The following is a 115,343-nucleotide window of genomic DNA, read 5'->3' as shown; positions in this document are numbered from 1 at the left end:
TTGAAATGTGAGTGAAAATTAAATCCCAGTGGAGTGTAGTTTATTATCACTTAAATCCTTTTTCTAAACTATATAGCAATAATAGATAAATTTTAAAAAAATTGTACTAAAAACTAATAAAAATAAAATAGCTATAAATGAATAAACAATAAAACTAAACACATTCAATTTTCTGTAAATAACTGATTGATTAGGGTTTTTAGGATTGTAATAAATTTCAACTTTTTTTGTTTCGACCCAATTCCCAAAATCAAAATTAGGCTTATGATATCTAGAACTACTGTTAGGATCTAATTTATATTCAAACTTTTCATTTTCAAAGGATAATCTATTCCCTTTATAGATAGTTCCATTAACTTTAAAACTATAATTAATTTTTGGATGCCAAACATTATAACCGTTCATTATTGAATAAACAAACCTCACCTCTGAAATGTAAATATCATTAATATTTGCAATAATTTTAATCCATGATTTACTTATAAAATAAAAGTATATTGGAATAAAACTTTTAATCAATAAATACACACCTGACAATATAAATAAAGATAAAAGTATATAGAAAGGAGCTTTTCTTGTCTCGTATTCTAAACAAAATTCAGAAATGTTATTTAATACTATAGAAAATAAAAATACTGAGCCAAGTATTGCAAAAAAACTTTTAATTGAAAAAGGAAAACCTCTTACACCTCTATTTTTAATCATTGTTTTATAAAATTCATTATTTAAAAAATTAAGCATATCTTTTTGCATAAAGTCCCTCTAATATATATCAAATTTTGTAAAATTTAGTTTTCTAAAATTAAGATAACATTTAAAATGAGCAATCAAAAAGCCGCCCGCGAGTTTTTGATTGATCTCCTTTGATTTGTTAGGTTTCATATATTCTGCTTCTTTCTTGACTTATATCAATTAATGTTAAATTGGTACATGCAGCTGAGACCAAATTATTGAATATAAATTGTCCAATTTCGGCAATACCTGTAATTATTATTACAAGCGTCAAAACTCATTATTCCATTAAGCAATAGAAGAGTAAGTAAGTATGCTTAATGTCAAACTTCATATCAATAGAAAAAATGCAAATATTACGACGAGTATTTTAATTAAGCCTTCTACCAACCCTGCCGGGCCACTTGCGTAAATAATAGATCTCCCTCGAGATATAATCAATAACAAAATTATACTGATCATATTGTAAATTAATAAAATTCTTATTTTGTGTTTCTCAAATAACTGCACGATTATTATCATAACTATTTATTGAATGTATATTATATAAATAAAGTACTTAAATCCAATTATTTATTATTTATTATAGTAAGAGTATATTTAGCTATATTTATTCAAAAACATCAAAAAATAGAATATCTTTAAATAAAGTTGTATCTTTTTGCATTTTAATTAATTCTTTATACTCAAAAACCTTTTTAAATCAACAAATAAAAAATAAAAAATCTATTTTTTCTTCACCTCTACACCATTATAAGCCAACACCTTTTGAACATACCTCTTATCCCTCATACCCACAAGTATTCTTGTAACAAACTCTTGCTCTTCTAAGTATTTTAAAGCATATAAATCTATAGGCTCTTTTATCTCTAACTCTTCACTAACTTTTTTAGAGATTTTTGATTTTACATTGTTTTTATAACCATCTAAAAAGTTATCAACTAGTTGGAAATATATAGGGTCTAGTTGGATTGTATTTACAATATACGGGATAACTTGATACTCAACTATATCATCCACATCTCCTGCCCATCTGTATTCATTTTCTATACCTAGAAGTTGTTCTAAAGCTTCTTGGAAAGCATCATTTGGTATCTCTCTTACTTGACTTAAAAGAGTGTCATAATTGATACACTCACTATAACTTGCAAGTCTTATCATATCATCTTTATAAATAGCATTTAGGGGTCTGTTTACATGAACTTCTAGACCATTTTCGTGTGCCCATTTGGCTGCATTGATTCCATCGTGTTCAAACATATTCATAGGAAGTTGTATTACTTTAAAGTTATGGTTTTCTCCTGCTAACTCTTTTGCGTAACCAATTAGATGTTTATATTCTAAAAAGTGAATATCACTTCTTTTTTTTGAAAATGAGTTTGAACTGATACCATAAGCTTTTATTTTCCCATCTTTTACTCTTTGTTCAAGTAGGGCAAAAGCATTTTTGATTCTTACTTGCATGATTTTGTGATGGTGTAAAATCTGCTCTTCACTCATACCTGCTTTAATCTCTTTCATCAGGTAATACTCTGGATTGTGAAGTAAATAAACATCAATATAGTCTGTTTTTAGTCTTTTTAAACTATTGTGAATCTCTTGGTCTATAAACGATTGAGAGATTGAGTGATAACAATCTTGGTCGTATTTAACCAACTCATCAATCTCATATCCATTTTGAGCTTGTTTTAAAAGTTCACCTTGTATGTAACCACCTTTAGTAACAATTGTAAAATCTTCTCTATTTCTATTTTCTAACATTTGTCCTATTAAAATCTCTGCTTCACCATGCATATAGTTTGAAGAGGTATCAATATGTGTGATACCATTGTCAAGTGCAAATGCTAGAGCTTCTTTATGTAGGGGATTTTGATATGTTGTTCTGTAAGTTCCAAATGAATATTTTGATAGCATAATTAACCTTTTTATAATTCGAAAGGGTATTATATACAATTTCTATACCACTATCAATAAAAGGTATGATTATTGCATATACAATTTTATGGAAGAAAATTATGATTTAAACGTATACGATAGGTTTCTTGGTGATTTTAAAGAGGATGGAAACCATTGGGATAAAATAGAGAAAAGAACAGCTACACTTTTTCAAGTATTGATTGATGGAGACTTAAAAGAGTTGGTTTTTGTTTTGAAACATTATCCAAAATATGTAAATTTAGTTTGTGACCATTTTAGGTATCTATATAATTATTCAGCACAAGATGCAGACCTTTATGCAGCGTCGAAGTTATTAGATATGAGTGAAGGTTACCAGCCAAAACAATTTGTTAGAAATTTGGTTAGAAAACTAAAAAAAATAGATGAATATGATATCTCTAAATTAAAACTTTTTTTAGATGAATTATTAAAAAATCAAGAAAAAATTCATCCTATTATTTTAGGATATTATAAAATGGAGATAGAGAACAATATCTCAAACAACAATTATCATAAGTTACAAGTAAAAGTTATAGAAAAATCTCTTGTTAAACTTATCGTTGAGACAAGTTTTGATTTTACAGCTAGTGATAGAGATGCAAATTTAGATATACCCTATATGGATTAAGGAGCAAAAATGTTTTATGTAAAAAAGAGTATTACATTTTATGAAAAACCCGGATGTGCAGGTAATAAAAAACAAAAAGAGCTATTAATGGCAAATGGCATTGAGTTTGAAGTAAAATCGATGCTTTCAACAAACTGGGATACTACTACACTGAATAGTTTTTTTGAGGGCTTAGAAAAAAATCAGATAATAAATCAATTTGCCCCGCAAGTTAAAAGTGGCGAGATAAATATAGAAAAGTATTCAAAAGATGAGTTAGTAGAACTTATGATAAAAGAACCAATTCTTATAAAAAGACCACTTATCCAAGTTGATGATACAAAAATATGTGGTTTTGACATTCCTAAATTAAACAGTGCCTTAAATCAAGAGTTAGATACTAAAAAAGAGATTGGTACTTGTCAAAGCAGTGATTCATGCACAAGTGTTTAGTAGAGATTTGTGAAGAGTTTGAGACTTTAAAAGGGTTTTTAAAATCTCCAACTAAAGAGCAAGAGGAAACAGTAAATAAACTATTTGCTCAATTTATGGAGTGTTTTCCTACAATAAAAGAGGAAAAACTAGAATATCCCCATGAGTTTGTTGAGGATGTTAGACTTTATAATGAAGGAATTGAAATAGTTCATAAAAAATTTGAAGATATACAAATACGTTACTTGATGTTAAGTGATTTTTACGATTTTGTTAGACTAACACACAAATACAAAAAGGTTTAACTTCCAAAAAAGGTATAAATTATATAATAAAATAAAAAGTGAGATAATTTATGCCTAAATTTTTTAAAGACTTCATCATAATAGGAGCAGTTATTGTTTCTATTTTATCAATACTAAATTTATACTTTTTATGGTTAGCTTTAATCTTTTTATTCTTGGTTGTATTAGGATTCTATGATTTAAAACAAACAAAGCACTCTTTGTGGAGAAACTTTCCAGTTTTAGGTCGTATGAGATGGGTTTTAGAAGAATTAAGACCACCTATTAGGCAATATTTTATCGAATCAGACATTGATGGTGTTCCTATAAACAGACAACAAAGAGGTGTAGTTTACAGAAGATCAAAACGTGTCCAAAGTACAATCCCTTTTGGTACAAAATTAGATGTTTATGAACCAGGATACGAATGGATAGGCCACTCATTAAAAGCTATAAAAGCTTCGACTTTAGAGCAAAATCCAAGGGTAATGATTGGTTCAAAAGATTGTAAAAAACCTTATGCCTCTTCACTTCTAAATATATCTGCTATGAGTTTTGGTGCTTTGAGTGCAAATGCAGTATTAGCTTTAGGGCATGGAGCAAAAATAGGTGATTTTGCTTTAAATACAGGTGAGGGTGGATTAAGTCGTTATCATCTTACTACAAACTGTGATTTAATCTGGCAAATAGGTACTGGATATTTTGGATGTAGAGATGAAAATGGAAACTTCCATGAAGAAAAATTTACCCAAAAAGCAAATAATGAAAATGTAAAAATGATAGAGCTAAAACTTTCACAAGGTGCAAAACCTGGACATGGAGGTATACTTCCAGCTAATAAAAATACACCAGAAATTGCAGAAGATAGAGGTGTTCAGGCACATACAAGAGTTGATTCTCCTCCTACACATACAAGTTTTTCTACACCTGAGGGGTTAATAAAATTTATCAAAAAACTAAGGGATTTAAGTGGTGGAAAACCAGTTGGCTTTAAATTAAGTGTTGGAAGAAAAGAGGAGTTTATAGATATTTGTAAAGCAATGGTGAGTTTGGATATTAAACCTGATTTTATCACTGTTGATGGAGGTGAGGGTGGTACTGGTGCTGCTCCTTTAGAATATACAAATTCTGTAGGTATGCCATTAAGAGAAGCTTTGGTTTTTGTTATTGATTGTTTAGTTGGTTTTGGATTAAAAGATGATATAAAAGTAGTTGCTTCTGGAAAAGTTCTAAATGGTATGGATATAACAAAAGCTTTAGCTCTTGGGGCAGATTTATGTGCAAGTGCTAGGGGTATGATGTTGTCTTTAGGGTGTATTCAATCCCTACAATGCAACAAAAATACTTGCCCAACAGGTGTAGCAACACAAGATAAAAGATTAACTAGAGGTTTAGTTGTAGAAGATAAAAAACAAAGGGTAGCAAATTTTCATGAGTTGACAGTTGAAAGTTTTATTGAGATACTTGCATCTGCTGGGTTAGATAAGCCATCTAAACTAAATAGAACACATATTTTTAGAAGATTAGATGAAACTAAATATAAAAGATATGATGAAATATTTACACCTATGAAAGCTGGAGATTTATTAACAGAGCCTTATCCAAAAGAGTACGAAAGATTTATGAATTAGGGAACAGTTCTTGCATTCTCAAAAGTAATATTATTTACAAGGAAATAAAATGGCAACTCCTATTGAGTTTATTAAAGAGAATGAATTAGCGTGGCAACCTTCTTTTCAAGGTGATTTAAGTGATGGTACTTATGGATATAGAGGGGCTTTAATTATTGAACCTGGTAAACAAATCTCTCCAGATAGAAAATTACCTCCAAAAATTCAAGCGAAGCAAGTTATTATGATAACTGAGGGTGAAACAATCAAATTTTTTGCTGCTGAATTAGAAAGCTTTCATGCATTAGCTCCAATGATGGAAAAATACAAAGGTTTCTTCGTAGCTGGTGGTTTATATTTATTATATGTTACTGACTTAGAAAAAGCGGGTACTTTTGAGTATGAAGGTGTAAAATTCACTGCAATTCCACTTGATGAGAGTTCTGTATGGAATGAGCTATTAGATTTAGCTGATTTAGATAAAAGTGATATGAAAGCACTTAAAAAACAAGAAGAAAAAATCGAAGCTGTATATGATGAATTATCTTCTAGTGATATAGAAGAGGAATCAAAAACTTATGAAGAGATGTTAACTTTTGTAGGAGAAAGTTCTAAACAACTTATGGGAGCAGTTTAATAGTTTAATATTAAACTAGCAGTAATTAAACTATAATTCCACTATGGAAAATAGTTTAATTACAGAATATGGATATAAAAACTTTGTTAAAGAGTTTAAAAATCTTGCCCAAATTGAAAAACCTTATTGGGTAAAAGAGAAAGAGATAGCTGCACAACATGGTGACAGAAGTGAAAATGCAGAATATATCTCAGCTAAAGAACAGATTCGAAATATTGATAAAAGACTTAGATTTTTAGAAAAAATTATCAATAATACAAAAGTAATAGAAACTACAAAAATCCCCCATGATAAAGTTAATTTTGGTTCAAAAGTTATTCTAGAAAATTTAGATACAGAACAAACAAAAGAGTATATTATTGTTGGTACTTTTGAAACAAATCCTTCAAACAATTTTATATCAAATATTTCACCCCTTGGTAGAGTATTGCTTGGGAAAAAAGTTGGTGATGAGTTTGAGTTTGAAATCAACAATGAAACAGTAGAATATGAAGTTTTAAAAGTAGAGATGTACAATTTTGAATAAAATAGAAAAATTAAATCAAATAATAGAAAAAAATTTAGAATATAAAACAAAAGAGTTTAAAAGAGTTTTTCATGGAAGAGGGAACTTTTATAACTTTTATGAATCACTTACTGTAGATAGTATCGACACTATTCTTCTTATATGTTTTTATAAAGAGTATGAAGATGAAAAAGAGCTAATTGAACTTTTTAATAATATATTTAAAGCATACAATTTCAAAACTTTAGTAATCCAAAAACGCTATTTAGATAAACAACCCCATGAAATATTACAAGGGAAATTAGAAGAAAAAAACTATATTTATGAAAATGGTTTAAAGTTTAGCATCAATTTTGATAATAGAAATTTAGGGCTTTTCCCTGATATGAAAATAGGTAGAGAGTATATAAAAGAGATATCAAAAGATAAAAATGTATTAAATCTTTTTTCTTATACTTGTGCTTTTTCTGTATATGCTCTTGCTGGTGGTGCAAAACAAGTTGTAAATGTTGATATGGCAAAAGGTGCTTTATCAACAGGAAGAGAAAACCATCATCTAAATAATTTGGATACAAAAAAAGTAAAGTTTTTACCTTTTAATATTTTAAAATCATGGAGCAAAATAAAAAAATTTGCACCATATGATGTGATAATAATTGACCCACCTTCTTTTCAAAAAGGAAGTTTTGCTGCAACTAAAGATTATGAGAAGATAATTAGAAGGTTAAATGAGTTAGCAAGTGATGATTGTGTTGTATTATCTTGTTTAAATGCTCCTGAACTTGATACAACTTTTATAAAAAATATATTTGAAGAAAATGCTTTGGATTTTAAATTTGTAAAAAGATTAGATAATCTGGAAAATTTCCCTTCAAATGATGATGAAAAGAGTTTAAAAAATTTGATATTTAAAAAGGAAAATAATGGTTGATTCAAGAGTTTGTCCTTTTTGTAAAGAAGAAAATAAATGTGAAGCTCATATCCCAAATAATGACTGCTGGTGTAATCATATTAAGGTTCCCCTTGAGTTAAGAGAGTTAATACCCACTGAGTTTAGGATGAAAGCATGTATTTGTAAAAATTGTGTAATGCTTTTTAAAGAAGATAAAGAATTGTTTTTAAAAAAATACTCTAAATAATCTTGAGTATAATTTTTAAATTTTCTTTTTTAGCTGATTATTATTAAAATTTAATAAAATCGCGAATTAATTTATATTGTAGGATTGTAGATGATTGAGAAAAATCGTTGGTTGATGGCTTTAGCTGCTGTTGGTGTACATATTTGTATTGGTTCTGTTTATGCATGGAGTGTATATGTTAAACCTATTCAAGAACAATTATCTTGGAGTTTAACTGATGTAACTATCTCTTTTAGTATTGCAATATTCTTTTTAGGATTATCTGCTGCACTTATGGGGAAATTTGTTGAAAAAAATGGACCAAGAGTTGCTGCTTTAATAGCTGCTTCACTTTTTGGTTTAGGAACAATTGGTTCAGGTCTTGCAATAATGATGGAATCAAAACTTCTTTTATACTTTTTTTATGGAGTATTAGGTGGTTGTGGATTAGGAATAGGATATATTTCTCCTGTATCAACACTTGTTAGATGGTTTCCTGATAAAAGAGGTATGGCTACTGGTTTGGCTATTATGGGATTTGGTTTTGCATCTGCAATTTGGGGACCTACAATCAAAATCCTAATCGAAAAAGTTGGGATTGCAAGTACCTTTTTTATCTTAGGTATTATCTATTTTGTAGTAATGTTTTTATCTGCTTTATATCTTCAAAAACCAGAAGAGGGTTATATGCCTAAAAAGTTTAAGAAAAAAGTAGAAGAGGGTAAAAAGAAAATAAAAGAAGATTTAGCTAATTTAAGTCTAAAAGAAGCTATAAAAACACCAAGATTTTATGGACTTTGGATTATGTTATTTATTAATATCACTTGTGGTATCGCAATTATTGGTGTAGCATCTCCACTTTTACAAGAGGTTGTTGGTATTTCAGCTATTGCTGCAGCTGCAGCTGTTGGACTTATGGGAATATTTAATGGTGCAGGAAGAATTCTTTGGGCATCTATTTCTGATATTATAACTAGACCTGCTGTTTATGTAATCTTTTTTGCAACACAAATTGTAGCTTTTTATATGTTACCTTCAATTACTGAGATTGTATTATTTCAGTTTGTTTTATATTTTATTATGACTTGTTATGGGGGAGGATTTGCTTCAATCCCTGCATATATTGGTGATATTTTTGGAACAAAAGAGTTAGGTGCTATTCATGGATATATTTTAACAGCTTGGGCTGCAGCTGGACTTGTTGGACCTTTAATTATCTCTATTGTAAAAGATATGACAGGAAGTTATGCTCAAACATTATATGTATTTGCAGGATTTTTTATAATAGCATTAATTGTATCAATTCTAATGATTTTTAATATCAAAAAAATCAAAAAAGAGAATATATAAAAGCCTAGCTTTTATATATTTCTAACATCAATAAAAGAGCCACTTTCAAACTCATTGGCTCTTTTTACTACATTATCTAATCTCATAGCCGCATCAAGAGGTTGTTGAATCTCTCCACTTTTTAATATTTTTGCTGATGTAAAAATAGAATCATCCACATCAAATCTTATTACATCAGTCATAGGTGTTTCAATAACACCTGGAGCAACTGCTAAAATTTTTGTTTCTAACATCTCTTTAGAATATAGGTTTATTAGCATATTTAGTGTTGCTTTTGATAAAGAATATGCTCCCCAACCTTTAGAACCATTTTTAGCTGCCCCAGATGAGATAGCAATTATATTACTCACTTTTTGTTGTGATAAGATATCAAGAAGTTCTTTATTTGCAAATACATTAATATCCAAAGCCTTTTTTATATCATCTACTGCTTGATGTTTCATCTCTTTTATATCACCTAATATTCCAGCATTTAGATATACAATTTCAATTTCACCAATTTCATCTATAAATGGTGTAAGTTTAGTACCAATAGAATCTAATTTTGATAAATCAAATTCTTTGAAAATAAAGTTTTTATTATCTATATTTGGTTTATTTCTACTAATACCATAAACCGCAAAATCATTATCAAGATAGTATTGAGTTAAGGCTAAACCTAAACCTGAACTACAACCTGTAATTAGTATATTTTTTTTCATTATCGAAGCTCCCAATCATATTTTTTATCATCTTTAATTTTTGAAAAGTAAAGTTCTCCCGAATCTCTCCAAGCATCTAAAACAATACTTTCATCAAATTTGTTTCTATGTGTTGTTACTGCAAGACTTGTATGTTCAAAGTATTCCCCTGGACTAGAAACGATTTTGATTAGTTTAAAACTTTTATATTTTTTTGTATTTAAATATTTTAATAAATCATTTGCATAGTGGTAACATAAACCTCTGTCTTTTATTTTTAAATTAATAAGTAAATTATGAAAAAGTGCAGGCTTAACAACTTCATATTTTTGAGCTAAATATTTTGAATAAGTTACCGTATCAAAAGCAAGACTACGGGCTTCTTCTTTATCTATATACTCATTTAAGGAGTTAATTTCTGAAGTAAGCATATCAATTTTTGTTTTTGTTATATTTATATTAGATATATTTGTTTGTGTATTTTTTACACTACAACCTAAAAAAAACGTTAGAGATATGATTAATATAATATAATGTTTCATTTTTGACTATAGATTCCTTTAATATACATTATATTTTTATTTGTTTAAATTATACTTTACAAATAGCAATACTTTAGATATAATCAGTAAACTAGGGATGTAAAGAAGAAAGTTTTAACAAATTGCAACATTTAAAAATAACAGACGAAATAAAAAATTTAGACATATCAAATATTGAAGAGAATCTTTTTTTCTATAAGTATTCATCAAAAAATATAAAACCACTTTTAAAATCTGGAACACACGATATATCAGTAGAAAATATGGCTGCATATAACAGTTTCAAGGGTGAAGTTTATGAAAATATTATTTATGAATTTTTATTAGATTATGCCTCAAAAAATGACTCAATTACTCAATTTGTACTAAAAGGACCACACCAAAATAAAATTGATAAATTTTATAAAACAGGTTTGATGATAGATAGAAGTTTACAAATTGTTTACAAATCAAATTATAAAGATATTAGTGAGTTTGATGCTCTATTTTTTACCGAAGATGCTTTATATTTTGTTGAGATGAGTACATCCAAAAAAACAGTAAGTTTAAATAAAAGATTAGATAAGAAGTATGCACTTTTAAAAGTGCTTTTTCCAAACATCCATATTAGAGCCCTTATAGTTCTGACAGAAGGTACTGTAGGTTTAAAAAGATTTCCATCTTTTTGTACTATTTGGATTACAAAAGATTTAGAAGATGATGAATTATTAAAAAAGTTAGTTTTTAATAGAAAGAAAAATGGTTTTGTAACTAAGTATAAAGATAAAAAATATATTGAAGCTTATACAATAGAACATTCAAAGTTTATCTATTTTCAAACTTTAGAATGGATTTTGAAAAGATGCAGAGTAAAAAATCAAAACTTTATTAATATAAATTTTTTCAAAAATAAAAAGCTATCTTTATATTTTGATATTTATACTAAACTTTATATAGGTTTTATGGATGTTGATGAATTTTTATCTCTTGTACCTTCATATAGTGATTATATAGAAAGTATTTTTATTACAATTGAGAAAATAAATTCAAAAGAGTTTGATATTGTTTATTATGTTAAAAATCAAAATGGAAAACTAAGACGTGTTAGACTTACTAAAAAAGAGATATCTATAAAAGAAAAAGAGCTTGATGGCTTTACAAATGCAGAAGTTAGGTTTATGAAATATTTAAAAGAGGAAAAATACTATTTAAATAAAAATCAAGTCTCTGCTATTAAAGAAAAAATAGAAGTATTAAAACCTTAATAAATTTCTTGATTATATAGAATTCTTTCTTGTATTTTATCTAAATTATATATATCATTTCTAAATTGAATTATCCCATTATCATCAATCCATGAGGTTAAATATACAATATGCACGGGTATTTTTTTATCTAATTCAATATCAACTCTATCTTTTTCTTTTAATATCTCTTCTGATTTATTTAAATCTATTTTTGTTTCTTCTTCGGCAATTGCTTTTAATAGCTCTTTTGGTTTTGATAATCTAATGCAACCATGGGAAAAGGCTCTATTTGTTTCATTAAAAAGGTTTTTATATGGTGTGTCATGTAGATATACAGAGTATCTATTTGGAAATAAAAATTTAATTCTTCCGAGGGGATTTTTATCTCCAGGGATTTGTATAAATCTCATTGGTGCATATTCGTCATCTGCCATAATTTCATTATTTAAGAAAATGCTCCAATCTATTCCAGAATTTTCATAAATAGTTGAATCATGATCCCAGTTTTCATGTATATTTATATCTTCTTCTTGGAGATAATTAGGGTTTTGTACTAGATTTGGGATAATCTCTTTTTGCACTATACTTTGAGGTATTCTCCAATATGGATTTAAGATTATTTCTGACAATCTATGGCTAAAAACAGGAGTAGGATGTTTTTTATCTCCTACAATTACTTCCATTTCCAAAATTTTATTATTATCTGAGTACATTTTCATACTAAAGTCTGCGATATTTACAATTATATATTTTTCTCCAAGATCTCTTGGCATCCATCTCATTCTTTCAAGATTCATTCTCATAGTATTAATTTGTTCTTGTATAGGTTTGTTTAGTGCATTGATAGTTTTTTTACCAATAATTCCATCTGACTCTAAACCATTATGTTTTTGGAATTTTTTTATATTTAGATAAAGTGTTTCATCAAAAAGCTTTTCACAATCATCATTTAAATCAGAAGTTAAATTAATAGATGAAGTGTTTTTATCAATTTTTACTACCTCAAGATTTTCTTCATTTTTACAGTCAAAATTTATGTTTATATAATCATCTTCTTGTAATCTTTTTTTTAAAAGAGCAATCTCTGGATAATAGTTTCCTTTTTTTAATGTTCTTTTTAAATTTGGAATTTTTGTATAACCACCATCTTTTAACAGTTTTTCAAGTTGTAATATTTTATTTGATAAAATTTTTGCTTTTGGAAATGTATAGTCAACTTTAGAAAATGCCACATTTATATCATCATTTTTAACAGCTTCATATAATAGCTTTCTAATATTTTTTCTTGGAAAATATTTTTCCCAATAATATATAATCTCTTCTTCATCTTTAATCTTTTCAAGTTCAGCTTGGAATTTTTCCCAATCAATTGCACCTCTTGATAAAAGTAACATATATTTATGATAAACAGATATTAGTTTGTTATCTAATTTTATTAGATTTTCACTTGTAGGATTTAGTTCTGTTTCATCTATTAAACTGCTTATATTAGTTATATCAAAGTATGAATTTAATTGAGGTTTTAACACTTGATCGTTTTTAATTGAATCAATCAATGTATAAGCTATAGGTTTTATACTAAATAAATCTACAAAAAAAGGATTATAGTCATGATTTTTATAATATTTTTTAAGAAGATACTCACTGATAAACAATTTATTTTTGTGTTTAAGTGATTTTTTTATTGTATTTATTTGCTCAAATTTTGTATCTATTCTTTCACTTAAGTCAATTTTAACTAAATTTAAATCAATAGTATCATTGGCATTGATATAAATAAATACAAAAAATAAAATAAAAAATCTTTGCATATAATAAAAATCCTAATTTTTTATGATTATATAAAAAAATAATAACAATTTGCTAAAAATATTTAAAAAATGTAAAAAAAATGTATTTAACTTAAATAAAGATTAAAATTAAGATAAAATTAAGAAATGTATTAATATAATTAGTAAATAAATTTAGAAAGGAATTGCTATGAGTACGGTAAATACAGAAAACTATTACAATGCCTACAAAGCTAGTGATTTGATTAATAATGAATTTTCTAATGATAAATCTAAAAATAATAATGTTTTAGATGAAAATAAAACAATGGCTGAAAACAAAATACATAGTTCTGCTGTTCAAGTTTCAATATCTATGGAGAGTTTAAAAGTATATTTAAATATAAAAAGTGCAGAGTTTAGTCAAACAAATACAAATGCGCAAAGTGCATTGTTAAATATGATTAACAATAGTGACATATATGATTTTTTATCAGGAAAAGATTTAGAAAATGGTTTTAGTCTTTCATCTATTGGATATGAAGGAAAACCAATTACTGAATTAAATCCAGAAGAAGCAAAAGAATTAGTGGAAGATGAAGGATTTTTTAGTATTAATGAAACTTCTGACAGAGTTAGCTCTTTTGTTATTGGATTAGCTGGAAATGATCTTGAAGCTTTAAAAGAAGCAAGAGCTGGTGTAGTAACTGGTTTTGAAGAAGCTGAAAAAATGTGGGGTGGAGAATTACCTGAAATTTCATATAAAACACAAGAAAGAACTCTTAGTTTAATTGATAAAAAAATTGACGAACTATCACAAACTGACCTAGAAAAAAAAGTAGAAGAAGATAAGTAAAACTTCTCTACTCTCTTACAATAAAATAAATCATAACTTAAATAATTAATAACTATCTGTATAAAACAATACAAAAATATACATTTAATATACAGTTTATCAACATTTGTACAGTTTTCTTTTATATTCTATTAAGTTAAATTTGTACATAATAGTTGATACAAAATTACATATTAAGTGTAAAAAAATTTAAATGGAGTTGCAAATTAATTCTGAAAAAAATAAAAAATTAATTGTTAAGAATGTTTTTAAAGTTTTTGGTGATGAACCCAAGAAAGCTTTAAAAATGCTAGACAGTGGAAAAAGTAAAGATGAAATCTTTAAAAAAACTGGTATGACTATTGGTGTTCAAGATGCTAGTTTTGAAATATATGAAGGTGAAATCTTTGTTATAATGGGACTTTCAGGTTCAGGAAAGTCAACATTAGTTAGGTTACTGAATCGTCTTATAGAGCCAACTTCTGGCAAAATTTACATTGATGAAACGGATGTTACAAATTTAAGTGATAAAGAGCTTATAGATATTAGACGAAAAAAGATATCTATGGTTTTTCAATCTTTTGCATTGATGCCCCATATGAATATTCTAGATAATGTATCTTTTGGTTTAGAGTTAAGTGGGGTTGATAAAGAGAGTAGATATGAAGCTGCACAAGCTGCATTGGAGCAAGTGGGATTAAAAAATCACGGCTTATCTTATCCTGATGAGTTAAGTGGAGGTATGCAACAAAGAGTAGGTCTTGCAAGAGCTTTAGCAAATAATCCAGATATTATGCTAATGGATGAAGCTTTTTCAGCACTTGATCCTCTTATTAGAACTGAAATGCAAGATGAACTTTTAGAGTTGCAAAGTAATTCAAAAAGAACTATTGTTTTTATCTCCCATGATTTAGACGAAGCTATTAGAATAGGTGATAGAATAGCTATTATGCAAAATGGAGAGATTTCTCAAATAGGAACACCTGAGGATATTATCAATAATCCTGCTAATGATTATATTAAGTCATTTTTTAAAGGTGTTGATGTGACATCTGTTCTAAATGCTTCACATATAGCTAAAAAAGTTCGTTCTACAATTGTAAATAAAGAAGGAACAGGTGTAAAAACTGCTTTACAATATATTTCTGATTTTGATGATGATTATGCATATTTTGTTGAAAAAAGTGGTAAATATATTGGATTGTTAACTTTAGATTCTTTAAAAGAGCAAAAAAAATTAGGTGGTACTATTCATGATGCTATAATCGATGAAAAGCCAATTGATGAGAACTTACAAATTTCCGAGTTTATTACAGATATTGCTGAACATGTATATCCTACAGCAGTTATTGATGAAAAAGGTAAATATAAAGGAACAATCTCTAAAAGTAGATTATTAAAAGTATTTGATGAAGGAGTAGAACATGAGTAGTGATCCATGGGGAAATGCTTCTACAGCACAAGAAAATAAAGAATCATCTGTAGATTGGTCAAATACAACACCTGCAGATGTGGATGATTCAAAGAGTTTTGATATTTTTCATCCCTTTGATGATTCAATTATTCCATTTGACCAATGGACAAATGATGGTATTGATTGGTTAGTGACAAATTTTAGAGATCTGTTTTTAGCTGCAAAAGCACCTATTGATATAGTATTAACATCTATTCAAGATTTCTTGTTATATTTGTCTCCTTATGTAGTAATTATATTTTTTGTTTTGATGGCATTACAATTTTCAACAAAAAAATTAGCAGTAGGAACTTTTGTTTCATTCCTAATTATAGGATTTATTGGTGCTTGGGAAGAGTCTATGATTACATTAGCCTTAGTAATTACAGCAGTTCTCTTTTCTATTATAATAGGATTACCTCTTGGAATCTGGACTGCAAAAAGTGATAGAGCTGATAAAATAATTAGACCAATATTAGATGCAATGCAGACAACACCAGCCTTTGTATATCTTATTCCAATTGTAATGTTATTTGGAATTGGAAATGTTCCTGGGGTTATTGTAACTATTATTTTTGCTTTACCCCCATTGATTAGACTTACAAACCTTGGAATTCGACAAGTTCCTGAAGATTTGATTGAAGCTTCTAGATCTTTTGGAGCTAGTTCTAGACAGATGTTATGGAAGGTTCAGATTCCTGTTGCTATGCCTACAATTATGGCGGGTATAAATCAAACTCTTATGTTAGCTTTGTCTATGGTTGTTATTGCCTCAATGATTGCTGTTGGAGGTTTAGGTCAAATGGTACTAAGAGGTATTGGACGACTTGATATTGGTCTTGCAGCCGTTGGTGGTTTAGGTATTGTTCTTTTAGCTGTAATTTTAGATAGATTAACTCAGGCTATGGGACAAAAAGAAAAAAGTATTAAAAACAAATGGTATGAAAAAGGACCAGTTGGATTAATTTATAAAACATTAAAAAAGGAGAAATAATAATGTTAAATAAAAAATTTATTATTGGTGCTTTAGCATCGATACTTGTATCAACTTCACTATTTGCTACAAAAATTACTGCAGTTAAAACTTCAATTGCAGAAGAATCGTTTCAAATGAAGATTGTTGTACAACTATTAGAAAAGATGGGGTATGAAGTAGAGACTACAAATGATGTATCTTATGATATTGCATATCAAACTATTGCAAACAATGCAAAAAGTGATGATGTATATTTTATGGCAGCAGGTTGGGATCCACTACATAATGGAAAAATTGAAGCTTTAGGAAAAGATAAATTTGCTAAATTTTCTGAATATATTTCAGGTTGTGCCCAAGGTTATCTAATAGATAAAAAAACTGCAGATAAATATAATATTAAATATATTAATGATTTAAAAGATCCAAAAATTGCAAAACTTTTTGATCTTAACAATGATGGAAAAGCAGACTTAACAGGTTGTAATGCAGGTTGGGGATGTGAAAAAGTTATAGAGCATCAATTAGACGCGTTTGATTTAAGAGGTACAATTCAACATAATCAAGGTGAGTATTCAGCTCTTATTGCTGATACAATTGCAAACTATAAAACGGGTAAACCAATTTTATATTATACTTGGACTCCATATTGGGTAAGTGGGAAATTAATTCCTGGTAAAGATGTAGTATTTTTACAAGTTACACACTCAGCTAACCCAAATCAGTCATCTACAAAATTGTCAAATGGTGCAGATTATGGTTTTGCTGTAAATTCACAAAAAATTGTTGCAAATGCAAGTGTAAAAAAATATAAAGACATTTCAAAACTTTTTGATATAGTTAAACTTGACGTAAATGATGTAAGTGGTCAAAATATGCTTATGACAAATGGTCAGAAAAAAGAAAAAGATATTGATAGACACGTTAAAATGTGGATTGAAAAAAATCAAGATAAAGTAAATTCTTGGATAAAAGAAGCAAAAGCTGCTAAATAGATTTAAGAAGAGATAATCTCTTCTTAAATTAAATTTATTTCCCTTTTATAAGCTTTTTATGAAGTGTTTTTAATGCTGCATCAGCAATATTTTGTGACACACCAATATGAAAAGATATTTTTGAAGGACTCATATCAAACATCTCAAATGTAATATTGTTATCTTTAAGTGCAGTAATTGCATCTACAAGAGCAAAGGCATTCTCTTTTAATCCAATACCCACAAGAGTAATTATAGATAAGTTATATGTTACAGTTATTCTATTTGTTTTTAATCTTTTTTCAATTTGTCTTCTTAGATTGTTTATATTACCTTTTAAGTCTTCTTGGTCAACTAAAATAGCAATATCATCTTTATCTGTAGGATAATGATAAGTATTTACATGATACTCTTCAAATATTCTTAATAACTCTGCTGTAAATCCAATCTCATCGCCTAACATATTTTTTTGTATATGAATAGAAGCCATATTATCTAGCTTAGCGATACCTACAAGGTCTTCCATAGGTACTCTTTCATTTAAAATCATAGTACCTTTATCTAAAGGATTGTTTGTATTTCTAATATTGATTGGTATTTTACTTTTTTTACAGTTTAACATTGCATTAAAGTGAAATACATTAAAACCTTTTGAACTTAATAATCTAATCTCTTTGAAAGTAAGTCTAGGAATCACATTTGCATCATTTATTATACGTGGGTCAACTTCATATACACCATTTGTATCTGTCCAGTTTTCGTATAAGTCTGCATCTAATGCATAAGCTATCTCTCCACCTGTTAAGTCAGAACCACCTCTACTCATAACAGCTATTTCATTGTTTTTTGTAACTCCATAAAAACCAGGGACAATATATATTTCATCTTCTTTAAATGAGAAACTACTTTCAATATTTTTATATGATTCTCTCTCTATTCTTCCATCGCAGAAGTTTTCATTTAAAATAAATTTAAAATCTTCTGGAAGTTTTAGTTTAGAGTTTAATCCACTAATTTTAAAATATTCATTAATTATTTTTGCATTATAGTGTTCCCCACGTGATAAGAAAAATGCTTCTTTTTTAACTCCAGATAAATTTTTATTATCTAAATCAGCTTTTAAATCTTTCAATATACTAGTTTTTTCTATTTTTAAATCATCACAAAGTTTTTTAAATTTATTAATAATTACATCATAACTTTGTTTAGGATTGATATGAACTTTTTGTTCAAAAAAATGGTTACCATTTGTTGCTAGATTTAAAAGGTGATCTGTAATCTTTTCATCATAAGTTTCATCTCTTCCTGGAGCTGATACTACAACAACTCTTCTTTTTTTATCATCTTTTACAATATTAAAAACTTTTTTAATCTGGGATGGGTCTTTTACTGAACTACCTCCAAATTTACAAACTTTAATATCCATTATTTTTCCTTTTTATTTTTTGAATGTTTTTATTTTTGATTGATTTATAACTTTTATAAGTTTTATATGTAGATTTTTTTAAAAAGTTTGTCATTTTTATATATATACATCTCTTTAGTATTTATTGCAATTTTATCTATTATATGAACATCTATTTTTTTCCTATTTTTAAAAAAAAGTTCAGATGTTTTTTTTGCAATTTTAATTGAAGAGTCATCACTTAATTCCAATATAAGTGAATTGTCATTTAAAACAACTTTTTGATTGATAATTTTGAATCTTCTAAAAGAGTGGATATATTTGATAAATTCAAATTTATCCTCTCTTGTAGTTAATAAATAATTAGCTATATAAATATACTTCATATTCTAATCTTCTAAAGGGTATACTCCATTTTCATCATGGTTCTCAGTTCCTTTAATTGGAGGATTGAATACACAAATTAATCTCATATCTTCACTTCCACCATATAAATTATGGTCATCATGTTCATTTAGTGCATACATAACACCATCATAAATATCATGAACTTTTCCAGTTTTTAAATCTTCTATCTTCCCATTACCAGCTACACAATAAACAGCTTCTAAATGGTTTTGGTAGTGAATATGTGTTTTAGTATTTGCTTTTATTATAGTTTCATGGAAAGAAAATCCCATATTATCATCTTTTAAAAGCATTCTTCTACTACTCCATTGACCTTCATGTGCATGTACTTCTTTTTGCGAACCTATAATATCTTTTATATCTCTTACTATCATCTTTTAAAACTCCTCTGTTAATTTTTCTTTTTTATCTTTTAGTAATTTTTCAATTGCTGTTTCAAATCTATTTAAACCTTCAACCAATGTATCTTCATCAATAATTAGCGGAGGTAAAAATTTTACAATTTGATCTTCACTTCCGCATGTTTCAACAATTAGTTTTTCTTCAAATGAGTATTGAGATATATCTGAAGCTACTGAATTATCCCCTTTGATATCAAAACCATAGGCTAATCCTCTACCTCTTACTTCAACTTCTAAATCATCTTTGAATTTTTGTGCAATCTCTTCAAGTCTACTTTTTAGGATTTTCTCTTTATATTTTACTGCATTTGATAGATCATCATTGTTCCAATACTTCTCAATTGCAACTTTTGCAGCAACGAAAGCTAAATTGTTACCTCTAAATGTACCTGTATGTTCACCTGGCTTCCATTGGTCTAAATCAGATTTTAGTAATACAATAGCCATTGGAAGTCCCCCTCCAATAGATTTTGAAATTGTTACAATATCTGGATTGATACCTGCAAATTCAAATGAGAAAAACTCACCACTTCTACCATTTCCAACTTGAATATCATCAATAATTAATAAAATATCATATTCTCTACAAATTGATTCAAGCTCTTGAAGCCACTCTTTTGAAGCTACATTGATACCACCTTCACCTTGTATAGTTTCAACTATAACAGCAGCAGGAATATCAAGACCACTACTACTATCTTCTAAGAACTTTCTAAAGAAGGCCATAGTATTCATATCTCCAAAATATCCATCAAAAGGCATAAAACTAGCATTTGTTCTACTTATATAACTTTCGTCTCTGTAGTCATTATTTCCTGTTACAGAAGATGACCCTTGAGTTAGACCATGAAAACCATTTGTAAAAGATACAACATTACTTCGTCCTTTTACAAGTCTTGCAAGTTTAAGAGCAGTCTCTACTGCATTTGTACCTGTTGGTCCTGTAAATTGTATTTTATAATCTAAGTTTCTTGGTACTAAAATGGTGTCATTAAAAGTTTGAAGAAAATCTTTTTTAGCAGATGTAGCCATATCTAAACCATGTACAACTCCATCTTTTTTAATATAATCTATTAATGCTTCTTGAATATGTTCATTATTATGTCCATAGTTTAAAGTACCAGCTCCTGCAAAAAAGTCTATATACTCTTCACCTTGTTCATTTGTTAATGTAGCACCTTTAGAAGTCTCAAATATAGTAGGGAAACTTCTAATATATCCTCTTACTTCAGACTCTAAATTTTCAAATATTCTCATTATTTTTCCTTTTGTTTTTTAATTGGCCCAATCTCATATAAAGTTTCTTCTTCATGAGCATCAATGAAATCTTCTTTTTTGAAAAACTTTTTACTTTTCATTTGTGTATTTAACTTTTTAGCAAGTTTTTCAAACATTCTAATAGAAGATTTGTTATCAGGTGAAACTGTAGTATGTATATAGTTAACATCACTATTTACTTTTCTTTTTAAAGTATTAGTAATTAGTTTGTTAGCTAAACCTAAACCTCTAAAGTTTTCATCTATTGCAACTTGCCAAATAAATAGTGCATTTTCATTATTTGGAATTTTGTATCCAGATACAAAACCTACTACTTTATCATCACAAAGTGCGATTGAACAACACTCTTTGAAGTGAGTAGATTGTAATAAATATAGGTATTCGGAGTTTAAATCCAAATTACTACAACTCTTAACTAGCTGAAAGATTTTTTTTGAAAACTCTTTTTTCGGTTTTCTAATATATATCTTTTTGTCAGACAAAATTAATCCTTTTTCATTTTTTATGTTAAATAATTACACTGAATATGTAATTGTTTAACATATGTTGTGTGAAAATATAACGTAATAAACTTTACTAAAGCTTAAAGTAGTTGTAATTAAAATGTAATATTTTTGTTAAAAATGTGTGTAATGTACGTGCTTGTAGTAGCTATAGTTAGTTTATGAAAATATGGAAATTTATAAGTTTTGAATTTGTAGTATTATTTATAGGTAAGATTTTAAATCTTACCTAAAGTTTTGCTTTATACTATTTGATAGCCTCTGTGTCTAACAGTATTAATAAAATTTTCTTCAAAAGTATTTTGAATACCTTTTCTAATAATATTTATATTTACTTCAACAACGTTTCTAACAACCCATTCTGGATCATCCCATAAAACATCTAGAAGTTCTTCTTTTGAAATTGCAGATCTATGTCTATTTTTTATTAAGTATTCTAATATACTAAACGGTTTTCCATTGATAACAAGTTTATTATTCTTATTATCAGAGATAGATCTTTCCTCTTTGTTTATTAGATACTTGTCTTTGAAAATATATTGGTTTTCAAAATTTTCTCTATGAATTGATTTCATCTTTGCAAGAAGTAAATCATTTGGTATAGAGCCCTTAAGTACATCAATCGCACCTTTTTTTAGTAGTTCTAATTCTTCTTCCTTACTTATTTCATCTACTAAGAAAATTACTGCTGTTTGTCGAGGATTAACATATTTAAGTATTTGTTTAAGATACTTAGTGTTGTTGTGTTTTACTAATATTATATTGTAATATCTAACTTCACTATGATATATTGCATCATCAATTTCTGATACATCATCACAAATGTATAGTTCATTTTCAATAATATAATCTAAAACTTCTTTGTTAATATTTAATGATAAAAGACGCATTTATTATTAAAACCCTTTATACTGAGAATTTAAATCAAGTTAGAGGAATAAATTCAACACCTAAAAGTGAAAAATTTACGTAAATGATGTATACTTATATCATAAAATTCTTATAAAAATCTTAGTTTAAGCTATTTTATACATTTAATTAATAAAAAATTTATTATAATTACGAAAAAAAAGGAATGACTTGGCTTTATTAGATAACAATAAAGATGTTTTACCATTAAGTAGTATAGCAGAACTACTTACTGCTAAAGCTAGAACACTAAAAATGTATGAAGATAAAGGATTACTACCTTATAAAAAAGAAGTAAAAAAATTGTATTCAATTAATGATGTAAAAATTATATCTTTTGTACATTATTTGGCAAGTGTAAAAAAGATAAATGCAAATGGTATTAAATATATTACAGAAATGTTAGAGAGTAATATGGATGAAAAAAATAGAAAAGAGTTTTTAGATATTGTTGAAAAAAGGATGGAAAAACTATCTGGAGTAGAAGTAAAAGATGTAGAAGTTATTTAGTAACTTCTACTTTTTATTTATTATGCCCTTTTTGATTCTCTCTTTGAATTAATTCATCAAAGTTTTCACCACCAATATTATATGCTTCTCCAAAGCCAAATATAGCTTCTCCATAATAAGGAGAAAATTCAAAAAAAGAAAAATCTTTCATAGTTTTTAACATTTTCATAGTTGAACCATGTTTATCTTCAAACTGTTTTGCTAGAGATTCAAATCTTTCTTTATCTCTTTTTAATTTTTTGACCTTACATTGTAATACAACACGCTTTCTTCCAAAAATATTATCACATAAAGATTCATCTTCAATGAAAAATAAAGAGGCTAGGGGGTTTAATTCTAAATTATGATAATGTTTTGCCATTGAACTTATATATACATAGTATTTACTTTTATTTTTTATAAATGGTGCATAACTTGTAAATGGAGCAGTGTTTTCATCAAGTGTAGAGATTGTAGTACTTTTAAATTTATCAATATAATCTTTTAGCATTTATGTGTCCTTTAGTTTAATACACAATTGTACATAAAAAAATATTTTTTTGATTAATTTTTTTTTGTTAAGTGATAAGTTTAAGTTGAGTAAAAAGTAGAGAAAAGAGAGATTAATCTCTTTGTTTTAATCCTCTTTCTCTTCTTTTTGCTTTCATTTTATTTAGTGCTAATCTTCTCATATCAGCTGTTGTATCAGATTCATCCATGATTTCTAATCCAAGAAGAGTTTCAATACAATCTTCTAAAGTTATGATACCTTCTGTTTGGTCATAATTATCAAGAACAATAAACATATGTTCTTTCTTTTGGATAAATTTATTTAATGCTTTTCCTACAGGAATATTTTCATTTAAAGTAAACACTGGTTTCATAATTGATTCAAGTGTTGCACTACTATCTCTAACTGCTTGTTTGAAAAGTTTTTTTGTTAAAACAATACCAATTATATTATCAATTGTATCTTCATAAACAGGTACTCTTGAAAACTTAAAAGTTCTTTTATCATCAAGAATATCTTTAATTGTAGTATTTTTTTCAACTGCATACATTACAGATCTTGGAGTTAAAATATCTTTTATTTTAATCTCATGTAATGTTAGAGTATTTTCTATAATATCAGATTCTAAATCTCCAATAACACCTTCCTCTTCACTAAGTAGAGTTGTATGGATTAATTCCTCTCTTGATAAAGTTTCACTACTATCTTTACCTTTGATTTTTTTTGTAACAAATTGAGTAACTAAAATAATTGGGTAAGTAATGAAAACACAAACTCTAATTATTCTTGCAGAGATTGGTGCTAATTCTTTCCAAAATACAGCTCCAATTGTTTTTGGGATAATTTCTGCAAAAAATAAAATTGCAAATGTTAATATAATTGAAATAACCATTACTAGTGTTTTATCGCCTTCAAATACATTTTGAGCTTGAACCCCAATTGCTGTTGCACCTAAAGTGTTGGCAATAGTATTTAAAATAAGTATTGAAGCTATCGATTTATCAATATCTGTTTTTAAATCTTTAAGAAGTTTACCAGTAGCTGGTGTTTTTTCTTCAATTACAGATATATAAGTATAGTTTGTTGATAGAATAACAGATTCTAAAACGGAACATAAGAACGATGTGCCTATTACAATGATAAAAAGAAATATTAAAAATTCCATTTTTTATCCTCTTTATATAAACTGCACCTCTGGGAACTATCTTCCAATAAGACTCCTTTTTTAAAAATTAATAGCTAATAATAGCAAAAAATATATAAAAATTAATTTTTTTTTGACAAAATATTAAAAAATTTTGTATAATATTTTTAAGAATCCTATAAGGAGGTTATTATGGAATATGGATTAATACCAACAATTAATCAATATGCTGATAATAATGAGTTGTTAATTCAACAAGTACAACCTTCGAATGAGATTGCAAAACTAAGTAATGGTAACGAAGCAAAACAATTAGCTAGAGATGCATTTTTAAAAGGTATTGATGAAGTTTCAGATTCTTCAGAAGTATCTAAAACAAATGAGGTTTCTTCTGCTAAAGTTTCGCAATATCAAGAAGTTGTATTAACAAATCTGAATTTTGGTTTTAACGATGCTTCAAGAGATTTTTATGTAAAAGCAGTTCGTGGAGAAGCTGAAAACCAATATCCAACAGATGACATGATGAGATTAAAAGCTTATTATTTGGCACAGGAACAAGCTCAAGCAGCTACTTCTGAATAAAGTTTTTACTTTTTTATTGTAGAGTTAATCTTCAGAAGTAGTTCTTTTGCTTCTATATATTTTTCTATGTTTTCTAAATTGGCAATATTAAGATAATGCTCATATTTTTCAAATACTTTCCAAACTTTTTCATAACTTGTTGGTCTTTTTTTTATAAAAAATAGTGCTAAAGCTGTAGCACCATTTATTAATCCTTGTATGGCTTTTTCTTCAGGTTTTAAACCTTTTTTTCTATAAAATCGCCAATCATCCTCTAAAATCTCATGGGCTTGGACATATTTACCTTGTTTTACAACCTCAATAAACTCTTCAATTTTTGTCAATTTTTGTTTATCTCTTTATCTAAATAGTAACCTGTATATGAAGCACTTTTTTTATAGTTTTTAGCTAATTGTTCAGGTGTACCTTCATCAACTATTTTACCACCTTTACTTCCACCTTCAGGTCCTATATCTATAACCCAATCTGAGTTTTTAATAATATCAAGATTGTGTTCAATTACAAGTACTGAGTTTCCAACTTCAACTAAGTGGTGCAATACTTTTGTTAATCTATCAACATCTGCAAAGTGAAGACCAGTTGTTGGCTCATCAAGAACATATAAAGTGTTTCCTGTGTCTTTTTTACTTAACTCTTTACTTAGTTTTATTCTTTGGGCTTCACCACCTGAAAGTGTTACTGCATTTTGTCCTAAAGTAATATATCCAAGTCCTACATCTGATAGTGTTTGAAGTTTTGCTTTTATTTTAGGCACTTTTGTAAAGAATTCTAAAGCTTCATCTACACTCATATTAAGTACATCAGAGATGTTTTTACCTTTATATAGGATTTCAAGAGTTTGGGCATTATATCTTGTACCTTGACAATCATCACATTTAACCATAATATCTGGTAAAAAGTGCATCTCAATTTTTATTTCACCTTCACCTTGACACTTCTCACATCTTCCACCTTTTACATTAAAAGAGAATCTACCAATTTTATAACCTCTTAGTTGTGCCTCTTTTGTTTTTGTAAAAAGTGTTCTAATCTCATCCATTAATCCTGTATATGTTGCAGGGTTACTTCTAGGAGTTCTTCCAATAGGACTTTGATCTAAATATATAACTTTGTCAAGTTTTTCTAAACCTTCAATACTTACACCATCAACTTTTTTAACTCTTTTTGCATGGTTTAAAAGCTCTTTTGCCACAGGTAAAAGTGTTTGTAAAATAAGTGATGATTTACCACTACCTGAAACACCAGTAATAGAAACAAGGTTTTTAAGTGGAATTTTTACATCAAGGTTTTTGATATTGTTTATATTTACATTTTGAATCTCAATAAACTCTTCTTGAGGTCTGTTGTGAACATAATCTATTTTTTTATCACCATTTACATATTTAGCTGTCAGTGTTTTTGCTTTATGCATCTCATCTAAAGTTCCAGCAAATACAATCTCTCCACCATATTTTCCAGCTTTTGGTCCAATATCAACTACAAAATCTGCTGCTTCAATAGTCTCTTTGTCGTGTTCAACAACAATAACACTGTTACCTTTTTCTTGTAAAGCTTTTAGTGTTTTAATAAGTTTGTTTGTATCCCTTTCATGTAATCCAATTGATGGTTCATCTAATACATACATAACCCCTGTAAGTCCTGAACCAATTTGTGAAGCTACACGGATTCTTTGTGCTTCTCCACCAGAAATTGTTCTTGCATCTCTTCCTAAAGTAATATATCCAAGACCAACATCATTTAAAAAGAAGATTCTTTCTTTAATCTCTTTTAAAATAGGAGCTGAAATCATCTTTTCTTGCTCATTAAAGTATTCAAAGTTTTTTTCATCTTGGAAAAAGGCATGGGCTTCTTCGATGGGTTTATTGATAATATCTGAGATGGTTTTTTGTGCTACAAAAACACTTTGAGAAGAGGGCTTTAATCTGTTTCCATTACAATCAGAACAGATTTTTTCAGTCATAAACTCAGCCATATCTTTTTCATCTTTTATCATATCATAGGCAATTTTTACAACACCTTCCCATTTTCTTGTAAGTCTATGTTTTTTCCAAGTAAATTTTGCTTCTTCTATACCACCATGTAAAACCGATTTTTGTTGGTGAGCTGGTAACTCTTTAAAAGGAATAGTAATATCTATTGAAGCTGCCTCACAGTAGGCAATTAACATTTTAAAATAATATCCTTTATTGAAACCATAAATGATTTTAATGGCACCATCTTCAAGTGGTAACTCTTCATTTACTACTTTTTTCATATCTAAAGCATATCTTATTCCTAATCCATCACATGAAGGACAAGCACCTTTAGGTGAGTTAAAAGAGAAAGATAAAGGCTCTAATGGTTCAAAAGAGATTTTACAATCAAAACATGCCATATGTTCAGAGTAGTGGATATGTTTCTCACAACCAACCTCTTGATTGTTCATAACTTCAACTTCTAATTCTCCAAAGCTTTCTTTTAAACCTTTTTCAACATCTTGTGCAATTCTATCTCTATTTTCATCTTTTACAACAACTCTATCTATTACAACTTTTATTGTATGCATTTGAGTTTTTGAAAGTTCAATATCTTCATCAAGCCTTACCATAACTCCATCAATCATGGCTCTTACGTAACCTTTTCCTCTAAGACTTTCAAGTAAGTCAGCAAAGGTTCCTTTTTTTCTATTTACTAATGGAGCTAAGATTACAATTTTAGAATTTTCAGGCAAAGATAATACTTGTTCAATTACATCAGAGGCACTCATTTGAGAGATTGGTTGTCCACATTTGTGACAGTGTTGATTACCAACTCTTGCATATAAAAGTCTAAAGTAGTCATATACTTCAGTAATAGTTCCAACTGTAGACCTTGGATTTTTAGAAGTAGTTTTTTGATCAATTGCAATGGCAGGTGTTAAACCTTCAATTCTTTCTACATCAGGTTTTCCTACTTTGTCTAAGAATTGTCTAGCATAAGCTGAAAGTGATTCTATATATCTTCTTTGCCCCTCTGCATATAAAGTATCAAAAGCGAGTGTTGATTTACCAGACCCTGAAAGTCCAGTAAATACAACAAGTTTATTTTTTGGTATCTCTAAATTAATATTTTTTAAGTTATTTTCTTTTGCGTTATATATTTTGATTGTATCTTGCATAATATTCCATCTTCACTAAAATTAAGGGTGCATTATACCAAATAAAAATGAAACTAAATATATATAAAATATTAGTTTATAAAATTGTAGTGTTCTTTAATATTATCTATTTATTATATTAATCACATTATTTTTTATTTTATCTATATTTTTTAGTTTTGTATCAATCCCTTCAAAAATATTAAAACTTAATAATTCCATACCACAAAAGTTTATAATTTGCTCTTTCCACATATTTTTAAGTCTTCTATTTGCACCTGTTATTGCGTAATAAAATTTTGGAGCACCTGTAGTTGTGAATACTGTAACTTTTTTATTTTTTAGAAGTCCAACAGGTCTAGAGTTTTCATATTTATATGCGAAATTCGTAGAAAAATTCCAATCTATCCAGTTTTTTAATATAGCTGGAATTGAACCCCACCAATATGGAAATACAAATATTATTTCATCAGCTTTAGAAATCTTTTCTTGATAATATGTTTTCTCTTTTGTCTGTTTGTCTTCTAAGCTATAAAATCCTTGTTGATATTCTGATTTATATAAATCTATAAATTCTACATCATTTTTTTTTGACATCTCATCTTTTATAAGAGATGCAATGTAGTGGTTTAATGATTTATCATTTGGATGAGCTAATACTATTAATATATTCTTCATAAGTGTCCTTTTAGAATTAAGTTAACAATGTTAACATATTATGTTAACATTGTCAACATTTTAAAAAAAACTTATGGTATAATATCTTCATGAAAAGAAGTACTAGTTTGAATAAATCATCAAAATATCACCATGGAAATCTAAAAGAAGAGATGTTGCAACTATCTTTAGAGACTATTTCAAAAGAAGGAATAGAGGTTTTAACCTTAAAGTTTTTAGGTGATAAACTTGGTACTTCAAGAAGTGCAATATATAGACACTTTTCTTCAAAACACGATTTAATACAAAATGTAATCGCTTATGGATTTAATCTTTTTGAAGAAGCCTTGATTCCTACTTTAAATAAAACAAATGGAACAGTATTGGAAAGATTATATTCTATGGGTGATTCTTATTTAAACTTTGCAATAAAAAATCAAAATTTGTATAGGGTTTTATTTGGAGAGAAATATCAAGATATAAGAGAAACTACTTGTACTCTTGCCAATGAAAATATTGAAGATAGTTTTACACTTTTAATAATGTTATTAGAAGAGGGGAAAGAGAAAGAGATTTTAAAAATAGAAAACTCTTTTTTACAAGCTCAAACTATTCATGCTTTAATTCATGGCATAGCAATCTTATATATAGATGGACATATTAACATTAAAAAAAATATAAAAGAGTTGTATAAAATCTCTTTTGATTCATTAATTAATGGAATAAAAAAGTAAAGGGTTTATATATTTGGATATTGTAAATAGTTTTGAAATAGAAGGTGAAGTTTTTTATTTTTATGATTTAAAAAAAGTGTTTAGTAGTAATAAAAGATTAAAAAATCTTCCTATTGTTTTAAAAATCTTATTAGAATCAAATTTAAGAAAAGCTACTAGTGAAGAGCAGTTTAATAATATCATTAATATTTTTGAAAATAGAAGAGGTGATAAAATTAACTTTTATCCTTCAAGATTAGTCTTAGAAGAGTTCAGTGAACTTCCAATATTTATCGATTTAGCAGTTTTAAGAGATAAAGTTAATCTTTTGGGTGCGGATGTAAAGAAAGTAAATCCTCAAATATTAATAGATTTAATTATTGATAATAGTTTTTTAGAAGTAGAGGATAAATCTTTAAAAGATAAAGAGATAAATCTAGTTGAAGAAAAATATCACTTTATAAAATGGGCCTCAAAGAATTTTACAAACTTAAGAATAATTCCTCCTGGTTCTGGGATATGTAATCAAGTAAATTTAGAGTTTCTTTCAACTATTTTACATGTTGAAAGAAAAGAAAACAAGTTTTTTTTATATCCCGAAACTATATTAGGTACAGATAGCCATGCAACAATGATAAATTCATTGGGTGTACTTGGTTTTAGAATTGATAGTATAGAATCACAGCTTGCTATTTTAGGTTTACCTATTAAAATAGATTTTCCCAAAGTTATTGGTATTAATATATTCGGCAAACTTAATAATGCTGTAACTTCATCTGATTTGATAACATATCTAATTGAAAAACTAAAAGCTTCAAATATAAACGGTGAATTAGTAGAGTTTTTTGGTGAAGGTTTAGAATATTTGACTTTAGAAGATAGATCTTTCATATCAGTAGCAGCACCTAAATATAATGCTTCATGTTCATATTTTGCAATAGATAACAAAACAATTAGATATTTTAATAAAACAAGAGGCAATGAGGATTATGGAAAATTAATCAAAAGTTATTTAGAGAATCAAGAACTTTTTTTCAGTAATGAAAATCTGGATTATGATAAAACTATTGAGTTTGATTTATCATCTGTTTATCCAAATATAAAAGATAAAAAAAATTTAAATGAGTGTTTGACAAGTTTAAAAAGTTTTCCATTAATGAAAAAGGGAGATTTTTTAAAAGATGGTGATATTGTTTTATCTATACTTATTACGTCTAAACTTAGTCTTCATCACTTAATTCACTCTTTACTACTTGCAAAAAAAGCTGTCGAATTAGGAATAAAAGTTAAAAAAAATATAAATGCTAAATTTGTAATTGATACAAATATAAAAAAAGAGCATTTGGAGAGTTTAGATTTAATTAAATATATTGATGAACTAGGTTTTGAAATCTTATATGATAATTATATTTTTAATACAAATGAAATAGATGAGGATATAAAAAAAGATATATTAAAAAACAACCTAAATTTATGCTCTATAAGTTCACAGAATATAGATTTTTTGAAAAACAGTAGTAACTTAATAAAATCAAATTATATTACTTCTTCTTCATTGGTAGTATTTTTTTCTTTGGTTGGAAATGTAAAATTTGATTTTGAAAATGATATTATAGAGATTATTGATAATAAAGCAGTTTATCTTAAAGATATATGGCCAACAAATAGGGAAGTTGTGTCTTATCTTGGAAAAGTTGATTATACTTTATATAAAGAGATTTATAAAGATATCTATAAAGGTAATGAATTTTGGCAAAACTTAGATGTTGAGTTAAGTGGTGTATATAATTGGAATCCTTCTTCTACATATATACAAGCTTTACAAATAATAAGTGAAAGAGATGCTAAACATAATTTTGAAATAGAAGATGCTGAAATTTTATCCTTATTTGGTGATTATATCTCTACAGAGCAAATTTTGCCTTCTAAAAATATATCTTTATATTCACCTACAGCTAGATATCTAGAAGAAAAAGGTGTAAAATCATTTGAGTATAATGATTTTGAAAGTCGATGTGGAAATTTTGAAGTTATGATAAGAAACCTTTTTGATACAAGTTCAATTAAGAATTTAATGATATCAAAAGAGGGTGCTTATACAATAGATTATGAAAATAGTGAGATTGTTCCAATTTTTGAAAAAGCCTTAAAATCAAAAAGCAAAAATATTTCACAAATTATAATTGCTGGAAAAGAGTTTGGAAAAGGGAAAACAAAATATTGGGCAATAAGAGCTTTAAAAATTATTGGAGTAGAAGTTATACTTGCAAAATCTTTTGATGAAAAATATAGAAAGCACTTGATTAATTTTGGTATTTTACCTTTAGAGTTTATAGATGATGATATTGAATCTTTAAAATTAAAAGGTGATGAAAAATTTACAATTACAAGTGAGAATATAAAAGAAAAATCTATTCTTGATGCAACTATAAAAAAAGGAAATATTGATATCTCAATAGAGTTAAAATGTAGATTGGATAATTTTGAAGAGATAAAGCACTACAAAGAGGGTGGAGTTTTAAATCTTTTATTTAAAAATATTTTAAATGATTCTTTATAATATTGTTTTATAAACCATAGTACATAAAATTATTAGATTCATTACTAGTATAGATTTTTTATAATTTTTAGCTCCTGTAGTATTTTTAGTTTTTATCCCAAAAAATACACCTACAAGTGATGCTAAACCTATAATTAAACCTTCATGAAAAGGCATCTGTCCAGTTATAGTTAAAGATGTAAATCCTGCAAGAGAAGAGAAAATTACAAAAAATAAACTTAAACTTGTAGCTGATTTTAAAGGATATTTCATAAAGCTAACTAATATAGGTATAAGCATAATTGCTCCTCCTACACCAATACTCATAGCAATCACTCCTACAACAAAACCAACTAAGATTAAAACTAGTTTACTATGGTGTTTTACCTCTTGATTATGTTCAGCAGGTGATACAAATATTTTAATTATAGAGAAGATAATTATTACAATAAAAACATATTGTAAAAAAATATCAGAAACTAAGGAGTGGATAAAACTATTTAAAAGTCCACCTAAAGAACCACCAATACCTAGTATTATCCCATCTTTAAATATATGTTTTGCTTTTTTAGAGTTTAGAAAAGATCCATAAATAGAACTAAATACCATTTGCATAATAGATATAGCAATTGCTTCTTTCATAGCAAACCCTGCGATAACTAAAATGGGAGTTAAAACTGTTCCTCCTCCTAATCCAAAGAAACCAGAAACAAAACCAGCTGTTAACCCAAATAGTATTAGTTCAAAAGTCATTATTTTTCTATTGAGTTCATCGCACTAATAAATTTTTTGTAAATACATTCCAAATCATGGTCTTCATTTGCTAAATCAATTCCATCATGATCTCTTACTGCATGTTCAAGTAAGGCAACTCTTTTTAATAAATACTCGAACATCTCTTTATTGATATCTGGAAGATCACTGTGGTCAAGTCTTCCATTTTTGTCATCTCTTTTAATCACTTTTGCTGGAACACCAACAGCCGTAGAGTTTTTAGGTACATCACAAATAACTACAGAGTTTGCTCCAATTTTACCATTTTTTCCAATGATTATATTTCCTAAAACCTTTGCTCCACTTCCTATTACTGAGTTAGCTCTAATTGTAGGGTGTCTTTTCCCTTTATCTAAGCTAACACCTCCAAGTGTTACACCTTGATAGATTAAAACATCATCTTCAATAATTGCTGTTGCTCCAATAACAACACCAATAGCATGGTCAATAAAAACTCTTCTTCCAATAGTTGCAGCTGGATGAATATCTGTTTTTGTAAATAAAGAACTAATACCAACTAAAGCCCTTGATAGTTTTATCCAACCTTTATTGTAAAGTTTATTTGCAATTCTATGATTAATTATTGCCCAAACACCTGGGTAATTAAAAAAAAGTTCAAAGCTTGAATCTAAAGCTGGGTCGTTTAGTTTTGGTACAGTAAAATCTTCTTTTATTTGTTTCCAAAGACCTAACTCTTTTTGTTCCTCTAAAATTTTTTCTTTTATCTTTTGATGTATATCTTTTTCATCATTCATATCTAACTCCATGTTGTCTTTAGATAACTGTTATCGTGTAAATATTTTTTTAGTATTTTATATGTTTTGTCATCTAAATTTGTTTTTAATACCTCTTTTAAATTTTTAGTATCATGATCTATATCTTCTAAAATATCAATAATTTTTTGTGATTCTAATATTTTTTCAAGTTTTAATTTTCCATCTTCAAAAACTACATTAATCTCAGTAGGGTGAGAAAAAAGGTTATGTCTCATACCCAAAATATCTTGATATGCTCCAACATGGAAGAAACCTAAATAGTATTCTTCTAATTTTAGATTTACATCATGTAGATAAAGTGGTTTTTCTGGATTAAACCCAATCTCACCGTCACTATCACAAGTAATATCCCAAAGTGAAGCACTTCTTGTTGGTTTTTTATCTAGATGTGTAATAGGCATCATAGGAAACTCTTGTTTAATACCCCAAAAATCAGGCAATGATTGAAATATAGAAAAATTAACTAAATATTTTTCTTGAATTTTATTGTCTATTCTTTTTAACTCTTTATAATCATCAACTTCTAAAAACCAGATTGCTTTTTTGATAATAAGGTTATTTAATATCTCAGCATTACTTCTATCTTCTAAATCAATATAACCTAAATCAAATAGTTTTAATAAAGATTCTAAGTGATCAATACTATCATGCATATATTCCAGTGCTGTTTTAGAATTCATATCATTATATAAATCTCTTAACTCTTCAATTAAAGGTGGGTTTTTTTCTTTTAATCTTAAATGTTCAGCATCATATTCAGCTGTAAACAGTTCTAATACAGGAGTAATTAGTACAGTAGAACTAGCACTTATAAATCTTCCTGATTCAGTGAAAATATTAGGCTCTTCAACACCTTTTTGTTTGGCAATATTTTTAAGGGTAAATATAACATCATTTGCAAACTCTTGAAGATGGTATTGTGCAGTTCTATGAAATTGAGAGTATTCAACTGCTAAACCTCCACCAATATTTATTGCAGATAAATTTACAGCCCCTAAGTTTTTTAGTTCAGCATAAATATGTCCTGATTCTTTTAAGGCATTTTTTAAAGGTTTAATTGTTTCCATTGATGAACCAATATGGAAATGTATCATTGTAAGAATATCTACTAAGTTATTCTCTTCTAACATCTCAAAAGCCTCAAGAATCTCTGTAGAACTTAATCCAAATTTAGCATCAATTCCACCAGATTTTGCCCAAGCTCCTCCACCTGAATTAAATAGTCTTACTCTAAGTCCTACATTTGGAGTAGGAAGAGATGTTTCTTTTTCAACTTCAATTATTGTTTCAAGCTCATTTAGACCTTCAATTATAATTGTAATATCATGTCCCATTTTTTTAGCAATAAAACCTAAATGGATCATCTCTTTATCTTTAAATCCATTTACTGTAATTGGCGCACCAATTTTATTATATGTCATTGCTAAGAAAAGTTCAGCCTTACTTCCTGCTTCTAAACCATAATTGTATTTTTCTCCAGCTTTCACAAGGGGTAATACAAAATTTGGAAGTTGATTAACTTTTAGAGGGAAAACAGCATTAAATTTTCCTTTATAATCATACTCTTTTATTGCATTTGAATATAAGCTATACAATTTATCTATCTGTTTTTCTATTAGATGTGGGAATCTAAAAAGTAAAGGTCCTTTGTAATCTTTTTCTCTAATATCTTTTACCATATCTATTAGTGAAGGTTTAGATGCATAGTTTAACTTTACTACTCCATCTTCAATTATAAAATTACCATCTGCCCAGATATTAATACCATAATTTTCCAAAATTAAAAATCCTCAAGTTTTATAGTTTTATCTTCTTTTGTTTTTAAATCTTTGATAAAGATTGTTCCATCTTTAATCTCATTTTCACCAATTAGTGCAACTATATTTGCACCTTGTTTTTCTGCAAGATTAAAGTGTTTTCCAAATCCTCTAACAGAATATTCAATAAATGTTTTAGAATCTTTTCTTTTTTTGCTTGCAATTTTTGTTAAAATATTTAATGCATCTTCACATAATGCTCCAAGATAAATTACATCTTTTTCATCTTCTTGCATTTTAACTAATTCAAGTAACCGTTCGATTCCAATTGCAAATCCTATTCCAGGTGTTACTCTTCCACCTAAGAATTCAACAAGTCTATCATATCTTCCACCACCTGCGATTGCACTTTGAGCACCAATCTCATTTGATGTAAACTCAAATGCAGTTTGAGAATAGTAATCTAAACCTCTAACAAGGTTTGTATTAATCTCATATTCTACATCATTGAAATCTAAAATCTCTTTTAATTTTTCAAAGTCAGTATCACATTTTTCACAAAGATTATTTGTGATTTTTGGAGCATTGTATAATAGTTTTTGACAGTTTTCATTTTTACAATCTAAAACTCTGATTGGATTTGTCTCAATCCTTCTATTACAGTCTTCACAAAGATCTTCTTTTATATCTGTTAAATAGTTAACCAGCTTTTCTCTATACGCAGGCATACAGTTTTGATCACCTAATGAATTTAGTTCAAGTTTGAATCCTATTTTGAAAAAATCTAGAATATCTTTTATCATCATAATGATATTTGCATCTTCATAAACAGAGCTTACACCAAATACTTCACAACCAAATTGGTGGAACTCTCTTAGTCTTCCTTTTTGAGGTCTCTCATATCTAAACATTGGTCCATAATAGTACCATCTGTAAGTTCCTCCAGCTCTATCAAATTTATTTTCAACAAAGCTTCTTACCACACCTGCTGTACCTTCAGGTCTTAAACATACGTCATTTTCACCTTTATCAATAAATTGATACATCTCTTTATTTACAATATCAGAACTCTCACCAACTGATCTTTTAAAAAGTGCAGTTTCTTCTAAAATAGGAGTTTCTATATATGTAAATCCATAATTTTTTGCAATTCTTGATGCATTTTCTACAAAATATGTAAATAACTCACTATCACTACCTAATATATCGTTCATTCCTCTTAAGCTTTGAATATTAGCCATTAATAAAATCCTCAATCTTTTTTGAAATCTCTTCTATGCTTAAACTAGCATCTATAAAAATATAATTTAAATTTAATTGTTTAATTGTTCTTTTCATTCTATCTTGTATATCTAGTAGATAATCAATACCCCTAGACTCTATAGAATCGTTTGTTTTACCTTCTAATCGTTTTGTTAATTCCTCTTTAGATAATTCTAATAAGATAACATGTGATGGTAAAGTGTTTGATGTTGCTATAAGATTTAGTGTAGTTACTATCTCTATAGGCATATTGGATGCATAAGCTATACCACTTATAACACTTCTATCACTAATTACTATTTTATATTCATTAGGTTTTATAACCTCTTCAATATGTTCTGCTCTATCTGCAAGAAAAAGAAACATCTCTGCAACTTTACTCTTTGCTTCACCATTTAAAGCCATAGCTCTTAGTTTAAGCCCAATCTCTGTACCACCTGGTTCTTTTGTAAAAATTGCCTCTTTGTGGTTTTCTTTTAGTATATCAAGCTGTGTTGATTTCCCTGCTGTATCTATACCTTCAATTACTACATACATTCTAATACCTTCTGTGGAACTAAGTGTTCAAATTTCCCATTAAATCGAATAATTTCTCTTACAATTGTAGATGAAACAAAAGCATTTTCTAATGTAGGCATTAGATAAAGTGTTTCAAGTTTTTTATTTATTGATGAGTTTGCATATCCCATTTGTAGTTCATATTCAAAATCTGATACAGCTCTTAGACCTCTTATAATCGTATTTATTTTAAGTTCACTTGCTAAATCAACTAATAAAGTATCAAATCCAATAACTTTTACTTTTGGCATATCTTTTGTAGCTGCTTGGGCAAATGCTACCCTTTGTTCGTGTGTAAACATAGGACTTTTCATTTCACTTTTTGCAACTGCTATAATCACTTCATCAAAAATATATGTAGCTCTTTTGACAATGTCCATATGACCGTTAGTTATGGGATCAAAAGTACCACTATATATTGCTTTTCTATAAGTTGTTGTATTATCGTTAACCTGCATATCTATTTCCATCTTTCATATAAATTATGCTCAATTCTAAGTAAATCATACCATTTACCAATCATAAAGTCTTCCATTAACTCTAATGAGTTTTGTTTTGAATAGTACGCCAAAACAGGAGGCGCAATTATTACTCCTAGTTGAGAAAGCTTATGCATGTTTTCAAGTGCAATGGTTGAAAAAGGCATCTCTCTTGGGGCAAGTACTATTTCTCTTTTCTCTTTTAACATTACAGTAAAAGCTCTTGTGATTAGATTATCTGAAATACCAACAGAGCATTTTGCTAAAGTATTCATAGAACAAGGTAGTATTATCATCTTATCAGTTTTAAATGAACCCGAAGAAATAGGAGCTTCAATCTGATTTTCTTTAAATATATGAATCTTTTCATTTTCTTTGAAAAGTTTTGTAATATCAATACCTTCTTCAAGCTTTAGTGCTTTTTTAGCACTTTTTGATAAAACAGCAAACACTTCAATACTTTCTGGTAAGTTTTGGATAAATTTAAGTCCAAGTTTTGCACCACTAGCACCGGTTATAGCTACAACTAATTTCACTTTCAAAACCTTCATTAGTTTTTATTAAGAGTTAGATATTAGCCAAAAATCCCTTTATTTTCAAAAGTCAAAAAAAACTAATAAAAAAATTATAAAATTTCTTATAAATTTAATCAAAATTTAAGAAAAGTGTAAGTTGGAAAGGTATATCATTTTGTATAATAAAAAACTATATATAAGTAAACATATTGTATGATATTTATATATAAATTTATAATTTTGTTAAAGGAATAAAGATGTCTAAAATTTTCAGTTTTGTAAGAGTTAATAATAATAATGAGTCGTATACTAAAACCCAAAAGAAAGGTTTGTCTGACTATAAAAGTAGAAACAATATTTCAGTTTACAAGGAGATTGAGATAGTAATTGATACTCCAGATGATGAAAAAAATATGTTGGATTTTTTAAAAAGTTGTGAATCTTCATCTACACTTTTAGTTTATAATTTAAATGTTTTTGGAAGAACAATAGAAACTATTTTAGAGATTGTTAGATTTTTACTTTCTAATAAAATTAGAATAATTGTAGTAAAACAAAATCTTGACTTAGTAGATGATAAAGATATGTTAACTCAAATGATTTTAGGTGTAATATCTATGACTGTTAATTTAGAAAAAGATTTAATGAGCTTAAGAACAAAAGAAGCACTTACTGCTAAAAAATTAAAAGGTGAAAGTTTAGGTAAGCCAAAAGGTACTATTCAAAAATCTAAATTTGATAAACAAAGAGATAAAATAGAAGAGTTATTAGCAGTAGGTTTATCTGTTAGAAAAATTGCTAAACTTTTAGGTTATAATAATCATATTGGATTAAATAACTATGTTAAAAAAAGAAATATTAGACATAACTTGCCAAACACTTTAGATATAGCAAGTTAAAACAATAAAAAAAGAGAGTAGCTATGTTTGCAATATACAGTAACAATGGACTTAGTTTTAGAAGTACAGTAGACAATCTTTATAGTATGTCAAATGTTGATTCTGTTGCAAAGGTTAGAAACAATATAAATGAGGGTCTGCCTAAAGATCATTCAACAAAACCTAAAAAAAGACTTTATGAAAATGATAAAGTTGAAGAAGCTACTCAAATCTATAGAAATATTGCAAATATTGATACCTCTGAGCAAATATTTCATGTAAAAGATTTAATGACAAGAGAAGTTATTGTATTAAATCAAGATAATACTCTTCAAGAAGCTTATAATCTTATGGAAGAAAAAGAGATAAGACAAATTCCTATTATAGATACAAATGAAGATGGAAAAATAATTGCTATGGTAAATCAAAAGCATATTTTAAATTCAATACTAAATGATTTAGAATATGTAAATGCAACTTTAAGAAGACCACTTTCTAGTTTTGATTTAGGAGAAGTTATTGCAGCAGATCCAATAACTGATATTAGAAGAGTTGCAAAAGTAATGGTTGATTTTAGTTTAACTGCAATTCCAATTGTTGATCAAGATGATAATCTTTTAGGAATAGTTTCAAGGGCAAATATTTTAAAAGCAGTTGCAAATACTCCCCCTTTACAAATCTGGAGTTAGAAGATTTATTTATATTTATAAAAGCTTTAATTATAAATTTTTTTTATATAATTCGCCATGAATAAAATTTATGGATTATTATTATGTATTGCTGTTGCTATAATTGCAACAGTGTTGTCAGGTTATATACCTGTGGGTTCTGTTGCTATTGCTATTATTTTAGGTGCTATTTTAGGAAATAGTATCACTATACCTTCAAAATTTTCTCATGGTATCACATTTGCAGAAAAATCACTTCTTTCTTTTTCTATCGCTTTAATGGGAATAAATTTAGATTTTAATGTACTAAAAGCATTAGGGGCAAATACAATTCTTATAATTGTAATCTCTTTAATTGCTACAATATTTTTTGCTTTATATGTATCAAAAAAACAAAACTTTGATAAAAAATTAGGATTGATTTTAGGTATTGGAAATGCTGTTTGTGGTAGTGCCGCTATTGCAGCAACTAAAGATATTGTTAAATTGAACAAAGAAAAGTCTGCTTTAGCAATTGCGATTGTAAATTTATTGGGTACAGCTGGACTTTTTATTTTGCCTTTTATTGGAATGTTATTAGGTTTTAATGATGTTGAATTAGGTATTTTATTAGGTAATACACTACAATCAGTAGGGCATGCTGTTGCAGCAGGGTTTGGTGTAAATGAAACTGTAGGACAGAGTGCAACAATTGTTAAGATGGGAAGAATCCTACTTTTGACCCCTGTAATTATTTGGTTAATATTTTTTGTTTCAAAGAATAATACAAAAAATACTCTTAGTTCAAAAAGGTTTAAAATGCCTATATTCATATTGGGATTTATCTTTTTTTCAATTATAGCAACAACTCAGATTTTGCCACAAAATATAATAGATTATATATCTTTACTTTCTAAAATATCTTTACTTTTGGCAATGAGTGCCATAGGATTAAAAATTAGTTTTAAAGCTATTAAAGAGAGTGGTTGGGATGCTTTAGTTTTAGCTGGATATATATTTAAATTTCAAATATTGCTTTCAATTGTTTTAATAGCTATATTTTAATATACTGTTTTTCTACAAAAAAATAAATGGAAAAATATGACAAAAAAAGTAAAAATTGAATCTTTATATGAAAAATTGGTAAATGAAGAAGATGCCAGAGTTTGTAAAGCAATAGATGAAAGTGCTTGTAAAGTAGTTCCAGGTAATTTTTTTATTACCATTATAAGTTACTTTTTTAATAAACTAGCAGATTCTGTTGCTAATGCAAAAGTTGTTTTACCTTGGATAATGGAAAGTTTAAATGTTCCAATTTTTTTAATATCTTTTTTAGTTCCAATAAGAGAATCGGGTTCTTTATTACCCCAACTAGCTATAGCTGCATATATAAGAAAAATGCCCATACGAAAAAATATTTGGGTATTGGGAAGTTTTGGACAAGCTTTATGTATGATAGGTATTGCTATAGTTGCACTTACTTTAGAGGGACTTACAGCAGGTTATGCGATTATAGGTTTATTGATACTTTTTAGTTTAGCAAGAGGTTTAAGTTCAGTTGCTGCAAAAGATGTTGTGGGAAAAACAATTCCTAAAACTAGAAGAGGTGCTTTAAATGGTTTGTCAGCAAGTGCTGCTGGTATTTTAGTAATAGCTCTTGGTATATACTTTTTAATAAATGGTGAGAAACCATTTTCCCCTTCTAATTTTGCAGTTTTATTAAGTTTAGCTGGTCTTTTTTGGATAATAGCAGGTATTGTATACAGTCGTATTAAAGAGTTTGAAGGGGAAACTGATGGAGGAGGAAATGCAGCTGTTGTTGCTTTTCAAAAATTATCTATTTTAAAAACGGATAAAAACTTTAGACTTTTTGTAATAACTAGGGCATTGTTTTTATGTTCAGTATTAAGTGCTCCTTTTTATGTTGTTTTAGCACAAAAAAATTCAGATTCAAATACTTATTTACTTGGATTATTTATTTTATCAAGTGGAATGGCTAGTTTATTTTCAGCTCCAATTTGGGGTAAGTTTTCTGATGTTTCAAGTAGAAAAGTTATGATATATGGAGCTTTGATTTGTAGTATTTTAGGTATATTTATTTTTTTTATGGATATATTTTTCCCATCTTTATTTTCAATAATTTGGGTAATGCCTATTTTATATTTTGTTCTTAGTATTGGATATCAAGGTATTCGTATAGGAAGAAAAACATATTTGGTTGATTTAGCAGAAGGAAATAAAAGAACTGATTATGTAGCTGTTAGTAATACTCTAATTGGAATTGTTTTACTTTTTAGTGGATTAATTGGAACATTAAGTAGTATTATTAGTTTAGCAGGAGTTATTTTATTTTTATCTATTCTAGGAGTAATTGGTATTGTACTTGCTTACAATTTACCAGAAATTGAATAATTTTTTATATCAGCTAACAAATAATTAATAGATATATTTTATAATACTTTCAAGATATATAAATGTACGGAGAGTATATTGAGAGCTTTAAGAGTATTAGTTTTAAAAGATTATGGTACCTCTATTATAAGAATTATTAATATTTTAGAAAAAAATAGTTTTGATTTAAATATTTGTGAGACAACAAATGAGTTTTTAGAATATACTTATTATAATCATTATGATTTATATATTATAGATATTGATGATAAAAACATCTCTAGATTTAAGTTTATTAAACTTCTAAATGAATATAAAGATAAAACAATGAAGCTTGTTATTGCTAAAAGACCTAATATAATGAAAGCTTCATTTCTTTATGGTTGTGATGAATGTATTGTTAAAAGTATAGATGAGAGTGAATTACTTTTAAGAATAAAGGCATTAATTAGAAGAGAATATAAAGTTCATTCAGATTTAATCAATATTTCAAATAATATAGTTTATGACATCTTTAGAAAAAAAATTTTAAAAAATAAATCAGAAATATTTATAGGTCAAAAATCTCTTCAAATAATAGCTTATCTTCTAAAATACAGAGGTTTTTTTGTAAGTTCTAAAAATTTAGAAAATGGTGTATATCCTGCTAATTCAAATAATAAAAATGGTTCAATTAGATTTCATATTCATAAAATAAGACAAATTATTGGAGAAGATATAATCATATCAAATAGAACAAGTGGTTATAAGATAAATATACAATAGTTCTTTGGGTCATTTTAAAGTAGTTTAGGAGTATAACTCATTCAGTAAATTAGTAGGAGGAGACTGATTGAGCTAGGATATGGATTTATCTTTAAAATGACCGTTAATCAAATTGTAAGATTAGATTGTTAATTTTCTGTTTGATTAAAAAACCAATTATGTTTTTTTAAGCTAACTCTAATCTTAGACCTTAATACTCACTTCAAATACTTTATTGTAAAATACTCAACTTTTAAAAATTGGAGATCTAATGAAAGTATTATTAATTAAAGATGTAAAAGGTACTGGTAAAGCAGGAGACGTAAAAGATGTTAAAGATGGATATGGTAAAAATTTTTTAATAGCAAAAGGTTTTGCTCTTCATGCAACTGAAGAAGTTTTAGCAAATTATGCAGAAGAACAAAAGATAAAAGCAGCTCAAGAAGCAAAAGAGATAGCAGAAGCTAATGAATTAGCAGAAAAATTAAATGCAACTAAACTTACAATCAAACATAAAGTTGGAGCAAATGGACATTTAATTGGTTCAGTAACTAATAAAGAGATTAGTGAATCTTTACAAGAAGAGTTTAATATAGATATTGATAAAAAAGCTATTACATTAAAAGATAAAATAAAAGCTACAGGAATTTTTGAAGTAGATTGTAAATTAGGGCATGGAGTTCATGCTACACTAAAAGTAGATATAATTGGAGAATAATTAATGTTTGAAGCAACAACGATACTTGCATATAAAGGTCAAGGCGAAGCTGTAATAGGTGGAGATGGTCAAGTTACTTTTGGAAATGCAGTTTTAAAAGGAAATGCAACTAAGATTAGAAAACTATATAAAGATCAAATTTTAGCTGGTTTTGCAGGTAGTACAGCTGATGCTTTTAACCTTTTTGATATGTTTGAAGGACACTTAGAATCATCTAAAGGTGATTTATTAAAAGCTGTGGTTGCTTTTTCAAAAGAGTGGAGAAAAGATAAGGTTCTAAGAAGATTAGAGGCGATGATGATTGTATTAAATAAAGAAAATATTTTTATTCTTTCTGGAACTGGTGATGTTGTTGAACCTGAAGATGGAAGTATAGCCTCAATTGGTAGTGGTGGTAATTTTGCTATTTCTGCTGCTAGAGCTTTAGCTAAACATTCTGATTTAAAACCTGTTGATTTAGTAAAAGAGTCACTTATGATTGCAGGTGAACTTTGTATTTATACAAATCAAAATATTAAAATATTAGAGATAGAGGATTAATATATAATGGAATTAACACCAAAACAGATTGTATCTTATTTAGATGATTATATTATTGGTCAAAATGATGCTAAAAAAACAATCGCTCTTGCTTTAAGAAATAGATTTAGAAGAATGAATGTGTCTCCTGAGTTAAGAGAAGAGATTATGCCTAAAAATATCCTTATGATAGGAAGCACTGGTGTAGGTAAAACTGAAATAGCAAGAAGACTTGCAAAAATGATGGGATTACCATTTATTAAAGTTGAAGCATCAAAATATACTGAGGTTGGTTTTGTTGGTCGAGATGTTGAATCTATGATTAGAGATTTAGTTTTTGAATCAATTAACTTAGTTACAAGAGAGTTTGAAGAAAAAATAAAAGATAAAATTGATGATGAGATTAATAAACAGATAATTGAAAAACTAGTTCCACCTCTACCAGATGGTGCTACTGAAAGTGCAAGAGAATCTTTTATAAAAACATATAATAAAATGGAAGAAAAACTACTTTCAGGGGAACTAGATGAAAGAGTTATTGAAATTGAAGTTCCTAAAAAAACCCATGTAGAGATTATCGATTCATCAATGCCTATGGATATGACTTCTATGCAAGAAAGCCTAAATAAAATGTTAGGTGGATTAAATAAAGAAAAGATTAAAAAAGAAGTTAAAATCAAAGATGCAAAAGTTCTTTTAAAAGAAGTAGCTGGAGATAAACTTTTAGACCAAGAGGCTATTAAAATCGAAGCTATAAAAAGAGCAGAGAATGGTGGAATAATCTTTTTAGATGAAATTGATAAAATTGCTACGGGAACGAAGTCTCAAAATCAAGACCCAAGTAAAGAGGGTGTTCAAAGAGATTTATTACCAATTGTTGAAGGAAGTTCTGTTCATACAAAATTTGGACAAATCAAAACTGATCATATTTTATTTATAGCTGCAGGTGCATTTCATGTTTCTAAACCATCTGATTTATTACCTGAACTTCAAGGAAGATTCCCTTTAAGAGTAGAATTAGATAATTTAGATGAAGAATCATTATATAAAATATTAACAAATACAAAAAACTCTTTATTGAGACAATATCAAGCATTATTAAAAGTTGAAGATGTAGAGTTAGAATTTACTGATGATGCGATTAGAGCTTTTGCTAAATATTCTGTAAGTGCAAATGAAAAGACTGAAGATATTGGTGCTAGAAGACTTCATACTGTAATTGAAAAAGTGATAGAAGATATCTCTTATGAAGCTGATGAAAGAGCTGGTGAAAAAGTTATTATTACAAAAGAATTAGTTGAAGAAAAACTTGATGACATTGTAGATAATGAAGATACAGCAAGATATATTCTATAAAAAAATACAGTTTAAAACTGTTATTATTTTTTTTTAGATAAAATTTATGAAATAACAACAGGGAGATAGAGATGACATTAGTAACTTTTTGTGATATAGATGATTCTGTAATCGATTCAAAGCATACAATAGAACATTTTCAAAGTGGGTGTTCAGGTGAAGCACAAATTGCAATTTTAGATATTAATTCAATATTTGATTTTGAAGAGAATAAACATGAAGCTTGTACTGACAAGTTTGCAACTATAGCTATAGTTGAAGATGATAGCGATTATGATGCTTTTAAAAATTTTGGTATAGATGCTTGGATTAAAGCTGAAGACTTTTCAGATGTTAATGAGCTTCTAAATCTAATTGAAAAAAGGTTTTTCTCATAATTATTGATACACACTGTCATTTAGACAATAAACAATATTACGAAGATATAGATGAAGTTATAAAAAGAGCATTAGAACATGGTGTTAAAGGCTTTTTAATACCAGGTGCTGATTATGATGATTTACCTCAAGCTATAAAATTAGCAGAAAAATATGATGAGGTATATTTTGCAGTTGGAACTCATCCTTATGATATGGAACAATATGATGAGAGAGTATTAGAAAAATATGTTAATCATCCTAAATGTATTGCTATTGGTGAATGTGGGTTAGATTACTTTAGACTCCCTGAAGATGAAGCTGAAAAAGAATATACTAAAAATAAACAAAAAGAGGTTTTTAGAGCTCAAATTGAGTTTGCAAAAAAAGTAAATAAACCTCTAATTGTACATATTAGAGAAGCATCTAATGATTCAAGAGAAATACTTATTGAACATAATGCCAAAGAAGTAGGTGGAGTATTACACTGTTTTAATGCTAGTGAACATTTACTCCCCCTAGCAGAGCATAATTTTTATTTTGGAATAGGTGGGGTTTTAACTTTTAAAAATGCAAAAAAACTTGTAGAGATATTACCTAAAATTCCAAAAGAAAAAATTATTATTGAAACTGATGGACCATATTTAACTCCTCATCCTCATAGAGGGAAAAGAAATGAACCTTTTTATACTACATTTGTTGCAGATAAAATTTCAGAGTTATTGCATATGGAAAGACAAGAGGTTGAAGATCTTACTACAAACAATGCAAAAACCTTATTTAAGCAGTTTTCTAAAATTATTTAGATAAAATATTACCTATTTTAAGAAATAGGATAGAATTTGAGGAAAATATTATTTGTTCTTTTAATTTTCTCTGCTTATTTAAATGCGACACTTACGGGTTCAAATTTTACACAAAGAGATTTACAAATATTAGAGGATTTGGATATAAATCCATCTTTTATTACAGATTATAAACTGCAAGAAGTGTATGAGAGATTACAAAACAAAACAAGTTTAGACCATTATATACGAAAAATGGAAGATGCTTCTATTTTTATACCAAGAATAAAAGAGATTTTAAGAGAAGAATCAATTCCTGATTCATTTTTATATATGGCTATGGCTGAATCAAACTTTACAATTGATGCAAGATCAAATGCAAGAGCAACAGGGCTTTGGCAATTTATGTATGCAACAGGTAAAAGATATGGACTTAATAGCAATATGTACGTTGATGAGAGAATGGATTTAGTAAAATCAACTGTAGCAGCAACAAAATATTTAAAAGCATTACATAAAAGATTTGGAAAATGGTACTTAGCTGCAATTGCATATAATTGTGGAGAGGGAAGAGTTGTTGAAGCATTAACAAGAGCAATACTTGACCTTTATGTTCAAAAACATCCAGAATTAAAAAATAGTAAAAAAATAAGAGAGTATAGAAAAGTAGTTAGAGATTATCAACAAAGAAGAGTTAGATTTTATAGTTTAAGAGATGTTTATAGAGAGGTTCAAAAATATGATATTGAACCTGAGTTAGAATATCTTCTAAGAGAACAAAAAAATCTTGGTAGACAATATTTGCCAAGAGAGAGTAGAAGATATATTAGAAAAATTATCTCATTGGGAATGATCAATTCCAAAAATTTTATTAAAGAGTATGAAAATTCACATCTATTAAATATGGGAATTTCAAAAACAATTGCAACTGTTCCTGTAAAAGGTGGTTTACATCTTAGAAATATTGCAAAAGTTATTGATATGTCTTATAGTGAGCTATTAGATTTAAATAAACATATTAAACAATCAATAATCCCACCTTCTAAAAACTATTATTCAATCAATATCCCATATGATAAATTGACACTATTTAACAAAAACAGTAGTTTAATTGAAGATACAAAATATGCAATTCATGTGGTAAGACGTGGAGATACATTGTATGGGATATCAAGAAAATATAAAGTGCCTTTAAAACTTATTAAAACACATAACCATTTAAAAACTTCAAGATTATCTATAAAACAAAAGATTGTTCTACCTATACCAAGTGATATGTTGGGAAAAGTTGATTTTACAACTTTTAGTGATAGAAAAACAGTTAAAAAATATATAGTTAAAAATGGAGATTCTTTATATTCTATAGCAAAGAAATATAAAATTAATGTAAAAAAACTTATGAGAGATAATAAGCTAAAAACTACACTTTTAAGAATAGGAGATAGTATTGTTATTAGATAAATATAAATTACCACTTACGATTGTTTCTTTATCTTCAATTATTTTTTTTAGTGGATGTTCAGAAAAAAGCAGAACTATAAGTTACTATACAGGAAATAATTCTTCAAAAACTTATAAAGATATTCCAAAAGAAAAGATTAGAAACTCTAAAGCGATGCATAGAGCAACTATGAGGCCATACCAAATAGCAGGGAAATGGTATTATCCAACTTTAGCAAAAGTAGGTGATGTTCAAAGGGGAATTGCTTCATGGTATGGTCCAAACTTTCATGCTAAAAAAACTTCAAATGGTGAAGTTTATAATATGTATGCAATGACAGCTGCACATAAAACACTACCAATGAATACAATGGTTAAAGTAGATAATTTAGATAATGGAAAATCAACAATTGTTAGAATCAATGACAGAGGACCTTTTGTTAGTGGAAGAATAATTGACTTATCAAATAAAGCTGCCCATGAAGTAGATATGGTGGGAAAAGGTACTGCTAATGTAAAAGTTACAGTTTTAGGTTTCCATGCCAAAATTGCAAAAACAAAACAGGAAAAAGCTGAAACTGCTACTGTTGGTAAGTATTATGTTCAAGTTGGTGCATTTAGAAGATTAGAGGGTGCTGAGATTACAAAAAGAAAATTTGAAATGATACTTGAAGATAGGTATAATGTAGTTATAAAAGAGGGTGTTTATTTAGAACAACCAATTAACCGTGTATGGGTTTCAGGTTTCAGATCAGAAGAAGAAGCGAGAGACTTTAAAAAGAATAATGATCTTAATAGTGCAATGATAATTGCTGAATAGGAAAAAGAATGACAGAATTTAGTAGAAAGACAAAAGAAACAGATATTTTCTGCAAAGTTGATATTGATGGGTGTGGTAACTCAAAAATAGACACTGGAGTTGGTTTTTTTGATCATATGCTTGAAGCTTTATCTAAACATAGTGGTATAGATATTGAGTTAACTTGTAAAGGTGATTTACATATAGATGCTCATCACAGTGTTGAGGATTGTGGTATTGTTTTAGGAAAAGCTTTAAAAGATGAAATTTTTCCTATTAAAAATGTTGAGAGATATGGTAATGCAACAGTCGTTATGGATGAAGCTGCAACAACTTGTGCTTTAGATTTATCAAACAGACCTTTTTTGGTTTATGAAGTAAATATTACTGGAAAAGTTGGAGAGTTTGATGTTGAGTTAGCAGAAGAATTTTTCCATGCATTAGTTATGAATTCAGGAATTACTTGTCATATTATAAATGATAGAGGTAGAAATAAACACCATATTTTAGAAGCTAGTTTCAAAGCTTTTGCAGTTGCTTTAAGAAGAGCAATGGTAATAAATGAAAAACTTGGAGTACCTAGTACTAAAGGTGTTTTATGATTGAATTAATTGTTCTGGATGTTGATGGTACATTAACTGATGGAGGAATAACTTATACAAATAGTGGAGAAGAGTTAAAAACATTTGATGTGTCAGATGGTTTAGCTATTGCAACATGGACAAAAAAGCTTAATAAAAATGCTGCAATTATTACAGGGCGTAAATCTTTAATAGTTGAAAAAAGAGCAAAAGAGTTAGGTATAAAGCATCTTTATCAAGGTGTTCACAACAAAGATGAAATTTTAGAAAATATTTTAAAAGAAGAAAATATTTCTTGGGCTCAAGTTGCAGCTATTGGTGATGATTTAAATGATTATAAAATGTTGAAAAAAGCAGGGTTATCATTCACTCCTTTAAATGGTTCAAATTATGTTAAAGAGATAGTTAATGTAGTTTGTAATGCATCTGGTGGGAAAGGTGCAGTAAGAGAAATGATTGAATTTATAATTAAAGAAGATGGTATTGAAGAGGATTTTATTAAAGCATGGTTATAAGAATATTTGTATTTGTTCTTCTTAGTTTATCAATAACAGGTTATTTTATGCCTGTAGAACAAAGATCTAAAAGGAATACTAATGAAGATAGACCTTTATTAACCTTTGTTGATTCAACCATGTATACTTTAAATACTAATAGTATGAATAGAATAATTTTTACTAAAGAAGCTATAAGATATAAAGATAGAGATTTAATGTATGATGGTTCTTTAATGCTTAAAAGTATTGATAATGATAAACAAGAGATTACAGATACATTATTAGCTGATTTAATTATAAAAAGAGAGAATAATTTTAAATTTATAAATAATGTTCAATTTACAAGAAATAACTATATGACATTAAATACTGATGAATTATTATATAATGCAGAAACAAAAATAGCAACAAACACTTTACCCTTTGAGGGAACTTATTTTAATAATTACTTAGAGGGTGAAAATATGTATTTAGATTTAAATAAGTATTATATGAATGCTTTAAAAACACATTTTGAAATTGATATAGAGAAAAAAGGAAATTAATAATATGAAATTTTTATTCGTAGTTTTTATGTTAACTACTATGCTTTTTGCAGAAACTGAAAAACTAATAATAGATGCTAACCATTTTGAAACAAACGATGCTACTGGATTAACAATATTTACAGGTAATGTAAAACTTTTAAAAGTAAAAGATAAATTAAATTCTCAAAAATTAGAAATATATATGACACCTAATAGTAAAGGAAAAGCAAAACAACCTATAAAATATGTGGCAACTGGAAATGTAAGTTTTGAGATACATTCTAATGGTAAGATTTATAATGGAAAAGGGAAAAAAGTAATTTATAATCCAAATACACAAGAGTATACTGTTATTGGAAATGGCTATATTAAAGAACAAATTGAGCAAAGAGAACTTATTGGTGAAAAAATTTATATTAATCAATTAACAGGAAATGCAAGAGTAGTTGGAAAAGAAGATCAACCTGTTAGATTTATTTTAAATATTGATAGTGGAGCAGATAAGTAATGAAAATTGTAGATGCAAAATTTTTAACTTCAGCTCAAAGTATAGTTGATTCACCAAGTCCAGATAGAGCAGAAGTGGCTTTTTTAGGTAGAAGTAATGTTGGGAAATCATCATTATTAAACACTTTAACAAATAGAAAAGGTTTAGCAAAATCTTCTTCAACTCCTGGTAAAACTCAATTGATAAATTATTTTGAAATTAAATTTAAAACCCAAAATGAAGAGTTACCTTATATTTATGCAAGATTTGTTGATTTACCTGGATTTGGATATGCCAGAGTATCAAAAAGTCTTAAAAAAGAGTGGAATAAAAATCTAACTGGATATTTAGAACAAAGACCGTGTTTACAAATTTTTGTTCATCTAATAGATGCAAGGCATCCCGAACTTGACATTGATAAAAACGTGGATGAATTTTTAGGATCAATTAAAAGAGGGGATCAAATTATAATTCATGCTTTTACAAAAATTGATAAATTAAAACAAAATGATTTACAAAAACTTAAAAGAGCGTACCCACAAGGTATATTTGTGTCTAACCTTAAAAAAAGAGGTTTAGATCAACTACAAAATGCAATAACAGGATATCTTTTTGGAAATTAATTTTTTTAAACCAGATGTAACGCATATTAAAGAGATGCAAGAGTTAGTACAAGAAGAGGTTGATAAAGGTATTATTCTTCTTAGAACAGAAGATGAAATGGCTAATACAATCAGATCTTATACAGTAGTTGAAGTTGATGGGAAAATAGCTGGATTTACAGCTTTACATATACATTCTATTAGATTATCTGAAGTTAGAAGTTTAGTTGTTTCTGAAAAATATAGAGGTTTGAAACTTGGTAAAAAACTTGTTGAAGCCTGTATTCGTGAGGGAAGAAAACTAGGTTTACAACAAATCTTATCACTTACTTATAAAAAAGGTTTTTTTGAAAGTTTAGGTTTTTATGAAATTGAAAAAGATAAGATACCAGAACATAAAATTTGGGCTGATTGTATAAGGTGTAAACATTTTCCTATCTGTGAAGAGATAGCAATGGTTTATGACTTATAAGGTTACCTTTTAAAAGGTAACCTTTTTTATTTTAAAATAGATTTTATCTGATTTTTTATAATCACTGGAACAAAAAACATTGATACTACATAAGAGATTAGTGTTCCTCCAATTAAAGCAACTCCCAATCCACCAAATACAGCATCTGTAGCTAAAAGAGAAGAAGCAAAAACCATTGTAAGTACTGTAAGTATAATAGGTTTTGATCTTGTAGCTGTTGCTTTTGCTATTGCTTCATTTATTGATAAACCTTTCTCTTCAACTAATTGTTTTGTGAAATCAATAATAAGAGTTGAATTTCTTGAATTTATACCTATTAAACCAATAAATCCTATTAAAGAAGTTGCTGTTAGATAAAAAGTGTCTGTTGTTATTAAATCCATTATAATATGAGCAAAAATTACTCCAATGATAGAGATAAAGCTTGCTAATACAATTCCTCCTGAAACAGCAAAGTTTTTATAATAAACAACCATCAAAAAGAATATTAATACTAAAGCAATTATAAATGCTCCACCTAAATCTATAAAAGTATCAATTGTAACTTTCAATTCACCATCCCAAACAAGTTTAAAAGTTTCATTTGTATTTTTGTCTTTAAATTCAAGGTTTAAAAGGTTTGAACGTGTTACCTCATAGTTTGTATTAAAATTGTTTAAAAACTCATCTCTTGCGTCTAATAATGGATATATTTGACTATCTTTATCTGTTTCAGCAATTACATTTATCATAGGGTTTAAATTTTTTGCTGTAAGGGTTGGTTCTTTTATAGTTTTTCTAACTTCAATTAACTCTGTTAATGGAATAGTAAAGCCATTTTTATTTACAAGTTTTAAGGTTGATAATTTATTTAAAATAGCCTCTTTTTTATTTGAATCAAATAATCTTTGATTATCAAGTCTTAAAAATATTGGCACTTGACTTTGCGAATCTTTTTCATTTACAACTGATAATACAACTCCTTCATAAGCTATGTAGATTATATTTTTTACTTGTTCAAGTGATAATCCACTTTTTATTATCTTATTATTATCTAATATAATCTCATATTTATCATATATATCATCAGCCATAATATCTATATCTACAAGAGTTTTTTGATTATTAAGTACTTTAGCTACCTCTGTTGCAAGTTTTTTTCTACTCTCAAAAGAGTTTCCACCATATATTTCAGCTACTATAGAAGCTAATACAGGAGGGCCTGCTGGTAATTCAATCAGTTTTATATTTGCATCATATTTTGAACAATCTTGAAGTTCATCTCTTATAGAACTTACAAAGTTGTAGCTTGTAATATCCCTATCTTTTTTGATATTTACCATTATTTCAGCTTGAGATTGTTTATCTTTTAAAGCACTTTGTTTAACCAATGCAGCAAAATCAAGAGGTTGTCCTTCCCCTACAAATACAGAAACATCAGTTACTAAATCTTTTGAGATAAGTTTTTTTGAAATACATCCTGTAACCTCTTTTGTTTCACTTACTGATGAACCATCTTTTAAGTCAACATATACTGAAAAAGTATCAGAGTCTTTACTAGGTAACATCTTTGCTTTTACAATCTCTGTTGGAAATGTTGCAACGCTTAACGTAAATAATACTAAGGTTATTAAATACACCATTAAAGTTTTTTTAGGGCTTTGAAGTATCTCATATATAAATTTTTCTAGTTTCATCTTTAAGCCTTACAAAAATTTTTTAACTAAATATGGTGTAAATATATATGCAACTACTAAAGAAACAACCAATGCTATAGGTACAAAAATAGGAAGAGGGTGCATAAATTGTCCCATCATTCCTCCCACAAAAAACATAGGAAAAAAAGTCATAATAATTGCAATTGTTGCTATATTTGTAGCATTTCCAATCTCATTTGTAGCATCTATAGATAAAGTTTTAATATCAGTTTTACCTTTATCTTCTTTTTTGTGTCTTACTATATTTTCAATTACAATAATAGCTGCATCAACTAACATTCCTAAACTTACTATTAAAGCAAAAAGTGTAATTCTATTTATAGTCTCTTCCATTAAAAAACCTATAAATAGTGTTAAAGATAATATCATTGGAACTAATAAAGATACTATCATTGCTTCTTTAAAACCTAAAGAAAAGATAAGTAAGATTGCAATAATAAGTATAGAGATCAAAAGGTTTTGTACAAGGGAATTTACAGCATTATTTGCTGTATATCCATCATCTCTTGTAATAACATATTTAATACCTTTTTCATTTAGTTCATCTTTTATGGATGAAATATATTCAAAAATATTTTCGTTTATTGTTACAGAGTTGGCACCTTTTAGTTTTGATATTGTTAAGGTAACTTGCTCTATAGCCTTATCTTTTGTATCTTTCTTATATAGTAGGGCTTCTTTTTTATTTTGTTTGTCATAACTTCTTGAGATAGTAGCTATATCTTTTAAAAGAATAGGGGTGTTATAGTTATATGAGATTATTATGTTTTCTAAATCCTCTTTTGATTCTATTGCATTTTTAATACTAAGAACTGTTAAGTTTTTATTATTGTTATCTGAATTGATATTTGGAGTTGTAAGAGATAAAGCTTTTATTTGACTTGCTATTTGCCCTAAAGATAGATTATATGCTGCAATTTTATTGGCATTTACTTCAATATTATATTGCTCCTTTTTTTCACCTTTTAAATCTACTAAGGCTACTTTTTCTATTTTATTTATCTCATAGGCTACTTTACTTATTTCATTATAAAGTTTAGTTTGAGAAACACTATCATCTTTTGTAAAAAAAGCAATAGTTGCTATAGGTATATCTGTATCTATGTCCATAGTTTTTATAATAGGACTCATAGCACCCTTTGGCATATTATCCATATTTCTCATCACTTGGTCATAGAGTTTTAAATTTGATTCCTCTTTATCTTCTCCAATATAATATTGTACTTGTACAATCCCCATTGAATCTTTTGCATATGAATATATATGTTCTACACCTTTTATTTCACGAATCTTTTTCTCTAAAGGTTCAATGATTACTTTTTTGATTTCACTAGGTCTTGCTCCTGGAAGTGCAACAATTACCGCACCACCACTTACTTTTATTTGTGGATTTTCTTCTCTAGGCATAAACTCCAGTGATATAAAGCCTAACATAAGTATAAAAATACTTAAGATAAAAGTTAATGGATGGTCTATAAATATTTTTGCAAGTTTTCCTGCTATATTTAATTGATTATTCATTATTATCCAATATCAAGTTGATTTTACTATACATCCCTGGATAGATATGTTTATCTTTTTTATCAAAAGAGATTTTAATAGTAAAAGAGTGGGTCATATTTTGAACGTTTGGAATTATTGATGCTATTTTACCCTTTGATTGTAAGTTTATTGATTCTATAAATATATCAACCTCTTGACCAATTTTTATTTTCCCTAAATTGCTTTCATTTATATCTGTTTTGATTTTTAAACTATCTAAATCTGATAAAATCATCGCAGGTGCGCTTGGCATTGCCATTTCACCACTTTTAATGCTTTTTTTGATTATAAGACCAGCATTTGGAGCTCTTATTTTTAAGTATCTATATTGATAGTTTACCTCTTTTAATTTAGCTTGTGCAATAGAGATCATATTTTTTATATTTTTTAGTTTTAACTCTAATTGTTCTAAATCATATTTAGGAATTAAGTCTTTTTCATATAATCTTTTATATCTTTGATAGTTAGTTTCTACATTATCTAAATTGTTTTGTTGTATTTGAAGATTTAATAGGGCCTCTTGTTTGTTACTATCAATATTTGAAGAGTCTATTTCATAAAGTAAATCACCTTTTTTTACAAAGTCACCTTCATTTACATATACTTTTTTGATAAATCCCATGTATCTACTAGTAATGATTTTTTCATTATCAGAAATAACTGTACCACTAAGTTCTAGTGCCCATAGATTTGTTATACTTAAAAAAAGTAATACTAAAAATAAAATTGATTTTTTCATATTTTTTCCTCTATTTTCTCAGACTTTGACCAGAAACAATATTTACTCTTGCAAGAGCTAGAGATAATTCATAATTAGCCATGATTAGTGATGCTTCATTTTCTCTATAAATTGCCTCTTGTTTTAAAAGTTCAGTCATTGGTATTAATTGGTTTTTATACATTAGTTTTGATTGTTCTAGAACTTCAGAAGCCAATTCTTTAGCTTCTTGTTTCTCTTTAAATGCTTTTCTTTTTGCTTTTAAGTTTAGTAATGTTTTTTCAACTTCTAGTTTAATTGCATCTTTTAATTGATTTAAATTTATAGCAGTTTTATTTAACATTATCTGGCTTTTTTGTTTTTGTACACTTCTATTATTATCAAAAAGTGTAAATTTTATTCCTAACATTCCCATATAGTAATCTTTTTCACTATCAAAACTTATTTTATCATCATTAAATCCATATTCTAAGTATGAATATACATTTGGATAATAAGAAGAGTTAGAAACTTCAACATTTTTTTGCATACTTATTTCTTGTTGTTTTAACATTTTTAAATCATCTCTTTTATCTACAGCTTCTTTGTAAAGAGATTTAAAATTATAATCTTTTGCTTTTATTATTTCTAAATTTTCTACATCAGTTATATTATCTTGGGAAGTTAGAAATTTTAGATAAGCAAGTGCAATATTAAATTTATTTTGAGCTTCTGTAAGTTTACTTTGTACATTTAGTTCATGAACTCTTGCTTGTTTTGTATCAATTTTAGTTACTAAACCCTCTTTGTAAAACTCATTTGCAGAAGTTACAAAAAGCTTTACAGATTCTTTGGCTTTTTTTGTAGCTTTAATAAACTCTTTTGCTACAACTGCTGCATTGTAGGCTTTTAAAACTTCAAATTCTAAGGATTTTTTATCAAGGTTTAGTTTTAATTGTTGAGCTTTTTTTGCAATTTTCATCATATCTTCTTGATTTTTCAATTTAAATCCCGTAAAAATTGGTAATTCAAAAGTTACTTTTGTATTAAAATTGTTTCTTACTTCAGGATAGTTTAGATTTTTTGGTTCAACATTTAAAGCAGATACGCCTGTAAATTCTGAAGCTCCAAAATCATTAAATGTAGCTTCTCTTGATGAAAGTTTATTATTAAATACATAGCCTGAATGGTTTGTCCTAGACATTTCATGCTTTAATTCTAATTTTCCATATGAGTAAGATTTTACACTTTCTATATCTAGATTAGATTTTTTAATATTTAATTCTTGGTTTTTAAGTTCAAGGTTATTTTCAAGGGTTAAATCAATAACTTTTTTGTAGTTTACACTTTGTGAAAACAGGTAAGTGTTTACTAATAATAAATATAAGATAACTTTATACATCGCCCATCCTATGGTCTTTTTATATGGGATTATACAAAAAAATATTTAATTTTTCTAATAAAAGAATTATTAATTTATATTATCTTCCTTTTTTTTAGTTAAGTAGGCTAAAAGTAACACTACAAAAACTATTACTGTAAAAGATATTGCCTCATTTATGATATTTTCCATTTATTACTCACTTTTCTATTTTTCTATTTTATAAAAAAAGATATAATAATGCAATTTATTTAAAGGATTTATATGTATTGTAATTGTTCAGATAATTTTGCATCAACTGAAATACCAAAAACAAAAGGTGCAAATATCTCAGTTCTTACTCCCAAAGAGGATAAGGATTTTATAGTTAGAAGAATAGTTTTATCAGATGGTGGATTTATGCCAAATCATAAAAATAAGATTCAACATCAACAATTTGTATTAAGTGGCGAAGCAAAGGTTTTAATAGGAGATAAAGAGTATCATGCAAAAAAAGGTGATTTTTTATATATTCCTGCTGGTGTAGAGCATTTTTATGAAGCCTGTTATAATCAAGATTATGAGTTTTTATGCATGATTACAACAAAAGATGATGAGATAGAATTTATAGACTGATTCAAAAGAATCAGTCTATTAAAAATTTTCCCATTCATCATCATTTGATTTAGTAGCTTTTATTGTTTTAGAATCTTGATTCTTTTCTATTTTTTTTGCTACATTATTTGTAGTGTTTTTTGTAAGTGTTCTAGCTTTTACTTCCTCTTTACCAACGAACTCTTTTTTATCTGCATCAATTAATATCTCTTTTGCTATATTTTCTGTTTGTACAGCTATATCTTTTGTTTGCATTGCAATACTTGCATTTTCTTGGGTTTGTTTGTCTAAGCTATTAATTGCACTATTAATTTGTTCAATACCTGATTGTTGCTCTTTTGATGCACTTTCTATGTCTTTAATTAAATCAAGTGTTTTTGAAATATTATTTTTTAAGTCACTATAGCCATGAATCATCCTAGTAGCTATCTCTTTTCCATCATTGGCTTTAGTTGTTGCATTTTCAACTAAATCTTTTATCTCTCTTGCAGCTTCAGCAGATCTTGCAGCTAAGTTTCTTACTTCTTGAGCAACAACAGCAAAACCTTTTCCAGCTTCTCCTGCAGTTGCAGCTTCTACAGCTGCATTAAGAGAAAGGATGTTTGTTTGAAATGCAATTTGATCAATTACACTAATAGCATCACTAATAGCATTTACTTGTTCATTTATCTTATCCATTGATTCAGTTGTTTCATTTGCTAATGTATTTCCTTCATTTGCAGATGTTGTTAACTCATTGGCATAACTAGCCATTGTAATTATATTATTTGTATTACTAGTAATATTTGAAGAAATTTCTTCTAAAGCTGCAGCTGTTTCTTCTAATCTTGAAGCTGCATCATTTGATGATAAACTTAATATATCAACATTATCTAATAAAAGTTTTGCACTCTGTTCTAAAGTTAATCCTGTAGCTTTACTTTCAACTAGCATATGAGTTATAAGTTCCGCTACTTCTCTAAGAGCTACAGCAATTTTCCCATTATCATCTTTTACTTGGTCTTTAAAATTTAGTTCTCCAAAACTTAATAAAACATTTAAGATTTTATTTGTACTTCCTGCAATATTACCTTGAAGATTTTCTAACATTTCATTAAAACTTTTTCTTAATGCTTCTAAGCTTTCATTTTCAACTTTATTTTCAAATCTATTAAATAAATAACCTTTTTTTATCTCTTCAACCATATTTGATACTTCTTGTAAGAATTTTTTATCTTCTTCTATATTTTTTTGAGTTCTTATAATATTATGATTAATAACTTTTGCCATTGTTGAGATTTCATCATCATTTTTATCTTCTAAAAGAGTAACTTCATTTGTTTCTTTATTTAAATACTTAAAGAAATCATTAAGTCCTTCTTGTAATTTATTTAATGAAACAGAAATTTTTGAAATAAGAAGATAAAACATTACTATAATAAAAACAGCAATGATAATTCCTGTAATAATAGTCCCTGACTCTGTCTCAAATAATGAATCATACATCTCTTGTGTTTTTAATTCATTTTCTTTTAAATGTTCATTTATCCACATATCAAGTTTAGAAGATAGTTTTTCAGCAAATGGATCTAACTTTTCCATCATTTTATTACCTTCTTCTGGTCCAAATTTGATATAAGCATTAGCCATATCTACTCCAATTTTATAAAATGAAGTGAAATCATTTTTAAATTGTTTTAAACTTTCTATCATCTCTGGTTCACCAAACTCTTTATGCTCTTTTAAAAGTTTGTCCAAAGTTGCCAAACCATGCTTATAATATTTTTCAGCTTCAACAAATCCATCATCATAGCCCTCATATGCACGTGTTGCAGATATATCTGTAAGCCATTGTTGTACTTGTATTACATTTCTTTGTAATACAAAAAAGTTAGTGATTTGTGTCACGATTTCATCTTGTTGTTCGTGGATTGTTTCGTCCATTTCATATATTTTTTTGATTACAACAGATAAATTGATTATATAAATAAGTACTAGTACACTAGCAGTAAATATTAATAATTTTTTTATGGATAATTTTGACATGTAGTTTTTTGCCTTTAAAGTTGGATTTTACGTTATTATTATATCTTTAAAAGTATGAATAAAAGTTTAATTTTTTTAATAAATAATTTTAATTCTTTTTATTTTTTTAGTTTTTATAAGGTATATTTATGTTATTGATTTGATATTATCTTTGTTTGTATTTTATACTGAAATATCAATTAAGATTGTTTAGATACAATCCTTTTTTTTAAAGGAATTATATGTGTAAATATATATTAGGAATGATAATTGCTCTAATATTAAATGGATGTGTAGTAGGAGATGCTGTAGCTTTACCTTTTAGAGTAACTGGGGCAGTTGTAAATGTTGTTACCCCTGATGTTGTAGGTGATTCAATATCTACTACAGGAGACGCCATAGATACTTCAATCCCTTTTTAAATCAAGTTATTTAAAGGATTGGGCCAGATTTCCTATTATTAAAGCCCAACCATCAATTACAATAAAAAAGATGATTTTAATAGGCAAGGATATCATTACAGGTGGTAGCATCATCATACCTAAAGACATTAGAATTGAAGCAACAATAATATCAATTACTAAAAATGGTAAAAAGATTAAAAATCCAATCTCAAATGCAGTTTTTAATTCACTTACAATAAATGCAGGCATTAATAAAGTTAATGGCACAGCATCAATATTTTTAGGGTTTTCTTCGTTTTTAATTCTATAAAAAAGTGCTAAATCTTTTTCTCTTGTGTTTTTTATCATAAACTCTTTAAAGGGTTTAATTCCTCTTTCAAAAGCAACTTCATATCCAATTGTTTCATCCATATATGGTTTTACAGCATCATCCCATGATTTTTTTGCATAAGGTTCCATAATAAAAATTGTAAGTATAAGAGATAAAGAGATAATAATTTGATTTGGAGGTGTAGTTTGTAAACCCATAGCTTGTCTTAATAATGAAAATACAATTATAAGTCTTGTGAAACTTGTAATCATCAAAAGAAGAGTAGGGGCTAGTACTAAAAGTATAAGTATTATAGCTATATTTATTGTTCTTACAAACTGTGCAGGTTCTTCTAAGGCAGCCACTGAAAGGTTGATTACGGGCACTTGCTCTTCTGCTGCAAATAATGAAATTGTAAAAATTAATAATGTAATGATTATTCTCAACTATAGTCCTTAGCTAAACTTGGGTGAATAATATCAAAAATATTATTAATATGCTATAATGCCGCTTTTTTTTAAGGAACGCAATGGATTATAAACAGAGTTTAAACTCTTCTCTTAGAAGTGCTTGGATTATTATAAAATTAGTTATCCCAATTTATATATTTGCAGAAGTTTTATATTATTACAATATTTTGTCATATATTTCATTTTTAGTAGAACCATTAACAACTTTTTTAGATTTACCTAAAGAAGCAGCACTAAGTATCTTAAGTGGAGTTTTTTTAAATCTATATGCAGCAATTGCTTTTGCAGCTCCTTTGGATTTAACTGCAAAAGAGTGGACAATTTTAGGTGTATTTTTAGGAATCTGTCATTCCTTGATTGTTGAAACTGCTGTTATGAAAAAAATAGGTTTACCAAATGGCTATTCTATTTTATTAAGAGTTATTGGTGGAGTTATTGTGGCATTTTTAGTTACATTTTTACCAAATGAACTATTTAATAGTGATGTTTCAAATGCAATAGTTGAGAAAAAAGAGTATGTAAATCTATTAGATGTATTAGTAAAATCTTTGATAGGTTCAATTAAATTAACTATAGAAATTATAATTTTAATCTCTTTAATTATCCTTTTTATGGATTATGTTAAAAGTAGGGCATTTATTAAAAAATTTGAAAAAAACTTATCTAGAAATTTTTCAATTTTTGTTGGTGTTATTTTAGGTATAACTTATGGGGCAGGAATTTTAATTAAAGAAGCTAAAAGTAGTAGTTTAACTAAAAGAGATATCTTTTTTATAGGAACTTTTTTAATGATTTGTCATGCTATTATTGAAGATACTTTGCTTTTTGTGATTTTCAATGCAAATCTATATATAATAGTTGTATTTAGAGTTATTGCAGCGATTATTTTTAGTATATTTTTATTAAAACTATATGATAGAAGAGTTATTTAATTTTTAATATAACCTAACTCTTCTAATTTATTATATATTTTACTTACTACATGACCTGCTGCACTACCACCATGACCACCATGTTCAACTAGAACTGTTACTACATATTGGGGATTTTTATATGGTCCGTAAGTTGTTAGCCATGCATGAGACCTATGGTAATATTTAAGTTCACTCTCTTTCATTCTAACTTTTTCAGATTGTGGGATTGTAACAACTTGTGCTGTACCTGTTTTACCAGCTAAAGGGATATTTGATTCTCTTACATGGTAGTAGGCTGTACCTTTTGGCCGATTCATTACTTCATACATACCTTGTCTTATTAGTTTCATTGAATCTTTATTATATTCAATCTCTTTAGGCTCTTCATAATTTAGTTTTGAAAAGTGTGGTTTAGGTAGCTTTCCTGTTGCTAGAAAAGCTGTGTATCTAGCAATTTGCATTGGTGTAACAGTCATATAACCTTGACCTATTGAAGCATTTATTGTGTCACCTATATACCAAGGTTGATTATATTTTTTTTCTTTCCAATCTTTATTTGGATTTGTGGCATAGAATTCATTTTCTAAATCAACTCCTGTTTCTTCTCCTATTCCATAACTTCTTAATGATTTAGAGATTTTATTAATCCCCACAAGAAGACTTCCTTTGTAAAAAAAAGTATCACAACTCTCTTTTATAGCTTTTACAAACCCAACTTTTCCATGACCTGTAGGTTTCCAGTCCCTAAATTTTCTATTTCCTATTTGGATAAAACCATTATCATAAATCTCATAATCAGGTTTTATCCCATTATCAAGAAAAGATAAGGCTATTCCCATTTTCATAACCGAACCAGGAGGATAAAGCCCATTTATAAGTTTATTGGTAAAAGGATGGTTAAAATCGTTTTTCATCTCATTCCAAGCATCAATTGATATACCGTCAACAAAAATGTTATTATCAAACTCAGGATATGATCCAGCAGATAACAATTCACCATTTCTTGCATCCATTACAATTATTGCTCCACTATCATCTCCAAATATCTCTTGAATATATTTTTGTAGTTCAATATCAACAGAGATTGTTAAATCATTATCAGATGAAGGATCTTTTTCAGCTAATACTTCAATCTCTTTATTTAAAGCATTAACTTTTACTGTTTTTTCTCCAAGTTTCCCTTGCAACTCTTTGTTGTAGTATTTTTCTAAACCATTTTTACCAATAATTCCACTATGTTTTGAAAATTCATTATTTTGTATATCTATTTTTGAAGCTCTTCCTACATACCCAATAATATGCGAAGCGTTTCTTCCTTCTGGATAAACTCTTTTTACTTCTGATTTTATTTCAATATCATCATTTGAATTAAACAGGGTATATTTATCAAAAAACTCTTCATAAGGAATAAACTCAACAATTTTTACAAAATCATGTTTATAATTAGAATCTAATTTTTTATACTCTTTATATAAACTCTCTTTTGAATATTTGGGAAAGTTTTCGTTTATTAAAGTAACAAGTTCATCTAAAATATGTTTTTTCTTATATGATCTTAAATGGGGTCTGATATTTATTGAAAAACCCAATTTATTCATAGCTAAAGGTACACCATTTCTATCTTTGATTATTCCTCTATTAGGAACTTTATATATCTTTTTTATGTAGTTTCTTTTTGATAACTCTTCATAATAAGTATTTGATTTGATACTTAAAAAATAAACTCTTGATAGAAGTGTAATTAGTATGATAAAGATAATTATAAATATTAAGTTTAATCTTTTCAAATAAACACTCCAAATATTATGAAATCAATAACTAAGTTTACCAATAAAGTGTAGTTTATTTGTGGAGTTAAATCATTATTTAATGACCACATAATATAAATACCTAAATAAAATACTGCCATATAAATATATGAATTAAATGAATTAAAACTTAATGTCCTTTTTATATATGGAGCTATAAATACATATACAAAGGTAGCTAATAAAGATAATGAAAATATTTTGAATCCATTATTTAATTCAATAAAACAAAAAGTTATAATTACAAACATAAGAGAATAGTTATATCTTCTTTTTAAACAAACAAAAAATGCCATAAATAGTACACCTAGAAATAATATAGGAAAAAAATAAATTGATGAGATTATATTACTTAGTATCACAAATATACAGAATGTTATTATGAAAAGTGGATTATCAAGATTGTTGATTCTCATTTATGGCCAGTTCTTATTTTTTTATGGATTATATTATAATTGTACTTATAAAAGTATCAATATTATTTGAAGGTTTCTTCTCTTTTTTTTCTTTCAATTTTAGTTAAATCATAAATAAAAGCAAATATCTCAGATACAGCTTTGTACATAGAATCAGGAATCTCTTTATCAATATCTATTGCAGATAAAAGTTCTATTAAGTCTTCATCTTTTTTAATAGGAACTTCATTATCTTCTGCAATTTTTATTATGTTTGTTGCTACACTTCCTGTCCCTTTAGCTACAACCTTAGGAGCATTATCTGTTTCAATATCATAACCAAGTGCAACAGCTTTTTTTAAATTGTTTTTTTCCATATTAAACCTTAATATTCAATCCTGTATCAAAACCTTGATTTTGTCCATATGGATTATTATTACTAACTTTTTTGATCTCTTCTTGCTCTTTATTTTTTTTCATATCTATTATATTTATATTTGTTGGTACTAAATTTACTGAATTTAATGCTTGTTTTAATTTTGTTAGGTTTTCTCTAAAAGTTTTTTTAAAATACTCTTTTGAAACATAAACAGTTATATCTATTTTATTTTTATCATATAAAGCTAAAAGTAATTGGGTTTGCCCTAACTCTTTTAAAGATAAATTTATCTCACAAAAAAACTTATCTTCATTTATTTTTTTCATTGAGATTGTACCATCATCCAACATATCCCAAATAAATGGAAGATACACATTATTGCTATTTGATGTAATTGATAAAAGTTGATGATATTCAACTTGTGTAACTAATCTATCAACATTTTTGAGTAAGTCTTGTGAAGTTGGATCACTTTTTGTTTGTAATTCGGCTTGCATTTGTAAAAGTACAGTTTTTATATCATTTTGTAGATTATTTTGAGAAAGATTTTTATCTGGCAACTGCATTTGTTGTAAGATATTATGACTTATACTTTCTAGTTTTTCTATATTTTTAAAAATAGTATTGTGTAGATTTAGATTCTCAGGATTTGACGATAGATTAACAATACTCTCTTTTAGATTTACTATTAAGTTGTTAATATTTGAGGCAAAATTGCTTTGAAAATTGTTTGGCAAATTATTTTGTAAACTATTTTTTATATCTACTGGAATTTCAATTTTAGAAAATAGATTTTGAATATTTAATAATCTGTCAATTATTTGATTTATAGCTTTATTATCACTATTTGGAATATTTGAAAGTTCATTTTTGAGGTTTAAAAGGGTTTGTTGAATATTGTTTGTTAGATTTGATTTATCAACTTGAATATTTTGATTTTGTAAAACTTTATTTTCTAAAGTTGTTATCTCATCACTTTGGTTTTTTAACATCCCTACAAGTTTTTCAATATTTCCACTTAAATTTGTAAGATTTTTATTCTCTATCTGATTTGTAAGTTGAGTTAATAAATTTTTTACTTCAATTTGTGCAGTATCTTTTGTAAATAAGTCTTTAGTTTGAATAAGTGAATCAATCTGTTTTAGTAGAGTATCTTTATTTGGTATATTATTATTTGATTGAATTTCAGCTCTTAATTGAAAAAGTGTATCAAGGGTTTTTGATAATACATTTTCTTTAGTTTGTAAAAGTGCTTGATTTGTATTTTGAACATTCGATAAGTTTTGATTAGTATTTGTGTTTTGTGTATTTGTTAAATTCTGAGTATTTGCCAAATTTTGACTTGTTTGTGTTGGTGTATTTTGAGTACTAACTTTAAAATTTTCCAGTTTTGATTCTATTAACTGTGCATCTGAAGTTATGTTTTTTAAATTATTTGTTAAAGTTAATAGATTATTTAATTGTGTATTATTTAATCCTTTTGATAGTTGTTGTAGGCCATTTATTAAAGTTTTTAAATCATTTCCCAATTGTTGGGCGGTATTATTGGCTGAACCATTTTGCAACATTTTATCTATTAGGTTTGATAAGTTTTTACTCTCTAATGTTGGGATATCTTTTAATACACTTTTTATTTGATTTAGTAGAGTTTCTAAATTTTTGGGTAAATTTGAATTACCTTTAGTTTGCTCTAAAGCTTTTGCTTCTAAAAATACACCAGATCTATTTATTAGTTCTTTTAAACTATTAGAATCTAGGTTTGTTATATCTTTTAAGAAATTTTCCAATAAAGGTTTATATTTTTGTAAAGATGGATCATCTAATTGTTTTAGTAAATTATTTATATTTTTTGAAAAGTTTGCCAAGTCTTTAAAAAGATTTGAGTTTTTTAACAAGTTTTCAATTGTTGATAGATTCTTGTCTCCAGTTTTTAAATCTGTAAAAAGGTTTTTTAATATATCTCCAACGGTAGTTGTGCCTTTATTTAGGCTTTCTAAGGTTTTTGCATCTGCATCTTTTAATACATCTTTTAAAACTTTATTCTCATTTGGTAATAATATATTTAATAAGTTATTGTTATTTGATACTATCATACTTTAGAGTATAACATAAAATAATGGATTATTAATTGACAACAAATTCTATTTTTTGTAAAATCATTCAATTTTATAAAGGGGTCTTATGGTTTTTGAAGTAGTAGTACCCATTGATGGATGTGAAGAAGAAACAGAATTTGAATTAATGAAGCTAGATGATTTCTTTTCTGTAATCACTGGAGTGGAGACAGGAGTGACTCTAAGATTGATGAGTTTTGGGGCATTAAAATCATTAGCCTTTGAATTTCCAGATGATTTTAAAGAAAAACTTGATATTCAAAATTTAGAAGAGTTATCTATTTTTTATATATTTGTATTACAATCTCAAGTTTCAGAATCTTCAATGAATATTTTTTCTCCAATAATTATAAATAATAGATCTCTAAAAATGGGACAAATCCATCTTAATTTAGAAGAATTAGGGCTAGAAAGTCTAAATAATATATTACCAAAATTTTAATTTTTAAAGGTTTTTAATGAGCAAAATAACTATTTTACATAATCCTAGATGTTCAAAATCTAGAAATGCTTTGGCATATTTAGAAGAGAAAGGATTAGAGTTAAATGTTGTTAAATATTTAGTTGATACTCCAACAAAAGAGGAACTAAAAAGAATAATAGAGATGTTAAATATTACTCCAAGAGAGTTAATGAGAACAAAAGAGGATGTTTATAAAGAGCTAAATTTAAAAGATGCAACATCTAATGAAGTTTTAATCGATGCAATGCTTGCAAATCCAAAGTTAATAGAAAGACCAGTTGTTATTAAAGATGATAAAGCTGTTATTGCAAGACCTTTAGAAAATATTGATAAGATACTTTAATATGCACGATAAGCAATTAAGAATAAGGTATATTAGGGTTTTAGAAAAGTTTTTTACAAGAACAGTTTCTTTATTAAAACTTGAAGATTTTGATAAAGACCTATTTAAAGAAAGAACCTTGAAAAACTATGAGGATATAAAAAGGGTAAAATCAATTGAGTTAAATTCAAAATATTTAACTGAATTGATAGCTTTTATTAATAAAACACTTCAATATATAGAAAATCATACAGAAACTTTTGAAGATGAAAGATCAACACTTTTAAAAGATGCAAATCTTCTTCAAAAAGAGAAAAATAAAAGCTCTTATAAAAAAGACAAACATAAAAAATCTAAATTTGATGATGGTTATTAATGGAAAATGACCAAGAGCAAGAGAAACTTTTTAATCTAAGTGGAGTATTAAAAAAGGTTCTTTATACAAATGATGAAACAAAATATGTAATTGCAATTTTAGAAAACAATCAAAAAATATGTGGTACTTACTTTGATACTGATATTGAAAAATTAGTAGGTGAAGAGATCCTTTTAAAAGGGGATTGGACTACCCACAAAAAATATGGAGTGCAATTTCAATTTCAAACTTTAGAATTAAAAGAAGCAGAGATATTTTTCTTCTTAACTAAAATAGTAAAAGGTGTAGGTAAAAAATTTGCCCATGAATTACTTGAAGAATATAGTGAAGATGAATTAGTTGAGATATTAAATGAAAGACCAGGTGAGCTTTTAAAGTTTAAAGGGATAAAAGAAAAGAAACTTGATAAGATAGTTTCATCTTGGAATAAATTTAAACACTTAAGAGAATTAGGCTCATTTCTTTCAAAATTTGGTGTTACTTCAAATCTTATAAATAAAATCTATTCCCATTTTAGTGAAGTTGATGATTTAATAGGAAAAATTAAAAAAAATCCATATATGCTTATACATATAAAAGGTATTGGTTTTAAAAGAGCTGATGAGATAGCAAAAGCTTTAGGAATAGACCCTAAATCTGAGTTTAGAATAAATGCTTGTATAAACTACACTTTGAGGGAGTTTTGTGATAACAACGGAAACTCTTCAATAGATAAGTCTCATCTATATAAGCTTTTAGATGAAGCTTTAAATTTTAGAGATGAAGATATTTTATATGAAAACTCTATTACTAAAATGTTAGTTGAAGAGGATATTTTTCAAACCCAAGAAAATAGATTGGCTCCTTCTATGCTTTATTATGCAGAGCGAAGAATTTTAGAGTTCTTCCAAAGAAGAAAAGATGAAAAAAATAAAAAAATAGTTGCCAATTTTGATGAATATATAAAAAAGAAAGAATCAAGTCTAGGGTTTGAATTAAGTGAAGAGCAGAAAAAAGCCGTAGAGATTATAAATGAAGGAAGTAATACTCTTTTTCTAATAGGTTATGCAGGAACAGGTAAATCAACTTCGAGTAGGGCAGTTTTACAATTACTTGAAGAGGTAGTTTCTTATGATGATATTATAACTATTGCATTAAGTGGTATCGCTAGTCAAAGAATCTCTGATACAACAGGATATAATAGTTCAACTATTCAATCTTTATTTGTAAAATTTGAAGATAAAGAGTTTTTCCCACATAGAGTAATACTTTTAGATGAAGCTTCAATGGTAAACTCTGTGATGTTTTATAATCTTATAAAAAAGATTTCAGATGATGCTGTTTTTATAATTGTTGGGGATGATGGACAGTTGCCAGCAATTGGAGCAGGGAATATTTTAGCTGATGCTATAAAATATGAATTAGCACCGATTTGTAAATTAACAAAAATATATAGACAAAGTGAAAATCAAGCAATTGCAGTAATTGCAAACGATATTAGACAAGGAAATATTCCTGAGTATTCTAAAAATTATGATGATTTTAAATTTATTAATGTATCTATAAACAATTATTATGCAGTAAAAAACAGTTTAAAACAAACAGAGTTTTCAAATGTTAGGGCACAAATTAGTGAAAATATATTAAATACTGTATTAAATATCTCAACACATTATATACAAAAATATTATGATTATATAAAACAAAAAGATATTTCTAAAGCTTTAACACTTTTTCAAGTTATTACACCTATGAAAGCAGGTCCTTTAGGAGTTGAAAATTTGAATATGCAACTTCAAACACTTTTTAATCATTCTAAGGGAAAAGCTTACAAATCAAAACTATATGAGTTTAAAATGAGTGATAAAGTTATTCATATAAAAAATGAAAATATGAAAGCTCAAACTATGCAAATGTATAAGGCTAATTCGACAGAATACTTAGAAAAAAGGGTATTTAACGGGCAATTAGGACTTATAATCAAATTAGATTTTGAAGAAAACAAATGCATAGTTTTATATCCAAATGATGATATGGTAGTATTTTATGATTTTGATGACTTAAGTTCTTTATTATCTTTGGCATATTGTTTAACTATCCATAAAACGCAAGGGATGGAGTATGAAAATGCACTTATTCCTATGAGTTTTTCTCACTATATAATGCATAATACAAAGCTTTTATATACAGCAATTACAAGGGCAAAGGATATGTGTTTTATTGTTGGAGAAGAGGATGCTTTTAAAAGTGCATGTAAAAGAATAGAAACAACTAGGCGTGAGTCTGTAATAAATGATCTATTATCGAAAAAAAATTAGTTTCCCTTTACCTCTTTAAAAGCAACTTTTGAGTAATATAGGCGAAATTTAAAAAAGGGTTATAATTTATGATAAGTTGGATGCAAAGACATAAAAAATGGCTTGTAATAACTATTTGGATAAGTACAATAGCGTTTGTAGGAGCAGGTTTTGTTGGCTGGGGCTCTTATGATTATGGTTCAAAAGGTGGAGCTGTAGCTGTTGTAGGAGATAGAGAAGTAAGTGTTGATGAATATCAAAGAGAATATTCATCTTTATATGATCAATATGCAAAAATTTTTGGTGAACAGTTTAATCAAGAGATGGCTGATAAATTAAACTTAAGACAAGTTGCATACAATATGGCTATACAAAAAAATCTTATTTTATCTTTTGCTGATGAATTAGGACTTGCAGTAACAGATGAAGAGGTTGCAAAAGAGCTTGTTAAGATACCAGGATTTATAAAAGATGGTAAGTTTGACAAAGATACATACATAAAAGTTTTAAATCAAAATAGAACAAATCCAACAAAATTTGAAGCTTCATTAAAAAGAGATTTATTATTACAAAAAGTGGAAAAAATATTTAGTATTGAAGCTCAAAAAAATGAGATTGAAAACTTAAATAAACTTTTATTTTCTGAAGATGATATAAATATTGAAATTTTAAGTTTAGATGATGTAAATATTGAGATTACTGATGAAAAAATTAAAAACTACTGGGAAGCAAACAAAGATAACTATAAATCACAACCAGCAGTTAAATTAGAGATTGATGAAATCGCTTTGACAACTAATACTTTTTCTGATGATGAAATCTCTAGTCATTATAATAAGTTTAAAACAGATTTTATTAAAGAAGATGGAAAACTTAAAACTTTAGATGAAGCAAAAGAAGATGTTGTAACAGCTTTAAATGAAAAAGCTACAAAAAGAGTTGCTTTAAAAAAATATTTAAAACTTAAAAAAGATGAAGAGAAGTTTGAACAAACTTTAGAGATGGTTGAAGCAAACTTACCTTACGGTGAAGAAAACAATGCAGAGATTTTAAATGCAGTTCCTGGTGATGTTTTAAAACCATTTATTTATAATGGTAAATATCTAATTGTAAAAGTTGTAAATAAAGTTCCTCCAAAAACTTTATCTTTTGAAGATGCTAAAGATATGGCTAAAGTTGATTATGAAAAAGTTACTAGAGGAATAGAACTTGAAAAACTTGCAACAAGTAAATTAAAAGATTTTGAAGGAACTCATGTAGGTTTTGTTTCAAGAAATTCATTTAATAAAATTGAAGGTCTTAATGCAAATGATGCTTTAACATTTTTAAATAAACTTTTTTCAACTACTGAAAAAGTAGGTAAAATAACTCTTGCTGATAAAATTGTACTTTACAGAATAAATGATTCAAAATTAGCTTCATATGATGAAACTAAAGATGAAGCAGTTAAAAGCACAATGGATAAACTATTAAATCAAGAGTTAATGAATAATTTAGTAAAAAATTTAGAGAATAGATATGAAGTGCAATCTTCAATAAATTTTGAGGAGTAATTTTGAACAAGACTCTTTTAGCAATTGATATTGGTTCATCGAATATTACTGCTGTAATTGCTAGAAATAATCTAGATTATAAGATTAATATTTTAGGGACAGGTTCATATAAAAGTGATGGTATAAACAAAGGAGTTATCTCAAATATTGAGTTAGCTTCTAAGTCTATAAAAGAAGCAGTTTCACTTGCAAGGAAAAATACAACTGAGCAGATTGAATCTACTGTGGTATCAATTTCAGGTTCATATACAAAGGGACTTAGAAGCTCAGGAAGTGTAAATATTCCAAATGGATTAATTACCGAGAATGAGATTAATCAAGTTATGCAAATGGCATTATACAATGCTACAATAATCCCTGAATATGAAGTGGTACATGTAATACCAATATTTTTTAAAATAGATGATTCAGCTGATGTAGAAAATCCATTAAATATGAATGGTTCTAGACTTGAAGTATCTGTTTATGTAGTGACTGCAAAAAAGACAGCTCTTACAAATATAAAATCTGCATTTAAAATGGCAAATTTAACAGTAAATAATTTTGTTTTAAACTCATATGCAACTGCAATCTCAATTTTAGATGAACAGCAAAGAAAGTTTGGTGCAACTGTAATAAATATGGGTTCTACAACTACAGAATTTGCATGTTATAAAGGTTCTTCTTTAATCTATAATGGATTTATTCCTGTTGGATCAAATCATATTACAAATGACCTATCAGTTATGCTTCACACTCCACCAATCGCAGCAGAAAAGATAAAAACGGAGTATGGAGATTTATTAAAATCAGATGAAGAATTAGCAAATAAAAAAGTAAGAACACCAAGAATTGGTGATGAAAAAAACTCTTCAGAGGTTTCTTTAGAATATGTACAAACAATTATTCATGCAAGAGTTGAAGAGGTTTTAACTTTAATAAAAAATAATTTAGGAAAAAGTGGGATTCATGAAAGCCTAGGAACAGGTATCGTGATTACTGGTGGAATGAGTAAATTAGTAGGGGTTAAAGAGTTAGCAACATTGATTTTTGATAACTTACCTGTTAAAATTTCTAATCCAATTAATATAAAAAATGGATATATGAGTTTTGATGACCCTAAAATGGCTACTATTGTAGGTTTATTACTTTACTCTTTAGAAACAAATAGAAATTTTGAACTTGATTCAAATAAAAATTTAATTAGAAAAATAAAAAATGTTGAGCAAGCAGCAACAAAAGCACAACCAGAAGAATTTGCTGAGTCTATACGTGCTGCTGATATCCAAAAAACTGTTTTAAATAATAAAAATAAAGATGTCAGTGAAGAAGATGATTCTAAATTATTACCAACTCTAACAAAAAAGGATAAGAACACTGGCGTTAAAAAATTGTGGAATGCAATTACGGAGTGGTTCTAATGAACGAAAATTTATTTAATGTGGATGATATAAAAGTGGAAATGCCTAGTAAAACTCTTTCGGATAATATAGCTAAAATTTCAGTAATTGGAGTTGGTGGTGGTGGTTGTAATATGATCAACCACATGATAAATGAGGGAACTCATAAGATAGACTTAATTGCTGCAAATACAGATTTACAGGTATTAAGAATATCAAAAGCACCAAAGAAAATTCAACTTGGATTAAAGCTAACAAAAGGACTTGGTGCAGGAATGAAACCAGAAATTGGTAGAGATTCTGCTGTTGAAAGTTATGAAGATATTAAAGATTCATTAAAAGGTGCTGATATTGTATTTATTGCTGCTGGACTTGGTGGTGGTACTGGTACAGGAGCTGCTGCAATTATAGCTAAAGCTGCAAAAGAGATTGGTGCTTTAACTGTTTCTGTTGTAACAAAACCATTTACATGGGAAGGTAAAAAAAGAGCAGGGTTGGCAAATCTTGGTCTTGAAGAGATTAAAAAAATATCTGATTCTATAATTGTTGTGCCAAACGACAGGTTATTAGAGATTATTGATGAAAATGTTGGTATGAAAGATGCTTTCAAAATCATTGATAATATTCTTTACCAAGCAGTAAATGGTATGACTGAAGTTATTTTAAATCCTGGAAATTCAGATATTAATACTGACTTTGCTGATGTTAAAACTATTATGCAACATAAAGGTATGGCATTAATGGGTATTGGTAAAGCAAAAGGGGAAAATGCAGCACAAAAAGCTTTAGAGGATGCTATTGATTCACCACTACTTGACAAAGTTTCATTAAGTGGTGCAAAAGGTATTCTTATTCATTTTAATACTCACCCTCAAGTTTCATTATTTGCTATTAATGATGTTATGTCTAAAATTCACGAAACTATTGATTCAAATGCTGAGATTATATTTGGTACAACTTCAGATAGTACACTTGAAACAGATGAAGTTAAAATTACAATAGTAGCTACTGGTTTTGAATCTAAAAATGATACACCTTTTGAAACCAAACCTGTAGAGGAAGACAAATCTAAAAAAGTTTCACCTGATGATGAAAACTATTTAGATATTCCACCTTTAATGAGAGATTATAAAGTCCAATATCAATTGGCATAAAAGAGTAGTTTTAAACTACTCTTCAAAAATTACTACATCATAAGAGCTTTTTTTAATCACCAAGGCTTTAGAGTTTGGTACTAGTCCAAATTTATTTATGTCTTTTAGTTTCTTTTTATGTACTTCAACTTCCTCTTCCAAAAGAGTAATTTTTTCATTTAATTGTAAAATTAAATCAACTCCAGCTAAATTTATACCTAATTCTCTAGTCAAAGTTAAAACATATTTTATATGATCTATATCTTTTTGAGAGTAAAGTCTTATTTTTCCATTAGTTCGAGAGGGTTTAATTAAGCCCTCTCTTTCATATTGTCTTAGTGTTTGAGGATGGATATTTAAAATCTCAGCAACTGCAGAGATTAAATATACTGGTTCATTATATGCATTTGTATCCATAGTCAATCCTTTTAAATTGTTTCAGGAAGTTTCTCTTTTAATACTTCAATTAAATCTTCATCTAAACTATCTACTTTAGGTAAAACTATATTTGCTTTTAAATATAAGTCCCCTTTTACTCCAGCTTTTCTATCTAATACACCTAGCTCTTTAACTCTAAATCTTTGATTTTGTTTAGTGTTTTCAGGCACCTTTAAAGTTATAGTTTTGTGTATTGTTTTAATTTCAACTTTACCTCCAAATAGAGCAGTTTTTAAAGGTACATCAAAAGATTTAGTTAATGTTGAACCTTCTCTTTCATATTCAGGACTAGTTGCAACATTAACTTTAATAATCAAATCACCCCTTTGTCCTTGATAAGATTTACCTTTGCCTTTTGCTCTTATTTTTTGCCCATTTGAAATACCTTCAGGTATCTTTATATCAAATGAATCATTATTTAAAGAGATATGTTGTTTACCTCCAAGTACTGATACGTCAAAAGGTATTGTTATTTGAGCTTGTGTATCAAGGTCTGGTTCACCAAAACCTTGATTTCCAAAACCATTAAATCCACTAAAACCACCTTGAGAGAATCCAGATGAACCAAATCCTCCTCCAGCACCAAACATTTGTCTTAATATCTCATCTAAATCAACACCAGATCCTTGACCTCTTGCAAAGTCATGGAAGTTTTGACCACCAAACATTGAATCACCAAACTGATCATATTGTTGCTTTTTCTCAGCATCACTAAGAACTTCATAGGCAGCATTTATCTCTTTAAATTTTTCTTCTGCCTGAGGGTCTTTATTTACATCAGGGTGATATTTTCTTGCTAATTTTCTATAAGCTTTTTTTATTTCATCTGCAGAAGCACCTTCAGATACTTCTAGCGTTTCATATAAACTTTTTGACATTTTTAAATCCTAATAATTTATTCTATTTTAAATCTTATTTTAGCATAAACTTGAGTCAAAGTCAATCAAGTTGAAAATTTACCTTAGCACTTATGACTCAATTCTATGATAAAACAATTATAATTACTATTTTAAGAGACTTTAAACAGTTTTTTGCAATTATATTAGTATGTTTGAAAAAGATGAATGGACACAGCAAGAGCTTTATAAATATACTAAAGAGTTGGAACAAGAGGGTATTAATGTAGTTTTAGTTGATACAATATTAAAACCACTTGATAATATTGAAACAATGACATATAATCCCTATGAGATGTCACAAATGCCTGAAAATACAGTTTTTGTATTTTATTGTGATACAGGTAAAACTACAAAAGAAAGATTAAACTTCTATAGGAAAAAATTACCAAATCATAAGTGCGTTAGCTTAAGGGGTGGAAGAGGGTATTGGAGACCCAATTATCAACTTTTAAATGATATTTAGAAAAGAAAAAGTTCTATAGTAATAATATTTGAAAAGCCTTTTTTAGATAAAATATCCAATTAATTAAATAGATTGGATAAAAATGTTAAAAGAGTATGAATATATTATAGTAGGAGCTGGTATTGCAGGATGTAGTACAGCTTATTTTTTGTCTAAACACAGTGATTCAATTTTACTTTTAGATAGAAACTGTGATTTAGCTCAAGGAGCTAGTGGTGCTGCTGGCGCTTTTCTTTCTCCACTTTTAGGTAAGCCAAATAAGTTTAAAGATTTAGTAACTAAAGCTATAAAATTCTCTACACAGTTTTATTTAGAAAATACTCCAAAAGAAATTACAAATTGTGGAGTTGTTAGAATACCTAAAAACCAAGAAGATGAAAAGAAGTTTCAATCTTACAAACCTTATATGGATTTTGAGTATGAGCAAATGGAGGGCGGGTATTATTTTGATATAGGTTCACAAGTAAACTCTTATAATATCTGTAAAGTTTTGGCAAAAGATGTTGAAAAGCTTTTTAAATATGAAGCTAAAGATATTGAAAAAAAAGATGGTTTTTGGATTATAAACAATGAATTAAAAGCAAAAAATCTAATCTTAACAACTGGTGCAGATATTTCCTTGATTGGGGAAGATTATTTTAATATAAGAGCTGTATGGGGACAAAAAATAGATATTTATACTTCTACTCAAACAACAAAAAACTATCATAAAGAGTGTTCTTTATCCCACTCAACATTTATAGAAGAAAAAAATAATTATCTTACATCTATTGGAGCTACACACCATAGAATAGATGAAGATTTAAATATCTGTAATCATTGTTTAAACTCTTTTAAAAATGAAAGTTCATATAGTAAACAAAGAGCCAATGAAGATTGTGAAAAGTTAATATCACTTGCAAATGATATCAAAAAATTAGATGATGTAGAGGTTTGTGATATTAAAATAGGACCTAGAGCATCTAGTTTAGATTATTTTCCTATGGTTGGGCAACTTATAGATTCTAAAACTACAATTGACAAATATCCACATTTGGTAAATGGATCACACGTAAAAGATGAAATGTTATCAAAATATGATAATTTGTATGTGCTAAATGGAGTAGGGGGAAGAGGTTATGTTCTATCACCTTTTCTAGCAAAGCAATTGGTTGATAATATCTTAGATAAAAATGAATTAGAAGATGAGATTAAAGTTCATAGAATGTTTAAGAGATGGGTAAAAAAATCTAAAATAACTAAATAATATATAGTTTTTATTATTTATTTATATTAAAGTTTTTATTAATAAAAAGTTAACTTTCATAAGATAAAATATTCCACAAATTTAAATAGAGGAAAATTATGGCAAACTTATTAAAAATAGTATTTTTAGGTATAGTTGGATTTGGTTTACTAGTTTATTTTACAGCTGAAAAACCCAAACAAATTGTGGCAGATGACAATGTATTAAATATTGTTAAATATGATTCTTTACCTGCAAAATATGAGTTGGTAGGAAAAGATAACGAAATAAAAAAAGAATCATTATTTGAGAAAAATAAAAAATATTTAATTATAGTAGGAAATCATGATTCATTAGCAGTCGTGAAAGATTTGTCTAAACTATATAAATTGAATATTCCTTATGTAATGGTTGCAAATATTTCAGCAGCACCATGGTTTGTTAAAAAGATGTTTATCCCTGGTAAACTTGAAGAATTGAATGAAGGAACAAATATTCCAATGATATTTGATATGGATGGAAATATGGCAAAAGCTTTAAATGTTACCGATAATTCAAAAACAAAATTTTTCGCATATCTTTTAACAGAAGTTGGAACAGTAACAAAAATATACGAGGGTAGTGTAAAAGAGGGTGCTTTAGATGGTACAATGTCTAAAGAAGAGATAGAAAATACTTTAAAACCTTTATACGAACTTTTACAAAAACAGTAGAATTTTAATTCTACTGTTACTTTTGATTAAAAAATATACACTAAAATATTATATCGATAGCAATTATCAAATACCTTTAAGAGAACTTTGTTATAATTAAATTTTAAGGATTTAAAATGAGTAAAAACGATATTGCACTAAAAGAAGATTTATCAAAACTATTAATTTACAGTGTCGATGATGATGCAAAATTTGAGTATTTATTACTAAATGGAGCAAATATAAATTATCAAACAACTAATGGCTGGTCCGCAATGTTTCAAGCTATTATATCTAAGAAAAATACTAGATTAAAAAATATTATAGATTTGGGAGCTGATGTTAACCAAAGGGATAAAAGTACAAAAAACGCACTTTTTTGGGCGATTTATTCAGGTAATATTACTGCATTTAATCTATTATTATCAAAAGGGATAAGTTTAAATGTATTTTTAAAAGATAAACTTCATGCCCTACATTATAGTGTTTATAAAGGAAGACTTGATTTCGTTAAGTCTTTAATTAAAAATAGAGCTGTTGATATAAATTTATGTGATCATCTTGAAGCAAATCCTTTTTTATACGCTGTATTATATAAACATAAAAATTTAATAGATTTTTTTTCAAAAAACAAAGCAGATAGATACAAACAGGATATATTTGGAAACAGTGCATATTCATTATCTAAAGAATATGGAATAAAAATCTAAATAGGACAAAAATTGTCTTAAATAAAAAATTAACATATATCTCTTATTTTTCATTAAAGAAAAAGGAGTAAGATTACTATGTAATTTAAATTTACGAAAGGATTAAATATGAAACACGAATTAATGAAATTACCTTACGAGATGGATGCTTTAGAACCATATATGTCAAAAGAGACTTTAGAGTTTCACTATGGAAAACACCATCAAACATATGTAACAAAATTGAATGGATTAATTGAAGGTACAAAATTCGAAGATTCTTCATTAGAAGATATTATTAAAAATTCAGAAGGTGGTGTATTTAATAATTCAGCACAAGTTTTTAACCACGATTTCTTCTGGAATGGATTAGTTCCTGGTGGTTCAATAATTCCACAAGAAGTTGAAACTGCATTAACTGAAGCTTTTGGTTCTGTAGAGAAATTTAAAGAAGATTTTACAAATACAGCAGTAAACCATTTTGGTTCAGGTTGGGCTTGGTTAGTTAAAGATATTACAGGAAAATTAGAAATTGTAGCAACACCAAACGCTGCAACACCTATAACTGAAGGTTTAACTCCACTATTAACATGTGATGTATGGGAACATGCATATTACATTGATACTAGAAATGCTAGACCAAAATATTTAGAAAATTTTTGGAATCTTGTTAACTGGGATTTTGTAGCTAAAAATTTAGCTAAATAATAAAAAAGAGGTTTTCCTCTTTTTTATTTAATAAAGATTAGAAGAATCTCTCTTCTAATACATCAACTAGTGATTTTACAGAGGCTATTGAGTTAGCAAATTGTTTCTTTTGATTTTCATCAAGTTTTAATTCCATAATTTTTTCAACACCTTTATTTCCAAGCATTACAGGAACTCCAGCTACAATATTTTCATAACCATATTCACCATCTAACATAACTGCACAAGGGTAGATTTTCTTTTTATTATCTAATATTGCTTCAACCATAAGTGAAGTAGCATGAGCTGGTGCATAGTATGCTGAACCTGTTTCAAGAAGTTTTACAATTTGAAGGCCACCATTTTTAGTTTTTTCAACAATCTCTTCTATCTCTTTTTCTTCTAAAATTTCAGTAATTGCAACTCCTGCAACTGTTGAATGTTTAGGTAATGGAACCATATCATCCCCATGACCACCCATAACAGAAGATTCAATTTGTCCCGCACCAAAACCAACTTTTTCTAATATAAAGTGGCTCATTCTTGCACTATCTAAAATACCTGCCATACCTACAACTTGCTCTTTTTTAAATCCTGAAGTTTTAATAGCAGTATAAACCATAGCATCTAGTGGGTTTGATACAATAACTATAATTGCATTGGGTGCATAGTTTTTTATGTCTTCAATTACACTTTTCATGATTTTTGCATTTGTTAGTAATAAGTCATCTCTACTCATACCTGGTTTTCTTGGAATTCCAGCAGTAATAACAACAACATCACAATCTTTTAAATCTTCACCTGATTTTGCTGGATGAACCACTGTATGTGATTTTGCAGCATTTGCTGATTGTGAAATATCTAAAGCCATAGCTTCTACAATATTTTCTCTAATATCTTTAAGTACTATAGAGGAACATATACCTTTGTGAGCTAATGTATAAGCAAGGGTAGAACCCACATTTCCTACACCTATTATTCCTACTTTTTTATTAATCAAAATATAACCTTTATTTTTAATATATTTTAATTATATCAAAAAAATTTTAGTATAATTAAAATAATTGTATATTTTTTATAAAAAAAAAGGTAAGGTGTTACCCTTACCTTTTTTTATTTTTTCTAATCAATTATGCAATAATTGAATTTAATGTTGCAGATGGTCTCATAGCAGTTGATGTTTTTTCATCATCTGGTAAATAGTATCCACCCATATCTACTGCTGTTCCATGTGGAGCTACTAATTCAGACATAATTTTTTCTTCATTTTCAGTCATTGCTTTTGCAATTGGTTCAAACTCTGCTTTTAAATCAGCATCATCATTTTGTGCAGCTAATTCTTGTGCCCAATATAAGCTTAAATAGAAGTGAGAACCTCTATTATCGATACCACCTAATTTTCTTGATGGAGATTTATCATTTAAAAGGAAAGTTCCAGTTGCTTTATCTAAAGTTGTAGCAAGAACTTGAGCTTTTTTATTGTCTTGTGTATTTGCTAAATGCTCTAATGAAGCAGCTAAAGCCATAAATTCACCTAATGAATCCCATCTTAAGTAGTTTTCTTCTTGGAATTGTTGAACGTGTTTAGGAGCAGAACCACCAGCACCAGTTTCAAATAATCCTCCACCTTTCATTAATGGAACGATTGAAAGCATTTTTGCAGATGTTCCTAGTTCTAAGATTGGGAAAAGGTCAGTGTTATAATCTCTAAATACGTTACCTGTTACAGAAATAGTATCTAAACCTTTTCTCATTCTGTCAAGAGAATATTGAATAGCATCATCAGGAGCCATGATAGAGATCTCTAAACCAGTTAAGTCATACTCTTTTAAGTACTCTTCAACTTTAGCAATCATTTGTGCATCATGACCTCTATTTTTATCTAACCAGAATACTGCTGGAGTATTTGATAATTTTGCTCTGTTTACTGCAAGTTTAACCCAATCTTTGATTGGTGCATCTTTAGTTTGACACATTCTAAAAATATCTCCACCATCAACATCTAAACTAAATACAGCTTCACCAGCTTCATTTGTTACAACAATTTTACCATCTGCTGGAGCTTGGAAAGTTTTATCGTGTGAACCATACTCTTCAGCTTTTTTAGCCATAAGACCTACATTTGGAACAGAACCCATAGTTTTTGGATCTAATGCACCATTTTTCTTACAATCCTCAATAACTACTTGGTAAGTTGTAGCATAACATCTATCTGGAATCATTGCTAAAGTATCTTCTTCTTTATCTTCAGCATTCCACATTTTACCACCACCTTTAATCATAGCTGGCATAGATGCATCAATAATAACATCTGATGGTACATGTAAGTTTGTAATCCCTTTAGCAGAATTTACCATTGCAAGTCTTGGTTGTTTTGCATAAATTGCAGCAATATCAGCTTCAATTTCAGCTTTTTTATCTGCATCTAAAGTCTCAAGTTTAGAGTATAAGTCACCTAAACCATTATTGAAGTTTACACCTAATTCATCAAATAATGCATTATGTTTTTCAATTAATTCTTTGAAGAATACTTTTACTGCAAATCCAAACATAATTGGATCAGATACTTTCATCATAGTAGCTTTAAGGTGTAATGATAATAATACATCTCTTTCTTTAGCTTCATCAATAGATTTTTGATAAAACTCTTGTAATGCTTTTGAAGACATTTTTGTTGCATCTACAACTTCACCTGCTTCTAAAGGTAAAGAAGCTTTTAATACAGTTTCAGCTCCATTTGCATCAACAAAAGAGATTTTGAAATTATCTTCTTTATCTAAAGTTGTAGAAACTTCAGAACCAAAGAAATCATCTGCGTCCATATGTACAACATCTGTTTTAGAAGTGCTTTTCCATTCTCCCATTCTATGTGGGTTGTTTTTTGCATAGTTTTTAACAGCTCCTGGAGCTCTTCTGTCTGAGTTTCCTTCTCTAAGCACTGGGTTTACAGCAGATCCTAAAATTTTTGCATATCTTGCACTTATTTCGTCTGACTCATCATAATTAGGTACATTAAAACCTTTTGATTGTAATTCAGCAATTGCAGCTTTTAATTGTGGAATTGAAGCTGAAATATTTGGTAACTTAATAATGTTACAAGATGGGTCTTGTGTCATTTCACCTAATTCTGCCAATGCATCACCAATTTTTTGGTCTTCTTTTAAGTTCTCAGGGAAGTTCGCTAAAATTCTTCCTGCAAGTGAGATATCTTTTGTTACCATTTCAATACCAGAGCTTTTTGTAAATGCTTTGATAATAGGTAGAAAAGAGTATGTTGCTAATGCTGGTGCTTCATCAACTTTTGTATAAATGATTTTTGACATGTCTATTCCTAAGTATTAAATTTTGAATAGTGTTATAATAGCAGTATTTGAGTTTATGATAATTGAATTTTTTATAATAATTAGTTACAAAAAGATTACTGTTTCAATATTTCACATTAAATTACTGAACATTATTCCATAAATCTTTAATTGAACTAGGCTTTTGCTTAGAAACGTCCGTATCCATAATCTTTTTAGCTTGTTTATCAATTTTTGTAACTTTTTCTTTAACTTTTGTGTAACTTTTCTTAACACCTCTATTTGCATTGATATTATTTACATGTTTAGTATATGAATTAGAAAATTTGTGAAGACCTGTTTTATTATCTTTTACAAAATATAAGTAATCACTTTTTACTGGGAATATTGCAGCTTTTATGGCATTTAAGCTAACAGCACAAATTGGGCTTGCTGGCAAACCTTTATTTTTATATGTGTTATATGAAGATGTGTCTTCTTTTATTCTAGTTGCTGTAACTTTTACATGGGAATACTTACCATAATTTAATGTACCATCCATTTGTAAAGCCATTCTTTTTCGTAATCTGTTATAAATTACACTTGAAACCAAAGGCATCTCATCTACATTTGCTGCTTCTTTTTGAATTATTGATGCAATTGTTAAATAAAAATACCATTTCTTTTTATCATAATATCCAAATATTTTTCTTGAAAACTCTTCATATTGCTTATTTGTATGGGAAAATAGATAAAACAAAAGATGGTCTTCTTTCATCCCATAAGGTAAAGAATATGTCTCTGCTAAAATATTTCCATCTTCTTTATACGCATGTTGTTTATAGATTTTTTGAAGCTTTTCTATTGATAGATTAAATTTTTCGGCTAATTGTTCTAAAAATATATATGAAGTTTCACCTGGAATTAAAGTGATTGTTTTTAATGCAGCTTTAGATTTAGTGATTTTATAAAGGAAATCACCTTTTGTCATATATTGTGTTTTTAAATCTATCCAACCATTTTGAGGATAGCCAAAACTTCGTACAACAAGTTTATCTAGTGTATTAGTTTCATAACCATTTTTATTTAAATGAGTTATAATACTATTAGTACTACCTTTAGGAATATATATTACTTTTGTTGAACTTACTGGAATATTTAAATAAAAAAGTACTGCAATCGTTGCGATAAGGAATAATTCGATTATGTTAAAAACTGTTAAAGTTATAAGTTTATTTTTTTTAATATTTTTCATTCTATTAGGATTTTCTCTTTTTTCTGGTATTAAAATTGATTCATTTACATTGGGAAATTTTTCAGTTTCGAAATTCTATTTAAAATTGGATAAAAAACTTATTTTAGAAGCCAAAAAAGTAAAAATAAATTTGAAAAATGATGAAAATAGTGATTCTTTTGAAGATACTTTGAATTTGATATCAAATCTAGATTATGTTTTAAATATATTTGAAAAAATAAGTTTAGAGAATTTATATATAGGTGATAACCACGTAACAATCTTTTTAGATCAAAACCAATTATATGTAGATAATAAATATATAAATATCTCATCCGAGATAAATTCAAATAATAATTTTATTAATTTAAATATTAATTCCATTTATTTTAAAGATAATTCATTAACTTTATTTGGTGATGTAAAAATTGACTTAGAGAAAAATATAGCAAGTTTTTTTGGAAAATATATTTATAAATATATAGAAGGTGATATTAACACAAAATTATCAAATGATATTTTTGATTTTTATTTAAGTGCTGATAAACAAGTTGATTCTTTAGTATTTTTAAAAGATTTTTTTAGACTTGATAAAATAGCTGAAGCTTGGATGTATAATAATGTTGAAGGGAAAATAAAATTAAACTATTTACTTGGTAAAATAGATTTAAAAAATAAAAAACCAATAATTGATTCAATAAAAGGTCAAGCTGTAATTGATAATGCAAAAATTAGATTTCACAAAGATGCTAAAACAGTAGATACTCCAAAATTAGTCATAAACTATGAAAATAATACACTCTCTTTTGACCTTGAAAAACCTATGTATGATCAAAGTAAATTATATGGAAGTAGGGTGTTTATTACAGATTTGACAAGCTTAAAAAAAGGTGTTGTTCATGTTGATTTAAAATCAGACTCAATACTAAATAAAGATATTTTAGAGATATTGAATGCTTATAAAATATCTTTGCCTGTTAAACAATTTAGTGGTGAATTAAGTTCAAAACTATTATTGGAAATACCTTATTTAGCTTCAAAAGAGATGCATGCCTTTGGTGAGTTTAAAGCACAAAATGCAATTTTTAGATTAGGTTCTTTTGAATTTTTTGCAAATAAAGCAGATGTTGTTTTAAAAGATAATTTAGTAACAATAAATAAAGCTCATGTACAACATAAAGATATGTTAGATGCAAATTTAAAGTTAACTATTGATACTAAAAATAAAACAGCTAGTGGTAGTACCGATATAAATAGTTTTGAAATAAAAAAAGATGATGAAAATATATTTTCTTTAAAAGATTTTAATACCGATATAAGTATAGATTTTAACAATAATACAATTCTAAATATTGATAAATTAAATACTCAATTAAACATAAATGATGAAAGTGTAGATATTAATATTCCTGAACTACAAAAAATATATACTTATTCTGATTTATTACAAAAAACTAAAATAAATGATGGAAAATTAAGAGTAAGTATTATCGATGAAAAAAATATAAATTTTGATATTGATGCTAAGAATCTTAATTTTCCTTTTGAAAAAAATGGTAAAAAAATAAAAGAATTAAATGCTACAGGTGTTATAAAAAATAATACTACTTTTATAAAAACTGCTGATAGTGGTATTAATATTATATTAAAAGAGAATAATCCTACTTTAATTAAGTTAAATGATATTGATATAGTTTTATCAGATAAAGAGCTTAGTAGTTCAAGCTCATATCCTAATATAGATTTAGAGTTGAAAAATTCTACTATTGTTCTAGATAAAGAGCACAAATATGATACTTCATGGTTGAATCTGAGTATTCGAAATTCGAATATTAAATTTAATGGTGAAGTTTTTAATTTAGATTTTCCTATTTCAAAAAATGGTAAAAAAATTACAAATTTAGAATTGCTTGGTGAGTTTAAAAACAAACACTTAAAACTTCAAACTATAGATAAAAAAATATCTTTGGATTATAATTTAGAAGATGAAAAAATTAAAATGAATGTTTCTTCTTATGATGTTATTTATAATACTGATGAAAATTCAGAGAGTGAAAGTACAATCTCTTATGATATAAAAGGTATAGATTCAAATATAATAATAAATAAAGAACATATAGCTAAAGCAAATTCTTATAATTTTAAGTTTCAAAATGATAGTTCTGAAATAGAACTTAAACATCAAATGACGAGGTTTTATTATAAAAAAGATGTTGATGGTAATATACATTTTGATGCACAAAATATGAATGATTCTTTTTTAAATGCATTATTAGGGAAAAAGTTAATAGAAGATGGTAATGTTAATTTAACTGCAAGTGGAAAAAATGATAAGGTAACAGGTTATGCTAATTTAAAAGGAACAAAGATTGTTGATTTAGCAATTTTAAATAATCTAATTATTTTAATAAATACTTCTCCTGCAATTATTAATCCCTTTTTAGCAATCCCTTCAGTAGTTGGAATGGCAACAAATGGTGGATTTAACTTAAATGGTTATAGAATTGTAGAGGGTAGGGTTGATTTTACTTATGATTTCAAGAATAAATATTTAAATATGGATCATATAAATACAAAAGGAAATGGTATTGATTTTGAAGGTAATATGGTAATTGATTTTCTAACTTCTACTGTAGACGCAAAACTAAAACTTATATTTTTTAAAGATTATTCAAAATTAGTAGGTTATATACCTGTTGTAAATTATGTTCTTTTAGGGGAAGAAAAAAGGGTTGATACAGAAGTTGTTATATCTGGTACTTTAGATGAACCAAAATATAAAACAAATCTGGTAAATGAGAGTGTAAATGCACCAGTTAATTTTATGAAAAGACTTATTAATACTCCAATAGATTTAATCAAATCTATTGGAAATGGTGAAGATAAAAAAGAGAAATAGTTATTCGTTTCTTAATACATCTATCACATCAATATTTGTTGCTTTTTTTGCTGGATAATAAGAAGAAAGAAAAACAATAATAATAGCACCTATAACAATTGATACAAAATCAAGAGTTGATAGGTCTAATGGTAATTTTGATGTACCATAAACATCAGCAGGTAGTGAAATTATCTCAAAGGTATCTAATAACCACATCCCTATAAAACCAAGAATTATACCACTTAAGATACCTGAAAAACCAATAATTGTACCAAGTTTTAAGAAAATAGATTTAATCTCTTTTGTTGTCGCCCCCATTGATAAAAGTAGGGCAATCTCTTTTCTTCTACTCATAACTGTCATAAGAAGAGAAGAGATGATGTTTAAAGAAGCAACAAGTATAATAAGCATTAATACAATAAACAGGGCTCTTTTTTCCATCTCCATAGCTGCAAAGAAGTTTCCATTTTGTTGCCACCAACCAACAATTCCAACTCCGTAAGATAATAAATAATCATCTAATTTTTTTATATCATTCATGGCATTTTCAGAATAAACATGTATACCATCAAAGGTATTTTTATCTTTACGTAATAAAGTTTGTAAAGCTTCTATAGAGGTATAAACATATGCTTTATCATAAGCGTGTAATCCAGATTCAAATGAGTTTTTAAAAGTAAATCTCTTCATTTTAGGAAGCATAGATAAACCAGTTGGATTTAAAGAGGTAAAATATAATGTAACTTTATCCCCTTGTTGAACATAAAGATTCTCTTCTATCCCTTTACCTATTATGATGTCATATTTATTTAATTTTTGGTTTTGTGCAGCTTTTTTATAAATAGAGTTTATTTTTGATTCATCTTCAGCATTTACACCAAAAATAATTCCACCATTCATATTCTCACCACTTTGTAGAATCACTTGTGAACTTAAATAGGGTGAAAATTTTAAATTTGGGAAATCATTTCTTAAATTTTGAAGTAGTTTTTTATCAACACTATTTTGAAATTTTGGATATATTGATAAGGGATAGTTCATTGTAAAAAGTTTACTTTCAAACTCTTTTGCTGTACCATTCATAATAGCCATTGATATAATTAATACCATCACACCAATTGCTACACCAAGAAATGCCAAAATGGCACTTATTGATATAAAAGGATTTTTTTTGTCAAATCTTAAGTATTTTTTGACAATAAAGTTTACTAATTTTTTATTCAAATTAGTTTCCTGCTGCTAAACCTCTTTTAGGTCCACTTTTTCCACAACATTGTTTATATTTTTTTCCTGATCCACAAGGGCAAGGCTCATTTCTAGCTATTTTTTTATCATCTTGTGCAATTTTTTCTTGTTCAAAATTTGTAACTAAATTTTCAGTTGCCTCTTCCATTTTTTCTTTCATTCTTTCTAAAGCTTCTTGTTCTTTTTGGGCATCTTCTTTACTTTGAAGTTGAACAGTAAATAAAACTTTGATGATTTCTAGTTTTATTGTACTTACAAGCTCAACAAACATATTGTATGATTCTTTTTTATATTCTACTAATGGATCTTTTTGGTTATATCCTCTAAGACCAATACCTGTTTTAAGTGTATCCATTGCATATAAGTGCTCTCTCCAAGCATTATCAAGGATTTGTAAATATAATACTCTTTCTATTTCACTTTTTTGCTCAGGTGCAGCAATACTCATTTTTTGTTCATACACATCTTTAATAATTGAAACAAGTTTCTCTTCTAATTCATGGAATGTATCAGTTTTAATATCATCTAATTCAACAATTAAATTAAGCTCTTCTTTGAATTTTGTAATGATATATTCATAATTGTAATCTTCTGAAGGCATACCATCAATAATCTCTGCATCTGCAAGTAAATTTGCAATATAGTCATATCTATGTTCATCTAATTTAGATGTGATGTCATATTCTGGATTTAATAAATCATTTCTAAAGTTGTAGATTACTTTTCTTTGTTGATTTGCAACATCATCATATTCAAGAAGGTGTTTTCTACTTTCGAAGTGCATTGTTTCTACTTTTTTCTGAGCATTTTCTACTGCTCTAGTTACCATTTTAGATTCAATATGTTCACCCTCTTCAATACCAATTCTCTCCATGATACCTTTTATTTTATCACTTCCAAAAATTCTTAATAGATTATCTTCTAATGATAAATAAAATTGAGATTCACCAATATCACCTTGTCTACCTGATCTTCCCCTTAGCTGATTATCAATTCTTCTTGATTCGTGTCTTTCTGTACCGATAATTGCCAAACCACCAAGTTCAAGTGTTTCTTTTGTAAGTTTAATATCAACACCACGACCCGCCATATTTGTAGCAATTGTAACTGCACCTTTTTGACCTGCATCAGAGATTATTTTTCCCTCTTTTTCATGTTGTTTTGCATTTAAAACTGTATGAGGAACTTTTAATTTGGTTAATAATTTATTTAAGTGTTCCGATTTTTCAATTGAGGCAGTACCTACAAGTACAGGCTGACCTTTTTCATGGTATTCTTTGATTTTTTTACTTACAGCGTCGAATTTTTCTCTTTCACTTTTAAAAATCAAGTCATTTCTATCTATTCTTTGTACTGGTACATTAGTTGGTATAGAAACAACATCTAAGTTATAGATTTCTGCAAATTCTGTAGCTTCAGTTTGAGCTGTACCTGTCATACCAGCAAGTTTATCATACATTCTAAAATAGTTTTGGAATGTAATATCTGCTAAAGTTTGTGATTCATCTTGGATAGTTACACCCTCTTTAGCTTCTAAAGCTTGATGTAGTCCTTCACTAAATCTTCTACCTTCACTAAGTCTACCTGTGAATTCATCTACAATAATTACTTCATTGTCTTTTACAACATAATCTACATCTTTTTCAAAAATATAGTTTGCTTTTAAAGCTTGGTCTAAATGGTGAGAAAGAATAGCATTTTCTAAAGAATAAAGGTTATCAACTTCAAATAATTGTTCAGCTTTTTCTATACCTTTTTCTGTGATTAATACAGCTCTATTTTTTTCATCAACTGTAAAATCTCCAGTTGAATAAGGTTTTTCATCGGCAGATTTTGGCTGAATTAATTCACCTTTTTCCAAAGACATAGCAATTTCATTTGCTCTTACATAGTTTGCACTTTTATGGTTTGTTGGTCCAGATATGATTAGTGGTGTTCTTGCTTCATCAATTAAAATTGAGTCAACTTCATCAACAATAACAAAGAAATGTTCTCTTTGAACTTTTTCTGATAAATCGTATCCCATATTGTCTCTTAGATAATCAAAACCAAATTCATTGTTAGTTCCATATGTGATATCAGCTGCATATTGCTCTCTTCTTAAACCATCATCTCTAATTTCACCAACAATTGCACCAACTGTAAATCCAAGGAAATTATATAAAGGCTCTAATTCAGTAGCATCTCTTTTTGCTAAGTAATCATTTACAGTAACAACATGAACACCTTTTCCAGACATAGCATTTAGTACAACAGGAAGAGTGGCAACTAGAGTTTTACCTTCCCCAGTTTTCATCTCTGCTATTCTACCTTCATTTAAAACCATACCACCAATTAATTGAACATCATAATGTCTCATATTTAAGACTCTTTTACTAGCTTCTCTAGTAATTGCAAAAGAATCAAATAATACATCGTTTAATTGTTTTTCACCATTTTGTACTTCATCTTTTAGCTTACTAAAAACATCTTGTAGCTCTTCATCACTTAGTGATTCATAATTTTTTTCTAAAGCTGTTATCTGTTCAGCTTTTTTTCTATATTTCTTTACTTCTCTATCATTAGATGTACCAAAAATTTTTGAAAATATATTAACCATAAAACAAATTCCTTTTATACCAAATGATTCACTATTGATTTACTTTAATTTGGTATTAGTTATAATCGCAAGATTATATAAAAAATAAGGTTAAAGAATGTTTTATCGTATGTTTCTTTTTTGTGTACTACTTTTGATACCAGCTTGGGCAAATATTGATTTTGAGAAAATAAAAACTTTTAAAGCAGATTTTGTACAAACAATAACTAATGAATCAGGAAAAGAAATTATTTACAAAGGGAAAATATTTGTAAAGAATTCTGGAAAAGTTTTATGGAAATATATTGAACCAATAAAAAAAGATGTTTATATTATAGGTCAAAATGTAATTATTGATGAACCAGAACTTGAACAAGCTATTTTTACATCATTAGAAAAAAGTATTGATATCTTACAACTTATTAAAGATGCAAAAAAATTAAGAGAAAATCTTTATGAAGCTCAACTTTATGACAATATATATTATATAGAGGTAATAGATAATAGTGTTAAACAAATATTTTTTAAAGATGAATTATCAAATAAAGTTTTAATTGAGTTTCATAACAATGTAGAAAATATAGATATAGATGATTCTATATTTATTTTTACCGCTCCTGACTATTATGATGTGATTGAAAAGTAATTTTTAGTTTATTTTCAATATAATACGCTTTTAGGTACATCAGACAATAGCTTGTTTTACAAGAGGAAAGTCTGGGCTGCAGTGAAGTATGGTTCCATCTAACGGATGGCTAGAGTAATCTAAGGGACAGTGCAACAGAGAGTAGACCGCCAAAATTATCTATTTAGATAGTTAAAGACTATTTAAGTAGATAATTTTGGTAAGGGTGAAACGGTAGAGTAAGAGCCTACCAGCATTTTGAGCAATCTTAATGGCTATGTAAACCCAACCAGCAGCAAGAAGAGCGTGGTAATAAACTTCACATACTTGTTCTTCGCAGGATTGTTAAAGTAATTTAACAGCTAGATAAATTATTGTCAAATACATAACCCAGCTTACAGATGTGCCTAATTTCTTTTTAAATTTCTTTTTCTTTATAATCTTATTTTCTAACTCTCTACTTATTATATATATTAGTAATTTTTAAATCTAAAAAAATTATTTTTTTATTAAATCTAAAAAAAATTAATTTGTAAAGTAATTAAATAATAAGAGTAAATTACAAAAATCTTATTATATATATAAGTATAAAAGTACAATATGTTAGTTATACTTAAATAATTTAATCAATATTAATATTTAAAAATTTCAATTTATTACATAAAAATTACATAATATAAATGATAGTCGATATCATATGTTGAGTTTTTAAAAGCCTAAAATTAGGTAAATTTAAAATTTATTATTAGAGTTTTTTAGTAATAAATGATAAATAATTGAATAATCATTCAAAAAATGTCAAAAAGTCCAATCTAAACTACAAAAAATCCATTTTAATTTTTTTTATTAGTTGTTAAAATTAAGTCAATATTAATTAAAGGATATGAAATGAAAACTTTCGCAAAAATTATTTTATCTGTTGCAGTGTGTTCATCACTAGCAAATGCAGATAGAATTCAACATCAGTTTGAACCACCTAAAGATACTTCTGAATTTAATGGAGTTGAAGTAGATTGGGATGTAGATTTAACTTTTACATATCAAGGATTAGATCAAAATTATGGATCTGATATTAAAAGTGGACTTGCATTACCAACTGCAAACTTAGATTTAAATGCAAAAATTATGAGTGGTTTTAATGTAAAACTTGAAACTATGTTATCTTCTCACCACCACCACGAAACGTATGTAAAAGGTGGATATGCAACAATGGATAATCTTGATTGGATATCTAAAGATTTTGCAAAAGGTTTTATGGACAAATCAACTATCAAAGTTGGGGTAAATGATTTAAACTATGGTGATTATCACTTTAGAAGAACAGATAATGCAGATGTAATGAGAAATCCTTTTATTAACAATATGGGTGTAGAAGGATATATGCAAGCTGGATTTATTGAGTTAACATATAGAATGCCTTCTATAAACACACTTTTTGTAGCTGGGGTATCAAATGGTGAGGTTAACCCAGATGATGTTACAGCAGGAAATGGTAAAGGTGCATATTCATATTATGCAAAACTAGCTTATGATAATCAAATCTCAGATGATACAAGATTTAGAATATCTCAATCTGCTTTTACAGTAAATAATACTACAAAAAATAGATTGTATATGGGTGATAAAGCAGGTAATGTTCCAAGAAAAGTATTTAATGCTATAGATAATACTTATAACAGTCCTGCTGATAGAGATAGTTTTGGTGCAGTATGGAATGCAATGGCAGGATACAATGATTTAACATCAACTATGACAAATGTATTTTACAAATATAAAGATACTGAATTTTTTGGATTAGTAGAGTATGCAGATGGTAAACAAATATATGGTGCATCTTCAGTTCCTTTAGCAAATGCAATTGATATGGAAATGCTTCATTATTCAGCAGAAGTTGTTCAAAGATTTGGTGCAGATAAATATTATGTTGCTGCAAGATATGAAAAAGCAGAATTAGAAAAAGATGGTCTTGCACAAGATGCAAAATTAACTCAATATCAAATTGCTGCAGGTATGTTCTTATCTAAAACAGCAATGATGAAAATTGAATACATCAAACAAGAAAGAGATCATGTTCATGCAGGACAAGATAATGTTAAATTTGATGGCTTAATGATTTCAGCAGCATTAAGCTTTTAAGGAGATTAATTATGAAAAAGTTATTAATTGGATTGTTTTTAGTTAGTGGACTTCTTTTCGGAAATGGTTCAATAAAAATTGATGGAACATCTACTTTACATGATTGGGAGATGGTTTCACAAACACTAGATACAGTTTTTGAAGATGATGGTTCAAAAATTACTAAACTTAATGTAGCAGTTAAAATTGATACTTTAAAAAGTGGTGATGAAGGGCTTGATGAAAAAGCTTATGAAACATTAAAAATTGATAGAGAAAACTATATTAGATTTGAACTAAATGAGGTTGATTTTGAAGCAGGTCTAATTAAAGGTGTATTTAAAGTTTTAGATAAAGAGCAAAAAGCAGAATTAAAACCTGAAATTTTAACTCTAAATCAAGTAAAAGGTAGCTTCAAAGTTAAAATGACTGACTTTGGACTAGAAATTCCATCTGTAATGTTTGGCGCGATAACTGCAGGTGATGAAGTAACAGTAAGTTACGATATTAATAAATAAAACATACTTGGCATAACTTGTGCCAAGTATAATGGTTAGGAAGTCCCAAATATAAATTAAATACAACATAAAATACTTTCATTTGTTTCTTTTTGTAAGTCAGTATTTATTTTTAACTTGATAGTCTTTAATTGACTATAAAGTTAATATTTAGTTATAATTATTATAAGATAAAATTAATTAAAGGTTAGTGATGAGTCAAAATGTAGGTTTTCATAAAGAGATTACTATGAAAGATAATACAGATGAGAATACATTTTTTATTATTGAAATAGAAAATAATCCTGAAAAAAATGGTAATTTAGTTACTCAACCTATATATAGACACCCTTTTTATGAGATGTTAATTATTTTAGAAGGTACTTGTACGATGGAAGTAGATTTCAGAGAACATACTCTTACTAAAGGTTCATTATGTTTTTTCTCTCCCTTACAAATACATCATCCAAAAAGTGTTTCGGAATACTACAAATGTATATTAGTTAGATTTTATCCAAATATTTTTGATAATTCAGAATTTTTAAAAAAGATTGAAGTTTTTGATTATGATTTTGTTGCATTAAAAGATGAGTATTTTGAAAAAGCTAATAAATTATTGAAAGATTTAATTCATGAAAATAAAAGTGAATTGGATTTTAAAGAGACTGTATTAGGAAATCTTTTAAAATGTTTTATCATTAATGCCCACAGAGCAATACCTCAAACAGATTATAAAAAAAGTTTTGAAGATACATTTTCAAAATTAAATTTTTTGATTGTTGAAAACAAATTTAAAATTGCAAAACCTAGTGATTATGCAAAAGAACTAAAGGTTTCAGCTAGATCTTTAAATGAGATAGTAAAAAAACATACAGGAATATCTACTGGAGAAGATATACGTTCTAAAACTATATTTGAAGCACAAAGACTACTTCGTTATACAACTTTAACAATAAAAGAGATTGCTTATGAATTAGGGTTTAGTGATGTTGCTTATTTTAGTAGGTTTTTTAAAAAATCATCAGATATATCAGCTATTCAATATAGAGAAAATTTCGAAAAAACTAATTAATATAAAAAAATAATTTTTTTATATATGCTTTTAAACCCCAATATAAAGTACTTTTATTAACAAAATAATTTATTAGATAAAATTCCAAGCTTAAATTAAAAAATGGAATCTTATGTTAATAAAAAAAATCTCAATAATTACAAGTTTGTTCATTCTTAGTACTACTTGTTATAGTGGAAACGAAACAATAAATAGTTTTTCAAAATCTAAAAAACTATTAAAAAAAATATACGCAGAACATCAAATAACTTTTTACTCTTCTTGTAAGTACAATTATAAAAATAAGAATAATATGATAGATAGAAAAAGTTGTGGATATAGCCCCAGAAATGAATATACAAAAAGTGGTAAGAAAAATATCAGAGCAAGAAGAATAGAGTGGGAACATATAATACCAGCAGAAAATTTTGGTAGACAGTTTACTTGCTGGAGAGAGGGTGATGAAGCTTGCGTGAAGACAAGTGGAAAACATTATAAAGGTAGAAGATGCTGTTCTAAAGTGAATAAAAAATTTAAAAGGATGGAAGCAGATTTACATAATTTAGTTCCTGCAATTGGTGAACTAAATGCAGATAGGTCAAATTTTAGATATGGTATTTTAGAAGGTGAAAAAAGAAATTATGGAGTAAATATAGATTTTGAAGTAGATAAAAAACTTCGAGTTACTGAACCTAAAGAGAGTATTAGAGGTGACATTGCACGAGTTTATTTTTATTTTGAAAAAGAATATGGAATGAAAATATCAAAAAAAGATAAAAAAATATTTGAAGTATGGAATAATTTAGACCCTGTAGATGAATGGGAAAAAATAAAAAATGAAAAAGTATTTAAAATACAAGGTAACCGAAATGAATTTATAAAATAATAGAAAGTTAGCTTTAGCTAACTTTACTATTAAAATCCAGCAGAATAACCTCTACTAGAGTGACTTTTAATTAGACCATAATAAGTTTTATCTCTAATTTGTTTAATCATATTTCTTAATGTAAAAATAGAAGTATTTTTATCTTTCCATGCATTCTTCTTAATTACATCAACATCAACTATAGTTCCTCTACTTTTTAATATAGTATTAAATATAGACATTTGAGTTTTTGTTAAACCAACATCTTGATTTTTTCTATCAAATACTTTTTTTAATACTTTATCGTAATAAAAACCTTTACCTAAATCAATTCTACTATCAATTTGTTGATTTAAAATCTCTTTTAATGTATCTTCAACTGATAAGTTAAATTCTTTTGATTTACTTTTTAGAAATCTTTCCATCTCTTTAGTTAAGTCTATTGTTAAAATATTACTACTCATGTTATATCTCACTTTTTTTATTTTGATTATAACACATTATGTTATGATAAAACTTAAAAATGAGACATTTTTGAGACAAATCTTATCAAATTTTAATAAATAATTAAAATTTAACTTTTTGATTATTAAATATGCTGATTCCACATATTTAAAAAATCACTTCGATTATATATTTTTGCACCCAAATCTATCTTGTATTGAAGCTGTGGATGACCTAGATTCCAGAGCTTGTAGCCATTATTATTTAAATAATCATTTAATAATACAAGTTGTAATTTACCCCAATTGTTATATTTTTTTTCACGATTTGTAAATCCTGTCAAAGATGTGTACGTTTTTCCAATTTTATAGCCAATTTCTCCTGAAATTAGCTTTTTTGTTTCTTTTTCACACACTTCAACTGTCATAAGCTTAAAATCTTTATCTAATTTATTATTTTTTATATTTTTAAGTATTGTAATATACTCTGGTTTTAGCCAAGAATCTTCATGATAAGTATTTATGTTATTAATAATTTCATCAAATCGATTATTTATACTGAATTCATATTGCTTCGCATTTAATAGTTTTTTTATCTTCTTATTGATTTTTATATCTTTGAAATCTAAAACTGCATATTCAAATTGAATTTCAGGTAAAAGTACAAACTGATTCTTTTTTGTATGAAATGATGTTGTGATAAATCCACATCTTGCAGCTTTTATATAAAACTCAACAGAACAGTCTTCTGTCCAATAGTAATTTTCATTCATATTCGCATATATTTCATGTTCTAATATATGCTTGTTATTTAAATCTTCAAGTGTTAGATAGTAAATGATTTTTAATCCTTTATATCAATTGATTTTTTATAAACTCTAAATAGTGTCCCTCTTCATCTTCTAATTCTTGATGAGTTCCTCTTTGGACAATTTTACCGTCATCTAGTACGTAAATCATATTTGCATTTTTTACTGTACTTAGTCTATGGGCAATTGTAATTACAGTTTTATCTTCTAATATTGGTTTTAGGTCATTAAATAGTTTTGCTTCTGTGTGTACATCCAAAGCAGAAGTTGACTCATCAAAAATAACAATAGCTGGATTTGCAATTATCATTCTTGCTATTGATAGTCTTTGTCTTTGTCCCCCACTAAGTCTGATACCATGTCTTCCTACTATTGTATCTAGTCTCTCAGCCATATTATCAACACTATCTTTTAATTGTGCTATTTCAAGTGCTTTTAGTATCTCTTCATCTTCAATATTATTTTTACCCATAGTAATATTAAATCTAAGTGTGTTGTTAAATAAAATAGGCATTTGTAAAACTAAAAAAATATTTTCTCTTAATGAATGTTTATCAATGTTTTCTATACTTATATTATTGTATTGTATATTTCCCTGATTTTTTGTATAAAACCCTGCAATAATTTGTGCAAGTGTAGTTTTACCACTTCCACTAGCTCCTATAAGAGCTACTTTATCTTTATTTTTTATTTCTAAAGAGATATCTTTTAGTATCATTTTATCTTCATTATATGAGAAGTTTAAATTATCTATTTCTATTTTAATTCCATTAATACTTTTTTCTAATTTTTCACTACCACTATATTCTATTGATAAATCAAGTATTTTATTTATTCTTTTTATTGCAGCACTTGCAGTTGTATAAGAGTATTGCATTGATAAAATATCTTGTACAGGAGTCATGATAAACCAGATATACCCAAACATTGCAAACATCATACCAATTGATAAGTCAGAGTAGGCAACCATTACAAGTCCACTAGCTCTTAATATTTCAAAAGCTATAAGAAAGATAGTAAAAGAAAACCTTTCATATGCGACACTTTTATAGCTATAGTCATTTGAAGTTTCTTTTATTTTTTCAGCTTTTTGTATAGCATCATCAAAAAAGTATGACTCTTTGTTACTAGCTTTTATTTGTCCAAATAACTCTAATGATTCACCAATATTATCTTGAAACTCTTCAATTGCTTGGTTTTCAATCTTTTTTAAAGTTCCAACTTGTTTTGAGATCTTTTTTGACAATATCATTATAATAGGCTGAATAAATAAAATCATTAATCCTAAAATTGGATGAATAGCAATCATTACTATTGAAACTGCAATTAAAGTTAATATTGAAGCTATAAATTTACTAGCACTTGTAACAATAAAATTATCAAGAGTATTTACATCTGTTATTAGGTTTGCAGCAATTGCACCACTTCCTATACTTTCATATTCATTCATTGAAACATTTTTTAAATGAGTAAGTAACTTTTCTCTTATTTTATAAGTTACAAATTTTGAGATTGAAGTAAATATTTTTGTATTTATTACCATAGTAATAAAATGTATAAATCTTAGAAAGATTACAGATATAGTAACTATAGCAATATAGTAAAAAGTATCTCCTATACCTATATAATCATTAATAGTATTAACAAAAAAATCAGGTTTATCTAATAATACTTCATCCACCAATGCAGGAAGCATTAAAGGTATTGGTACGCTAAGTAAAATAGCTAGTATAGTAACAAATTGACCTAAAATTAAGCTCTTTTTATTTTTTAATAAAAGTCTCCATATATATTTTAGATCAATTTTCTCTTTTAGTCTGGACAATTTTATTTACTCAATTTTTCACAAATATCTACTTTCATTCCTTCATGATATTTGCAGTTCATTCCACATTGATAATCTCCCACTGTTTCTAGCTTAAGATTTTTTAGTTCTGCTAATGAGCTTTTTCTGCACTCTTCTATTGTTTTAAATACACCATGTTTTTTACTTCTTTTAGTATTATTTTTGTCTGGGTATATTAATGAAGTCCATTCTTGTTCTGAACTACTTTGTCCAAAACAACCAGCTAAAACAAAAATACTTAAAATTGAAATTAAAATAGCTTTTTTCATATTCTCTCTTTATTTTTTTAAGATTTTATTATAAATCAAATTTATTCATTATAAAACTTGAGACGATTTACTTTTTTTCTACAATTTTATGTTATCATTACAAAAATTATTTATTAAAAGTGACTAGCCAAGATGAAAAGAATTATAACTACTTTTTTATTTTTTATATTAACTATTCCTTTATATGCTGTAGATTATTCTGAGATGAGTACTCAAGAACTAATTGAAATAATGGGTTATGTAGAGAAAAAAAACCTTAACAAATTTAATAAAGAGTTAAAAAGTAGAGTTCCTACAATGAATACACAAGAGAAAGAAAAATATAAAAAAAATCTAAAAAAGTTAGAGAAATAAGATGAAAACTAGACTTTTGCTTTTGGAAGATGATTTAACTCTTAGTGAAACAGTTATTGACTATTTTGAGGAACAAGGTTTTGAAGTTAAAGCTGTATATGATGGGGAAGAAGCCCAAGAGATTATATATGAAGAAAAATTTGATATTTTTTTATTAGATGTAAACGTACCTTTATTAAATGGTTTTGAATTATTAAAAAAAATAAGAGAAGAGGGGAATACTACTCCTGCTATATTTATAACTTCACTAAACTCTATGAACTCATTAGAAGAGGGCTTTGATAGCGGTTGTGATGATTATATTAGAAAACCCTTTGAATTAAAAGAGTTATTGTTAAGAGTTCAAACAATAGTAAAAAGAGAATTTTCTAAAAATAAAGAAGCAAAAGTTCAAATAGATGAAAATATTATATTTGATACATCATCAAATGAACTTACAAAAGATGGTGAAGTTGTGCAGTTAAACTTCAAAGAACAAAAATTATTGAAGTTTTTTTTACAAAATAGTGATGAACTTTTAGTTCATGATAGGATTTATGATTATGTTTGGGATTATGATGAACAATATAGTGATAACTCTTTACGTACATATATAAAAAACTTGAGAAAAGTTTTAGGAAAAGATAGAATTGTTAGTCTTAAAAAGCTTGGATATAGATTTAACTCAAAGTGAGAAAAAAACACTTTTAGGGTTTTTATCTTTATACTCATTTTTTACTATTGTAATCTTATTTTTTATCTCATTTTTATATTTCTCATTTCAAAAAGATTTAATGTTACAACAAAAGAGAATCTTAATGCAAGAGTATGCAAACGATTTTGTATTTAGACTAAAAGATTTACATGTTAACTTTGATAAATATAAATATTATCCAAGGGATGAGAAGTTTAATTCAGCTATTTATGATAGTGATAGAAAGCTTATTTTTTCAACTTTAGAATCAAATAAAGTACATTTGGATGATGTAGCATATACTTCAGCTGGGAAAATTCACTTTATAGAAGAACCTGAATCGTACTATTTAGGAGCAAAATATGTGGTGCTTGAGATTCCTGATGATGAACAATGGTTAGTTTTACTTGAAAAAGAGATTACTTTATTTGTTTTGATTGCTTTTTTCTTTATGACTCTATTGGGATATTTTCTTTTAAAGATCTTTTTAAAACCTATGAGAGATGCTTTACATCTTTTAGATAGATTTATAAAAGATACTACCCATGAGTTAAATACGCCAGTAAGTGCTATAATCTCAAATGTAGAGATGATAGATATTCCATCACTTGATGAAAAGTTAGCAAAAAAGATTAAAAGAATAGATATTGGAGCAAAAACTATATCTAATATATATGAAGATTTAACATTTTTAACTTTAGACAATAAAATTATATCTCAAAATGAAATTTTAGATTTATCCATAATATTAAAACAAAGAGTTGAGTATTTTAAAACTTTAGCCGAAGTAAAAAAAATAGAGTTTATCTTAGATATCAAAAAAGATATTACTATTTTTTGTGATAAGAAAAAGTTAGCAAAACTTATTGATAATTTTTTATCAAATGCAATAAAATACAATAAAGTTAAAGGAAAAATTCTAGTTTCTTTATCTGAAAATCATATGTGTATTGAGGATACAGGAAAAGGTATGTCTCAAGAACAAATTGAAAATCTTTTTCAAAGATATGTCAGATTTGATAATAGTGTAGGGGGATTTGGAATAGGTTTAAATATTGTTTCTCTTATCGCAAAAGAGTATAACTTTAAAATAGATGTAATTTCAAAATTAGGCGAGGGCACAAAAATGGAAATACGATGGTAAAAATCATATTAATAGTTACAGTTTTTTTTAATTTACTTTTTGCAGATGTATATGAAAACAATTGTTTAAAATGTCACAATAAACTACCTGTGTCAATAGATAAATATTTTTATAGATATTTACTTAAATATAGTAGTGAAAGAGAAGTAAAAAGGGCAATGGCTACATATTTAAAAAATCCAACACACGATACAACTATTATGCCACAAGCCTTTATAAATAGATTTGGAGTAAAAAAGAAAACAAAACTTTCTGATAAAGAATTAAAAAAAGCCTTAGATATATATTGGGAAAAATACAAAGTATTTGGAAAACTAAAATAACAATATATTATCATTCACAATCAATTCACAATTAGATTTTATACTTCTTATATAAAAATTAAGGAGTAAAAAATGAAACTAACAAAAACTTTAGCAGCAATGGCAATCTTAGGAGTAACATCTCTTTTCGCAGCAGATGGTGCAACATTATTTAAAGCATGTGCAACATGTCATGGTGCAAATGCAGAAAAATCAGCATTAAATAAATCTCAAATTATTAAAGGTTGGGATGCAGCAAAAATTGAAGCAGCTTTACATGGTTATAAAGATGGTTCATATGGTGGAGCAATGAAAGGTGTAATGAAAGGTCAAGTAGCAAGATTATCTGATGCAGATATCAAAGCGCTTGCAGGATATATTTCAGCAATGAAATAATAACTGACATAAGAGCAGTTTAAAAGGATTTATCATGATTAAATTAAACAATATATCAAGTATTTTGAAAAAAACTTTTTTAGCTGGAGTTCTTTTAGCTTCAGCAGCATATGCAGGAAGTGATAGATATCACGATTTTGCTAGGGTTACATATTCTGAACCAATTTATGAATATGTATATGAAAATGTACCTAATCAAGTTTGTGAACAAGTAAGATATAAAGTAAGAGATAATTATGATAATAGATATTACTCTTCAGGATATGATGATAGCTTAGGTGTAGATACTTTGATTGGTACAGCGGCAGGTGCAGTACTTGGTAGTCAAATTGGAAAAGGCAATGGTAGAGTTGCTGCACAAATAGTTGGTGGATTATTAGGTGCAAAAGTTGCACATGAAGTAAGAAACAATTATAAACCTACTTCATATAATAATAGAAATTATAGATATGAAACAAAAACTGAGTGTTATGATAGACCTCAAAGAGTAGAAAGAAAAATGTTAACTGGATACAAAAACTATTTTGTATACAATGGAGTTAAACATTTTAAAATAACTAATAGACCTATAAAAAAGGTTAGAATTAGTCATTCAATTAATTTTTAAACCTAAGTTTCAAACTTAGGTTTAATTATGTTAATAATCTATTTACAACATTTTGATTAATATTATTAGACTGCGCAGCTGCATAAGCACCTACTTGAGCTAAAATATTTTGTTTACTAAAATTTGCAACCTCTTGTGCATAATCAACATCTTGAATAGTTGAAGTGGCACTAGTTGTTTCAGTGTATTGAGTCATTAAACTACTCATTGAACTTTGTAATTGATTTTGAGTTGAACCTAAATCTGATCTATAAGAATTTACTGTATCAATTGCAGAATCAATTGTATCTAAAAAACTTCTTGCTGTTGATGCATCAAATGTTGATGAATCTTGATTTAATAAATCTTCAAGTCCAAGACCTTCTGTATTAGATTGAACTGAATCTGTATCAATTAAATCCTCAGAGCTTTCTCCAGCTTGAAATTGTAACACTTCTGATCCCGATGTATCACTTTGTGAATTTTGTAGTAGAGTTTGACCATTATAGTTTGTACTACTAGCAATATTATTTAGACTTTTTAATAAATCTTGTGTTTCATTTAATAATGCTTGTCTACCTTCATCAGAAGTTGTATCTGTTGATGCTTGTAAAAGATTTCCTCTTATTTGGTCTAATATACCTGATTGTTCACCTAATGCTTGATCGCCAATTTGAACAGCTGCAATTGCATTTGATGTGTTTTCAACAGCTTGTGCTACACCTGAACTATCAGCTTTTAATTCTGTTGCTATAGCTAATGCAGCTGGATTTTCAGCAGCAGATGTTTGCGTACCTGCTGAAATTCTATCCAACGATTTATTTAAATTTACATATACCGATGAATCATATTGTTGTACATTATTTCCTATTTGCATTTTGAACTCCTTTCTTAGAGCATTTATTAAATTTTATTATTTTCTTTTTTAAAAAATTATTAAATAGAAATATTAGTTTTATTTATGAGGATTTGAATCTAAATTTCACTTATTATTTAGATTTATATAGTAATTTCTACTATATTTTTTTTAAATAGTATTTTCGTTATTTTTTTAAATTGATATATAACAATAAAAGAGAAAATTCTCTTTTATTGATTTTATTTCATAGGTTTAGCTTCAACCCAAATAACAGCATCTTGACTTAGCTCTTTACCTTTGTATTCTTTGTCAGAACCTGCCCCTAGTGCACAAAATCCCCAAAAACCTGCTTTTGGAATTGAGAAAGTAAATTCACCATCTTTATTTGCTTTTATACCTATTGTTACAAAGGAATCTTGTGGTGCTTCAATATTATTTGGTCCCATGGCGTTGTTTTTCATATCTGGTGTATTATTTATATATTCTACTTCTATTTCAGCAAATGGTACTGGTTTTCCATTAGATTTTACAATTCCTGTAAAACTTCCATGTTCCCAGATTGAATAAGGTTTTGTTAATGGCACAATCTCTGCTTTTAATCCTAACTCTGTATCCCAATCTGTTGGAGTACCTGCTACATTGATTACTGTTTTTGTAATTTGCTGGATATATATCCCTTCACCTTTTTCATAATATGGTGTTGGTACCATTACAAACATGTGGTCACCCATTCTTCTAGCTTTATATGATGATTCAAAAGCTTTCCCTGAGTTATGTTTTCCTTTCCAAGTAATTGGTTTTAATGTATCTTTTAAATCTTTCTTTTTTTCTTTATTGATTACATAAAACTCTTCTACTCCTGCCATATCCATAGTATGCTCATCTGCAAATGGGTGGGTAAATACATGTTTAAACACAATTGTTTTCCCTTTTTCTAAGGTTGTATTTGGTGTATATACCATTTGAAAATGTGCTAAAGCACTTGTTGCCAAAACTGTTGCTACTGTTAATCCTATTATTGTCTTCTTCATTTTCTTCTCCTTAAATTACTAAGTAGATAAATAATAATTTTAAGCTTACTTAATATTATTATTTTTATCTATTTGACAAAAGATAAAACTATTCAGTAATATCTGAACCTTTTACATGAACTTGATGCCCTTCACCTGAATCAAATACAGCTGTATAACTTCCTGAAGGTTTTTTAAAAGTAACCTCACTATCTTCATTCATTTTTGCGTTATAGATGATTTTTTCATCTTGTAAAATATGAAATTTTACACCACTTGCGCTACTACCATCGGAAAAACCACCTTCGCAAGTAATTGTTCCATCACCATTATCAAAACAACTCATAATTGCTGTATGAGCAAACATTGAACTTGCAACAAATGCAAGACCTAATAAAATTTTTTTCATCTTTTATCTCCTTTATTTTAAGATTGAATTTATTTATTAATTTTGGGTTTTAATCCACCCTTCCAATTTATATTTTTATTTGGGAATAAACCTATGAATAGAGCAATCACGACTATTGTTATATAAAAATAGGTCATTGCATCAAGTCCACTCCAAGCAAAATTAAGCCCTAGCGTAAATACTAAAGATGACATCATGAGTCCTAAAAATACTGGGAAAAATATTGCAAATAACATCCACTTGTAGCTATTTGTTTGCATTTTTACAACAATCATTGTTGCAATACAAGGTGGTGTTAGAACCATAAAAATAATAATCGCAACGGCATGTAGAGGAGTATAACCACTATTTAGTGCCATTGCTTCTTCAGCTCTCATGTTATCTGCTTTATTGTTTTCATATAAACTTCCTAATGTTGCTACTGCACTTTCTCTTGCAGCAAAAGAACTTAAAAATGCAACATTTATTTTCCAATCAAAGCCTGCATATTGAGTTAATGGTTCAATAGATCTTCCAGCCATACCAAGGATAGAGTTTTCAACTTTGTCATTTTTCATATTTCTTAGAATTCTTTTTCTTTTTTTAGATAATTTTCTTAGTTCTCTATTGATAAGTTTTGCATCTTTGTCTTTCCCTGTCTTAATATATTTATACATTGAAGCACTCATTTGTTTATAGTCTTCATCAACAGAGCTAGAACCTGACATTTTTTTTGCTCTATATCCATCATAAAAATTTAATAGTGCTGATACTTCTTCTTTGGTATCGACTTCTTCATAATATTTTGAATTTTTTACTTTTTTATCAAATGCAGTTAAAGCTTTATTTGCATCTACGTCATATTTAGCTTTTGCTTCATCACTTAAACCTGGAAATTGAAGCATAGCAAAAAGTATAATTGCAACTGCGAGTACTATTGTTACAACTTTTTTGATATATAACCAAACTCTTTGTGATGATCTAATTATTACACCTTTGAATGTTGGCATATGATAAGGTGGAAGCTCCATTAAAAATGGAGCAGTTTCTCTTGTTTTTAAAATTGTAGATGTTATAAGTTTTGATACAATCATTGCAATAAAAAGTGTAATAGTTGATATAAAAAACATCATTAAAGCCATGTCAGGTTTAAAAAAAGCACCTAGAATAAGAGTATAGAAAGGAACTTTTGCTAAGCAGTTCATATAAGGAACAGCAAAAATTGTTGCCATTCTTGCTCTTTCATCCGCAATTCCTTTCGTTGACATTACTCCAGGAACTGCACATCCTCCTACCATTGCTCCACCTAATACTAAAGGTAAAGTTGATTGACCATGTAGACCAAATCTTTTAAATACTCTATCTAAGATAAAAGCCATACGAGGCATATACCCCACATCTTCCATAATTGCAATTAAAGCAAAAAGGATAAAGAAAATTGGAATATAATTCATCAAGGCATTTGCACTATTTACCATCCATACTGCAAAGTCAGTTATTAGTGGGACATCAGTAAAGTTTGCTTCGGGAGCTATATCTATTACGAAATTTTTTATACTTGCTAGAATTGGCCATGTATAATCTGTTAGTTTATAACCCCATACAATTGATATTTGATAAACCATAAACATCAAAAATATTAAAATAGGAATAGCTAAGAATCTATTTAAAATTATTTTATCTACTTTATCTGTTAGGGTTAGTTCACCTTTATGTTTTTCATTAATAGCCTTATGGTGGATTATATCAGCAGAGTCATATCTAACTGATGCTAAAAAAGAAACTGTATCTTTATCATATTTTTTATGGAAAGTATCAATTTGTGTTTTAGAAAACTCTTCTAAGTCAGGAAACTCATTTTTTAATCTATCTATAATAGGTTGGTCACCCTCTAAAGCTTTTATGGCAAGCCATCTTTTACTTTGATTTAAATCTATTTTTTCAAGTTTGTCTTCAATATTTTTTATATGTGGTTCAAGCTCTTCATAGTTTATTTTAAACTCTTCATACTCATTCTTAAAAGACGCCGTATGAACAATATTTTTCATTATCTCTTTAGCACCTATACCTTTTGCACCACTTGCTTCTACAACTGGGCAATTAAGCATTTGTGAGATTTTTTTTGAATCAATTTCTATATCTCTTCTTTTTGCAACATCCATCATGTTTAAAATTACTACAACAGGAAGACCTATTTCTAATAGTTGGAAAGTTAAATAAAGATTTCTTTTTATGTTAGAAGCATCTATTACATTTACAATAATATCTGGATTTTCATCTATTATAAAATCTTTTGCAACCCTTTCCTCTAAAGAGTAAGAACTAAAAGAATATGTACCTGGTAAATCAACCATTTCAATTCTATTATCTTCATAAGTAAAAAAACCAGTTTTTTTATCTACTGTTACTCCTGGATAATTTGCAATATGTTGTTCTATTCCACTTACTAGGTTAAAAATTGTAGATTTACCACAATTTGGCTGTCCAGCAAGTGCTACTTTTATTTTATTCATTAATTTTCCTCTACTTCTATAAGTTCAGCTTCACTTTTTCTAACTGTTAAATGGTAATTGTGAAGTTTTAATTCCATGGGATCAAAAAGTGGAGCTTCTCTAATAACTTCTATTTCAACTTTATTTACAAAACCCATATCTAAAAGTTTATGTAAAAGTTTTCCTTTTGCATTTAACTTTGTTATTTTGGCTTTTTGCCCTTTATTTAAGTGTGCCAAAGTTCTCATTTTTGCATTCATTCTATACTCCTTTTTATTCAAAAACTTCTTCATCCAATTTTTTAAAATTTTTATCAAATACAACAGAATAATAATTATTGTCGTTGTTGTATCTGACTAAATAATATTTTGGATTTTTTATAAATAGAAGTTTCATTGTTTTATAATCAAAATTTTTAAGTTCTATTTTTTTGAATTTTAGTGTTTGATAATCAATAATATAAAAATTACTATTGCCATCTATTGCATATCCTGCTAGATTTCTTTTTTTATTTTCACTAATTTTTATAAATTTAAGATTTATATTTTCTGGATACTTTATTTGATTTAAATAAAGTATATCGTCATATCTATTTAATCTAAAAAGTTTATTATCCGAATCTAAAATAAAATATCCTAAGTCAAAAGGTTTCATATTTGTAGGTTTTCCCCAAACATTTTTTATTGGAAATTTAATATTTTTTGTAAGTGGCAAGTTAATTAAATCTTCTATTAAATGTTTATGATTAGGATTTTCATATTCATCATTTTCGTTATGGTCAAGTTCATAAATATTGATAGTATTATTTTCAAATGAAAGCATCTCTTCTGGAAACCTAATCATTCCGATATCACTTTTTGGATTTAAAAGTGGATAGATTTGAACCTCTTGAGGTTTTAATAAAGTTGGGTTATAAGAAAAACTTAGTCTTGAATCTTTGATTGTTTTTTTATCATAAACTTTTCCATCTATATTTAAAGGTAATTTCCCTTGTATGTCTAAATCTCTCCAATAAACAAAAGGTAAATATGATTTATATGTATTCATATCAAAAGTTTTTTTACCTTTTATACCGTATTCAAATTGATGTTCACCAAAATTTTTTTGGTAAACAAACTCTTTTAAAATAGGTGAATAAAAGATATAATATTTATTAAAATCTTGTTTGTATTTTTTTATATAAAGATTGTATGAAAAGATACTAACAATAGCTATTGAAATTATAGAAAAAAACTTAAAAATAAAGCTTTTTAATCTTTGTTCTTTTATAGTATAAAAGCTATCTAAAACTGAAAAAAGCATCACAATGGCTATTAATATCCAAACTAAATCAAGGTTTGAAAATATAGTTTTATGAAATACAAATATAAAAACTATTGAAAATATAAGTTTTATGATACTAATTATAGAGTTTTTTTCAATTATGGCACTGCTAACACCTAAATAAATTATAATAGAACCTAAAAAATAAAAACATATATCTTTTAAAGCTACCAATAAAATTTCAACTGGGTAATAGTTTGAAATAATATATAAAAGAGCAACTGTAACAATAGAACTTAAAATAAAAATATAAAAAATACCAATAAATAGGTGTAAAAAAAGAGATTTAACCATTGATATTGGAAGATTAGTTATAATTTTTATTCTATTTCTAACTCTTTCTGGAATAAATTGAAAAATAGAGATTGAAAGTCCAATAAAATAAAATAAATAAGACAAAGATTCATAAGGTTTTTGTGCTAATGTAGCAAATCGATACCACATCATAGATTCAGGTTCAACAGTAGAAAATAAAAAATCCAAATTATGCCAAAAATTCGTAACTATGCCTATAGAGATTATAAATAAGGTTAAGACAATAAATCTAATTTTTAACCATTCTTTTTTTATAATAGATTTAATCATTTCAATATTTTCCAACAAAGCCCAAAAATTTTTCTTCAAAATCTGTTTGAATTTCTTTAAGTTCTTCTATGTTTTCAAAGGTATACAGTTTCTTTTCACCTTTATATTCTTCTATTCTATGTACTTTTGATTCTGGTATTTTTTCATTATTTAGTCTATAGCATTTAAAGTTTTTAATAAAATTATTCATTGTATCTTGATGAATAACACCACCTTTTTGTACAATTGCCATTTCATCAATAAGCCCAACTAAATCACCCATAACATGAGAAGTTATTAGTACAGTTTTATTTTTATCTTTTACATAATCTTTTAAATAATCAATAAACAATCTTCTATATCCAGCATCTAAACCCATTGAATAATCATCTAAAATCAATAGTTTTGCATCTTGGGCGAAAATTGTTCCTAAAACAACTTGAGATTTTTGTCCAAAGGATAAAGTAGAAAGTTTTTGCTTATAATCTAAATTCATTAAATCTACAAGTTCATAAAAAATATTTTTATTCCAATTTTTATAAAATGGGGCAAAAAAAGCTTCAATCTCTTTAATTGTCATATAATCATATGCAACAAATCCCTCATGAAGTAGAGCTATTTTTTCTTTTGTTGTAGTTGATAGATTATGAGAAGTTTCGCCAAAGATTAAACATCTTCCTTTTTTGGGAGTTATGTATCCCATAAGTATATTTATTAGTGTTGATTTTCCAACACCATTTTTCCCAAGAATTCCATATATCGAACCCTCTTTAATATTTAAATTTAAATTTTCATAGATAATTTTTGTACCATAAGAATGATACAGATTTTTTATTTCAATTAGATTCATTTTTTTTCAGAAGGACAGTCTTTACTTCCACAATTGCAACCATTATTTTTGAATGTTTTTTTATAAAAATAATATGCTGAAAATAAAGCAATTAATATTAAAAATACCTCTTCCATAATTTTCCTTTTTTGATGTGTAATTTATAATCAATATGATAATCATTATTAACTTTGTGTGAGCTTAAAATTATGAATATTTATATTACTTTAAAAATTTAATTAGTATTTAAGTTAAAATAAAATTTTTGTAGCTAATTAATAAGTCTATTTTCTATCAGTAATAAATAAAATAATCTTTTTTGATAATGATATAATTAATCATAGTAAATGATAAAGGATAGATATGTATGAAAAGATAGAAGAGCAATTTGCAAGTGACAATTATTCACAAATTTGTCCTGAAGTACTTGAAAAAATAATAGAATCAAATAATGATTATGCTCCAGCTTATGGAAATGACTATTATACAAAATATGCTGCAGATAAATTAAGAGAATTGTTTGAAATAGATTGTGAAGTTTTTTTTGTATTTAATGGAACTGCTGCAAATTCTTTAAGTTTGGCATCTTTATGTAACTCTTATCATAGTATTATTTGTAGTGATGTCGCACATATAGAAACAGATGAATGTGGTGCTCCAGAATTTTTTTCAAATGGAGCAAAACTACTTGTGGGTAATTCGAATAATGGAAAATTAACTCCTGAAGAGATAAGTCATTTTGCAACAAAAAGAGATGATATTCATTATCCTAAGCCAAAAGTTATATCTATAACACAATCGACTGAATTAGGTACAGTTTATACAATAGAAGAGTTAAAAGCTATAAAAGAAGTTGCAAATAAATATAATCTGTATATTCAAATGGATGGAGCAAGATTTGCCAATGCAGTTGCTAGTTTAGATTGTAAACCTGCTGATATTACTTGGAAAGTAGGAGTTGATGTATTATGCTTTTCAGGAACAAAAAATGGTATGGCTATGGGTGAAGTTGTTATATTCTTTAATAAAGATTTAGCAGAAGATTTTGACTATAGATGTAAACAAGCAGGGCAATTAGCTTCTAAAATGAGATTTATTTCAGCCCAGTGGATTGGATTATTGGAAAATGATTTGTGGAGAAAAAATGCAGAACATGCAAATGCTATGGCTAAATATTTTGAAAAAAGAATAAAAGAGATTGATAATATAAGTATAAAATTCCCCGTAGAATCAAATAGTGTATTTGTAGAAATGACTGAGGATATGGTAACTAAATTAAGAACTAAGAAATGGCTATTTTATAGTTTTATTGGTTTAGGTGGTGGAAGATTTGTATTTTCCTGGAATACAACAAAAGAAAGAATTGATAAAATTATCGAAGATATATTAGGAAAATAATATATTATTTAATTCTTTATATAAAGTTTTTTGTCTACTTATTGTATTATTTAATAATAAAATTTAAGGTAGTAAATGAATAATAATAAAATTTTATTAGTAGATACAGAAAATAACACTATTGAAAAAATAAGTTTACTTATTAATGAGTTTACAGAGTTTGAATTAGTGGTTAATGACAATTATATAGAATTAATAGAAGAATATAGTGCAAATAAGTATAAATATATTATTATTGAACATAATTGTGAAAATTCTAATAAATTCATAAATCATATTTTTACTGTTAATCCTTCTCAGAAAGTTATATTGATAAGTGATAGTATTAATTGTCCTATTGATTGTGATACTTGTCTTTCTACTCTTAAATTTGTTCGATTGTTAAAACCTGTTGATCTAAAAGCTGTATTAGATTATATAAATTTATCAAATGAATTTATCTGTCCAAACAGATTTAGATTCGATTCAATAGATACAGTAGATAAATTTTTTGATTTTATTAATTTAGAATCAAATATATATTTTACAAAAAAAGAGATTATTGAAAATCAATTAATTATAACTGCTAAAGATCCAGATGATAAATTAAGAATTGATGAATTAGAAAAAATTAAAGAGAATATAAATCTAAAATATTTTGAATATGAATTTAAAGAAAATAATTCACTTGCTATAAAATCAAAAATATATTAAGTGGTACCCGTGGTCGGACTCGAACCGACAAGACCGTGAAGTCATCGGATTTTGAATCCGACGTGTTTACCAGTTTCACCACACGGGCACTTAAAAATAGGACAGAATTATACTGAATAATTCTTAATAAGTTATTTAATTTAGAGTAAAAAAAAGGGAAACCCGAAGGTTTCCCTTTTAAGAGATAAAAAAGAAGTAATTATTTAGCAACCGCTTCTTTTAAAGCTTTTCCAACTTTGAATTTTGCAACAGTTGTAGCTGGAACTTTAACAGTTTTGTCTGTTCCAGGAACTTTTGCAGTTCTCTCAGCTCTATCAGCTGTACTAAAAGTACCGAATCCGATGAAACTAACAGTTTCTTTTTTTACTAAAGTCTCAGTAATTGTGTCTAATACTGCATCAACTGCACCTTTAGCATCTTTTTTAGATAATCCAGCCTTTGCTGCAACTGCGTCAATAAATTCAGCTTTGTTCATAGAAGAACTCCTTGTGTAAGATTTAAAATATTTAAAAACTTTATAGTATTTAAGCTTTAAAATAGCTAAAAATGAGGCTCTTTAGCTAAATTATTATAGAAAAATTTGCATTTTTATTATTGATACGATGATTTTAGGCTCAAAAGCCTACAAGAGTTCTCTAAAATTGCTACTCTTTTTACTAAATTATTTATGTCTCTGTCATAAACATATGTACCAATTCCTCTTATAACCATAATTCTTTCATTGCTTTCTTTTAAGTATTTTGTAATCTCTAAAGCATTTCTATCATACCAAGTGTTGAAATCTCCTGGATCATAAATTGGAACTTTACCACCTAAGGTTGTTTTTCCAAAAAAATCATCAAGAATTATTTCATCATGATCAAAAGTATAAGCTGTTGTATAAATAGGTACACCAAAAGCAATATATTTTGCTTCATGAATATTTGTATATATAGTTGAGTGTATATCTGATTCTATACTTGCAATTTTCCATCTATAATCTTTTTTTGTCATATTAAGTTCACAAAAAGAGTTTTCTCTCATCTCATCAAATATTGCATCAGCAGAGTTTATTATAAATGAATTATAATCGAGTTTTGCAGAGATAGCACCATGATATATACCAAAAAAGTTTTTTCTAAACATTGTTAATGATAAGTCACTTAAAAGCTTTACTATATTTGCATCAATCATTTTAAAAAGCCTTAAATATTATTTTGGGTATTATAACCAATCACAAATAAAAGATTGTTATTAAGGATAGATTATGGAAGTTCCCCATATTCCAGTACTATATGAAGAGGTTTTAGAAGCCTTTAAAGATATTGATAGTGGATATATTATTGACTGTACTACTGGATATGCTGGTCATAGCTTAGGTTTATTAAAACAAAATGATAATATTCAACTAATATGTAATGACCAAGATGAAGAAGCATTGGTTTTTTCAAAAAATAGATTAAATGATTATAAGCAAAGAGTTCTTTTCAACCAAGGAAATTTTGAACATGTACTTGAAACTTTTAAAGGTTTTCAAATAAGAGGTATTTTAGCTGATATTGGAGTCTCATCTTTACAACTAGATAAAAGTGAAAGAGGTTTTGGCTTTGATGGGGACACTCTTGATATGAGAATGGACCAAACAAAAAGTCTAGATGCTTCTGTTGTAGTTAATACATATTCTCAAAACGAATTAGAAAGAGTATTTAAAGAGTATGGTGAAGTAAGAGAGTATAAAAAAGTTGCATCTTTGATTGTAAACAATAGACCTTTTAATTCTGCAAAAGAGTTAGCAGATTTTTTATCAAAAAATATGAGTAAAGGGAAAATTCATCCAGCAACACTTCCTTTTCAAGGAATTAGAATAGAAGTAAATGATGAATTAGGTGTTTTAGAAAGACTTTTTGAATCAATTGAAGCTATAAAACCTAAAAATTGTATAGTTGCAATTATCTCATTTCATTCATTAGAGGATAGAATTGTTAAAAACTATTTTAAAAAATGGAAAAAATCTTGTATTTGTCCACCAGATTCTTTTAAATGTACTTGTGGGAATAATCATGCTTTAGGAAAAATACTTACAAAAAAACCAATTATCCCAACAAAAGATGAAATTAAACAAAATCCAAGAAGTAGAAGTTCAAAATTAAGGATATTTAAATTTGACTAAACTAAATTCTAAAAATTCAATAATTATTGTTTTTTCAGCATTATTAGTTGTTCTAACTCTTTATTTCCCTAAAATCTATTTAGTGAATAATATATATTATGTAAGTAAAGATATAAATAAACTGTATGCCCATTATATATCTTTAAAAGAGGAAAATAAATTCCTTGCTCAACAATTAGAAGATATGAAATTTAAAAACCAGATTGAGGATTCACTTATAATATTTAGTATTGAGGGAAAATATGATCCAAACAATAATTGAGTTTGCTCTAAAAAAGAATATTCTTAACCATCTCTTTTTAATTTTTATCTTTATACTTTCTATTTTTGCTTATTTAAAAATACCAAAAGAAATATTTCCCCCTTCATCTATGGATGCAGTTTTAATATCAGGTTCATATGCAGGAGCTAGTTCTGATATATTAGATAAAATTGCAGTTGAAGAGATAGAAGATGAGCTTTTAAGTGTAAGTGAAGTAGAAAAGATTACTTCTGTTATAAAAAATGGAAGTTTTTCAATAACAGCAGAACTTAAAAGTGGAGAGGAATCAAATCTAGTAGTTGATGATATAAAAGATATTATCACAAAAATTAAAACAAATCTTCCATCAGATATGGATGACCCTACAGTAAAAACTCTAACTCAAAACTTTCCTTTGATTACTGTAGCAGTTTATTCTAATACAGAAGCTTCAAAAGAAGAGTTATTAGATATAGCTGATGATGTAAAATCAAAAATCCAACAACTAAAAGACTTAGAAAATGTAAGTGTACTAGGAAAAAGTGATAAAGAGTTACTTATCTCTTTTAATGAAGACAAAATTGAAGCTTTTGGATTGTCAAATGTTCAAGTTGTCTCAGTTGTTCAAAACCTAAGTTCAATATTTCCTGTTGGGATTA

Annotated in this window: 120 protein-coding genes, 1 tRNA gene, 1 other RNA gene and 1 pseudogene (1 of these 123 only partly in view); 69 read left to right on the top strand and 54 right to left on the bottom strand. The window is 27.3% G+C overall.

What is annotated here, in order from left to right:
• Window positions 1-63: 63 nt before the first annotated feature.
• Window positions 64-753, bottom strand: coding sequence for a DUF3592 domain-containing protein (locus ACKU3H_RS13095; protein WP_320034313.1), 690 nt, complete (start codon window positions 751-753; stop codon window positions 64-66).
• Between the two features lie 705 nt (window positions 754-1,458).
• Window positions 1,459-2,646: an aldo/keto reductase gene (locus ACKU3H_RS13090; RefSeq protein ID WP_320034312.1), complete on the bottom strand. Its 1,188-nt coding sequence runs from the start codon at window positions 2,644-2,646 to the stop codon at window positions 1,459-1,461.
• An 88-nt stretch (window positions 2,647-2,734) separates the two neighbouring features.
• Between ACKU3H_RS13090 and ACKU3H_RS13085 the strand changes: the two genes are divergently transcribed.
• From ACKU3H_RS13085 to ACKU3H_RS13045, 9 genes are all read left to right on the top strand, one after another.
• Entirely contained in the window at window positions 2,735-3,298 is a 564-nt protein-coding gene (locus ACKU3H_RS13085) for a hypothetical protein (RefSeq protein ID WP_320034311.1), read from the top strand.
• A 9-nt stretch (window positions 3,299-3,307) separates the two neighbouring features.
• The gene (locus ACKU3H_RS13080; protein WP_320034310.1) at window positions 3,308-3,730 is read left to right on the top strand and encodes an ArsC/Spx/MgsR family protein; all 423 of its coding nucleotides are present in this window, start codon (window positions 3,308-3,310) and stop codon (window positions 3,728-3,730) included.
• Entirely contained in the window at window positions 3,715-4,014 is a 300-nt protein-coding gene (locus tag ACKU3H_RS13075; RefSeq protein WP_320034309.1) for a hypothetical protein, read from the top strand. The genes ACKU3H_RS13080 and ACKU3H_RS13075 overlap by 16 nt, the downstream gene beginning before the upstream one ends.
• Window positions 4,015-4,064: 50 nt before the next feature.
• A complete protein-coding gene (locus ACKU3H_RS13070; protein ID WP_320034308.1) occupies window positions 4,065-5,624 on the top strand; it encodes an FMN-binding glutamate synthase family protein in 1,560 nt (519 codons plus the stop codon).
• A 49-nt stretch (window positions 5,625-5,673) separates the two neighbouring features.
• On the top strand, window positions 5,674-6,240 hold the full coding sequence (locus ACKU3H_RS13065) for a hypothetical protein (protein ID WP_320034307.1): 567 nt from the start codon (window positions 5,674-5,676) through the stop codon (window positions 6,238-6,240).
• Between the two features lie 43 nt (window positions 6,241-6,283).
• Window positions 6,284-6,766, top strand: a complete 483-nt coding sequence (gene greA, locus ACKU3H_RS13060; RefSeq protein WP_320034306.1) for a transcription elongation factor GreA — start codon at window positions 6,284-6,286, stop codon at window positions 6,764-6,766.
• Window positions 6,759-7,676, top strand: a complete 918-nt coding sequence (locus tag ACKU3H_RS13055; RefSeq protein WP_320034305.1) for a class I SAM-dependent methyltransferase — start codon at window positions 6,759-6,761, stop codon at window positions 7,674-7,676. The genes greA and ACKU3H_RS13055 overlap by 8 nt, the downstream gene beginning before the upstream one ends.
• Window positions 7,669-7,884 carry a cysteine-rich CWC family protein gene (locus ACKU3H_RS13050; RefSeq protein WP_320034304.1) on the top strand — a complete coding sequence of 72 codons (216 nt, stop codon included), beginning with the start codon at window positions 7,669-7,671 and terminating at the stop codon, window positions 7,882-7,884. Before ACKU3H_RS13055 ends, ACKU3H_RS13050 begins: the two co-directional genes overlap by 8 nt.
• Window positions 7,885-7,974: 90 nt before the next feature.
• Window positions 7,975-9,213: an OFA family MFS transporter gene (locus ACKU3H_RS13045; RefSeq protein ID WP_320034303.1), complete on the top strand. Its 1,239-nt coding sequence runs from the start codon at window positions 7,975-7,977 to the stop codon at window positions 9,211-9,213.
• Between the two features lie 11 nt (window positions 9,214-9,224).
• Here ACKU3H_RS13045 and ACKU3H_RS13040 read toward each other — a convergent pair whose 3' ends face one another.
• Complete coding sequence (locus tag ACKU3H_RS13040) at window positions 9,225-9,914, bottom strand: SDR family NAD(P)-dependent oxidoreductase (protein ID WP_320034302.1); 690 nt, start codon at window positions 9,912-9,914, stop codon at window positions 9,225-9,227.
• Entirely contained in the window at window positions 9,914-10,435 is a 522-nt protein-coding gene (locus ACKU3H_RS13035) for a hypothetical protein (RefSeq protein ID WP_320034301.1), read from the bottom strand. The genes ACKU3H_RS13040 and ACKU3H_RS13035 overlap by 1 nt, the downstream gene beginning before the upstream one ends.
• Window positions 10,436-10,557: 122 nt before the next feature.
• Between ACKU3H_RS13035 and ACKU3H_RS13030 the strand changes: the two genes are divergently transcribed.
• Entirely contained in the window at window positions 10,558-11,679 is a 1,122-nt protein-coding gene (locus tag ACKU3H_RS13030) for a hypothetical protein (RefSeq protein ID WP_320034300.1), read from the top strand.
• Here ACKU3H_RS13030 and ACKU3H_RS13025 read toward each other — a convergent pair.
• Window positions 11,676-13,472, bottom strand: a complete 1,797-nt coding sequence (locus ACKU3H_RS13025; RefSeq protein WP_320034299.1) for a L,D-transpeptidase family protein — start codon at window positions 13,470-13,472, stop codon at window positions 11,676-11,678. The genes ACKU3H_RS13030 and ACKU3H_RS13025 overlap by 4 nt on opposite strands.
• A 169-nt stretch (window positions 13,473-13,641) precedes the next feature.
• Between ACKU3H_RS13025 and ACKU3H_RS13020 the strand changes: the two genes are divergently transcribed.
• The 4 genes from ACKU3H_RS13020 (at window position 13,642) to proX (ending at window position 17,686) form a co-directional block, all read left to right on the top strand.
• Window positions 13,642-14,286 (top strand): hydrogenase-4 component G, encoded by a 645-nt coding sequence (locus ACKU3H_RS13020; protein ID WP_320034298.1) that lies wholly within the window; start codon window positions 13,642-13,644, stop codon window positions 14,284-14,286.
• A gap of 199 nt (window positions 14,287-14,485) precedes the next feature.
• A complete protein-coding gene (gene proV, locus ACKU3H_RS13015) occupies window positions 14,486-15,697 on the top strand; it encodes a glycine betaine/L-proline ABC transporter ATP-binding protein ProV (protein ID WP_324292199.1) in 1,212 nt (403 codons plus the stop codon).
• Window positions 15,690-16,712 carry a glycine betaine/L-proline ABC transporter permease ProW gene (gene proW, locus ACKU3H_RS13010; protein ID WP_320034297.1) on the top strand — a complete coding sequence of 341 codons (1,023 nt, stop codon included), beginning with the start codon at window positions 15,690-15,692 and terminating at the stop codon, window positions 16,710-16,712. Before proV ends, proW begins: the two co-directional genes overlap by 8 nt.
• Window positions 16,713-16,714: 2 nt before the next feature.
• Window positions 16,715-17,686 (top strand): glycine betaine/L-proline ABC transporter substrate-binding protein ProX, encoded by a 972-nt coding sequence (proX, locus tag ACKU3H_RS13005; RefSeq protein WP_320034296.1) that lies wholly within the window; start codon window positions 16,715-16,717, stop codon window positions 17,684-17,686.
• Between the two features lie 34 nt (window positions 17,687-17,720).
• Here the strand turns inward: proX and ACKU3H_RS13000 are convergent, their stop codons facing one another.
• From ACKU3H_RS13000 to ACKU3H_RS12975, 6 genes are all read right to left on the bottom strand, one after another.
• Entirely contained in the window at window positions 17,721-19,091 is a 1,371-nt protein-coding gene (locus ACKU3H_RS13000) for an aspartate kinase (RefSeq protein WP_320034295.1), read from the bottom strand.
• A 62-nt stretch (window positions 19,092-19,153) separates the two neighbouring features.
• The gene (locus tag ACKU3H_RS12995; RefSeq protein WP_320034294.1) at window positions 19,154-19,456 is read right to left on the bottom strand and encodes a hypothetical protein; all 303 of its coding nucleotides are present in this window, start codon (window positions 19,454-19,456) and stop codon (window positions 19,154-19,156) included.
• Between the two features lie 3 nt (window positions 19,457-19,459).
• Window positions 19,460-19,852, bottom strand: coding sequence for an ectoine synthase (locus ACKU3H_RS12990; protein ID WP_320034293.1), 393 nt, complete (start codon window positions 19,850-19,852; stop codon window positions 19,460-19,462).
• A 3-nt stretch (window positions 19,853-19,855) separates the two neighbouring features.
• Window positions 19,856-21,136 carry a diaminobutyrate--2-oxoglutarate transaminase gene (gene ectB, locus ACKU3H_RS12985; protein ID WP_320034292.1) on the bottom strand — a complete coding sequence of 427 codons (1,281 nt, stop codon included), beginning with the start codon at window positions 21,134-21,136 and terminating at the stop codon, window positions 19,856-19,858.
• A complete protein-coding gene (ectA, locus tag ACKU3H_RS12980; protein ID WP_320034291.1) occupies window positions 21,136-21,639 on the bottom strand; it encodes a diaminobutyrate acetyltransferase in 504 nt (167 codons plus the stop codon). The genes ectB and ectA overlap by 1 nt, the downstream gene beginning before the upstream one ends.
• A gap of 263 nt (window positions 21,640-21,902) precedes the next feature.
• Window positions 21,903-22,550 carry a winged helix-turn-helix domain-containing protein gene (locus ACKU3H_RS12975; protein ID WP_320034290.1) on the bottom strand — a complete coding sequence of 216 codons (648 nt, stop codon included), beginning with the start codon at window positions 22,548-22,550 and terminating at the stop codon, window positions 21,903-21,905.
• A gap of 190 nt (window positions 22,551-22,740) precedes the next feature.
• Here ACKU3H_RS12975 and ACKU3H_RS12970 point away from each other — a divergent pair, with 190 nt between their 5' ends.
• Complete coding sequence (locus ACKU3H_RS12970; RefSeq protein ID WP_320034289.1) at window positions 22,741-23,079, top strand: MerR family transcriptional regulator; 339 nt, start codon at window positions 22,741-22,743, stop codon at window positions 23,077-23,079.
• Between the two features lie 13 nt (window positions 23,080-23,092).
• Here ACKU3H_RS12970 and ACKU3H_RS12965 read toward each other — a convergent pair whose 3' ends face one another.
• Both ACKU3H_RS12965 and ACKU3H_RS12960 read right to left on the bottom strand, forming a co-directional pair.
• On the bottom strand, window positions 23,093-23,569 hold the full coding sequence (locus ACKU3H_RS12965) for a pyridoxamine 5'-phosphate oxidase family protein (RefSeq protein WP_320034288.1): 477 nt from the start codon (window positions 23,567-23,569) through the stop codon (window positions 23,093-23,095).
• Window positions 23,570-23,681: 112 nt separating this feature from the next.
• Window positions 23,682-24,734 (bottom strand): CNNM domain-containing protein, encoded by a 1,053-nt coding sequence (locus ACKU3H_RS12960; protein ID WP_320034287.1) that lies wholly within the window; start codon window positions 24,732-24,734, stop codon window positions 23,682-23,684.
• Between the two features lie 171 nt (window positions 24,735-24,905).
• Between ACKU3H_RS12960 and ACKU3H_RS12955 the strand changes: the two genes are divergently transcribed.
• Window positions 24,906-25,295 (top strand): hypothetical protein, encoded by a 390-nt coding sequence (locus ACKU3H_RS12955; RefSeq protein WP_320034286.1) that lies wholly within the window; start codon window positions 24,906-24,908, stop codon window positions 25,293-25,295.
• Window positions 25,296-25,300: 5 nt separating this feature from the next.
• On the opposite strand, the gene ACKU3H_RS12950 is transcribed toward ACKU3H_RS12955, so the two are convergent.
• The 3 genes from ACKU3H_RS12950 to ACKU3H_RS12940 form a co-directional block, all read right to left on the bottom strand.
• A complete protein-coding gene (locus tag ACKU3H_RS12950) occupies window positions 25,301-25,618 on the bottom strand; it encodes a DUF309 domain-containing protein (RefSeq protein ID WP_320034285.1) in 318 nt (105 codons plus the stop codon).
• Complete coding sequence (gene uvrA / locus ACKU3H_RS12945) at window positions 25,615-28,431, bottom strand: excinuclease ABC subunit UvrA (protein WP_320034284.1); 2,817 nt, start codon at window positions 28,429-28,431, stop codon at window positions 25,615-25,617. Before uvrA ends, ACKU3H_RS12950 begins: the two co-directional genes overlap by 4 nt.
• Window positions 28,432-28,533: 102 nt before the next feature.
• Complete coding sequence (locus tag ACKU3H_RS12940) at window positions 28,534-29,088, bottom strand: NAD(P)H-dependent oxidoreductase (protein ID WP_320034283.1); 555 nt, start codon at window positions 29,086-29,088, stop codon at window positions 28,534-28,536.
• A 107-nt stretch (window positions 29,089-29,195) separates the two neighbouring features.
• On the opposite strand from ACKU3H_RS12940, the gene ACKU3H_RS12935 reads away from it, so the two are divergent.
• A complete protein-coding gene (locus tag ACKU3H_RS12935; protein WP_320034282.1) occupies window positions 29,196-29,801 on the top strand; it encodes a TetR/AcrR family transcriptional regulator in 606 nt (201 codons plus the stop codon).
• Between the two features lie 13 nt (window positions 29,802-29,814).
• Window positions 29,815-32,340 carry an aconitase family protein gene (locus ACKU3H_RS12930; RefSeq protein WP_320034281.1) on the top strand — a complete coding sequence of 842 codons (2,526 nt, stop codon included), beginning with the start codon at window positions 29,815-29,817 and terminating at the stop codon, window positions 32,338-32,340.
• On the opposite strand, the gene ACKU3H_RS12925 is transcribed toward ACKU3H_RS12930, so the two are convergent.
• From ACKU3H_RS12925 to ACKU3H_RS12895, 7 genes are read right to left on the bottom strand one after another with little or no spacing between them, the layout of a single operon-like run.
• Window positions 32,335-33,072: a sulfite exporter TauE/SafE family protein gene (locus ACKU3H_RS12925; RefSeq protein ID WP_320034280.1), complete on the bottom strand. Its 738-nt coding sequence runs from the start codon at window positions 33,070-33,072 to the stop codon at window positions 32,335-32,337. The two genes, ACKU3H_RS12930 and ACKU3H_RS12925, sit on opposite strands and share 6 nt — an antisense overlap.
• The gene (cysE, locus tag ACKU3H_RS12920; protein WP_320034279.1) at window positions 33,072-33,848 is read right to left on the bottom strand and encodes a serine O-acetyltransferase; all 777 of its coding nucleotides are present in this window, start codon (window positions 33,846-33,848) and stop codon (window positions 33,072-33,074) included. The genes ACKU3H_RS12925 and cysE overlap by 1 nt, the downstream gene beginning before the upstream one ends.
• A 2-nt stretch (window positions 33,849-33,850) precedes the next feature.
• Window positions 33,851-35,650, bottom strand: coding sequence for a biosynthetic arginine decarboxylase (gene speA, locus ACKU3H_RS12915; protein WP_320036481.1), 1,800 nt, complete (start codon window positions 35,648-35,650; stop codon window positions 33,851-33,853).
• Window positions 35,650-36,867: a histidine--tRNA ligase gene (hisS, locus tag ACKU3H_RS12910; RefSeq protein WP_320034278.1), complete on the bottom strand. Its 1,218-nt coding sequence runs from the start codon at window positions 36,865-36,867 to the stop codon at window positions 35,650-35,652. The genes speA and hisS overlap by 1 nt, the downstream gene beginning before the upstream one ends.
• Window positions 36,860-37,426 (bottom strand): dTMP kinase, encoded by a 567-nt coding sequence (tmk, locus tag ACKU3H_RS12905; RefSeq protein ID WP_320034277.1) that lies wholly within the window; start codon window positions 37,424-37,426, stop codon window positions 36,860-36,862. The genes hisS and tmk overlap by 8 nt, the downstream gene beginning before the upstream one ends.
• Window positions 37,417-37,905, bottom strand: a complete 489-nt coding sequence (gene coaD / locus ACKU3H_RS12900) for a pantetheine-phosphate adenylyltransferase (RefSeq protein ID WP_320034276.1) — start codon at window positions 37,903-37,905, stop codon at window positions 37,417-37,419. The genes tmk and coaD overlap by 10 nt, the downstream gene beginning before the upstream one ends.
• Before the next feature lie 2 nt (window positions 37,906-37,907).
• Window positions 37,908-38,462 carry a UbiX family flavin prenyltransferase gene (locus ACKU3H_RS12895; protein ID WP_320034275.1) on the bottom strand — a complete coding sequence of 185 codons (555 nt, stop codon included), beginning with the start codon at window positions 38,460-38,462 and terminating at the stop codon, window positions 37,908-37,910.
• A gap of 236 nt (window positions 38,463-38,698) precedes the next feature.
• On the opposite strand from ACKU3H_RS12895, the gene ACKU3H_RS12890 reads away from it, so the two are divergent.
• The 18 genes from ACKU3H_RS12890 (at window position 38,699) to ACKU3H_RS12805 (ending at window position 52,240) form a co-directional block, all read left to right on the top strand.
• The gene (locus ACKU3H_RS12890; RefSeq protein WP_320034274.1) at window positions 38,699-39,340 is read left to right on the top strand and encodes a recombinase family protein; all 642 of its coding nucleotides are present in this window, start codon (window positions 38,699-38,701) and stop codon (window positions 39,338-39,340) included.
• A gap of 23 nt (window positions 39,341-39,363) precedes the next feature.
• A complete protein-coding gene (locus tag ACKU3H_RS12885) occupies window positions 39,364-40,008 on the top strand; it encodes a CBS domain-containing protein (protein ID WP_320034273.1) in 645 nt (214 codons plus the stop codon).
• 57 nt (window positions 40,009-40,065) lie between these two features.
• Window positions 40,066-41,031, top strand: a complete 966-nt coding sequence (locus tag ACKU3H_RS12880) for a putative sulfate exporter family transporter (RefSeq protein WP_320034272.1) — start codon at window positions 40,066-40,068, stop codon at window positions 41,029-41,031.
• A 36-nt stretch (window positions 41,032-41,067) separates the two neighbouring features.
• Entirely contained in the window at window positions 41,068-42,378 is a 1,311-nt protein-coding gene (locus ACKU3H_RS12875; RefSeq protein WP_320034271.1) for an MFS transporter, read from the top strand.
• Between the two features lie 78 nt (window positions 42,379-42,456).
• Window positions 42,457-43,122: a winged helix-turn-helix domain-containing protein gene (locus ACKU3H_RS12870; RefSeq protein ID WP_320034270.1), complete on the top strand. Its 666-nt coding sequence runs from the start codon at window positions 42,457-42,459 to the stop codon at window positions 43,120-43,122.
• A gap of 250 nt (window positions 43,123-43,372) precedes the next feature.
• Window positions 43,373-43,819, top strand: coding sequence for a 50S ribosomal protein L9 (gene rplI, locus ACKU3H_RS12865; protein ID WP_320034269.1), 447 nt, complete (start codon window positions 43,373-43,375; stop codon window positions 43,817-43,819).
• A 3-nt stretch (window positions 43,820-43,822) separates the two neighbouring features.
• A complete protein-coding gene (hslV, locus tag ACKU3H_RS12860) occupies window positions 43,823-44,359 on the top strand; it encodes an ATP-dependent protease subunit HslV (protein WP_320034268.1) in 537 nt (178 codons plus the stop codon).
• 6 nt (window positions 44,360-44,365) lie between these two features.
• A complete protein-coding gene (gene hslU, locus ACKU3H_RS12855) occupies window positions 44,366-45,694 on the top strand; it encodes an ATP-dependent protease ATPase subunit HslU (RefSeq protein WP_320034267.1) in 1,329 nt (442 codons plus the stop codon).
• A 71-nt stretch (window positions 45,695-45,765) separates the two neighbouring features.
• Entirely contained in the window at window positions 45,766-46,071 is a 306-nt protein-coding gene (locus tag ACKU3H_RS12850; protein ID WP_320034266.1) for a hypothetical protein, read from the top strand.
• Window positions 46,068-46,856: a TatD family hydrolase gene (locus tag ACKU3H_RS12845; protein ID WP_320036480.1), complete on the top strand. Its 789-nt coding sequence runs from the start codon at window positions 46,068-46,070 to the stop codon at window positions 46,854-46,856. Before ACKU3H_RS12850 ends, ACKU3H_RS12845 begins: the two co-directional genes overlap by 4 nt.
• 36 nt (window positions 46,857-46,892) lie before the next feature.
• On the top strand, window positions 46,893-48,296 hold the full coding sequence (locus tag ACKU3H_RS12840; protein WP_320034265.1) for a LysM peptidoglycan-binding domain-containing protein: 1,404 nt from the start codon (window positions 46,893-46,895) through the stop codon (window positions 48,294-48,296).
• Window positions 48,283-49,095 carry a septal ring lytic transglycosylase RlpA family protein gene (locus ACKU3H_RS12835; RefSeq protein ID WP_320034264.1) on the top strand — a complete coding sequence of 271 codons (813 nt, stop codon included), beginning with the start codon at window positions 48,283-48,285 and terminating at the stop codon, window positions 49,093-49,095. Before ACKU3H_RS12840 ends, ACKU3H_RS12835 begins: the two co-directional genes overlap by 14 nt.
• Before the next feature lie 8 nt (window positions 49,096-49,103).
• Window positions 49,104-49,676 (top strand): imidazoleglycerol-phosphate dehydratase HisB, encoded by a 573-nt coding sequence (hisB, locus tag ACKU3H_RS12830; protein WP_320034263.1) that lies wholly within the window; start codon window positions 49,104-49,106, stop codon window positions 49,674-49,676.
• Window positions 49,673-50,170, top strand: a complete 498-nt coding sequence (locus tag ACKU3H_RS12825; protein WP_320034262.1) for an HAD hydrolase family protein — start codon at window positions 49,673-49,675, stop codon at window positions 50,168-50,170. Before hisB ends, ACKU3H_RS12825 begins: the two co-directional genes overlap by 4 nt.
• A complete protein-coding gene (locus tag ACKU3H_RS12820) occupies window positions 50,161-50,697 on the top strand; it encodes a hypothetical protein (RefSeq protein ID WP_320034261.1) in 537 nt (178 codons plus the stop codon). Before ACKU3H_RS12825 ends, ACKU3H_RS12820 begins: the two co-directional genes overlap by 10 nt.
• Window positions 50,698-50,701: 4 nt before the next feature.
• The gene (locus tag ACKU3H_RS12815; protein ID WP_320034260.1) at window positions 50,702-51,187 is read left to right on the top strand and encodes an LptA/OstA family protein; all 486 of its coding nucleotides are present in this window, start codon (window positions 50,702-50,704) and stop codon (window positions 51,185-51,187) included.
• Window positions 51,187-51,789, top strand: a complete 603-nt coding sequence (gene yihA / locus ACKU3H_RS12810) for a ribosome biogenesis GTP-binding protein YihA/YsxC (protein WP_320034259.1) — start codon at window positions 51,187-51,189, stop codon at window positions 51,787-51,789. Before ACKU3H_RS12815 ends, yihA begins: the two co-directional genes overlap by 1 nt.
• A complete protein-coding gene (locus ACKU3H_RS12805; protein ID WP_320034258.1) occupies window positions 51,779-52,240 on the top strand; it encodes an N-acetyltransferase in 462 nt (153 codons plus the stop codon). Before yihA ends, ACKU3H_RS12805 begins: the two co-directional genes overlap by 11 nt.
• A 26-nt stretch (window positions 52,241-52,266) precedes the next feature.
• On the opposite strand, the pseudogene ACKU3H_RS12800 reads toward ACKU3H_RS12805, so the two are convergent.
• The 3 genes and pseudogenes from ACKU3H_RS12800 to ACKU3H_RS12790 form a co-directional block, all read right to left on the bottom strand.
• Window positions 52,267-55,458, bottom strand: a pseudogene (locus tag ACKU3H_RS12800) (efflux RND transporter permease subunit).
• Entirely contained in the window at window positions 55,451-56,218 is a 768-nt protein-coding gene (locus ACKU3H_RS12795; protein ID WP_320034257.1) for an efflux RND transporter periplasmic adaptor subunit, read from the bottom strand. Before ACKU3H_RS12795 ends, ACKU3H_RS12800 begins: the two are co-directional and overlap by 8 nt.
• A gap of 10 nt (window positions 56,219-56,228) precedes the next feature.
• The gene (locus ACKU3H_RS12790; RefSeq protein WP_320034256.1) at window positions 56,229-57,578 is read right to left on the bottom strand and encodes a TolC family protein; all 1,350 of its coding nucleotides are present in this window, start codon (window positions 57,576-57,578) and stop codon (window positions 56,229-56,231) included.
• Window positions 57,579-57,821: 243 nt separating this feature from the next.
• Between ACKU3H_RS12790 and ACKU3H_RS12785 the strand changes: the two genes are divergently transcribed.
• Window positions 57,822-58,172, top strand: coding sequence for a cupin domain-containing protein (locus ACKU3H_RS12785; protein WP_320034255.1), 351 nt, complete (start codon window positions 57,822-57,824; stop codon window positions 58,170-58,172).
• A gap of 18 nt (window positions 58,173-58,190) precedes the next feature.
• On the opposite strand, the gene ACKU3H_RS12780 is transcribed toward ACKU3H_RS12785, so the two are convergent.
• Window positions 58,191-60,176, bottom strand: coding sequence for a methyl-accepting chemotaxis protein (locus ACKU3H_RS12780; RefSeq protein WP_320034254.1), 1,986 nt, complete (start codon window positions 60,174-60,176; stop codon window positions 58,191-58,193).
• A 221-nt stretch (window positions 60,177-60,397) separates the two neighbouring features.
• Between ACKU3H_RS12780 and ACKU3H_RS12775 the strand changes: the two genes are divergently transcribed.
• Window positions 60,398-60,577 carry a DUF6726 family protein gene (locus ACKU3H_RS12775; RefSeq protein WP_320034253.1) on the top strand — a complete coding sequence of 60 codons (180 nt, stop codon included), beginning with the start codon at window positions 60,398-60,400 and terminating at the stop codon, window positions 60,575-60,577.
• Window positions 60,578-60,583: 6 nt separating this feature from the next.
• Here the strand turns inward: ACKU3H_RS12775 and fliP are convergent, their stop codons facing one another.
• Complete coding sequence (fliP, locus tag ACKU3H_RS12770) at window positions 60,584-61,315, bottom strand: flagellar type III secretion system pore protein FliP (protein ID WP_320034252.1); 732 nt, start codon at window positions 61,313-61,315, stop codon at window positions 60,584-60,586.
• 83 nt (window positions 61,316-61,398) lie between these two features.
• Here fliP and ACKU3H_RS12765 point away from each other — a divergent pair, with 83 nt between their 5' ends.
• Window positions 61,399-62,271, top strand: coding sequence for a nucleoside recognition domain-containing protein (locus ACKU3H_RS12765; RefSeq protein ID WP_320034251.1), 873 nt, complete (start codon window positions 61,399-61,401; stop codon window positions 62,269-62,271).
• Here ACKU3H_RS12765 and mrdA read toward each other — a convergent pair.
• From mrdA to ACKU3H_RS12745, 4 genes are all read right to left on the bottom strand, one after another.
• Window positions 62,268-64,040, bottom strand: coding sequence for a penicillin-binding protein 2 (gene mrdA / locus ACKU3H_RS12760; protein WP_320034250.1), 1,773 nt, complete (start codon window positions 64,038-64,040; stop codon window positions 62,268-62,270). The genes ACKU3H_RS12765 and mrdA overlap by 4 nt on opposite strands.
• Entirely contained in the window at window positions 64,037-64,357 is a 321-nt protein-coding gene (locus ACKU3H_RS12755) for a hypothetical protein (RefSeq protein WP_320034249.1), read from the bottom strand. Before ACKU3H_RS12755 ends, mrdA begins: the two co-directional genes overlap by 4 nt.
• Window positions 64,358-64,539: 182 nt before the next feature.
• Window positions 64,540-64,833 carry an EscU/YscU/HrcU family type III secretion system export apparatus switch protein gene (locus tag ACKU3H_RS12750; RefSeq protein WP_320034248.1) on the bottom strand — a complete coding sequence of 98 codons (294 nt, stop codon included), beginning with the start codon at window positions 64,831-64,833 and terminating at the stop codon, window positions 64,540-64,542.
• A 1-nt stretch (window position 64,834) separates the two neighbouring features.
• Window positions 64,835-66,928, bottom strand: coding sequence for a hypothetical protein (locus tag ACKU3H_RS12745; RefSeq protein WP_320034247.1), 2,094 nt, complete (start codon window positions 66,926-66,928; stop codon window positions 64,835-64,837).
• Window positions 66,929-67,016: 88 nt separating this feature from the next.
• On the opposite strand from ACKU3H_RS12745, the gene fliW reads away from it, so the two are divergent.
• From fliW to ftsZ, 7 genes are all read left to right on the top strand, one after another.
• Complete coding sequence (gene fliW / locus ACKU3H_RS12740) at window positions 67,017-67,391, top strand: flagellar assembly protein FliW (RefSeq protein ID WP_320034246.1); 375 nt, start codon at window positions 67,017-67,019, stop codon at window positions 67,389-67,391.
• 16 nt (window positions 67,392-67,407) lie between these two features.
• A complete protein-coding gene (arsC, locus tag ACKU3H_RS12735) occupies window positions 67,408-67,755 on the top strand; it encodes an arsenate reductase (glutaredoxin) (RefSeq protein ID WP_320034245.1) in 348 nt (115 codons plus the stop codon).
• Window position 67,756: 1 nt separating this feature from the next.
• Window positions 67,757-68,110, top strand: a complete 354-nt coding sequence (locus tag ACKU3H_RS12730) for a hypothetical protein (protein WP_320034244.1) — start codon at window positions 67,757-67,759, stop codon at window positions 68,108-68,110.
• Window positions 68,110-70,407 (top strand): AAA family ATPase, encoded by a 2,298-nt coding sequence (locus ACKU3H_RS12725; protein ID WP_320034243.1) that lies wholly within the window; start codon window positions 68,110-68,112, stop codon window positions 70,405-70,407. Before ACKU3H_RS12730 ends, ACKU3H_RS12725 begins: the two co-directional genes overlap by 1 nt.
• A gap of 68 nt (window positions 70,408-70,475) precedes the next feature.
• The gene (locus ACKU3H_RS12720; RefSeq protein WP_320034242.1) at window positions 70,476-71,939 is read left to right on the top strand and encodes a peptidylprolyl isomerase; all 1,464 of its coding nucleotides are present in this window, start codon (window positions 70,476-70,478) and stop codon (window positions 71,937-71,939) included.
• A 2-nt stretch (window positions 71,940-71,941) separates the two neighbouring features.
• The gene (gene ftsA, locus ACKU3H_RS12715; protein ID WP_320034241.1) at window positions 71,942-73,339 is read left to right on the top strand and encodes a cell division protein FtsA; all 1,398 of its coding nucleotides are present in this window, start codon (window positions 71,942-71,944) and stop codon (window positions 73,337-73,339) included.
• Window positions 73,339-74,472 (top strand): cell division protein FtsZ, encoded by a 1,134-nt coding sequence (gene ftsZ / locus ACKU3H_RS12710; protein WP_320034240.1) that lies wholly within the window; start codon window positions 73,339-73,341, stop codon window positions 74,470-74,472. Before ftsA ends, ftsZ begins: the two co-directional genes overlap by 1 nt.
• 15 nt (window positions 74,473-74,487) lie before the next feature.
• On the opposite strand, the gene ACKU3H_RS12705 is transcribed toward ftsZ, so the two are convergent.
• Window positions 74,488-74,868, bottom strand: coding sequence for a heat shock protein transcriptional repressor HspR (locus tag ACKU3H_RS12705; protein ID WP_320034239.1), 381 nt, complete (start codon window positions 74,866-74,868; stop codon window positions 74,488-74,490).
• Window positions 74,869-74,879: 11 nt separating this feature from the next.
• Entirely contained in the window at window positions 74,880-75,767 is an 888-nt protein-coding gene (locus ACKU3H_RS12700) for a DnaJ C-terminal domain-containing protein (RefSeq protein ID WP_320034238.1), read from the bottom strand.
• Between the two features lie 169 nt (window positions 75,768-75,936).
• Between ACKU3H_RS12700 and ACKU3H_RS12695 the strand changes: the two genes are divergently transcribed.
• The 5 genes from ACKU3H_RS12695 to ACKU3H_RS12675 all read left to right on the top strand — a co-directional run bounded on the left by ACKU3H_RS12695 (window position 75,937) and on the right by ACKU3H_RS12675 (window position 79,565).
• The gene (locus tag ACKU3H_RS12695; RefSeq protein ID WP_320034237.1) at window positions 75,937-76,251 is read left to right on the top strand and encodes a hypothetical protein; all 315 of its coding nucleotides are present in this window, start codon (window positions 75,937-75,939) and stop codon (window positions 76,249-76,251) included.
• Between the two features lie 82 nt (window positions 76,252-76,333).
• Window positions 76,334-77,497 (top strand): FAD-dependent oxidoreductase, encoded by a 1,164-nt coding sequence (locus ACKU3H_RS12690; RefSeq protein WP_320034236.1) that lies wholly within the window; start codon window positions 76,334-76,336, stop codon window positions 77,495-77,497.
• 98 nt (window positions 77,498-77,595) lie between these two features.
• The gene (locus tag ACKU3H_RS12685) at window positions 77,596-78,189 is read left to right on the top strand and encodes a hypothetical protein (RefSeq protein WP_320034235.1); all 594 of its coding nucleotides are present in this window, start codon (window positions 77,596-77,598) and stop codon (window positions 78,187-78,189) included.
• Window positions 78,190-78,305: 116 nt separating this feature from the next.
• Entirely contained in the window at window positions 78,306-78,878 is a 573-nt protein-coding gene (locus ACKU3H_RS12680; RefSeq protein WP_320034234.1) for an ankyrin repeat domain-containing protein, read from the top strand.
• A gap of 108 nt (window positions 78,879-78,986) precedes the next feature.
• A complete protein-coding gene (locus tag ACKU3H_RS12675) occupies window positions 78,987-79,565 on the top strand; it encodes a superoxide dismutase (protein ID WP_320034233.1) in 579 nt (192 codons plus the stop codon).
• Between the two features lie 37 nt (window positions 79,566-79,602).
• On the opposite strand, the gene mdh is transcribed toward ACKU3H_RS12675, so the two are convergent.
• From mdh to mltG, 3 genes are all read right to left on the bottom strand, one after another.
• Window positions 79,603-80,544: a malate dehydrogenase gene (mdh, locus tag ACKU3H_RS12670; RefSeq protein ID WP_320034232.1), complete on the bottom strand. Its 942-nt coding sequence runs from the start codon at window positions 80,542-80,544 to the stop codon at window positions 79,603-79,605.
• Between the two features lie 130 nt (window positions 80,545-80,674).
• Window positions 80,675-82,867, bottom strand: coding sequence for an NADP-dependent isocitrate dehydrogenase (locus tag ACKU3H_RS12665; protein WP_320034231.1), 2,193 nt, complete (start codon window positions 82,865-82,867; stop codon window positions 80,675-80,677).
• 121 nt (window positions 82,868-82,988) lie between these two features.
• A complete protein-coding gene (mltG, locus tag ACKU3H_RS12660) occupies window positions 82,989-84,080 on the bottom strand; it encodes an endolytic transglycosylase MltG (RefSeq protein WP_320034230.1) in 1,092 nt (363 codons plus the stop codon).
• On the opposite strand from mltG, the gene ACKU3H_RS12655 reads away from it, so the two are divergent.
• Window positions 84,031-86,958 carry an AsmA-like C-terminal domain-containing protein gene (locus tag ACKU3H_RS12655; RefSeq protein ID WP_320034229.1) on the top strand — a complete coding sequence of 976 codons (2,928 nt, stop codon included), beginning with the start codon at window positions 84,031-84,033 and terminating at the stop codon, window positions 86,956-86,958. The genes mltG and ACKU3H_RS12655 overlap by 50 nt on opposite strands.
• Here the strand turns inward: ACKU3H_RS12655 and ACKU3H_RS12650 are convergent, their stop codons facing one another.
• On the bottom strand, window positions 86,959-88,164 hold the full coding sequence (locus ACKU3H_RS12650; RefSeq protein ID WP_320034228.1) for an ABC transporter permease: 1,206 nt from the start codon (window positions 88,162-88,164) through the stop codon (window positions 86,959-86,961).
• 1 nt (window position 88,165) lies between these two features.
• Window positions 88,166-90,784 carry a preprotein translocase subunit SecA gene (secA, locus tag ACKU3H_RS12645; protein ID WP_320034227.1) on the bottom strand — a complete coding sequence of 873 codons (2,619 nt, stop codon included), beginning with the start codon at window positions 90,782-90,784 and terminating at the stop codon, window positions 88,166-88,168.
• A 97-nt stretch (window positions 90,785-90,881) separates the two neighbouring features.
• Between secA and lolA the strand changes: the two genes are divergently transcribed.
• The 6 genes from lolA (at window position 90,882) to ACKU3H_RS12615 (ending at window position 95,937) form a co-directional block, all read left to right on the top strand.
• Entirely contained in the window at window positions 90,882-91,409 is a 528-nt protein-coding gene (lolA, locus tag ACKU3H_RS12640; RefSeq protein WP_320034226.1) for a LolA-like outer membrane lipoprotein chaperone, read from the top strand.
• Window positions 91,410-91,440: 31 nt separating this feature from the next.
• Window positions 91,441-91,802, top strand: an RNA gene (gene rnpB / locus ACKU3H_RS12635) — RNase P RNA component class A.
• A 474-nt stretch (window positions 91,803-92,276) separates the two neighbouring features.
• Window positions 92,277-93,524, top strand: a complete 1,248-nt coding sequence (locus ACKU3H_RS12630; protein ID WP_320034225.1) for a hypothetical protein — start codon at window positions 92,277-92,279, stop codon at window positions 93,522-93,524.
• Window positions 93,525-93,535: 11 nt separating this feature from the next.
• Window positions 93,536-94,021 carry a YceI family protein gene (locus tag ACKU3H_RS12625; protein WP_320034224.1) on the top strand — a complete coding sequence of 162 codons (486 nt, stop codon included), beginning with the start codon at window positions 93,536-93,538 and terminating at the stop codon, window positions 94,019-94,021.
• A gap of 193 nt (window positions 94,022-94,214) precedes the next feature.
• Window positions 94,215-95,072, top strand: a complete 858-nt coding sequence (locus ACKU3H_RS12620) for a helix-turn-helix domain-containing protein (protein WP_320034223.1) — start codon at window positions 94,215-94,217, stop codon at window positions 95,070-95,072.
• A 112-nt stretch (window positions 95,073-95,184) separates the two neighbouring features.
• Complete coding sequence (locus ACKU3H_RS12615; RefSeq protein ID WP_320034222.1) at window positions 95,185-95,937, top strand: endonuclease; 753 nt, start codon at window positions 95,185-95,187, stop codon at window positions 95,935-95,937.
• Window positions 95,938-95,966: 29 nt separating this feature from the next.
• On the opposite strand, the gene ACKU3H_RS12610 is transcribed toward ACKU3H_RS12615, so the two are convergent.
• The 4 genes from ACKU3H_RS12610 to ACKU3H_RS12595 all read right to left on the bottom strand — a co-directional run bounded on the left by ACKU3H_RS12610 (window position 95,967) and on the right by ACKU3H_RS12595 (window position 99,283).
• Window positions 95,967-96,380 carry a hypothetical protein gene (locus ACKU3H_RS12610; RefSeq protein ID WP_320034221.1) on the bottom strand — a complete coding sequence of 138 codons (414 nt, stop codon included), beginning with the start codon at window positions 96,378-96,380 and terminating at the stop codon, window positions 95,967-95,969.
• 125 nt (window positions 96,381-96,505) lie between these two features.
• Entirely contained in the window at window positions 96,506-97,132 is a 627-nt protein-coding gene (locus ACKU3H_RS12605; protein ID WP_320034220.1) for a hypothetical protein, read from the bottom strand.
• Between the two features lie 79 nt (window positions 97,133-97,211).
• Window positions 97,212-98,993: an ABC transporter ATP-binding protein gene (locus ACKU3H_RS12600; protein ID WP_320034219.1), complete on the bottom strand. Its 1,782-nt coding sequence runs from the start codon at window positions 98,991-98,993 to the stop codon at window positions 97,212-97,214.
• Window positions 98,994-98,995: 2 nt separating this feature from the next.
• Complete coding sequence (locus ACKU3H_RS12595) at window positions 98,996-99,283, bottom strand: hypothetical protein (protein ID WP_320034218.1); 288 nt, start codon at window positions 99,281-99,283, stop codon at window positions 98,996-98,998.
• A 132-nt stretch (window positions 99,284-99,415) separates the two neighbouring features.
• Between ACKU3H_RS12595 and ACKU3H_RS12590 the strand changes: the two genes are divergently transcribed.
• The 6 genes from ACKU3H_RS12590 to ACKU3H_RS12565 all read left to right on the top strand — a co-directional run bounded on the left by ACKU3H_RS12590 (window position 99,416) and on the right by ACKU3H_RS12565 (window position 102,759).
• The gene (locus ACKU3H_RS12590; RefSeq protein WP_320034217.1) at window positions 99,416-99,637 is read left to right on the top strand and encodes a DUF1104 domain-containing protein; all 222 of its coding nucleotides are present in this window, start codon (window positions 99,416-99,418) and stop codon (window positions 99,635-99,637) included.
• Window position 99,638: 1 nt separating this feature from the next.
• On the top strand, window positions 99,639-100,310 hold the full coding sequence (locus tag ACKU3H_RS12585; RefSeq protein WP_320034216.1) for a response regulator transcription factor: 672 nt from the start codon (window positions 99,639-99,641) through the stop codon (window positions 100,308-100,310).
• Entirely contained in the window at window positions 100,267-101,454 is a 1,188-nt protein-coding gene (locus ACKU3H_RS12580) for a HAMP domain-containing sensor histidine kinase (protein ID WP_320034215.1), read from the top strand. The genes ACKU3H_RS12585 and ACKU3H_RS12580 overlap by 44 nt, the downstream gene beginning before the upstream one ends.
• Window positions 101,448-101,777: a hypothetical protein gene (locus ACKU3H_RS12575; protein ID WP_320034214.1), complete on the top strand. Its 330-nt coding sequence runs from the start codon at window positions 101,448-101,450 to the stop codon at window positions 101,775-101,777. The genes ACKU3H_RS12580 and ACKU3H_RS12575 overlap by 7 nt, the downstream gene beginning before the upstream one ends.
• Before the next feature lie 72 nt (window positions 101,778-101,849).
• The gene (locus ACKU3H_RS12570) at window positions 101,850-102,152 is read left to right on the top strand and encodes a c-type cytochrome (protein ID WP_320034213.1); all 303 of its coding nucleotides are present in this window, start codon (window positions 101,850-101,852) and stop codon (window positions 102,150-102,152) included.
• Between the two features lie 34 nt (window positions 102,153-102,186).
• A complete protein-coding gene (locus tag ACKU3H_RS12565) occupies window positions 102,187-102,759 on the top strand; it encodes a glycine zipper 2TM domain-containing protein (RefSeq protein WP_320034212.1) in 573 nt (190 codons plus the stop codon).
• A 25-nt stretch (window positions 102,760-102,784) separates the two neighbouring features.
• Here ACKU3H_RS12565 and ACKU3H_RS12560 read toward each other — a convergent pair whose 3' ends face one another.
• From ACKU3H_RS12560 to ACKU3H_RS12525, 8 genes are all read right to left on the bottom strand, one after another.
• Window positions 102,785-103,615 (bottom strand): flagellin, encoded by an 831-nt coding sequence (locus tag ACKU3H_RS12560; protein ID WP_320034211.1) that lies wholly within the window; start codon window positions 103,613-103,615, stop codon window positions 102,785-102,787.
• Between the two features lie 221 nt (window positions 103,616-103,836).
• Window positions 103,837-104,628, bottom strand: coding sequence for a DUF4198 domain-containing protein (locus ACKU3H_RS12555; RefSeq protein WP_320034210.1), 792 nt, complete (start codon window positions 104,626-104,628; stop codon window positions 103,837-103,839).
• Window positions 104,629-104,716: 88 nt separating this feature from the next.
• The gene (locus ACKU3H_RS12550; protein ID WP_320034209.1) at window positions 104,717-105,016 is read right to left on the bottom strand and encodes a hypothetical protein; all 300 of its coding nucleotides are present in this window, start codon (window positions 105,014-105,016) and stop codon (window positions 104,717-104,719) included.
• Window positions 105,017-105,045: 29 nt separating this feature from the next.
• Complete coding sequence (gene feoB / locus ACKU3H_RS12545; RefSeq protein ID WP_320034208.1) at window positions 105,046-107,508, bottom strand: ferrous iron transport protein B; 2,463 nt, start codon at window positions 107,506-107,508, stop codon at window positions 105,046-105,048.
• Window positions 107,508-107,747 (bottom strand): FeoA family protein, encoded by a 240-nt coding sequence (locus tag ACKU3H_RS12540; protein ID WP_320034207.1) that lies wholly within the window; start codon window positions 107,745-107,747, stop codon window positions 107,508-107,510. Before ACKU3H_RS12540 ends, feoB begins: the two co-directional genes overlap by 1 nt.
• 13 nt (window positions 107,748-107,760) lie before the next feature.
• Window positions 107,761-109,293 (bottom strand): DUF4857 domain-containing protein, encoded by a 1,533-nt coding sequence (locus ACKU3H_RS12535; RefSeq protein ID WP_320034206.1) that lies wholly within the window; start codon window positions 109,291-109,293, stop codon window positions 107,761-107,763.
• Window positions 109,294-109,396: 103 nt separating this feature from the next.
• Window positions 109,397-110,224: an ABC transporter ATP-binding protein gene (locus ACKU3H_RS12530; RefSeq protein WP_320034205.1), complete on the bottom strand. Its 828-nt coding sequence runs from the start codon at window positions 110,222-110,224 to the stop codon at window positions 109,397-109,399.
• Window positions 110,221-110,340, bottom strand: a complete 120-nt coding sequence (locus tag ACKU3H_RS12525; protein WP_320034204.1) for a FeoB-associated Cys-rich membrane protein — start codon at window positions 110,338-110,340, stop codon at window positions 110,221-110,223. The genes ACKU3H_RS12530 and ACKU3H_RS12525 overlap by 4 nt, the downstream gene beginning before the upstream one ends.
• A gap of 226 nt (window positions 110,341-110,566) precedes the next feature.
• Between ACKU3H_RS12525 and ACKU3H_RS12520 the strand changes: the two genes are divergently transcribed.
• The gene (locus tag ACKU3H_RS12520) at window positions 110,567-111,601 is read left to right on the top strand and encodes a low specificity L-threonine aldolase (RefSeq protein ID WP_320034203.1); all 1,035 of its coding nucleotides are present in this window, start codon (window positions 110,567-110,569) and stop codon (window positions 111,599-111,601) included.
• 75 nt (window positions 111,602-111,676) lie between these two features.
• Window positions 111,677-112,294, top strand: coding sequence for a hypothetical protein (locus tag ACKU3H_RS12515; protein WP_320034202.1), 618 nt, complete (start codon window positions 111,677-111,679; stop codon window positions 112,292-112,294).
• 1 nt (window position 112,295) lies between these two features.
• Here the strand turns inward: ACKU3H_RS12515 and ACKU3H_RS12510 are convergent.
• The 3 genes from ACKU3H_RS12510 to ACKU3H_RS12500 all read right to left on the bottom strand — a co-directional run bounded on the left by ACKU3H_RS12510 (window position 112,296) and on the right by ACKU3H_RS12500 (window position 113,467).
• Window positions 112,296-112,382: transfer RNA gene (locus ACKU3H_RS12510), tRNA-Leu, on the bottom strand.
• 111 nt (window positions 112,383-112,493) lie between these two features.
• Window positions 112,494-112,769 (bottom strand): HU family DNA-binding protein, encoded by a 276-nt coding sequence (locus ACKU3H_RS12505; protein WP_320034201.1) that lies wholly within the window; start codon window positions 112,767-112,769, stop codon window positions 112,494-112,496.
• A gap of 116 nt (window positions 112,770-112,885) precedes the next feature.
• Window positions 112,886-113,467, bottom strand: a complete 582-nt coding sequence (locus ACKU3H_RS12500) for a class II aldolase and adducin N-terminal domain-containing protein (RefSeq protein ID WP_320034200.1) — start codon at window positions 113,465-113,467, stop codon at window positions 112,886-112,888.
• Between the two features lie 73 nt (window positions 113,468-113,540).
• Here ACKU3H_RS12500 and rsmH point away from each other — a divergent pair, with 73 nt between their 5' ends.
• The 3 genes in view from rsmH to ACKU3H_RS12485 are tightly spaced (each overlapping or abutting the next) and all read left to right on the top strand, a layout consistent with a single transcriptional unit that may run on beyond the window.
• Window positions 113,541-114,443 (top strand): 16S rRNA (cytosine(1402)-N(4))-methyltransferase RsmH, encoded by a 903-nt coding sequence (gene rsmH / locus ACKU3H_RS12495; RefSeq protein ID WP_320034199.1) that lies wholly within the window; start codon window positions 113,541-113,543, stop codon window positions 114,441-114,443.
• Window positions 114,436-114,705: a hypothetical protein gene (locus ACKU3H_RS12490; RefSeq protein WP_320034198.1), complete on the top strand. Its 270-nt coding sequence runs from the start codon at window positions 114,436-114,438 to the stop codon at window positions 114,703-114,705. The genes rsmH and ACKU3H_RS12490 overlap by 8 nt, the downstream gene beginning before the upstream one ends.
• A protein-coding gene (locus tag ACKU3H_RS12485) for an efflux RND transporter permease subunit (RefSeq protein ID WP_320034197.1) crosses the window boundary here: on the top strand, window positions 114,686-115,343 show its beginning. 2,435 nt of this gene lie beyond the right edge of the window; 658 of the gene's 3,093 nt are visible here — the first part of the coding sequence; its start codon is at window positions 114,686-114,688; its stop codon lies off the right edge, out of view. The genes ACKU3H_RS12490 and ACKU3H_RS12485 overlap by 20 nt, the downstream gene beginning before the upstream one ends.

The sequence above is a fragment of the Halarcobacter sp. genome (assembly GCF_963675975.1).
GTDB lineage: Bacteria > Campylobacterota > Campylobacteria > Campylobacterales > Arcobacteraceae > Halarcobacter.
The sequence above is the reverse complement of the archived record's forward strand: the minus strand, read 5'-3'. Positions and strand labels throughout refer to the sequence as shown.

What these genes read in the sequence shown, in the direction of transcription:
- ACKU3H_RS12705 (WP_320034239.1), bottom strand. Translation starts at nt 74,868, where the DNA reads ATGGATACAAATGCATATAATGAACCAGTATATTTAATCTCTGCAGTT.
- ACKU3H_RS13050 (WP_320034304.1), top strand. Translation starts at nt 7,669, where the DNA reads ATGGTTGATTCAAGAGTTTGTCCTTTTTGTAAAGAAGAAAATAAATGT.
- ACKU3H_RS12780 (WP_320034254.1), bottom strand. Translation starts at nt 60,176, where the DNA reads ATGTCAAAATTATCCATAAAAAAATTATTAATATTTACTGCTAGTGTA.
- ACKU3H_RS13090 (WP_320034312.1), bottom strand. Translation starts at nt 2,646, where the DNA reads ATGCTATCAAAATATTCATTTGGAACTTACAGAACAACATATCAAAAT.
- ACKU3H_RS12625 (WP_320034224.1), top strand. Translation starts at nt 93,536, where the DNA reads ATGAAAAAGTTATTAATTGGATTGTTTTTAGTTAGTGGACTTCTTTTC.
- ACKU3H_RS12875 (WP_320034271.1), top strand. Translation starts at nt 41,068, where the DNA reads ATGACAAAAAAAGTAAAAATTGAATCTTTATATGAAAAATTGGTAAAT.
- ACKU3H_RS12590 (WP_320034217.1), top strand. Translation starts at nt 99,416, where the DNA reads ATGAAAAGAATTATAACTACTTTTTTATTTTTTATATTAACTATTCCT.
- ACKU3H_RS12700 (WP_320034238.1), bottom strand. Translation starts at nt 75,767, where the DNA reads ATGTCAAAAAGTTTATATGAAACGCTAGAAGTATCTGAAGGTGCTTCT.
- ACKU3H_RS12720 (WP_320034242.1), top strand. Translation starts at nt 70,476, where the DNA reads ATGATAAGTTGGATGCAAAGACATAAAAAATGGCTTGTAATAACTATT.
- ACKU3H_RS12595 (WP_320034218.1), bottom strand. Translation starts at nt 99,283, where the DNA reads ATGAAAAAAGCTATTTTAATTTCAATTTTAAGTATTTTTGTTTTAGCT.
- ACKU3H_RS12775 (WP_320034253.1), top strand. Translation starts at nt 60,398, where the DNA reads ATGTGTAAATATATATTAGGAATGATAATTGCTCTAATATTAAATGGA.
- ACKU3H_RS12530 (WP_320034205.1), bottom strand. Translation starts at nt 110,224, where the DNA reads ATGAATCTAATTGAAATAAAAAATCTGTATCATTCTTATGGTACAAAA.
- ACKU3H_RS12560 (WP_320034211.1), bottom strand. Translation starts at nt 103,615, where the DNA reads ATGCAAATAGGAAATAATGTACAACAATATGATTCATCGGTATATGTA.
- yihA (WP_320034259.1), top strand. Translation starts at nt 51,187, where the DNA reads ATGAAAATTGTAGATGCAAAATTTTTAACTTCAGCTCAAAGTATAGTT.
- ftsZ (WP_320034240.1), top strand. Translation starts at nt 73,339, where the DNA reads ATGAACGAAAATTTATTTAATGTGGATGATATAAAAGTGGAAATGCCT.
- ACKU3H_RS13025 (WP_320034299.1), bottom strand. Translation starts at nt 13,472, where the DNA reads ATGCAAAGATTTTTTATTTTATTTTTTGTATTTATTTATATCAATGCC.
- ACKU3H_RS12730 (WP_320034244.1), top strand. Translation starts at nt 67,757, where the DNA reads ATGCACGATAAGCAATTAAGAATAAGGTATATTAGGGTTTTAGAAAAG.
- ACKU3H_RS13080 (WP_320034310.1), top strand. Translation starts at nt 3,308, where the DNA reads ATGTTTTATGTAAAAAAGAGTATTACATTTTATGAAAAACCCGGATGT.
- ACKU3H_RS12585 (WP_320034216.1), top strand. Translation starts at nt 99,639, where the DNA reads ATGAAAACTAGACTTTTGCTTTTGGAAGATGATTTAACTCTTAGTGAA.
- ACKU3H_RS12725 (WP_320034243.1), top strand. Translation starts at nt 68,110, where the DNA reads ATGGAAAATGACCAAGAGCAAGAGAAACTTTTTAATCTAAGTGGAGTA.
- ACKU3H_RS12680 (WP_320034234.1), top strand. Translation starts at nt 78,306, where the DNA reads ATGAGTAAAAACGATATTGCACTAAAAGAAGATTTATCAAAACTATTA.
- proW (WP_320034297.1), top strand. Translation starts at nt 15,690, where the DNA reads ATGAGTAGTGATCCATGGGGAAATGCTTCTACAGCACAAGAAAATAAA.
- tmk (WP_320034277.1), bottom strand. Translation starts at nt 37,426, where the DNA reads ATGTATGTAGTAATTGAAGGTATAGATACAGCAGGGAAATCAACACAG.
- ACKU3H_RS12825 (WP_320034262.1), top strand. Translation starts at nt 49,673, where the DNA reads ATGATTGAATTAATTGTTCTGGATGTTGATGGTACATTAACTGATGGA.
- ACKU3H_RS12960 (WP_320034287.1), bottom strand. Translation starts at nt 24,734, where the DNA reads ATGGAATTTTTAATATTTCTTTTTATCATTGTAATAGGCACATCGTTC.
- ACKU3H_RS12745 (WP_320034247.1), bottom strand. Translation starts at nt 66,928, where the DNA reads ATGATAGTATCAAATAACAATAACTTATTAAATATATTATTACCAAAT.
- ACKU3H_RS12570 (WP_320034213.1), top strand. Translation starts at nt 101,850, where the DNA reads ATGAAACTAACAAAAACTTTAGCAGCAATGGCAATCTTAGGAGTAACA.
- ACKU3H_RS12750 (WP_320034248.1), bottom strand. Translation starts at nt 64,833, where the DNA reads ATGGAAAAAAACAATTTAAAAAAAGCTGTTGCACTTGGTTATGATATT.
- ACKU3H_RS12940 (WP_320034283.1), bottom strand. Translation starts at nt 29,088, where the DNA reads ATGAAGAATATATTAATAGTATTAGCTCATCCAAATGATAAATCATTA.
- ACKU3H_RS12565 (WP_320034212.1), top strand. Translation starts at nt 102,187, where the DNA reads ATGATTAAATTAAACAATATATCAAGTATTTTGAAAAAAACTTTTTTA.
- ACKU3H_RS12765 (WP_320034251.1), top strand. Translation starts at nt 61,399, where the DNA reads ATGGATTATAAACAGAGTTTAAACTCTTCTCTTAGAAGTGCTTGGATT.
- ACKU3H_RS12665 (WP_320034231.1), bottom strand. Translation starts at nt 82,867, where the DNA reads ATGTCAAAAATCATTTATACAAAAGTTGATGAAGCACCAGCATTAGCA.
- ACKU3H_RS12520 (WP_320034203.1), top strand. Translation starts at nt 110,567, where the DNA reads ATGTATGAAAAGATAGAAGAGCAATTTGCAAGTGACAATTATTCACAA.
- hslU (WP_320034267.1), top strand. Translation starts at nt 44,366, where the DNA reads ATGGAATTAACACCAAAACAGATTGTATCTTATTTAGATGATTATATT.
- ACKU3H_RS12685 (WP_320034235.1), top strand. Translation starts at nt 77,596, where the DNA reads ATGGCAAACTTATTAAAAATAGTATTTTTAGGTATAGTTGGATTTGGT.
- ACKU3H_RS13075 (WP_320034309.1), top strand. Translation starts at nt 3,715, where the DNA reads ATGCACAAGTGTTTAGTAGAGATTTGTGAAGAGTTTGAGACTTTAAAA.
- ACKU3H_RS12890 (WP_320034274.1), top strand. Translation starts at nt 38,699, where the DNA reads ATGTCTAAAATTTTCAGTTTTGTAAGAGTTAATAATAATAATGAGTCG.
- ACKU3H_RS12795 (WP_320034257.1), bottom strand. Translation starts at nt 56,218, where the DNA reads ATGAAAAAATCAATTTTATTTTTAGTATTACTTTTTTTAAGTATAACA.
- ACKU3H_RS12755 (WP_320034249.1), bottom strand. Translation starts at nt 64,357, where the DNA reads ATGGCATTTTTTGTTTGTTTAAAAAGAAGATATAACTATTCTCTTATG.
- ACKU3H_RS12790 (WP_320034256.1), bottom strand. Translation starts at nt 57,578, where the DNA reads ATGTATAAAGTTATCTTATATTTATTATTAGTAAACACTTACCTGTTT.
- coaD (WP_320034276.1), bottom strand. Translation starts at nt 37,905, where the DNA reads ATGCAGGTTAACGATAATACAACAACTTATAGAAAAGCAATATATAGT.
- ACKU3H_RS13040 (WP_320034302.1), bottom strand. Translation starts at nt 9,914, where the DNA reads ATGAAAAAAAATATACTAATTACAGGTTGTAGTTCAGGTTTAGGTTTA.
- ACKU3H_RS12575 (WP_320034214.1), top strand. Translation starts at nt 101,448, where the DNA reads ATGGTAAAAATCATATTAATAGTTACAGTTTTTTTTAATTTACTTTTT.
- ACKU3H_RS12975 (WP_320034290.1), bottom strand. Translation starts at nt 22,550, where the DNA reads ATGCGTCTTTTATCATTAAATATTAACAAAGAAGTTTTAGATTATATT.
- ACKU3H_RS12815 (WP_320034260.1), top strand. Translation starts at nt 50,702, where the DNA reads ATGAAATTTTTATTCGTAGTTTTTATGTTAACTACTATGCTTTTTGCA.
- arsC (WP_320034245.1), top strand. Translation starts at nt 67,408, where the DNA reads ATGAGCAAAATAACTATTTTACATAATCCTAGATGTTCAAAATCTAGA.
- proX (WP_320034296.1), top strand. Translation starts at nt 16,715, where the DNA reads ATGTTAAATAAAAAATTTATTATTGGTGCTTTAGCATCGATACTTGTA.
- ACKU3H_RS13070 (WP_320034308.1), top strand. Translation starts at nt 4,065, where the DNA reads ATGCCTAAATTTTTTAAAGACTTCATCATAATAGGAGCAGTTATTGTT.
- ACKU3H_RS12675 (WP_320034233.1), top strand. Translation starts at nt 78,987, where the DNA reads ATGAAACACGAATTAATGAAATTACCTTACGAGATGGATGCTTTAGAA.
- ACKU3H_RS12505 (WP_320034201.1), bottom strand. Translation starts at nt 112,769, where the DNA reads ATGAACAAAGCTGAATTTATTGACGCAGTTGCAGCAAAGGCTGGATTA.
- ACKU3H_RS12995 (WP_320034294.1), bottom strand. Translation starts at nt 19,456, where the DNA reads ATGAAGTATATTTATATAGCTAATTATTTATTAACTACAAGAGAGGAT.
- ACKU3H_RS12880 (WP_320034272.1), top strand. Translation starts at nt 40,066, where the DNA reads ATGAATAAAATTTATGGATTATTATTATGTATTGCTGTTGCTATAATT.
- ACKU3H_RS12925 (WP_320034280.1), bottom strand. Translation starts at nt 33,072, where the DNA reads ATGACTTTTGAACTAATACTATTTGGGTTAACAGCTGGTTTTGTTTCT.
- greA (WP_320034306.1), top strand. Translation starts at nt 6,284, where the DNA reads ATGGAAAATAGTTTAATTACAGAATATGGATATAAAAACTTTGTTAAA.
- ACKU3H_RS13020 (WP_320034298.1), top strand. Translation starts at nt 13,642, where the DNA reads ATGAGTACGGTAAATACAGAAAACTATTACAATGCCTACAAAGCTAGT.
- ACKU3H_RS13065 (WP_320034307.1), top strand. Translation starts at nt 5,674, where the DNA reads ATGGCAACTCCTATTGAGTTTATTAAAGAGAATGAATTAGCGTGGCAA.
- uvrA (WP_320034284.1), bottom strand. Translation starts at nt 28,431, where the DNA reads ATGCAAGATACAATCAAAATATATAACGCAAAAGAAAATAACTTAAAA.
- ACKU3H_RS12655 (WP_320034229.1), top strand. Translation starts at nt 84,031, where the DNA reads ATGTTAAAAACTGTTAAAGTTATAAGTTTATTTTTTTTAATATTTTTC.
- ACKU3H_RS12990 (WP_320034293.1), bottom strand. Translation starts at nt 19,852, where the DNA reads ATGATAGTAAGAGATATAAAAGATATTATAGGTTCGCAAAAAGAAGTA.
- lolA (WP_320034226.1), top strand. Translation starts at nt 90,882, where the DNA reads ATGTTTTATCGTATGTTTCTTTTTTGTGTACTACTTTTGATACCAGCT.
- ACKU3H_RS12885 (WP_320034273.1), top strand. Translation starts at nt 39,364, where the DNA reads ATGTTTGCAATATACAGTAACAATGGACTTAGTTTTAGAAGTACAGTA.
- ACKU3H_RS12615 (WP_320034222.1), top strand. Translation starts at nt 95,185, where the DNA reads ATGTTAATAAAAAAAATCTCAATAATTACAAGTTTGTTCATTCTTAGT.
- ACKU3H_RS12540 (WP_320034207.1), bottom strand. Translation starts at nt 107,747, where the DNA reads ATGAATGCAAAAATGAGAACTTTGGCACACTTAAATAAAGGGCAAAAA.
- ACKU3H_RS12605 (WP_320034220.1), bottom strand. Translation starts at nt 97,132, where the DNA reads ATGAATGAAAATTACTATTGGACAGAAGACTGTTCTGTTGAGTTTTAT.
- rsmH (WP_320034199.1), top strand. Translation starts at nt 113,541, where the DNA reads ATGGAAGTTCCCCATATTCCAGTACTATATGAAGAGGTTTTAGAAGCC.
- ACKU3H_RS12785 (WP_320034255.1), top strand. Translation starts at nt 57,822, where the DNA reads ATGTATTGTAATTGTTCAGATAATTTTGCATCAACTGAAATACCAAAA.
- ACKU3H_RS12955 (WP_320034286.1), top strand. Translation starts at nt 24,906, where the DNA reads ATGGAATATGGATTAATACCAACAATTAATCAATATGCTGATAATAAT.
- ACKU3H_RS12850 (WP_320034266.1), top strand. Translation starts at nt 45,766, where the DNA reads ATGACATTAGTAACTTTTTGTGATATAGATGATTCTGTAATCGATTCA.
- ACKU3H_RS12610 (WP_320034221.1), bottom strand. Translation starts at nt 96,380, where the DNA reads ATGAGTAGTAATATTTTAACAATAGACTTAACTAAAGAGATGGAAAGA.
- ACKU3H_RS12820 (WP_320034261.1), top strand. Translation starts at nt 50,161, where the DNA reads ATGGTTATAAGAATATTTGTATTTGTTCTTCTTAGTTTATCAATAACA.
- ACKU3H_RS13000 (WP_320034295.1), bottom strand. Translation starts at nt 19,091, where the DNA reads ATGGATATTAAAGTTTGTAAATTTGGAGGTAGTTCAGTAAAAGACCCA.
- ACKU3H_RS12515 (WP_320034202.1), top strand. Translation starts at nt 111,677, where the DNA reads ATGAATAATAATAAAATTTTATTAGTAGATACAGAAAATAACACTATT.
- ACKU3H_RS12695 (WP_320034237.1), top strand. Translation starts at nt 75,937, where the DNA reads ATGTTTGAAAAAGATGAATGGACACAGCAAGAGCTTTATAAATATACT.
- ACKU3H_RS12690 (WP_320034236.1), top strand. Translation starts at nt 76,334, where the DNA reads ATGTTAAAAGAGTATGAATATATTATAGTAGGAGCTGGTATTGCAGGA.
- mltG (WP_320034230.1), bottom strand. Translation starts at nt 84,080, where the DNA reads ATGAAAAATATTAAAAAAAATAAACTTATAACTTTAACAGTTTTTAAC.
- ectB (WP_320034292.1), bottom strand. Translation starts at nt 21,136, where the DNA reads ATGAGAATATTTGAAAATTTAGAGTCTGAAGTAAGAGGATATATTAGA.
- ACKU3H_RS12630 (WP_320034225.1), top strand. Translation starts at nt 92,277, where the DNA reads ATGAAAACTTTCGCAAAAATTATTTTATCTGTTGCAGTGTGTTCATCA.
- ACKU3H_RS13095 (WP_320034313.1), bottom strand. Translation starts at nt 753, where the DNA reads ATGCAAAAAGATATGCTTAATTTTTTAAATAATGAATTTTATAAAACA.
- fliW (WP_320034246.1), top strand. Translation starts at nt 67,017, where the DNA reads ATGGTTTTTGAAGTAGTAGTACCCATTGATGGATGTGAAGAAGAAACA.
- ACKU3H_RS12525 (WP_320034204.1), bottom strand. Translation starts at nt 110,340, where the DNA reads ATGGAAGAGGTATTTTTAATATTAATTGCTTTATTTTCAGCATATTAT.
- ACKU3H_RS12555 (WP_320034210.1), bottom strand. Translation starts at nt 104,628, where the DNA reads ATGAAGAAGACAATAATAGGATTAACAGTAGCAACAGTTTTGGCAACA.
- ACKU3H_RS13035 (WP_320034301.1), bottom strand. Translation starts at nt 10,435, where the DNA reads ATGAAACATTATATTATATTAATCATATCTCTAACGTTTTTTTTAGGT.
- cysE (WP_320034279.1), bottom strand. Translation starts at nt 33,848, where the DNA reads ATGAATGATGAAAAAGATATACATCAAAAGATAAAAGAAAAAATTTTA.
- ACKU3H_RS12550 (WP_320034209.1), bottom strand. Translation starts at nt 105,016, where the DNA reads ATGAAAAAAATTTTATTAGGTCTTGCATTTGTTGCAAGTTCAATGTTT.
- hisS (WP_320034278.1), bottom strand. Translation starts at nt 36,867, where the DNA reads ATGGCTAATATTCAAAGCTTAAGAGGAATGAACGATATATTAGGTAGT.
- ACKU3H_RS13045 (WP_320034303.1), top strand. Translation starts at nt 7,975, where the DNA reads ATGATTGAGAAAAATCGTTGGTTGATGGCTTTAGCTGCTGTTGGTGTA.
- ACKU3H_RS12965 (WP_320034288.1), bottom strand. Translation starts at nt 23,569, where the DNA reads ATGCTAAAAGATTATATTGATAAATTTAAAAGTACTACAATCTCTACA.
- hisB (WP_320034263.1), top strand. Translation starts at nt 49,104, where the DNA reads ATGACAGAATTTAGTAGAAAGACAAAAGAAACAGATATTTTCTGCAAA.
- ACKU3H_RS12620 (WP_320034223.1), top strand. Translation starts at nt 94,215, where the DNA reads ATGAGTCAAAATGTAGGTTTTCATAAAGAGATTACTATGAAAGATAAT.
- ACKU3H_RS13085 (WP_320034311.1), top strand. Translation starts at nt 2,735, where the DNA reads ATGGAAGAAAATTATGATTTAAACGTATACGATAGGTTTCTTGGTGAT.
- rplI (WP_320034269.1), top strand. Translation starts at nt 43,373, where the DNA reads ATGAAAGTATTATTAATTAAAGATGTAAAAGGTACTGGTAAAGCAGGA.
- secA (WP_320034227.1), bottom strand. Translation starts at nt 90,784, where the DNA reads ATGGTTAATATATTTTCAAAAATTTTTGGTACATCTAATGATAGAGAA.
- feoB (WP_320034208.1), bottom strand. Translation starts at nt 107,508, where the DNA reads ATGAATAAAATAAAAGTAGCACTTGCTGGACAGCCAAATTGTGGTAAA.
- ACKU3H_RS12500 (WP_320034200.1), bottom strand. Translation starts at nt 113,467, where the DNA reads ATGATTGATGCAAATATAGTAAAGCTTTTAAGTGACTTATCATTAACA.
- hslV (WP_320034268.1), top strand. Translation starts at nt 43,823, where the DNA reads ATGTTTGAAGCAACAACGATACTTGCATATAAAGGTCAAGGCGAAGCT.